The sequence below is a fragment of the Ketobacter sp. genome, assembly GCF_003671495.1.
Taxonomy (GTDB): Bacteria; Pseudomonadota; Gammaproteobacteria; order Pseudomonadales; family Ketobacteraceae; genus Ketobacter.
In genome coordinates, this window is record NZ_RCHN01000033.1 from 1 (window position 1) to 115,343 (window position 115,343).

Sequence of the window (115,343 nt, forward strand, 5' to 3'; positions counted from 1 at the left end):
TCAAGCAATATCAAGGATTTGCCAATCTTGGAATTTGCTGATATAGATTAAAGATTGAGCAGTTGCGAGGAATACGCTAATGGCAACAAGAAAAAAGAAAAACGTCGTCGAGCTTTCACGTTCACACTTTGAACCCTACGAGCCCGCCAAAGACGAAGAGTACATGAGCAAAGGCCAGTTGGAACACTTCAAACAAATCCTGTTGAACTGGCGCCAGGAACTGATGGAAGAAGTGGACCGCACAGTTCACCACATGAAAGACGAGTCCATCAACCTCCCCGATGCGGCAGACCGCGCCACCCAAGAAGAAGAATTCAGCCTCGAACTCCGTACCCGCGACCGCGAACGCAAACTGATTCGCAAGATCAACCAGGCGCTGGACTCCATCGAGAAAGAAGATTACGGCTGGTGTGAAGCCTGTGGCATCGAGATCGGCATTCGCCGCCTGGAAGCCCGCCCCACCGCCACTCTCTGCATCGACTGCAAAACCCTGCAGGAGATCAAAGAGAAGCAATGGGGCACCTGATCGCACGTTGATGCCATCGCAACCCTTACTCAGGCACGGAATCGAATCCGTGCCTTTTTTATTTATCCGAAGAGTGCTTTGCCAAAGAGCGTTTAGCCCTAGAGTGATTGTCCCGGTTCGCTTCCGCCCAGGGGCCACTCCCGAATGAACCCTTGCTACGTCGGGCGCTTCGCCCCATCCCCCACCGGTCCCCTGCACATCGGCTCACTGCTCACCGCCGTGGCCAGCTACCTGGATGCGAAAGCCCATCAAGGGCAATGGCTGGTGCGCATGGAAGACCTCGACCCACCCCGGGAACAACCCGGTGCAGCGGACGCCATCCTCAACACGTTGCAACACTATGGCCTGCACTGGGATGGCGATGTCCTGTTTCAAAGTCAACAGCACGGGCGCTACGAAACAACGGTGCAGCAACTGCTGGCCGACAACAACGCATTTTACTGCACCTGCTCCCGAACCCAGATTCTGGCGGCCTCCGGTTCCACCACATACCCCGGCACCTGCCGCGCCTGCCATCAGCCCCCCGCCACACCCTTTGCGGTAAGACTGCAGGTACAGAATAAAGACGTCTCCTTCGAAGATGATTTACAGGGCCCCCAGCGCTGCAACCTGCAACAACAGGGTGGGGACTTCGTCATCAAGCGCAAGGAAGGCCTGTACGCTTATCATCTGGCGGTGGTGCTGGACGATGCGTTACAGGGCATCACCCATGTAGTCCGCGGCAGCGACCTGCTGGAATCCACCTTCAGTCACTGGTATCTGCAGGAAGTGCTGCACCTGGCCCATCCTCACTACGCGCACCTGCCTGTCATCGTCAACGGGGAAGGGCAGAAACTTTCCAAGCAGACCTACGCGGAACCGATTCCCCGGCAGGACCCGGGACCGTACTTGCGCTATTGCCTGCAGGCGCTGGGGCAAACACCGCCTGCCACACTGCGCGGCGCAGCCAAGGCCACCATTCTGGAATGGGGCTGCGAGCACTGGCGTTTGCAGCAGGTGCCCCACCAACGCAGCATCCCGCAACAGAAACTGTGAAGGGCCCGGGCCGCACACTTTGCATCACCCTGCGTCCTAACGTAACATCAATAGACATACACTTCTGGTTGCCATCATGTACATCGACCGGCTGGTTCTAATCTTTATAGTGGGTGCCTATGTGCTGTCCCCGTCCCTCATGCAATGGTGGGCGGAAAGCGGCACCGCCTGGTGGCGCCCCTTCATCATCTGGGGTCTGTTGATCGCCGTTACCTTCTGGATTGCGCGGAGTCGGGATCTGGATGGCTTTTAGTGTTGCCCAGCTGTTTGGGATTGGTGTTGGTTACCTGCTGCTGTTCTTTCTGGTGGCCTATCTCACGGAACACGGTTTCGTACCGGCGCGACTGGTGCGTCACCCGATCACCTACGTGTTGTCATTGGGAGTCTTCGCCAGCGCCTGGGCCATCTTCGGTGCAGTGGGGTTTGCCCATGACTTTGGCTACAACTTCCTGGCGTATTACCTGGGTATTTCCGGCGCCTTTATGCTGGCCCCCATTCTGCTGGCCCCCATTTTACGGCTGACCCAAACCTACCAACTGGGATCCCTGGCGGACCTGTTGTCGTTCCGTTATCGCAGTCCGGTGGTGGGGGCCGTGGTGACCATCGCCATGCTGCTGGGTATCCTGCCGTTAATTGCATTGCAGATACAGGCCGTGGCCGATGCAGTGCACATCCTCAACGAGGAAACCTCCCAGGAAATCCTGGCCTTTGTGTTCGTAGTGCTGATCATCATGTTTGCCATTCTGTTCGGCGCCCGCCACATCAGCACCCGGGAAAAGCACGAAGGCCTGGTGGTGGCCATCGCCTTTGAATCCCTGGTCAAACTGATCGGATTTTTCCTGGTGGGCGGGGTGATTCTGTTCGAGGTGTTTGACGGCCCCGGTGGCCTCAACACCTGGCTGGCGGAACACCCGGAGCAACTGGTGTCACTCTATCAGCCGTTGGAAGAAGGCCCCTGGCGGGCATTGGTGGCGGCGTTTTTTGTGGCCTCCGTGGGCATGCCCCATATGTTCCACATGGCCTTCACCGAGAACCTGAACCCCAGGGCCATCATGAGTGCCAGCTGGGGCCTGCCGCTGTACATGTTCTTTATGGCGATCCCGGTGCTGATCATCGTCTGGGCCGCCGCCAAGCTCAACATTTTCAGTAACCCGGAGTACTTCACCCTGCTGGTGCCGGAAGCACTCAATTCCAAATGGCTGGCCATTCTCGGCTTTGCGGCCGGCTTGTCCGCCGCCAGCGGTGTGATCATCGTCTGCACGCTGTCCCTGTCGGCCATGTTCCTCAATCACATCATTCTGCCGATGGCCCCCTTCTATCGCCGCAGCAACCTCTACTCCTGGCTGCTGTGGACCCGGCGCATCCTCATCGCCGCCATCGTGCTGGTGAGCTACGGCTTCTATGTGATCATGCAGAACAAGCACACCCTGTCGGAGCTGGGCTTTCTGGCGTTTGTGGCCACCATGCAGTTTGTGCCGGGCCTGTTCGGTGTGCTGCTGTGGCCCAAGGCCAACAAGGACGGGTTCCTGGCGGGGCTGGCGGCCGGGCTCAGCGTGTGGCTGTTCGGCCTGCTGTTGCCGGTGCTGCTGGGCATTCAATTCCACATTTCCGCCCCATTGCTGTTCGACGATCTGTTCCCCACTCCCAACAACAGCTACATGGTGGCCACCTTTGCCATCTTCATCAATTCCACCATTTTCGGCATCGTGTCCATGCTGACCGAATCGTCACCGGCGGAAATGCAGGCGGCGGAAACCTGCAACGTGGACAACCTGCGCCGCCCGCAACGCTGGGAGCTGTCCATTGGTTCCGCACGGGAATTTGTGGGGCGGCTGGCCAAACCCCTGGGGGCCAGCACGGCCCGCCGAGAGGTAGAGCTGGCGCTCAATGACCTGGCCATGAGCCTGGACGAAACCCGCCCCTACGCCCTGCGCCGACTGCGGGATCAACTGGAGAGCAACCTGTCCGGCCTGCTGGGTCCGTCGGTGGCCCATGAGGTCATGAACGGCTCCATTCCCTACGTGATCAAAAGCAACGACACCAGCAGCCAGGACATCCACTTCATCGAGAGCCGGCTGGAGGAATACCACGACAAACTCACCGGCCTGGCGGGGGAGCTGGACAGCCTGCGCCGCTTTCACCGGCAGACCCTGCAGGACCTGCCAGTGGGCGTGTGCTCTCTGGGCAGCGACGGTGAAGTGCTGGGCTGGAACAGTGCCCTGGAAGCCATCACCCGGGTCTCTCCGGACCAGATTCTGGGCTCCCAGATCAATCACCTGCCGGAACCCTGGAACGGCGTCTTCAGCCAGTTCATTGACAACGAATCCCGCACCCAGCAGGTGGAAGTGGAGCTGGATGGGGTGCACCGCTGGATCAGCCTGCATAAAGCCGCCATCGGCCTGGGCAAAATGAACCAGATCAACAGCGGCCAGGTGGTGGTGGTGGAAGACACCACCGAGGTCAAGATGCTGGAGCACCACGTGGCCCACAATGAGCGCCTGGCCTCCGTGGGCCGCCTGGCCGCCGGCGTGGCCCATGAGATCGGTAACCCCATCACCGGCATCGCCTGCCTGGCCCAGAACCTGCGCTACGACAGCCGGGAGCCGGCCATCCTGGAAAGCGCCGACCAGATTCTGGATCAGACCAAGCGCATCAGCCGGATTGTCCAATCCCTGGTGAGTTTCAGTCACAGCGGCACCACAGAAGTGGCCATGGAGCCGGTTTATGTGTATGAATGTGCCCAGGAAGCCATTGACCTGCTGAGCCTGAACAAAGAGGTGGCCCAGGTCATCTTCACCAATGCGGCAGACCCCAATCACTGCGTCAAGGGGGATCAGCAGCGGTTGACCCAGGTGTTCATCAATTTATTGAGCAATGCCCGGGATGCCATGGTGGAAGGTGGCGAGGTCAAAGTCATCAGCCATGCCCACGAGCACACCATCGTCATCGACGTGGAGGATAACGGCAGCGGCATACCGGCCGAGGTGCTCAAGCGCATTTACGAGCCTTTTGTCACCACCAAGGACCCGGGCAAGGGCACCGGACTGGGCATGTCACTGGTCTACAGTATTATTGAAGAGCACTACGGGCAAATTGTGATACAGAGTCCACTGGATTCCGAAAACGGCGGAACCCGTGTTACCATAACTCTCCCCCGCTATACACTGTCCGCGGAGGAGCATTCTGAAGTCGACCATGAGGAACAGCATGAGCCACATCCTGATCGTTGAAGACGAAGCAGTTATACGCAACGCGCTGCGCCGTCTTTTGGAGCGAAACGGCTACCAGATTAGCGAAGCCGGCGCGGTCCAGGATGCCATCGACAGTTTCAAACTGGGCGATTTCGATCTGATCATCACCGACCTGCGTTTGCCGGGCGCCCCGGGCACCGACATCATTCCCCAGGCCGACGGCGTACCGGTGCTGGTGATGACCAGTTACGCCAGTCTCAAGTCCGCTGTGGAATCCATGAAAATGGGCGCTGTGGATTACATCGCCAAACCCTTCGACCACGACGAGATGCTGATGTCCGTGGAGCGCATCCTGAAAGAGAAAGCGCTGGAACGGGAAAACCAGGCCCTCAAATCCCAGCTCAACCGGGATTACCCCCTGAGCGGCATGATCGGCGAATGCGAGTCCATGCAGATCCTGTTCAAGAACATCCAGAAGGTCTCCCCCACCGATTCCACCGTACTGGTGCTGGGGGAATCCGGTACCGGCAAGGAGCTGGTGGCGCGGGCGGTTCACGACCAGAGCCAGCGCCACGACGGCCCGCTGATTTCCGTCAACTGCGCCGCCATCCCGGAAACCCTGATTGAATCCGAACTGTTCGGCCATGAAAAAGGGGCCTTCACCGGCGCCAACGCCAACCGCAAGGGGCTGGTTGAAGCCGCTGACGGCGGCACCCTGTTCCTGGACGAAATCGGCGAGCTACCCTTGGAAGCCCAGGCCCGCCTGCTGCGCCTGCTGCAGGAGAAGGAAGTGCGTCGGGTGGGGTCCGTGCAATCCAAGACGGTGGATGTGCGCCTGGTGGCCGCCACCCACCGCAACCTGAAACACCTGTCCAAAGAGGGTCGTTTCCGCGAAGATTTGTACTACCGACTGCATGTGGTGGAACTGAAACTGCCGCCCTTGCGGGAACGGGGTAAGGATGTGGAAAAGCTGGCCCTGGAGCTGCTGAGCCGCACCACCCGCCGCATGGCCAAACAGGAAATGTCCTTCTCCAAGGACGCCCTGGACGCCATCAACAAGTACAGCTGGCCTGGTAACGTACGCGAGCTGGAAAACGCCATTGAACGGGCGGTGATCCTCTGCGACGGCCAGGTGATCACCCCGGACCTGATGGCCCTGGACCTGCATTCAGAACCCGAATACCAACTGGATGACGACGTCACCCTGCCCAAACCCAGTAGCCGCAGCAACCACGATGACGTGGAAGATCCGGCTGAAGACCTCTCCCTCGAAGACTACTTCCAGCGCTTTGTGCTGGAACATCAGGAACAGATGACCGAAACCGAGCTGGCACAAAAGCTGGGAATCAGTCGCAAATGCCTGTGGGAGCGCCGTCAAAGACTTGGCATCCCCCGCAAAAAGCCCGCCTCCCGCTAAAGACAGAAACCCGACACACTTGCCCCGGTAACACCTGACTATTTTTTGACCTTATGTTACGGATTGTTACCGAGGCCCGGTCACCCATTGGCCTGGAGCAACGTGCGCCCCTTACCCGGTGAGCGAATTTCCCATTCAAAACGTTGAAATGTTAACAAATTTAACCAAGCGTAACGGATGTGTTACCTGTGTACCCCCACACCAAAGTGTTACCGTCATACACACCAACGGGAACACATACACAGAAATACGGTAACAGAATATTGACCATTTACTGCGTTTACATACCGCAACATTTATAACCTGCTGTTATATCAGTACTTTTTAATTTTCGCTCAAGTTGGCACAGGCCCTGCTATATATCTAGCGTACCAACAAGGGCAGCCAACGATAACGAATAACAATAATAAAAAGGCCCCTTGAACAGTCGAAAGCAATAACAACAATAATAAAGCACGGTGGTCACTTTTTAAGTGGCATACAGAAAGAGGACAACCCCAGGGTTGTGAGCCATAACAAGAACAATAGCAAATGGCTTAGATTGCAAAATCCCTCTTACTGCCACAACCACCAAAAACAAGTAACAACAATAAAAATAAGAAACGCGATAATAACAACAAAAACAAGTCGCTAAAAAACAACAATAAGAGTCGGCACAAAGACTGGGCCTTCGGGCCCAGTCAGAAAAAAGAATAGAGCTTCTACAAAAACTACTACAAGCATGAAGCGTAAGGGAAAGTCGAAAGGCTTTCCCTTTTTGCTTTTTTGCCCCGCCAAATTACCGCAGCCCATCGAAAAACGTCTAACCTATTGAATAGAGTGTATTACTCCAGCCACTCGGTGTTAGAATCGTGGCCAACCAAATCCACCGCTCAACCATTACGGAAATCCGACCCGCAGCATGCCTAGACGGCTTATCAAAAAACTAAAAGGCTTAATTTCCGGCGAGCAGGGCAAGCCGGCCCTGAAGGTGATCCCTCGTGGTGAGCACCACTTCCCGGAAGAGGACATTCGTCGCAATGTGTTGTCCGTACTGGACGGGCTCACCGACGCCGGCTTTGAAGCCTACCTGGTGGGAGGCTCCATACGGGACGGCCTGATTGGCCTGCACCCGAAAGACTTCGATATCGCCACCAGCGCCACGCCAGAGCAAATCAAAGCCGTCTTCCCCCGCAATTGCCGACTGATCGGCCGCCGTTTTCGCCTGGCCCACGTCCGTTTCGGCCGGGAAATCATCGAAGTGGCCACCTTTCGCGCCAACCACAGTAAAGATGAAGACAACGAGCATCGCTCTGCCCAGTCCGAGGAAGGCCTGTTACTGCGGGACAACGTGTTCGGCACCCTGGATGAAGATGCCATCCGCCGGGATTTCACGGCCAACGCCCTCTACTACCGACACACTGACGGCGCGGTGCTCGATTTCGTCAACGGTTATCAGGATATCCGTCGCCACACCCTACGCCTGATCGGCGATCCGGAACAACGCTACCGGGAAGACCCGGTGCGCATGCTGCGGGCCGCCCGCTTTGCGGCCAAGCTGGACTTTGAAATCGAACCGGCCACCGCGGCCCCCATCCGGGAGCTGTCAGAGCTGCTGGGACTGATCCCCCCGGCGCGCCTGTTCGAAGAAGTCCTCAAACTGTTTCTGGGCGGCTATGCCCAGGCCGTGTGGCCATTGCTGGTGGAATACGACCTGGCCCGCTGGCTGTTCCCCCTGTCCATACCGGAGGTCAATAATGACACCGGAGTGCAATCCATGATTGAGCTGGCGCTGCGCAACACAGACAATCGTCTGGCCGAAGGCAAACCGGTCACCCCGGCTTTCCTGTTCGCCGTATTGCTGTGGGGGCCGCTGCAGACTGAATGGCGCCGGGCACAGGAGAACGGCCTGCACGCTGCACCCGCACTGCAGAAAGCCATTCAGAAAGTCACCGCCAAGCAGGCCCAACACACCTCCATTCCCAAGCGTTTCGGCCTGCCCATGCGGGAAATCTGGGAGCTGCAGGGGCGGCTTGACCAGCGTTCGCCAAAACGCTGTGAATCCCTGATCCAACACCCCCGCTTCCGCGCCGCCTACGACCTGCTGCTGTTACGGGAAGAAGCCGGCGAGATCGAGCCCGGACTGGGAGACTGGTGGACCCGTTACCAGGAAGCGGACAGCGATGAACGTGCCGCCCTCTGCCAAGGCCTGGGTGGCAACAAAAAACCACGCCGTCGCCGACGCTACAAGAACCGTCGCAGCAGCAATCCATCCAACTCATGACCCATCAGCCTGTGATGCACCGGGTGTATATCGGTCTGGGCAGCAACCTGGACACGCCACTAGAACAGCTGCAGCAGGCCCTGCAACACCTCGCGCAAATCCCACAGACCACCCTGAAAGCCGTCTCAGGGTTTTACGGCAGCAGCGCCGTCGGCCCTGGCACGCAACCGGATTACGTCAATGCGGCGGCAGAACTACACACCCAACTGGCAGCGCACGTTTTGCTGGACCATCTGCAGGCCATTGAACAGGCTCAGGGGCGGGTACGGGGCCCACAGCAATGGAGCCCGCGCACACTGGATCTGGACCTGTTGCTGTATGGGGATGAATGCATTGCGACCGAACGTTTGACTGTGCCCCATCCGCGCATGACCGAGCGCAACTTTGTGCTGCAACCGCTGCTGGACCTGAACGCCGATTTGCGTATGCCAGATGGCCGCGCCGTGCAGGCATTGCTCCACCAGCTCCCATCCGGCGGTTTGTGGCGACTATGAAATTCATCGTGGTGGAAGGCCCCATCGGGGTGGGCAAAACCACCCTCACCCGCAAACTCGCCCGCAGCTTTCGCTACGACCTGCTGTTGGAAGGTGCGGCCGACAATCCGTTTCTGGAACGCTTCTACCAAAACCAGAAACAATGGGCGCTGCAAACCCAACTGTTTTTTTTGCTGCAGCGGGCCGACCAGTTAAACGAGCTACGGCAGACCGATATGTTCCAGCCGGTGCGGGTTGCCGATTTTCTGATTCACAAGGATCGGTTGTTTGCCGGTTTGACCCTGGACGACGATGAGTTCCGCCTCTACGACAAGGTCTACCAGCATGTTATCTCCAGCATTCCCCGACCAGACCTGGTGATCTATCTGCAGGCTTCGGTGGACACCCTGCAACAACGCATTCAACGACGGGCCATTCCCTGCGAACAGCAAATCAGTGCCGACTATCTGTCCCGCCTCAGTGATGCGTACGTGGATTTTTTTCTGCGTTATGACGAGTCGCCGCTGCTGATGGTCAATACCGAACATCTGAACTTGGCAGAAAGCACCCGTGACTACGAAAAACTGCTGGAGTATATTCAGTCCATTCACAGCGGCCGCCATTATTTCAACCCGGTGGACCACTAAGCAGGAAAGTACTGTTTTTCCTGCATCAACAGCAATACAGAGGGAGCATTACGCAACATGGCTATCACCCTTTCCACTCTCAACAAAATCAAGCAGGAAGGCAAGAAATTCACTTGTCTCACCGCCTATGACAGCACCTTCTCCCACCTGGCCAGCAGCGCCGGCGTGGAAGTCCTGCTGGTGGGGGATTCCCTGGGTAATGTTCTGCAGGGGCATGACAGCACCGTCCCGGTCACCCTCGACGATATGATTTATCACACCGAATGTGTGCGCCGCGGCAACCAGGGCGCACTGATCATGGCGGACCTGCCATTCATGACCTACGCCACCGAAGAGCAGACCATGGCCAGTTGCGCCGCCCTGATGCGCGCCGGTGCCCATGTGGTGAAACTGGAAGGTGGCGACTGGCTGGTTAGCAGCGTGCAAAAGCTCACGGATCGCGGTGTCCCGGTGTGCATTCACCTGGGGCTGACACCGCAATCGGTCAACAAATTCGGTGGCTATAAAGTACAGGGTCGTGACCCGGCGGAACGGGAAGCCCTGATCCGGGATTCCATCGCCGCGGAAAAAGCCGGGGCTGCCATTCTGTTGTTCGAGTGCATTCCCTCCGACCTGATGGAAGAGATCATGCAGAAAGTCTCCATCCCGGTGATTGGCATCGGTGCCGGTCCGTCGGCAGACGCCCAGGTGTTGGTGCTGCACGACATGCTGGGGGCCACCACCCGCAAGCCCGCCAAGTTTGTGAAGAATTTCATGCCGGAGGGTGACGGCAGCATTCAGGGTGCCATCAGCGCCTATGTGACCGCGGTCAAGGACGGCTCCTTCCCCGCACCGGAGCACGGCTTCGCCTGAGTAGACAGTTTCGCCTGAACATAAGGTTTCGCCAGATGAAAACAGTTAACAGCATTGAAGCATTACGGGCCGCAGTAAAAGCCCAGCGCATGGCGGGAAAGCGCATCGGCTTTGTTCCCACCATGGGCAACCTGCACGCCGGTCACATCACCCTGGTCACCGAAGGCCTGAGACAGGCGGATTTTATGGTATCCAGTGTGTTCGTAAACCCCACCCAATTCGGCCCGAACGAAGATTTTGACAACTACCCGCGCACCCTGGACGCCGATGCCGCCAAACTGGAAGCCGCCGGTTGCCATCTGTTGTTCGCGCCACCGGTGGACGAGATGTACCCCGGCGACCAGGACACCTGGGCCAAAGTGGTGGTGACGGAGATTACCGACCGGCACTGTGGTGCGGCCCGCCCTGGGCACTTTGACGGGGTTTCCACGGTGGTCACCAAACTCTTCAATATTGTTAAACCCGATGTGGCCCTGTTCGGCAAAAAAGATTTCCAACAGCTGGCAGTGATCCGCCGCATGACCACCGCCCTGTGTTTCGATATCGAAGTGGTGGGTGTGGACACCGTGCGGGAAGCCAACGGCCTGGCCATGAGCTCTCGCAACGGTTATCTGTCGGCGGACGAAAAAAATCGTGGTGCCAAGCTCTATCGCTGCCTGTGCGCGGCCAAAGAGGCCATCCAGCAAGGTGAACGGGATTATATGGCCGTCAGTCAGCGCGCCAACCAGGAGCTGACCGGCGCCGGTTTCGAACCCGAATACTTTTCAGTGTGCCGGGCGGACACCCTAGAACCGGCCACCGCCACGGACTCTGACCTGGTGATCCTGGCGGCCGCCCGCATGGGTAAGGCCCGCCTGATCGACAATATCGACTTTCAGTTGTAACCCAACCCCATCACTGCGCGTTCACACCGCGTTCACAGCGGCGTCACACCCTGTTGACGCCCGCTGTTCTAACCTGACTCCGCTTGTAAAAAGAAGGGCTGTGACGCCCCATCAACCAAGAGGAGATTCACCATGCAACGTACCCAATTAGCCACCCTGGCCCTCGCCACCAGCAGCGCCCTGTTGCTCACCGCGTGCGACGATGAGAAGTACGATAAATTTTTCCCCAAAGGCGAACTGAGGGTTGTCCACGCCTCGCCGGACGCCCCGCCCGTCAATGTCTTACTGAACGGCAAACCCTCCATCACCGACCTGGATTACGCCGAAAGTTCCGGCTTCACAACCCTGCGTACCGGCCGTTACAGCATCCAGGTAGAGGGTATTATTCCCGGCGGCAATGCCACCGTGATCGATGTAGCGGGCTTCCAGATCAGCAAAAATGCCAGTCCCACCGTCATTGCGGTGAACACCGTAGCCAACATCGAACCCATTGTGGTGGAAGAGTCCAGTGCCACGCCCTCGGACAACGAGGTGGCTTTGGTGGTCACCCATGCAGCGCCTGTGGCCGGGGCCGTGGATGTTTACCTCACGGCACCCGGTGACAGCATCAGCGGTTACAGCCCGGCCTTTAATTTTGATTTCAAGGACAGCGTGGACGCAGGCGCACTGGCTGTGGGCGTGGTGGAAATCCAGGTGGCCATCGGTGCCACGGTGGTGTACAACTCCGGGGCCATTGACCTGTCTGCCTTCGCAGGTCAGAAACTCATCATGGCCGCCATCAACAGTGAAAACGACACGGAGAACGCCGCCGCCCCCATCAAACTGCTGGCAGTGACCGACGACAACGCCGTTGAACTGCGGGATGCGGATACCCAGGCCGGAGCCAAGGTGGTCCATGCGTCTCCGGATGCCGCAGCAGCTGCAGGGGGTGCAGTGGAAGTGTTCGCCTCCAGCCCGGTATTAGGTGTGGACCCGGTAGAACTCATCGACGCCTTTGACTATACCGATGTGGTGCCTGCAGCCACCGGTTACGTCGCAGTGCCGGCAGCAACGTTCACCTTTGATGTGGCGCCTGACACGGACAGCATCGGCGACAGCGTCTACACCTCTGCCGAAGTCACCTTCAACGCCGGCCTGGAATACACCGCCATTGCCGCCGGGCGCGTGCTCAGCAGCCCCGCTTTCGGCTTGCTGGCGACCGTCGATGACAACCGTGCCATCGCCACCCAAGGCAGCCTCAAAGTGACTCACGCTGCACCGGCTGCCGGAGCAGTGGACGTCTTCGTCACCGCTGCAGGCGCCTACACGAGCGCCGAAGTGGAAGCGGGTCTGGCCGGCGACCCACTGCTGGACGACTTCGCTTTTGGCACCATCACAGACTACGTGGCGGTGGCGCCGGGTGCATACGACATTCGCGTGGTGGCCGGCGGGGTGGTGGCCATCAACATCGAAGCCCTCAATGTCAGTGGCGGTGATGTACTGCACGCCATTGCCCGCGGGCCCAGCGAACCTGCGGGCGCTCCGGCTGATTTCGGTGTGATCCTGCTCTCCAACTGATGCCCATCCACTGGCAACGGGTTGCCCTGTACGGGCGACCCGTTCACTTTCACCGGACAGAACTGTCATAATGCTGCCATTCCAGACCAACCGGGAAACCCGTTTGAAGCGCACCGCGATCAATACCAAACTGCTCAAGATATTCCTGATTCAGGTGCTGCTGATCAGCGCGGTCACCGTCCTCGGTGTTTTCGCCGCGGCGCTGATTACGGAGGAAGTGCTGGTAAAACAAGCCCTGGAGCGGGAGGCCGATTATTTCTGGGAGCGCTACCGGAACCAACCGGAGATCCACGCTCCGGACACCCTGAACCTGCAGGGCTATCTGGCGCACCAGAACCAGCTGCAGGGGCTGCCCCGGGAATTGCACAACCTGCCCTTGGGTAAAAGTCGCATCGACTTTCATGGCAAAGACCCCATCGTGCACGTCTCCCAGAATGGCGAACACCGGCTCTATCTGATTTTCAATGAGCAACAGGTCAGCCAGCTGTCGTTCTTCTTTGGCATCGCGCCGCTGGCGCTGGTGCTGCTGGTTCTGTATGCCCTGGCCTATTACACCTATCGCCAGGCCAACCGGGCGCTTTCTCCCATCCGCAAACTGGCAAACAGCATGCGGCACTACGATGTGAACCAGGCAGACACGCCACTGGATGTGGATGCCCTGAGCTGGGATGCAGACGAGGAAACCCATGTGCTGGTGGATGCCATGAACACCTTCATCCACCGGGTACAGGAGCTGATCAACCGGGAACGCACGTTCAGCCGTTATGCCAGTCACGAACTGCGCACCCCCCTGGCGGTGATCAAGGGGTCCATCGACAACCTGGAGCGACAGTCCCTGCCAGAGGGCACGCAACGCCACCTGGCTCGCATGAAGAGCACCGTTCAGGATATGGAGCAGATGATGAATGCATTGCTGGAGCTGTCCCGGGACGCCACCAACCTGACAACGGCAGACACCCTGCAACTGAATGACCTGATCGAACTCCTGGCAGAGCAACATCGGCAACACCATCCGGACAGCCCGGTAGCGCTCACCGTGGAGCACCGGGCTCTGTTGCAGGTACGGGGCTCCACCAAGCTCATCAGCATCCTCATCAACAACCTGCTCAACAATGCGCAAACCTATACCGCCAGTGGGCGGATTGTGGTGACGGTGGATAAGGAGGGATTCTCGGTCGCCGATACCGGGATTGGCATTCCCGCCACAGAGCAGGACAAAGTATTCAGCCCGTTCTATCGCGTCAATCAACAATCTGAAAAAGGATTTGGCCTGGGGCTGGCGATTGTCGAGAAGATCTGCAGGGAACTGGGTTGGCACATCCAACTCCACAGCGAGGAAGACGCCGGCACTACCTTTACCGTGACGGTGGCGGCACCAGTTTAAACCCCTGTCCCGGCACGGTGTGCAGCAACGGCAATGCAAAGGGCTTATCAACGGCCTGGCGCAGCTTGTACAGATGGCTGCGCAGGGAGTCGCTGTCCGGCATCATGTCCCCCCACAGCTCCTGTTCCAGCATTTCCCGCGTTACCAGCTTGGGGGATTCCCGCATCAATATTTTCAGAATGCGAAAACAGGTGGGAGAAAGCTGGATCAGTGTATTCTCCCGGGTCACCGACAAAGTCGCCGGATCCAGGACCAGATCACCCACCTGCAATTGCCCCGGTGACAACTCACCCCGCTGCCGCCGGATCAGCGCCACCAGCCGCGCGGCCAACTCCGGCAGGTCAAACGGCTTCACCAGATAGTCGTCGGCCCCGTGCTGGAATCCTTGCAGCTTGTCATCCAACTGATCCCGGGCGGTTAACATGATGATGGGCGTGGCGATGGCTTTGTCCTGGCGTAATGTCTGGCACAACGCCATACCGTCCATGCCCGGCAACATGATGTCCAGAACGATGGCGTCATAGTTATTGCTGGAAGCCAGATGCAGGCCACTCAACCCATCGGCTGCGTAGTCCACCTGAAAGCCCACACTGGCCAGGAAATCCAATACCGTCTCGGCCAGTTGCCGATGGTCTTCCACCAGCAACACCGTGGCATTGGCAACAGTAAGATTATCCGGCACGAAATCCTCTTCGCTTGATCAGGTTGTTTCAGGATGGTTACAGGTGGCTTAACAGTACCAGAGTGCAGCACAACAGGCCAAGCGCTAACGGCCATCACCACTGGCGCGGCAAGCGGAGTGCAAACAACGCCGCCAGCAACACAAACAGGCCGGACACCAGCAGACAGACCACCAAACCGTATACCTGGAACAACCACCCGGACAAAATGGTTCCCAACAACCGGCCCATGGCGTTGGCCATGTAGTAAAACCCCACATCCAGCGACACACCGTCCGCATCCGCATAGCTCACTATGAGAAAGCTGTGCAGGGACGAGTTGATGGCGAACAAGGCCCCGAATACCAGCAACCCCAGCAGCAGACTGGCGTCCGGTTCCCAGCCGAAATACAGGCTGCATGCCATGGCCACCGGCAATAGCGACAGCGGCAGTGCCCACTGGAACGCAGCCCTGCCGTCGGGCACCCTGCCCCGGGCTTTGCCGGTGAACCGTGGCGCCTGGGTCTGTACAAATCCGTAGCCGATCACCCACACGGCAAGAAACCCTCCCACCTGCCAGTGGTCCCACTGGAAGTGCTCCGCCAGATACACCGGCAGCGCCACCACGAACCACACATCCCGGGCCCCGAACAGGAACAGCCGCGCAGCCGACAGTCGGTTAATCGCCGGACTTTTGGAGAATATCCGGGTGAACTTGGGCTTGTGTTTGGACTTGCCCAGATCCTGGCGCAAATAGTACACACTGAACAGCCAGATCAGAGCCAGCACCACCGCCATCACCAGGACGGCGCCCTGAAATTCCAACCAGACCAGCAACGCACCGCCCAGAAAAAAGCCCGCTCCCTTCAAAGCATTTTTGGACCCGGTGAGCAGTGCCACCCAGCGGTACAAAGTGCCCTGGGCATGCGCCGGGACCAGCAGTTTGATGGCGCTTTTTGCGCTCATCTTGTTGAGGTCTTTGGCGATGCCCGACAGAGCCTGTGCCGCCATCACCCAGGGCACGGTTAACAGCGTCGCCGGCACCAGCAACATGGACAAGGCGATCACCTGCAGCAACAATCCCAGGTTCATGGTGCGATTCAAGCCCAGGCGGGCACCCAGCCAGCCACCGGTCAAGTTGGTGACCACACCAAAGAATTCGTAAAACAAAAACAACAGGGCGATGTCCAGCGGGCTGTAACCCAAGCCATGGAAATGCAGCACCACCAACATACGCAGGGCACCGTCGGTCAGGGTGAACGCCCAATAGTTACCGGTCACCAGCATGTATTGGCGAATCTCCGGCGCCAGGCCCGCCAGTACCCTCATGGTACTTACTCCTGATCCATCACAGCGACTTTCAGCACCAGTTCTGCCGTGCGATTGGCGTAGCCCCATTCGTTGTCATACCAGGCATACAGTTTCACCTGGGTGCCGTTGATCACCATGGTGGAGAGCGCATCAATGATGCTGGAGCGGGGATCGGTTTTATAATCAATGGACACCAGCGGCCGCTCTTCATAACCCAGGATACCCTGCAGTGCCCCCGCTGCGGCCTGCTGCAGAAAGCCATTTACCTCCGCCACCGTCGTCGACCGTTTCACCTCAAACACACAATCCGTGAGGGAGGCATTGGCCAGGGGTACCCGCACCGCATGGCCGTTCAAGCGGCCTTTCAGTTCCGGAAAAATGTGGGTGATGGCGGTGGCGGAGCCGGTGGTGGTGGGAATCAGGCTCATACCACAGGCCCGCGCCCGGCGCAGATCTTTGTGGGGCGCATCCAGGATGGTCTGGGTATTGGTGATGTCGTGAATGGTGGTCATAGAACCGTGCTCTATGACCAGATTTTCATGAATCACTTTCACCACTGGCGCCAGGCAGTTGGTGGTGCAGGATGCCGCCGTGACAATGCGGTGCACAGCCGGATCGTAGAGATGATCGTTCACTCCCATCACCACATTCAGCAGCCCCTCTTCTTTGACCGGTGCGGTCACCACCACCCGTTTCACCCCCTGCGCCAGATAAGCCTGCAACTGGGCTTGGGTTTTCATTTTGCCGGAGGCTTCGATAACCACATCACAGGCAGACCAATCGGTTTCCGGCACTGCCGTATTACGGGTGCAGGGGATCACCTGGCTGCCAATCAGCATGTTGCTGCCTTCCGAGCGGGCCTCATGCTGCCAGCGCCCGTGCACAGAATCAAAGTTCAGCAGGTGTGCCAGGGTGGCCGCGTCGCCGGCCGGGTCATTGATGCATTGCACGCGCACAGCGGGATTTTCGTTTAACACCCGCAGGGCCAGGCGCCCCATGCGGCCGAAGCCATTGATGCCCACGTTGATGGTCATTTGCTCTCTCTCATTGAATGGGTGACGCCGTTTGGCAGTGGCGCCACCGACAGGTTAGCAACAGGATTCCTGGCGCTGCGGGCGATCCCCCATGCGACACAGGTTGTTCACATTGTCGTTGAGGAAATTCCGGTTGGCGCGCCGGGTGTCCGTCAGCACCTGCCGCGCCCACACCGGCAATCCAGGGTTGATGCGATAGAACACCCACTGCCCCTGGCGGCGATCCAACAGCAACTCACAGCTGCGCAACTGGGCCAGATGGCGGGAGATCTTGGGCTGGCTTTCACCCAGAGCGGCCATCAGCTCGCAGACGCAAAGCTCCCCCTCCTGCTCAATCAACAGCACGCAACGCAGGCGGGTTTCTTCCGCCAGGCATTTAAACAGAGACAGTGGATTCACAACGACCCGCCTTTATTCGCCAATAGCCGGGATGGCTCAAACAACGTCAGCATAGCGGCGGATTATGACACATATATGAAATATCATATATATGGTTTTACGAATACCCTAAACGGGTTTGCCCACCCAATTTATCGGGCAAGCGGTTTAATCGGACAAGTAGTATTCCACGGTGGAGACCACCCTCACCTTTTTGATGTGAGGATTGTTGGTGTCCCGGGGACTGATGGTGAACTGGCCCTGGGAGGCCCGCTTGATCTTGCCCAGGGTGCTCTGGGAATCGTCTGCAAATTTCATGGCCACCTCCCGCGCCTGCTTGGTGGCCTCCTCAATCATCTGCGGTTTCACCGCGTTCAAATCCGTGAACAGGTATTCGGTCTGCGCCTGATAGTCGCCCCGGGTAATGACCACCCCCTGCCGCCCCAGCTCCGAAAGCTTGCTCATCACGTCACGTACCTGGGGGATCTGACGGGAATACACGGTCACGGTTTGCTGCGCAGCATAACGAAACGCCACCGCACCATTGTTGCCATATTGCTGGGCGGATTTATCGGTGATGGCAGGCTGCGATACGGTAATGTCCTCAGCGGCAATGCCGTTGGCCTGCAGGAACGCCTTGATCTTGTCGGTGCTGGCATCCAGGGCGGCGTACAACGCACCCAGTTCGTTGTGAGCCTCGGTGAATTGAATGGGCCAGATGACGATGTCGGCATCCACCTCCCGTTCTGACAGGCCTTTCACGGTGACCGTGCGCTCATACTCCTTGAACTGGATTGCGGAACTGCCCAACACATACCCCAGGCCAAGCAACCCCACGCACACCAACAGCCCCAGCAAAAAGGCTCCCACTGTATTGTTCCCGGACATCATTCGCTCCCTGTGGTCATGATGGTGAATCGAATACGCTCGCGGCGCTCAACGGCTGGCTTCGCGCTTGGCCAGAATGCGATCCAGATGGTTGGCGAACGCCTGCCGGTCACTCTGACTCAAGGCCGGCGGCCCACCGGTGTCAACACCACTGGAACGCATGGTGTCGAGAAAATCCCGCATATTCAGGCGCGGGCCAATGTTTTCTGCGGTGTGCAGCTCCCCCCGCGGACTCAGGGCCTGGGCGCCTTTGGCAATGGCTTCTGCCGCCAGGGGAATATCGCTGGTGATCACCAGGTCACCGGCATTGACCCGGCGCACGATTTCGTTGTCCGCCACATCAAAGCCGGATTGCACCTGCAGGAACTGAATGAAGGCGGATTTTGGCACCCGCAGAAACTGGTTCGCCACCAGGGTGGTCACCACCTTTTTGCGCTCGGCTGCCCGAAACAGGATTTCCTTGATCACCACCGGACAGGCATCTGCATCCACCCAAATATTCATGCTACCGCGTTCCCAAATTATGCATTGTGGCAGGCATTCTACCCTGAACCAGGCCTAGATGCCCGCCCCCATCATATTGGTGTGAATGTCCGCAGCCGGCGGGATGCCAACAAACACCGAGGGCCTGATCCACTGACTGACGTTTTTGGTCAATGCCGGCGGGCCCACCAGGGTCAGGCGCTTTTCTGCAATAGCCTGTTTGTAGCTGATGTCCCCCATCCAGGCCTGGATCATGGTACGCAGGTCGGTGGTGAAATACACATCCACTTCCTTTCCGGGGTCATGGATGCAGGTGTCCACATGATCGTTCTTCACCACCAGCCACCAGTTTTTCAGATCCACCAGATCGGTAAACTGAAAGCGGATCACCGTCTCGGTGCCCACCAGCTTTTCTGTATCCACACTGCGCTCCAGGTACAGCATCAGCAGCTCCACATCCAGGTCACTCTGGGGCATGCCCTCCCGCGCCCAGCGCATGCCCCACACGCCCATGGTCTCCAACACCGGATACAGCTCCTGGCCGGCAGGCGTTAAAAAGTATTCATAGCCTTTCTGGCCGGGTATTTTTTTCTTCAACACCAGACCACAACTGCACAACTCATTCAGGCGTTTGGTCAACATGGTGGGCGAGATGGAGCACAGGCCACGCTGCAGCGTATTGAACCGGGAAGCGCCCATCAGCAGTTCGCGTACGATCAGCAAAGTCCACTTATCACCCAACACCTCAGCGGCTTTTGAGATGGGGCAAAATTGTCCGTATTGCATCGGCTCATCCTCGATATTGATTGGCGGTATTCATTGGCCAAATAAACGTGTGAAAACTCACAGTGATTTTCGCTCGTAATACAGCTTTTACGCCAACTACATATTTGGCAGTGCGTTACTACAGTTTGCGTAGTTGGTTACTACAGTTTGCAAAGTATGTTTGCCGGATCGGTTTACCTACCATGGCGTTGTTGATCACTACGACACACAACACCGCAAGGAGAGAACCATGACAACGCACCACCACACTGCCTGGTTTAACACAGCAGAAGAATTGCTGAACAATTTGGGCAGCCTGTTCGCCGACCGCGCTTTCGATTTTGACACCAATTGCATGTTTGTACAAAAAAATTACAAAGACCTGCAGGAAGCGCGATTCTTTTCATTGGCCATACCTGTTGAGCTGGGGGGCGCAGGCCTCACCTACAGCGAACTTTGTCAGGTGACTCAGCAACTTGGGCAGTATTGTGGCTCCACCGCCCTGGCGTTCGCCATGCATTCCCACCCCGTGGCCCTGAATGTGTATAAGGCACAACGCGGTGACACCCGGGCACAGGCCACCCTGCAGAAAATTGCCAGCCAGGAGCTGATCATCGCCGGCACTGGTGCCAACGACTGGTTGGAATCCAACGGCACCGCCCAAGCTGTAGACGGGGGCTACCTCATCAACGCGCACAAACGTTTCGTCAGCGGTGGCCCCGGCGCCCAGGTGCTGGTGTCCAGCGTGAACCATCAAGGCGCCGAGGGCGCTGAGGTGATTCACTTCTCACTGCCCATGAGCAGCGCGGGCATTCGTGTGCAAAACAACTGGAAAACCCTGGGCATGCGCGGCACCGGCTCCAACGACATCGTACTGGAGAACGTGTTCCTGCCCGAGCAGGCCATTGTGGCCCGGCGCCCGGCCGGGGTGTGGCACCCCATCTGGGACACCCTATTACCGATTGCCATGCCACTGATTACAGCCTGTTATTTAGGGCTGGCAGAGAAAGCGTTCGAACTGGCTCGCACCGCCAGCACCGGTAACCTGGAATTAGCGAGCCTGTTAGGCACCCTGCACAATCAACTCACCACCGCCCAACTGGCGTTGGAGGACATGGTGCGCTGTCAGGACAATTATGGCTTCACACCGTCGCGTGCTTTGACGAACGCCATTCTCACCCGCAAAACCATCGCCAATCAGGCCATCCGCAATGTGGTTGAGCAGGCAGCGGTGTTGGTGGGTGGTAGTGGTTTTTTCCAAGGCCATCCCCTGGAGCGGATTGTACGCGATGTCAGGGCAATGCATTTTCATCCCTTGCCCGAGCACAAGCAGGTCAACTTTTCCGGCCGACTTTTAATGGGTCTGGACCCCATCAGCCTCTGACTAAAACTGACGTGTTCTTATTCACATTTTTACTCACTATTTTTCTGGAGAGACCTCATGACAACGCTGATTCATCAACCAACCAACACCCTCGACCAGCCACTTACTGCGGGCCGCAAGAGTACGCTGCTGCTCTATGGCATCGCTTCCTATCTGATCGGTTGTGCCGGCTTAGTGGCGGTGATTCTGGCCATGGCGGGCATCCTGCCCATGGGAAGCTTTATTGTCCTGACCGACAACGCGCTGCTGGCCTGTGTCATCAATGTGCTGCTGATCGGATTATTCGGGCTGCAGCACTCCATCATGGCACGGCCTTTTTTCAAACGGGCCTTTGCCAATACTTTCAGTGCCGCCAGCGAGCGCGCCACCTTTGTGTGGGGCAGCGGAGCCACCCTGCTGATCATCCTCGCGCTGTGGCAACCGGTGAGCGGACATCTGTGGCAAGTGGAATCCCTGGCCGGACGAACGATACTGTGGTGCCTGTTCGGGGCGGGCTGGAGCTATCTGTTTGCCGCCACCTTTGCCATCAACCATTGGGATTTGTTCGGTCTGCGCCAGATCTGGTTCGCCGTCAACGATCGCGCTTACCAGGCACCGGAGTTCAAGGAAAACTGGATGTACCGTTTCAGCCGCCACCCCATCATGCTGGGCGCCTTGATCGGCATGTGGTGCGTACCGGATATGAGCGCAACCAAACTGGTAATGACCCTGAGCCTCACCGCGTATATCTTTACCGGGTTGCGCTTAGAGGAAAACGACCTGGTCCGCGAATTTGGCGAGCAATACCTGGAATACAAGAAGCGGGTGGGCATGTTCTTCAGCTGGAAGTAACTCTCTTGAAAAAAATCGTGGCGGAAGGGCCTTAACGAAAAGCCTTCCGCCACACTGAACTACCGATCGTGACGCTCCCATCCCTTGTGCCAGCCACGGCCTTGTTCCGGCTCCAGGGTTTTGCTGTACACCGCTTTACCATCAATGTCCTTCAGGGTGACGGTCATCTCAGCGGAATAGGCATCAATGTCCACCTGACCATAGAACTGCAGTCCGGCAAACGGACTTTGATTGGGGCTGTCCGGTGCCATCTGGAAATCCACCCGGGGGCCAAAGGTGTTGTCCAGCGTGTTGGGACCGAAACTGCCGGCGTTCAACGGGCCGCTGACGAACTCCCAGAACGGCAGGAAATCCTGGAACTGGGCGCGATTGGGATCATAGTGATGGGCGGCGCAGTAATGCACATCGGCCGTAAACCAGACCACATTCTTGATCCGCTTGCGCTTGATGTAACGCAGCAGCCCGGCCATCTCCAGTTCACGGCCCAGGGCAGGGCCATCACCATTGGCCAGGTTTTCAAATTTATCGGCACCGTCGCGCACAACCAACCCGATGGGCATATCAGAGGCAATCACCTTCCACACGGCTTTGGAATGCTCCAGCTGATGTTTGATCCAGGCGATCTGTTCCTGACCCAGGAAGGCGGTTTCCGGACCGGGTTCAGACTGGTTGTTGGCGGAGTTGCCGGCACGGTAGCTGCGCATATCAATCACGATCACATCCAGCAGATCCCCATAGGACAGCTTGCGATAAACCCGTTCCGGTTCCGAGCTGTCGTGGGGGCGCATAGGGGCGTATTCCAGGAAGGCGCGGCTGCCGTGGGCAATCAGGGTGGGTACGTTTTTTTCAGTGTAGCGGACATCGTTGCTCAGATCCTTGGCATCGGACCAGTTGTTCACCACTTCATGATCATCCCACTGCCAGATCTGCGGCACCTCCGCATTGAAGCGGCGGACGTTTTCATCCAACAGGTTGTACTTGTAGCGGCCGCGGAATTCATCCAGGGTTTCTGCCACCTTGGACACTTCCTCCGTCACCAGGTTGTGCCACATCTGTCCATTTTCAGCGAGTTGGTATTCTGCAATCGGGCCATCGGCGTAAATATTGTCGCCGCAGTGAATAAAGAAATCCGGTTGCTCCTGGCGCATGGCCTCATAAATTTTCATGCCGCCAAATTCAGGATTGATGCCCCAGCCCTGCCCGGCGGTATCACCGGACCACAGAAAGCGAATGTCGCGGCGGCGGCGTGGAGCCGTGACAAAACGTCCGCTGACCGGCTCACTGACGACCCGGTCGTTACTCAAATCCTGGAACTGCACCCGCACAAAGATTTCCCGGTCCGAGGGCAACTGGCGCAGATCCAGTCGCGCGGTAAAATCCGAGGTGGCCAATGCATAGGGGCCGCGCACTTTCACCGGCCGTGCAAAATCCGGGGACAGATCGTACTCCACCAGCATGCGGGCCGGACGATCACTGCGACTCCAGATCATGGCCCCGTGACACTGCACATCACCGATCTGAATACCCTGTTCCAGTTTCGGCCGGGCAGAATCCAGAGTAATGAAGGCCGGAGCGGATTGGGCAAAGCGGGGAGCAACCACTCCCGCCGCCAACAGAATTCCGGATGAACGCATAAACTGACGACGGGTTTTCTTATCCTGGTCTGACATGAGCTTGTCCTTAAATTCACAGCATGAACGAATTCACAGTATGGATGGGAGGGTTAAGCAGGCATGCCGCCGATGGTAAGAGCACTCTATGACAGGGGGCAGACGCTTTTATTGCGTCGTTGACACATTATTTCAGTATTTCTATCACGATTCCCGCTGCACCCATTGCACAGGGTCCGAACCATAATAGCGTTTGAACTGGTCGTATAATTGCGGATGTTGTTGTTGCAACTGTTGCGGTTTTTCGAAAAACGTTTCCGTCACCACAGCAAAAAATTCAGCGGGCGAGGTGGCGCCATAATCGTCAATCACATTCGGTTGATCCAACTCCATGGCCCGGTGCAATTGCTGGTAGGCATCCGTTAATACCTGCTTCCAGGGACCATACTGCTGGGGGTCGGACAGAATCGGCAGGCCGTCCATTTGCCAGTTTTCCTCGTCCAGTTTGTGGGCAAATTCATGCATCACCACATTGTGACCATCGCGGTCGTTGCGGGCACCCTGCAACACCTGATCCCAGGCCAGCACAATCGGGCCCCGATGCCAGGATTCACCGGTGCGCACCGACACCATATCCGAATGCACCATCCCGTCCCGCTGGGTCACCGGCACCACAAAGGTTTCCGGGTACACCAGAATGGTTGCAAAACCGGGATAATAGTCGGTGGCCTTGTTCAGGATCAGGATGCAGGCCTGGGCCGCGATCAGCAACTTCACATGCTCATTGATCTCCATGCCATTGCATCCCACAAACACCTTTTCCGCCATGAACACCTGCATGTGGCGCTCCAGGGTGCGCCGCTCCCGGTCCGGCAACTTGCGATAGAGGGCAAACTGCTGCTGCAACAGTTCACGCCAGGCGTCCGGAAAGGGCGCCGCCTGCAACCGACGACGGCGCTGCTGTTTCCAGTGGCCCCGAAACCTGCTGCCCAGATACCAGGCCAGAACCGCCGCCGGCACCGACAGCAGAATCAGGTAGATCACGACCCGCTTACCACTACACCCGCGCCCCCAGCATTCTGCGCAAAGTGCCGTCCCGGTCAATCAGGTGATGTTTCAGGGCCCCTGCCACGTGCAGGATCACGGCCACGATCATGGCTTCACCCAACCAGTGATGGGCACTGTGGGAGAACGAAGCCAGTGCTTTATGGATGGGAATCGACTTGGCGGGATTCTCCGGGTCCAGATTGCGGGCCACCACTTCCAACCCGAACACCTCCAGGCCATGACCGCCCATGGTGGACATCAGAAAACCGGAGATCGGCATGCACAGCGTGCCCAGAATCAACACCCAGTGCACCACTTTCGCCAGGATCTGCTCGATGCTGGAATACTGGCTCACCGGCACCGGCCAACCATTACGCAGGCGCCAGACCACCCGCAGCACCACGATGAAAAAGATCAGAAATCCGAAGGACTTATGCAACGGGTACAGGCTGCGGGTTTCGGTTTCGGCCATGTAGACGCCTACGGCCAGCAGGCCGATGATGGAAAGCCCGACGATCCAATGCAAGGCGACGGTAATGGGACTGAACTTGTCTGCGGTATCCAATTGCATCCGCGTTACTCCTAGCGCTTTGGGTTGAAGTCTCGCCCACCCGCCCGGTGAGCTGACCGCAGAATACCACTTTTTGTGCTGATTGAATTCTCAGCACCTTGCTCCAACTCCCCTTCTGGCATCTCACACCGCCCCCTCTCCGGGCACCGCACACCCTGGAACGGTCACGACAAGGCCTACGCAGAACCACAACAAAACCTAGACAAAATACAGATATAACCCCCAATACCTTTCATAAATCGACTCAGTATAGATACTGTCTACTATAGATATATAGACAAACCACCAAATCAGGGCCTAAAGACGTGAAACAGTATCAAATCGGCACCGTGGCCAAGCTGACCGGCCTCACCGTGCACAACCTGAGGGTCTGGGAGAAGCGCCACAGCGCCGTTGAGACCCAGCGTACCCCCACTGGCCGCCGGGTTTACTCCGACCAGGCGCTGGAACGCCTGAAGCTGCTCAAGCACTGCGTGGACAACGGGCACACCATCGGCGCCATCGCCGCCATGACCGACGACGAACTGAGGGAACTGGTGAGCGCTCGTCCGGTGGAAGAGCCGACCGCGGGTAACCGTGCTGTGAACGTGACCACGGTGGCCGCCGAGTGGTTCGACAAAGTTCAACAGCGGCTGGGCAACGAGGTCCAATGGGGTTTCATCCAGCACTACGACACCTGCGCCGATCTGCGCGCTCACCACCCCGGCAGTGCGGTGGATCTACTGCTGATTGACCAGCCTTCCATTCCAGCGGCAGAGGTCAAACCCCTGGGCCAGCTGATCAAACAGATCAATGCGCGCATCACGCTACTGACCTACCGTTATGCTCGCCAGCAGGACGTCACCTACCTACGTACCCTGGGCGTACAGGCACTGAAATCACCGCTGGATTACGCAGACGTCGCCACCTACCTCAAGCGCCGGCTGAAAGAGAAGTCCGGTGTGGTCAGCGTCCTGCCTTCACGCCAACCGCCGCCGCGCCTTTATACGGATCAATTGCTGGAGAAAGCCGCCTCGGTGAGCTCCAGCATCGACTGTGAGTGTCCGCAACACCTGGCGGAAATCATTCAAAGCCTGACCGCCTTCGAAGCCTACAGTGCCCAATGTGAAAGCCAGGACCGGGCCGGCGAGGATCTGCATCGCCACATACAGCTGCGCACCGGTCATGCCCGGGCCATCATGGAAGACCTGCTGCAATCGGTACTGGAACAGGAGGGAATCGACTTATCACTGGTCAAACTGTGAGTTAACGCTCGTGGCCGGGCACCTGCGGCAGCACCACGAACGCAAACCGGTCGACGGCCAGGGCGGGCATTCTGGTGCTGCCGGGCAGGTTGCCGATGGTGAAACGGATGCGCGTGGTGTTGATGTTCGACCAGATCAGTTCGCCCCGACCGCCATCCCCCGGCACCGTGGACGTGACCACGCCATCCACCACTCCCAGGGTTTGCGTCAGTATGTCCGGCATGCCGATGTTGAAGTCCGTCAGGAACTCATCCGGTGGCAGCACGTAGCTGATGCTCAGGGCGAATGCCAACACCGGCTCACTGAACTCAATCACCACGGACGCCGGCCCGGTATTCAGCAGGTCCCGGAAGCCCGATGCAAAGGGTTGGGTGTTGGTGGTGGTCAACGTCACCTGGATGCCGTCGAAGGTTTGCTGCCCGGTAAACGGCGACCCACTGCCAAAGTTAAACGGGTGATACTTCAGCAGATCTTCGGCCATACCGGGGCGTGGTGCCAGCAGCACAACCAACCACACCAGTCCCAACGTAAACCGAAGCCCCATCATACATCACCCTTTTCTGATAACCCCAACCTTACATCGTGCGATCAGGCTGCCTGCGCAAAGCGGCGCACCCGCCCCAGCCAACCAGCCCGCTTGGCGTCGGATGCATAGCGAACCGGGCCAAAGGAGGTGATTTTAACCGGCTTGATGCCACTGAATTCAAGTATCGTTTTGCGCATCTGGTGGTGGGCCGGACTGCAGTACACCAGTTTGAAGTACCAGGGCGGTGTATCCATGGTGGCGATAGCATGGGCGGAGCGACCGGCCAACAGCCGATCCCAAAACTGCGAGTTGTCGCGGTACTTGAACGCAAAGCCCGGCAGAAACACCCGATCAAACATGCCCTTCAGTACCGCGGGAATCGATCCCCACCAGATCGGATAAACCAGTACCAGGTGATCGGACCAGAGAATGGCTTCGCGTATGGACTCCAGCCCCGGCTCCAGGGTCTGGCGCTGCTTGTAGCCATGCCGCAGCACCGGATCAAACTCAATATCCCCCAATTTAAAATACCGAACCTGATGCCCGGCCTCTTCGGCAGCTACCGCATAGGTCTCTGCGATGGCAGCACAAAAGCTCTCGTTATCGGAGTTCCCCAGAATCAGCGCAATGTTCTTTCCCATCAGTGATGTCCTTTCATTCCATGATGTCCGTTCATAATGCAGGTCGGTGCTGGCTTGATAAAGCACTCAATGCAAAAGGCCACAGCGCATGCCGTGGCCTTTTGATGGGGGTCCGCTACCGATGCGGGGTTGCCGATCGCATCAGCCGCACTTGGAATCCCCACAGTTGAGGCAGGTCATACAGCCGTCCATATAGATCACAGCCTTGGTGGAGCACTTGCCGCACAAACTAGCCCCTTCAGGGAAGGCACTATCTTGTTCGTGCGACGCTTCAGGCTTTTTTGCCTGGGCAGTCAACTCCTGTTTTTTCTTTTCGATAAAGGCTTTCTGATGATCATCCAGATCGTTCTTCAGCAGGCCGATCATGCACATGTGGTTCTCGATGGCTTCACCGATTTCCGCCACCAGGGAGGGCATGAACTTGCCACCGCGCTTGAAGTAGCCCCCTTTGGGGTCAAACACCGCTTTCAGCTCCTCCACCAGGAAGGTGCAATCCCCCCCCTTGCGGAACACCGCTGAAATAACCCGGGTCAACGCCAGCACCCATTGGAAGTTCTCCATATTCTTCGAATTGATGAAGATCTCGAAGGGGCGGCGCTGCTCGTGCTCAGTGCCTTCGTTGAGAATGATGTCGTTGATGGTGATGTACAACGCATGATCCGACAGCGGGGTCTTGATCTTGTAGGTGGAGCCCAGCAGCATTTCCGGACGTTCCACACTTTCGTGCATCTGCACCACATTGTTTTCGGGTTTTTCCGGTTCAACGGCGGGTTGCTCCGGCTTCACCACTTCGTATCCAATGATTTTGGATTTGATTTCTTTAACCATAGGTTTTTTACCTGAATTCTCGTCTTCCATTGTATGCACCAGTGTCAGCACCAGTTATGAGCATCACCTTTCAGTTCACCTGATCAAAGCTTGCCGTAGTAGCCTTCTTTCAAGGCATCGTACAGATTGGCAGCGGTGTGCTCTTCGCCATCGTATTTGATCATCTCGTTGCCTTTGGCTTCCAGTACCGTGCCGTCTTCCAGCGTGAAACGGTAGGTGGTGGCTGCGATGTCCTTCTCTTTCACCAACACGCCCTGGAAGGCTTCCGGGTTAAAGCGGAAGGTGGTACAGCCTTTCAGCCCCTTGCGGAAGGCATACAGGTAGATGTCCTTGAACTTGTCGTATTCAAAGTCCGTGGGCACATTGATGGTTTTGGAGATGGAGGAATCCACCCACTTCTGCGCCGCCGCCTGGATATCCACGTGCTGTTCCGGAGACACATTATCGGTCGCCGTAAAGTATTCTGGCAACTGTTTGTCCGCCTCGTCGGTGAACGGCATCGCATCGCTGTTGATCAGCTCACGATACGCCAGCAGTTCATAGGAGAACACATCCACCTTCTCCTTGGACTTGCGCCCTTCCCGAATGATGTTGCGGGAGTAGTGGTGGGCAAAACTGGGCTCGATGCCGTTACTGGCATTGTTGGCAATGGACAGGGAGATGGTGCCGGTAGGGGCGATGGAGGAATGATGGGTAAAACGGGCACCCTTCTCAGCAATCTGCTCCACCAGTTCCGGCTCCGCCTGGGCCAGGCGCTGCATGTAGCGGCTGTACTTGGCGTGCAATACCTTGCCTTTGATGGTGTCACCCACCTTGAAGCCGTCCTTCTTCATTTCCGGACGCTTGCGCAGCATGGCACCGTCTACTTTAAAGTCCTGTTCCATAATCGGCGCCGGACCTTTCTCGTCCGCCAGCGCCAGGCCGGTTTCCCAACCGGTCACCGCCATGACTTTGGACACTTCTTCGGTGAATTCCACCGAATCCGGGGAACCGTACTTCATACGCAGCATGGTGAGGGTGGAACCCAGGCCCAAAAATCCCATACCATGACGACGCTTGGTGGTGATCTCGTGGCGTTGCTGGGCCAGGGGCAGGCCATTGATTTCCACCACGTTATCCAGCATGCGGGTAAAAGTGGACACCACTTTGCGGTACTCGTCCCAGTCGAAATAGGCTTTCTCGGTGAACGGGTTACGCACAAACCGGGTCAGATTCACGGAACCCAGCAGGCAGCTGCCGTATTCGGGCAGGGGCTGCTCGCCACAGGGGTTGGTGGCACGGATGTTTTCGCAGAACCAGTTGTTGTTCATCTCGTTCACCTTGTCGATGAGGATGAAGCCGGGTTCAGCAAAGTCGTAGGTGGAGGACATGATGGCGTGCCAGATCTTGCGGGCTTTCTCGTGGCCGTAGATCTTGCAGGCGGTCAGGCCTTTATCGTTGACGATGTAGCCGTCATCCGCCGGGAACTCGCGCCACACCACCTTGCTGTTGTCTTTCAGGTCCAGTTTCTTGGCGTCAGGGCTGTTGCTCTTGATGGGGAACACCAGGGGCCATTCCTCATCCTTCACCACACAGTTGATGAATTCCTCACTGATGAGCAGAGACAGGTTGAACTGACGCAGGCGGCCGTCTTCGCGCTTGGCCTTGATGAACTCCAGCACATCCGGATGGGACACATCAAAGGTGGCCATCTGGGCACCACGGCGACCACCGGCAGAGGACACTGTGAAACAGGTGCGATCGAAAATATCCATAAAGGACAGCGGACCGGAGGTCTTGGCACCGGCGCCGGACACATAGGCTCCACGGGGGCGCAGGGTGGAGAACTCATAACCGATGCCGCAACCGGCCTTCAGGGTAAGACCGGCTTCGTAGTTCTTTTCCAGAATGCCGGACATGGTGTCGTGCACGGTGCCGGATACTGTACAGTTGATGGTGGAGGTGTCGGCTTTGTAGGCCTGGGCACCGGCGTTGGACAGGATGCGGCCCGCCGGAATGGCGCCGTGACGCAGCGCCCACAGGAACTTCTCATACCATTCCGCCCGTTTGGCATCGTCCGCTTCCACGTCCGCCAGGGCGCGGGCCACCCGCTGGAATGAATGGTCGATGGAGTCGTCCACCGCGTTGCCTTCGCTGTCCTGCAGGCAGTACTTGGACCGCCAGATATCCAAGGATGCCTCCTGCAGAGGAATTTCCCTTTCAGCTTGCTTCTCTACTGGTTGATAAGATACAGCGCTCATTGCCACCTTCTTATAATTTCCCGAACAAAATGAACCCCACGCAAGCCTGAGGGAAGGCTGCGGGCCTGGATGTGTGCACTACTAGATGTTGTGGTTTCAGGATCTGGATGATCCCGGTGAACCGGTTGCGTTTTGACTTGAACTAAGTGAGTTTGTTGCCGGATGTCCCATTCGAATTCCCAAACAATCCCGAGCAGTAAAGCGATCTATCGGATGCCTCATAAATTACCACCTGATGTGACAATCTATCGATTTTATTATGCTGAGCCGTGCTGACTGCCCCTGCACGGTGCGGTTCGGCCTGCCGCCAACGACATTTTCCGGTTGACATCCCAGGTAACCCGGAAAACAAGCAAACACGCTATATCCGTCTCTCTCATGCCGCCAACCACAACATCTTGTGGTTTCGAAAAATCATTCTAGCCAGCTTTGAAAGTTTAACAACCCCCTGTTTTGAGTTTTTTTACAGAATGTAAACGGGCTGTAAGGTAAAGCTGCTAAGTCATTCAGCTATGCCGCCGCCTGAAAAGTAAGTGCACCCTAACTTAAGTCATTTTCACATTTCAAAAAATTTTTGACGGCGCCAGAGGTCCCGCCTTTGACTAAAGGATAATTGCCATTTAAATGACACGGGAGTAACGTTCACCACTATATCTTGTGTCAGGCCCTTCCTGACCGGACTGCAGAGAAACGCTAAAACCGACCGAGAACAACGACAAGAGAACGATCAGCGACAGGAGCTTCTCCTCATGTACGAAATCAAGAACCACCCGGTGGACCCCAACTACGCCCAGGACGCCAACATGAGCCTGGAACAGTACCAGGCCTGGTATAAAGAATCCCTGGAGCAACCCGACCAGTTCTGGTCCGCCCGCGCCGAACAGTTCCTCAGCTGGTTCAAGCCCTGGACCCAGGTCAACGAGTACGATTTCACAAAAGGTGAAGCCACCTGGTTCAAGGACGGCAAGCTGAACGCGGCCTACAACTGCATTGACCGTCACCTGGACCGCCGCGGCGATCAGGTGGCCATCATCTGGGAAGGCGATGACCCCAAGGAAGACGCCACCATCACCTATAAAGAGCTGCACGAGCAGGTCTGCCGCCTGGGCAATGCCCTCAAGGAACGCGGCGTCAAAAAAGGCGACCGGGTCTGCATCTATATGCCGATGATTCCCGAAGCCGCCTACGCCATGCTGGCCTGTGCCCGGATCGGTGCGGTGCATTCCGTGGTGTTCGGTGGTTTCTCACCGGAATCCCTCAAAGACCGCATCCTGGATTCCGACTGCCAGGTGCTGATCACCGCCGATGAGGGTCTGCGCGGCGGCCGCCATATTCCGCTCAAGGACAACGCCGACAAAGCCCTGGCCCACTGCCCGGATGTGCACACCTGCCTGGTGGTGAAACGCACCGGTGGCGACATTCAATGGCAGGAAAACCGTGACATCTGGTATCACGACATCACCGCCCAGGTGAGCGCGGATTGCCCGGCGGAGGAAATGGATTCGGAAGACCCTATGTTCATCCTCTACACCTCCGGCTCCACCGGCAAACCCAAGGGCGTCATGCACACCACCGCCGGCTATATGCTGGGCTCCGCCATGACCCACAAGTACATTCTGGATTACCGCGAAGGGGATATTTTCTGGTGTACCGCCGATGTGGGCTGGATCACCGGGCATTCCTATATCGTCTATGGCCCCCTGGCCAATGGCGGCACCACCCTGATGTTTGAAGGGGTACCCACCTACCCCGACGCCGGCCGCTGCTGGCAGGTGGTGGACAAGCACAAAGTGAATATCTTCTACACCGCCCCCACCGCCATCCGCGCCTTGATGAGCCAGGGCGAGGCGCCGGTGAAACAGTACAGCCGCCAGTCCATCCGCCTGCTGGGCACGGTGGGTGAACCCATCAACCCGGAAGCCTGGGAGTGGTATTACAATATCGTCGGTGATGCCCGTTGCCCCATCGTGGACACCTGGTGGCAGACGGAAACCGGTTCTGTGATGATCGCGCCCCTGCCCGGGGCCTTTACCCTCAAACCCGGCTCTGCCACCTTGCCGTTCTTTGGCATTGAACCGGCTCTGGTGGACGGTGAGGGCAACGAACTGAGCGGGGCCACCGAAGGCAACCTGATCATCAAGCGCAGCTGGCCCAGCCAGATCCGCAGCGTGTTCGGCGACCACCAGCGCTGCGTGGACACCTACTTCTCCACCTACCCCGGTGCCTATTTCACCGGCGATGGCGCCCGCCGCGATGAAGACGGCTATTACTGGATCACCGGCCGGGTGGACGACGTACTCAACGTGTCCGGCCATCGCATGGGAACGGCGGAAATTGAAAGTGCTCTGGTGCTCCATGAAGCGGTGGCGGAAGCGGCGGTGGTGGGGTATCCCCACGACATCAAAGGCCAGGGCGTTTACGCCTACGTGACCCTGATGAGCGGCATCCAGCCGACGGAAGAACTGCGCAAGGAATTGCTGGCGGTGGTATCGAAGGAAATCGGGGCCATTGCCAAACCGGACCTGATCCAGTGGGCCCCCGGCCTGCCCAAGACCCGCTCCGGCAAAATCATGCGCCGTATTCTGCGCAAGATCGCCGCCAACGAGCTGGAAAACCTGGGGGACACTTCCACCCTGGCAGATCCTTCCGTGGTCAACGACCTGATCGACAACCGGGCCAACCAGTAACGGTTCCACCACCTGCAGGGCGAAGGGTCAGCGTTTAGGCTCAACGCCCCCGCAGGTGGCGCTCCCGGTTCTCCTGCTTTTTCTCGTCGCTTTTCTTCAGCAACACATATACCGCACCGGCACCGCCATGGTGTCGTTGCGCACTGTGGAAGGCCATCACCGCCGGCAGGCAGGGCAGCCACTTGTTGACATAACTCTTGAGCAGGGCCGGCTGCTGGCTGCGATCCCCCTTGCCGTGCAGGATCATCACCGTGCGTACCCCCAGGCGGTTGCATTCCTGGATGAATTCGAACACTTCCTTGCGGGCCTGCTCCACGGTGCGGCGGTGCAGATCCAGCACCGCGTCCACGCTGTATTTGCCCAGACGTAACTTGCGGTACACCCCTTCCTGTACCCCGGGGCGTTTGAATTCGATGATGTCGTGGGGGTCCACCATGTCCACGTATTCGGTGGTCAGCAGGTTTTCATCCCGCCGCAGATGGGCACTGGCGGCTTCCCGGCGGGCCAACTGGGATTCCGTTGGTCCGTCGGTGGCAGGCCGGGTGGAAACCCGGTTGTGGACCAGGGGCGTTACCCCTTCCAACTCCTTGCTGAACAGGTCGTCGTCTTCCGGATCAAACATGGCTGGCCCCTCTGGTTCTGGCTGACGCTCTGGTTCTGGCTGACGTTCTGAATACAGATTTGGGCAACCGCTCAGGCGAATCGTTCCCGCAGGCGACCCAGCAGTTTCTGGTGAATGCCCCCAAAACCACCGTTACTCATGATCACAATATGGTCCCCCGGCTGGGCCGCCGCCGTCAACTCCGCCACCAGTTGATCAATGTCCCCGGCCAGCCGGGCCGGTACCTTGCTGGCCGCCACCACCGGCTCCAGATCCCAGTTCAACCCCGGCGGCTGGTACCACACCACCGCATCCGCCTGCTCCGCAGCGGGGGCCAGGTGTGGCTTGTGCACCCCCAGGCGCATGGTATTGGAGCGAGGCTCAATCACCGCCACAATGCGCGCACTGCCCACCTGCTTGCGCAGGCCGTCCAGGGTGCTCTTGATGGCCGTGGGGTGGTGGGCAAAATCATCATACACCGTGATGCCCTGCACCTGACCGATCACCTCCATGCGGCGCTTGACGCCACCGAACTCACACAGGGCCTGCACCCCCTGCTCCGCGGTCACCCCCGCATGGCGGGCCGCGGCAATGGCCGCCAGCGCGTTATTCACGTTGTGCAGCCCGGTCAGGCTCCAGGTCAGGGTGCCGAACCGCTGGCCCTGGAACGACACCTCGAAACAGGAACCGTCCGCCTGCAGCAGATCCGCCTGCCAGCCACCCTCACCAATGCGCTGCACCGGGGTCCAGCACCCCATGGCCAGGACCTCCGTCAGATAGGGGTCCGCCTGTGGATGAATCACCAGGCCATTGCCCGGCACCGTGCGCACCACATGATGGAACTGCTTCTGGATGGCCTTGATGTCTTCAAAAATATCCGCGTGGTCGTATTCCAGGTTATTCAGAATCAGGGTGCGGGGCAGGTAATGAACGAACTTGGAACGCTTGTCGAAGAAGGCCGAATCGTACTCATCGGCCTCGATGACGAAGAACGGATCCTGACCCAGGCGGGCAGAGACCTTGAAATTCTGGGGGATGCCGCCAATCAGGTAACCGGGCTCCAGGCCGGCCCACTCCAGAATCCAGGCCACCATGGAGGAGGTGGTGGTCTTGCCATGGGTGCCGGCCACCGCGATGACCCAGCGCCCCTGCAACACATGATCCCGAAGCCATTGCGGACCGGAGGCATAGGCCAGGCCCCGGTCCAGCACGTACTCCACCGCCGGATTGCCCCGGGACATGGCATTGCCGATGATCACCAGGTCCGGAGCCGGGTCCAGCTGGGCCGGATCATAGCCTTCGATCAGCTCGATGCCCTGCTCTTCCAGCTGGGTGCTCATGGGGGGGTAGACATTGGCATCGGAGCCGGTCACCCGGTGCCCCTGGGCTTTGGCCAACAACGCCAGGCTGCCCATGAAGGTGCCGCAGATGCCGAGAAAATGTAGGTGCATAGAGGGTCCTTTAAACGAGAGGGTCCTTTAGATACAGAGGGTCCTGAAATCAGTGTCTTATTCGGAAACGGACTGTTCCACCGACGGCGGCGATTGGGTTTGCTGCAGGGCCTCCAGGGACTCCACCGGCATAAACACGTCGCTCAGCAACAGCACAATAACCCAGATGGTGATCGACAGTAAGTTGGCCTGCAGCCGCCCCAGCCCCAGGGCCGCGCTGTAGATACGCCCTTTCACCAGAATATCCCAGATCAGCGTCAGCAGCAGGGCCACCCGGGCCCAGGTACCTTCCCCGGTATCCAGGGGCAGGGACAGGATATAGAGCTGCAATGGCACCGTGAACGCGCTCAGCAGCAGGTCTGTGCCCAGGCAGGCCGTCATGGCTTGAACGTAGCGGGCCTCCAGCCCCTTGAAGCGCAACAGGCCCCAGACCATGGCCAGCCAGGCTCCCAGCGCCACCACCATGCCCATCATCTGGTGGCCCATGTACGCCGTCTCCAGCTGGCCGATGATGGCAGCCCCCAACAGCAGTTCGGCCAGCACCAATACTGCCAGCAGGACCGGGGAATACGGCACGTCCTGCGGCCCCCTGCGGAACACACACAACTGCCAGAACAGCGTAAACAACGGTTTCAAAGCAACTCCTGATGACAAGCCCGGACTGCCCGGAACCCAATGGCGAACAACCAGCGGCAGAATACGGTGAGGCATTAAACTGTGGGCATTGTGCCAAAAGCGCCCGCCCATCAGCAACACAACATGAAACCGCTCCGCTTTTGCTATATCATGCCGCGGTTTCCAGCAGGGTTCCCAGCCAGGGCCTGCATCAGTGTCAGTCGCGGGAGAATTCATGGCCACGAAGAATGCATTCTATGCCCAATCCGGTGGAGTCACAGCGGTGATCAACGCCAGCGCCTGTGGCGTGATCGAAACCGCACGCCGGCACCCCGATCGGATCGGCCGGGTGTACGCCGGCAACAACGGCATCATCGGGGCCCTCACCGAAGACCTGATTGACACCAGCCTGGAAAGTGATGCTGCCATCGCAGCCCTCAAGCACACCCCTGGCGGGGCCTTCGGCTCGTGCCGCTACAAGCTGCGCAGCTATGAAGAGAACCGCCGGGAGTACGAACGCCTGGTGGAAGTTTTCAAGGCCCACAACATCGGCTACTTCTTCTATAACGGCGGCGGCGACTCCCAGGACACCGCCCACAAGGTCTCCCAGATTTCCGAAAAGATGGGCTACCCCATCACCTGCATCGGCATTCCCAAGACGGTGGACAACGACCTGCCCTTCACCGACTGCAGCCCGGGCTTTGGCTCGGTGGCCAAATACGTGGCCATCTCCATCCGGGAAGGGGCGCTGGACGTGGCCTCCATGTGCGAATCCTCCACCAAGATTTTTATCCTGGAAGTGATGGGTCGCCATGCCGGCTGGATTGCCGCAGCCGGTGCCCTGGCGCGCCAGGACGGCTTCCCCGCCCCCCAGATCATCGTGTTTCCGGAAGTGCCTTTCGAGCAGGAGGATTTCCTGGCCAAGGTTCAGCAATCGGTGAAGAAGGATGGCTACTGCGCCATCGTGGTATCCGAGGGCGCGCAACGGCGGGATGGCACCTTCCTGGCGGATTCCGGCGGCAAAGACGCCTTTGGCCACACCCAGCTGGGGGGCGTGGCGCCCTATCTGGCGCAACTGATCAAAAAGGAACTGGGTTACAAGTATCACTGGGCCCTGGCGGACTACCTGCAGCGGGCCGCCCGGCATATCGCCTCCGCCACCGACGTGGACCATGCCTACGCCATGGGGCAGTCAGCGGTGGAATTCGCTCTGGCCGGCAAAAACGCCATCATGCCGATTATTGTGCGCAACCCCGGCGAGGAATACAGCTGGTCAGTGGGCGAGGCTAACCTGGCAGAGGTGGCCAATGTGGAGCAGAAAATGCCGCGGGAGTTCATCAGTGACTGCGGCTTTGACGTGACCGAACCCTGCCTGAAGTATTTACAGCCGCTGATTCAGGGGGAGTCCTATCCGCCTTACCAGAATGGTATCCCCATGATCGCGCAACTGAAAAAGGTCAAAGTGGAGAAGGTGCTGAATACCCACTTCAGCATCTAGGGTGACTGCATTTGGGGTTGCCTAATTCAATGCAGGCAGGGCCTCTGTTGTGCCATACTGGTCGCCATTGATCCTTCCAAAGAGGGCGCTATTTTGGAATTCAAACCCACTGAACCGTTAATTCTGCAACTACAGAAAGTGATTCACTGGGCGGTACGCGCGCTGGCAGTTTTGATGGTGTTCGTGATCGTGATGGGCGTTATCGATGTGGGTTGGACTCTGTATCAGAAACTGATTAGCCCACCGATCTACATCCTTACCATTTCCGACATGCTGGCCACCTTTGGGGCGTTTATGGCGGTGTTGATCGCTATCGAAATATTCATCAACATCACCATTTATCTCAGAGATGATGTCATCCATGTAAAAATTGTCATGGCGACCGCCCTCATGGCAATCGCCCGAAAAATAATCATTTTGGACATGGAAAAGCTGGAGCCCTCATATCTGTATGCCATAGGCGGCATCATGCTGGCCACCAGCATTGGCTACTGGTTAATTCACAAATTACCTCGTGAAAACCACGAGGAAGAGTGAACCGGACATTACTGGCCGGTTGCAAAAACCTGCTCTCCCGTGAGGTGTTCTGCGTAGGCTTCCGGATGACGCCGCGAGTCCTGAATGGCACGCCAGGCCAGGGGAATATAACGCATCCGTTCCGGCACCAACGGGTAGAAGGTGCGCACTGACCAGGCAAACAGTTTGAACAGGCGCTGGTCGGTCTTGCTGTAACGGACGTTGAATTTGCGGCGGAAGTTCTGCGGCAGGGTGGCCACGGTGATTTTGTGCATACCCCAGCCCATGAGCGTCATCATCAGTTTGAACAGTGGCATGGGCAGCTTGCTCAATTCTTCAGGCCGCGGATAGCCGGCATAGAACTTCGGGTCCATCAGGTCTTCCAGCACCGGCCCCCACTGCAAGCGCTCCTCGATGATGTAATCGAACTGCTTCCAGTAGGCGTCTTCCGTCTGGGGAATGTATTTGTCCGGAATGCCCAGCAGGGCCCCCATACGCTTCCATTCACTGAACATCTCTGCCCGTTCCTCGCGGCTCACCGGTCGGCCGAAATATTCGTACATCCGCAGGGTGGCATCAAAGCCGGTGATGTGTACCCAGGAATAGGCTTCCGGATCCAGGGCATGGTATTTGTTGCCGTGCTGGTCCACGCCTTTAATATGGCGGTGCAGCTCGCGCAGGCGATGGCCCATTTCGATGGCTTTCTCCGGCCGGGAATACACCACCGGCCACAGCAAACGAGTGGACTCTTTGGCCCGCCCCCAGGGATCGACCTTGTATTTTTTGTCTTTGGACACCGCCACATCGATGATCGGATGCGCGGACTGCAGCACAAAGGCCTGGGGCAGCATCAGGTGGAACAGGTAGGAACCAAAGTTGCGCCAGGTATTGGAGCCCGGGCCCAATGGTTGCAAATCGGGTTTATTTTGTTTTTGTTGTACGTTGGCCGCTTGCGTCACGGTATCCTCCAAAACGCCGAGTGAGACAACGTACAAAATATGTCCAGGAATCCCTAAAATCAAGTGACTAATCGGTCACTCTTTTGGTGAAAAAGGTCAAAAGCCACCGGCAAATCCTCCCGGTCCGTTTCAACCTTTCTCAAGAAAGCTGGAATATCGTTTAGAATCAGGCGCTTAGCAAGGGGCGCAAGTACCCTTCTGTAAACTCGCGCAGGCTTTCCTCATTGGATGGGTCAATGACCCCCCTGGGGCTCAGCATCAGAGATTGGGTCAGCCGCAGCAACATTTCCGACATCATGTTGGCGTCCCCTTCCCGGATATGGCCGATTTTCTGCGCCCGCACGATCTGGTTGGTCAGATACTGGCGGGAAAAGCTCATGATCACCTCGAAATCCGTGGTGAGATAGGGCAGCACGTGATCCGGCTCGGTTTTCAACAGCCGTTGCAGCACTTCGTTGCCGTTCACCAGGCCTCCGAACTGCACAAAGGCCTCCAGCAAGGCATCCAGGGCCGAGCTGGTCTCCTGTATGGCGTTTTCGATGATCACCAGATGGCGCTGCAGCTCGCGAAAAATGACCGCCTTGAACAGCTGGTCTTTCTCGCTGAAACGGCGATACAGGGTGGCGCGCCCCATGCCGGCCCGTTTCGCCACATCTTCCATGGTGGTGCGGCGTAATCCGTATTCAATGTACAGTGATCGTGCGCTATCCAGAATCCGTTGGTTGGTGCTGTCCTCGTCCTCTTTGAGGAAGGCTTTGGGTATCTCAAGATTCACGCTAATGGGTTCCTGTTAACTGTCGCTGGTTATTGTGGTTATATGCGCGGTGGTCCCTGACCCTCTCCCCTTTTCATACAGATTAGTCAAAAATCACGGTTTTATTCCCGTGAATCACCACCCGGTCCTCCAGATGGTAACGCAAACCGCGAGCCAGGACGATTTTTTCAACATCTTTGCCCAACCTGACCAAATCGTCTTTGTTATGACGGTGGCTGATCCGCTCCACATCCTGCTCGATGATGGGGCCCTGATCCAGGTCCTGGGTCACATAGTGACAAGTGGCACCGATCAGTTTCACGCCCCGGTCGTAGGCCTGGTAGTACGGGTTGGCGCCAATGAACGATGGTAGAAAACTGTGATGAATGTTGATGACTCGTCCGCTGTAACGCTCACACACGGCGGCAGGCAGGATTTGCATGTAACGGGCCAGCACAATGGTGTCGGCGTCATACTGTTGTAACAAGGCGTCCACCTGGGTGAAATGTGGTGTCTTGTCGGCTTTGTCCACCGGAACGTGGTGGAACGGTATGCCATGCCATTCCACCATACCGCGCAGGTTATCGTGGTTGGCGATCACGGCGCTGATATCGCAATAAAGCTCACCACTGTGCCAGCGATACAGGATATCCGCCAGGCAGTGGGAGGCGTGGCTGGCCAGGATGACGACTTTCTTGCGTTCACTGGAATCGTTGATAAACCAGCTCATTTTGAATTCGTCCGCCAGGGCGGCAAACCGCTGTTTGAATTCCCCGATGCTGACGCTGAGGGAGTCGGCGCGGATTTCATTGCGCATAAAGAACCAGCCCGGGTCGTCCGCCGATGCGCTGGCTTCGGAATGATAGCTGGCTTCTGTCAGCCAGCCCTGGTGCTCACTGACGAATTCACTCACTTTGGCAACGATGCCCACCCGATCCGGGCAACGAATGACGAGACGATAGGTTTGTTGCATGACGATACCGATGTTTACAGGCTGGTGGCTCTAGGCGCGCCAGTATAAACGGATTCTCATTTCAGCCACAAACCCAGGGTCAGAAGATTGGTTACCAGTAATGTCAGCGCCGCCCAACGCCAGAACCGGGCCGGGTCCCGCTCCAGTAACGGCCGCTGCTCCACTTTCAGAAACGCCGGGTTCGGATGTTTCAGATCGTGCACCCACTCCGACAGGGAGTCATAGCGCAGCTCCGCATTGGTTTGCAGGGCTTTGCGCAGGGCACCATCCAGCCACAGCGGCACCATGGGGTTGCGCCGGTATGCGGGCGTGTATTTCAGGTCGAGGAATTCGGCGGCGGTACCGGCCTTTTGGAACGCTTCACCGAACGGGTGCTTGCCGGTGAGCAACTCATACAGCACCACCGCCAGGGAGAACTGATCACTGCGTTCCGAGCGTGGCCGTTGCAAGCGATATTCCGGCGCCGAATAATCCAGGGTGCCCAACGCGTGCTCCCGTTCAAAACTGGTGGCGATCTCATCCACCCCGGCCACATACACCGAGCCGAAGTCGATGATCACCGGATCGCCCCCTTTCATAACGATATTGTCGGGCTTGATGTCCTGATGCAGGGTCTCACGGCGATGAAAGGCCCGCAGCCCCTGCACCAGTTTCTCTGCCAACCCCACCACCGCGGGCACGTCCAGGGTGTGCTGCTGTTGCAGCAACTTGGCCAGGGTCGGCCCTGGCAGGTCTTCTGTGAGATAGTATAAAAAGCGCCGGGACGGTCCGGCATCCACCACCTTCACCACATAGGGGGAATCGATGCGGCGACCCACCCACTCCTCCATGATGAAGCGCTCAATGTAGGCCACGTTATCCACGTAGTTCACCGATGGGGTTTTCATCACCGCCACCTGCCCGCTGACCTCATGGCGAACCCGGTACAACTGACTGCGCTGGCTGGCGTGAATCTGTTCCAGCACACACCAGCCATCCAGCTTGAAGCCCACTTCCAACTCCGGGGGGAACGGCAATTGGCGCAGGGTCTGCAATACGTCTTCGTTGGTTTCCTGGCCCAATTGCTCCACCTGCACCAGTTGGCAGGTCAGGTTGTCGGTGCTCTGGTTATCCAGGGCCTGTTGCACCAGGGATTCCACCGCGGCCTGCAGGTTATCCCCCTGCGTCTGCAGAGTCTGCAGCAGATCCCGCGGGCTAAGAAATTCGTGCACCCCGTCGGTGGTCAACAGAAAGCGGTCCCCGGGCTCGATGTCCACCACTTTCAGGTCCACATCCAGGTTGAGATCAATGCCCAATGCCCGCGACAGGTAACTTTGCGAGGCCGAGATGCGGGCCGTATGGTCTCGCGTCATCTGCTCCAATGCGCCCTCACGCAGGCGCCAGACCCGGGAATCCCCCACATGAAAAATATAGGCGGAGCGGGATTTGAGGATGACGCAGCTGAAGGTGGTGACGTAGCCTTTTTCCGCCTCCAGGTAACGTTGCCCCTGGCCGAACAGCCAACGGTTCAACGCCGTCAGGACTTTGTGGGCAGACTGTTTGACACTCCAGGAATCCGGTGTGGAGTAATAGTCATTCACAAAACCGGTGATGGCGATTTCAGATGCCTCGCGGCCGGCTTCCGCCGCGCTCACGCCATCAGCGATGGCCACCACAATGCCCTTGCGGTTCAACAGACTGCCATCGGGAATCTTGATGGCCATGCTGTCTTCATTCTGGGGTTTGACCCCGGCACTGCTGAACTGGGCCGCACTGACCCGTAGCTGCTGCTTGGTGTTTTCTATGGCCATTGGCGATCGTTCACAATGCAGAGTTGATTAGGTCCGACGCTGATACAGCAGAGGCCACCGGATGGTGGCCTCTGTGCTGTTGGCTCAGCTTACTTCAATCAGCTGTACCGTGCCATCGGGCAACACTTCCGTCATGTGGCCCTCAGGCTCCTCCAGGAACTGCACCAGCACAAACACAGCGCCGGCACAGGCCGCGATCACCATAAAGAAGGTGGACGCATCCACAAAGGACAACACGGTGAGGAACGTCACCGCGCCCACGTTCCCGTAGGCACCGGCCATGCCGGCAATCTGGCCGGTCATGCGGCGCTGCACCAGGGGCACCATGGCAAACACGGCACCTTCACCGGCCTGCACGAAGAAAGAACAACACATGGTGGCCACCACCGCCACCCAGATCCACCAGCCGGCGTCGATCTGGCTCAGCACCAGGTAGCCCACCGCCAGGCCGGCAATCAGGATGCTCATGGTTTTCTTGCGGCCGAACTTGTCACTGATCCAACCACCACCAGGTCGCGCCGCCAGGTTCATGAAGGCAAAGCCGGAGGCCAAAAGGCCCGCTTTCACCGCATCCAGGCCAAAGGTGTCCATGAAGAACAGGGGCAGCATGGAGACCACCGCCAGCTCAGAACCGAAGGTCACGAAGTAGGCCCAGTCCAACACCGCAACCTGCTTGAATTTGTATCCCTGTTGCGGGGATTCCGGCTGCGGATCGGTGAACAGGTGGCTGTTCACTTTGTAGATCTGCGTCACCTGGAACACAAACAGTACTGCCAGACCGATCCACAATGCGGTGGCGGCACCGGCGGTCAACAGCTTCAGGTTATCCGGGCCCAGCTTCCAGGTCAGCACCGCCAGCGCAATGTACATGGGAACGTTCATGACCAGGTAAAAATAGAAATCCTTTTTGGAACTCACTTCCAGGCCGCCGGACTTTTTGGGCTTGAAGTAGGTGGAACCCTTGGGCGTATTGCGTGCCTTGAAATAAAAGAAAATACCGTACAGCAACGCAATCACGCCAGTGGATGCAATCGCATAGCGCCAGCCTTCCGGCCCACCGTATAACAGGGCGACCGTAGGCAGGGTCATGGCCGCGGCGGCGGAACCAAAGTTACCCCAGCCACCGTAGACCCCTTCCGCCAGACCAACCTGCTTGGCGGGGAACCACTCACCCACCAGGCGGATACCAATCACAAAACCGGCCCCGACAAAGCCCAGCAGGAAGCGGCTCAGGGCCAGCATTTCGTAGCTGGTGGAGGACGCAAACAGGAAGCACACAAATGAGGAGAGCACGAGCAAACCGCTGTACACATGGCGCGGACCGAACTTGTCCACCAGAATACCGATGATGATGCGGGCGGGGATGGTCAACGCCACGTTCAGAATCATCAGGGCTTTGACCTGCTGCTGGCTCAGGTCGAAGGTTTCCTTAATGGCCGCCAGCAGAGGCGCATGGCTGAACCACACTACGAAGGTAATAAAGAAGGCGACCCAGGTCAGGTGCAATGTGCGAATACTGGGATTACTGAAATCCAGCAGATTCAATTTACCGCTATTCATCGGACTCTCCAGAAAAAATGACCTGCTCAACATAGCAACCGGTATGCCATCACCAGAAAAGTGCACAAAAAAGCGAAATGGCTTCTATTTTGGATCTCAGTTGATCACAAACACGGCAAAAAGCACCTTTATGGTGCCATTAGAGACCAAAGCGGCGTCTTTATTGATCACACAAGCGAATGATCGAATCCATGTTTTGCACCTTTGATGCACACAAACCAATCCAACCCAGACCATTAGGGTGCATTTTGCGGTTTGCCCTGCACCAGCTCCGTTAACCACCACCCCTGGCATAAGCCTTGCTAAATTCCCTGATATACAAGCAGATTTTCATGAGGCACCACGCGGTGAAAACGGAAAGCAGTAAACCGAAGCTGGTATTTGTGGGCAACGGCATGGCCGGCACACGCACCCTGGAAGAGCTCCTGACTCTGACGCCGGACAAGTACGACATCAGCGTGATCGGCGAAGAGCATTTCGGCAATTACAACCGGATCATGCTCTCACCGGTGCTGGCCGGCGAAAAAACCATTGAGAACATCATGCTCAACGATGACGAATGGTATCGCCGCAATAACGTCGTCTTTTATAAGGGCGAGCAGGCGGTGGCCATCGACCGGGTGAAACGCCAGGTCACCACCAGGAACGGCAAGTGCATCCCCTACGATCGACTGGTGCTGGCCACCGGGTCGACCCCTTTCCGCATCCCCGTGCCCGGCAATGATCTGACCAACGTGCTCACCTTTCGCGACATCGACGACGTCAACAACATGCTGCAGCTGAGTCGCCATAAACAACATGCTGCCGTCATCGGTGGCGGCCTGCTGGGACTGGAAGCGGCCAACGGGTTACGCAAGCAGGGCATGGACGTCACTGTGGTTCACGCCTATGATGCCATCCTCAACCGCCAGCTGGACAAAACCGCGTCCCGGCTGCTGCAGGACACCCTGGAGCAGAAAGGCATCCGGTTTCTGATGAACGCCGCCACGGATTCGATCCAGGGCAACGCCGACAACGAGGTCTGTGGACTGAACTTCAAGGACGGCAGACAGCTGGCGGTGGACATGGTGGTGATGGCCACCGGCGTCCAGCCCAATATCTCGCTGGCCAAATCCTGCGGCCTGCAATGTGATCGCGGCATTCTGGTGAACGATGTCATGCAGAGCTTCGACCCGGCAATTTACGCCGTGGGTGAATGCGTTCAACATCGAGGGCAACTGTTTGGCCTGGTGGCCCCGGGCTACGACCAGGCACGGGTATGTGCCAACCACCTGGCGGAACTGGGTATTGCCCGCTACACCCAGAAAGCGCTGGCCACCCAGCTCAAGATCACCGGCATACAGGCGTTTTCGGCGGGCCAGTTTGATCATGTGCCCGACAGCGAAGAAATCACGTTTTTTGATGGGCAACTGGGTCATTACAAGAAGCTGGTTATCAAGGACAACCAGCTGGTGGGCGCGGTATTGTATGGCGACACCCAGGACGGCGGCTGGTTCTTCGAGCTGATCCAGCAACAAACGGATATCTCACCGATCCGTGACCAACTCATTTTCGGCAAGGACTTCTGTCAGTGGCCGGAACAGGCGACCGCCCCCCTGCCTGCTGCAGCCTGACAGAATCACAGGGCGTAAGAACATGGTTAATAGAAGTACCTGCGCCTATTGCGGCGTTGGTTGTGGCATAGAAATCCATACCAACAGCGATGGCAGCACCAGCGTTAAAGGCGATTTTGAGCACCCGGCCAACTTCGGCAAGCTGTGCTCGAAAGGCTCCAGTCTGGCTCACACCCTGACCGGGGAAGGTCGCCTGCTGCACCCCAAAATCCATGGCCTGCGGGCCAGCTGGGAACAGGCCACCCACTACGTGGCCAGCGAATTCACGCGCATTATTGACGAGCATGGACCGCAGGCAGTGGCGTTCTATGTGTCTGGCCAACTGCTGACAGAAGACTATTACGTTGCCAACAAGCTGATGAAGGGTTTCATTGGCAGCGCCAATATCGACACCAACTCGCGCCTGTGCATGTCATCTGCAGTGGCGGCCTACAAGCGCGCCTTTGGCGAGGATTCGGTGCCCGCCAGCTACGAAGACCTGGAAATCGCCGACCTGATCGTGCTCACCGGCTCCAACACCGCCTGGTGCCACCCCATACTGTTCCAGCGCATCAAATCCGCCAAAGCCGCGCGCCCGCAGATGAAGGTGGTGGTGATCGATCCGCGCCGCACCGCCACCTGCGAGATCGCCGACCTGCACCTGGCCATCAAACCAGGTACCGACGTGGCCCTGTTCAACGGCCTGCTGAATCATCTGCAGGCCTCCGGCAAAACCGATGCCCAGTACATCCAGCAACACTGCGAAGGCTTCGAAGCCGCCATGGCCAGCGCCCGCCAGGCCGGTGACATCCAGCAGGTGGCGACCCTCTGCGATCTGCCCGCCAGCGACGTCGCCGAGTTTTATCAATGGTTCGCCGATACGGAGCGCACCCTGACCTGTTTCTCCCAGGGCATCAACCAATCTTCCCAGGGCACTGACAAGGGCAACGCCATTATCAACTGCCACCTGGCCACCGGCCGGGTGGGCAAGCCCGGTGCCTCGCCGTTTTCACTCACCGGCCAACCCAACGCCATGGGCGGCAGAGAGGTAGGCGGCCTGGCCAACCAACTGGCGGCGCACATGGAATTTAACCCGCAGGACCTGAAACAGGTGAGCGAGTTTTGGCAAGCGCCAAACATCGCACGCACACCCGGGCTAAAAGCAGTGGATCTGTTCGATGCGGTGGCCGCCGGCACCGTCAAGGCGGTGTGGGTGATGGGCACCAATCCCGCGGTCAGCCTGCCCAACGCCGGCAAGGTGGTGCAGGCCCTGCAACAGGCGGAACTGCTGGTGGTGTCGGACTGCATCGAGACCACCGACACCAGCACCTACGCCCAGGTTTTGTTACCAGCGGCAGGCTGGGGCGAGAAAGACGGCACCGTAACCAATTCAGAACGGCGTATATCGCGCCAGAAAGGCGCCCTGGAGCCCCTCGGGGAAGCCCGCCAGGACTGGCGCATCCTCACCGACGTGGCAGCGGCCATGGGCTTCGCTGAGCACTTCCCCTACACCACCGCCGCCGACGTGTTCCGCGAACACGCCCGCCTCACCCGGCTGAACCGCCACAGCCCCCGCAAACTGGATCTGGGCAATCTGGCGGAGCTCTCCGAGCAACAATATGACGAGCTGGCACCCGTACAATGGCCCGTGCTGGACAACATGGACAGCCAACGGCTCTACGGGGACGGTCACTTCAGCACCGACTCGGGCAAAGCCCGCTTTGTCGCGGTTGCATACAGCGGGGTCAGCCACCCGGTCAGCCCGGATTGGCCCCTGGCCCTGAACACCGGACGCATACGGGATCAATGGCATACCATGACCCGGACCGCCCTTGCGCCCCCACTCAATGCCCACAAGCCCGAGCCTTTTGTGGAGATCCATCCGGACACCGCCGCCGACATGGGCCTGGAGGACCAAAAGCTGGCCCGCATCCAGTCCCCCTGGGGCAGCGCCATCCTGCGGGTCAACGTCACCGACAGCCTGCGCCGGGGGGAACTGTTTGTCCCCATGCACTGGAACGATCAATGGGCCCGCGGCGCCCGCATCGGCGAACTGGTAAACCCGGCGGTGGACCCCATCTCCGGACAACCGGAATCCAAGCACACTCCCTGCCGCATCGAGCCCTGGCACCCCCAGTGGAGCGCCGTAATGCTGTCGCGGGACAACCTGCCGATTCCCGATTGCGACTATGCCGCAAAAATTCGGGGCAAGCACTTCTACCGATATGAGCTGGCGGGCGATGCCACCGCAACCGATTTAACGGCGCAAGCGCAACAGTTTGCCGACACGGACGCGGAGCCCTCTGTGCTGTATCAGGACCCACGACAACCGGCCATGCGCAGTGCCTGGCTGGACGCTGGGGGGCTGCGCACCTGCATCTATATAGGCCCCGGCAATTCCGGCATCATCGCCAACGCTGACCGCAACTGGCTCTCCGGCCTGTTCGGCAAACCGGAGCTGGACGCCATTGAGCGCAAAGCCCTGCTCTCCGGCAAGAGCCCGGCCGGTGTCGAAGACTGCGGTCGGACCATCTGCGCCTGCTTTGGTGTGGGCGAAAAAACCATTCTCAAGGCCATCCGCGAACACCGGCTCACAGACGCCGCCGCGGTGGGCAAACTTCTGAAAGCCGGCACCAACTGCGGCTCCTGCGTATCCGAAATCAAAGGCCTGCTGGCCGCCAACTGAGCGCATGCCCTGTGGAACGCACTACACAGGGCACCCAAATTGGGCAGCCGCCCCAATTAGTACAGCCGCTTTCTTAACCACATCCAGGGCCATTTCCAGGCCATTTTGCCGCTCACAAGCCATAGATTTTTGCACCATTAGAAAACACTTTTGCTCGCGTGCAGGGTTATATAGGTGCATTTTTTGAAGAGCGGCCACGCCACGCAAGATCCTTATTGGTGCGCTTAGCGGTGCACACCGACCCACAATAATGCATTTTGGCTTTTTTGGTTCGGTTTCAGCCATTTTCTTCACTTTTTTTGCCTCGTTTTGACCCCACGCCAGTTTTGGCACGCTAGGTGCTTTGAAGAGACCGAGAGAAATCACTATCAGGCCATCCCGGGAGTATCGCCCCGGTTTTCAGCAGTTAGATAGAGCGGAGTCCATCGTGAGCAAGCAAAAGTTAGTCGTTATCGGAAACGGCATGGTAGGCCAAAAATTCCTGGAGCAGTTTGCCGGCAAAGAGCAAGCCGCCAGTTTCCAAATTACTACGTTCTGTGAAGAGCCACGGGCCGCCTATGACCGCGTGCACCTGTCCGAATACTTTACCGGCAAAACGGCCGAAGACCTGTCCCTGGTACCGGAAGGCTTCTTCGAGTCCACCAGCATCGACATCCGTCTGGGTGACAAAGCCGTAGCCATTGATCGCAAAAACAAGGAAGTGAAGTCCGCCAAAGGCGACATCATTTCCTATGACAAGCTCGTGCTCGCCACGGGATCCTATCCGTTTGTACCTCCTATTCCAGGCAAAGATCGCCCCGAATGTTTGGTTTATCGAACCATTGAAGACCTGGAAGCCATCAAAGCCACCGCAACCAAAAGTCGCGTTGGCGTGGTTGTCGGGGGCGGTCTGCTCGGTCTGGAAGCAGCCAAGGCGCTGAAAGACCTCGGATTGGAAACCCATGTGGTGGAATTTGCCCCGCGCCTGATGGCGGTGCAGATTGACGAAGGTGGCGGCAAGATGCTGCGCACCAAAATTGAAGAACTGGGCGTGCAGGTGCACACCGGCAAAAACACCCAGGAGATCGTCGACGGGGATGAATGCACCCTGCGCATGAACTTCGCCGACGGCAGTCATCTCGATACTGACCTGATCCTGTTCTCGGCCGGCATCCGCCCCCAGGACGAGCTGGCCCGCCAGGCGGAACTGGCCATGGGCGAACGGGGCGGCATTGTCATCAACAATTACTGCCAGACTTCCGACGAAGACATTTTTGCGGTGGGGGAATGCGCACTCTGGAACAACCGGATTTTCGGTTTGGTGGCCCCCGGTTATCAAATGTCGCAAGTGGCAGCCGATGCCATCAGCGGTGAGTTCAGCTCCGAGTTCAAAGGCGCGGACATGAGCACCAAGCTGAAACTCATGGGTGTGGACGTGGCCAGTATCGGCGACGCCCACGGCATGACCAAAGGCGCCCAAAGCTACATCTACACCGACGAGCACAACCAGGTCTACAAGAAGATCGTGGTGAGCGAAGACGGCAAATACCTGTTGGGCGCCGTACTGGTGGGTGAAGCGGAAGAATACGGCACCCTGCTGCAGATGATGTTGAACAACATCGAGCTGCCGGAATTCCCGGACGCCCTGATCCTGCCCCAGCGCGGCGGCTCTGCGGCACCGGCCATGGGTGTGGACAAGCTGCCCGACACCGCGCAGATCTGCTCCTGTAACAACGTTTCCAAAGGCGACCTGTGTTGCGCCATCCAGGGCGGCATCACCGAACTGGGGGATCTGAAATCCGCCACCAAGGCGGCCACCTCCTGTGGTGGCTGTACCGCGCTGGTGGGCCAGGTGCTGAATGCGGAGTTGGAAAAGCTCGGCATCGAAGTGAAAAAAGATCTGTGCGAACACTTCCCCTATTCCCGCCAGGAGTTGTATCACCTGGTACGGGTGGAAGGCATTCGCAGCTTCGAGGAACTGATCGCCAAACACGGCAAGGGCAAGGGTTGCGATATCTGCAAACCCACCACTGCCTCCATCCTGGCTTCCTGCTGGAATGAACACATCATCGAGCCGGCCCTGGCCGGCTTGCAGGACACCAACGATTACTTCATGGCGAACATGCAGAAAGACGGCACCTACTCTGTCGTGCCCCGCGTACCCGGCGGTGAAATCACCCCGGACGGTTTGATCGCCATTGGCCAGATCGGCAAGAAGTACGACCTCTACACCAAGATCACCGGCGGCCAGCGCATTGACCTGTTCGGCGCCAAGGTGCACGAGTTACCGCTGATCTGGAAAGAGTTGATCGATGCCGGATTCGAAAGCGGACACGCCTACGGCAAATCCATGCGGACCGTGAAAAGCTGTGTCGGCTCCACCTGGTGCCGCTATGGCGTGCAGGACAGTGTGGGCATGGCGATCCTGGTGGAAAAACGCTACCGCGGCATCCGCTCACCCCACAAACTGAAACTGGCGGTGTCCGGCTGTACCCGTGAGTGCGCCGAAGCACAAAGCAAGGACGTGGGCGTCATCGCCACGGAAAAAGGCTGGAACCTGTACCTGTGCGGCAATGGTGGCATGAAGCCCCGCCACGCGGACCTGTTCGCCTCCGACCTGGACGACACCACCCTGATCAAGTACATCGACCGCTTCCTGATGTTCTACATCAAGACTGCCGACCGCCTGCAGCGCACTTCGGTGTGGATGGACAACCTGGAAGGCGGCCTGGACTACCTGCGCGATGTGGTCATTAACGACTCTTTGGGCATCGGTGAAGAACTGGAAGCCCAGATGAATCACCTGGTGGATACCTATCAATGTGAATGGAAAACCACCGTTGAAGATCCAGAGAAGATGAAGCGCTTCCGTCACTTCGTCAACTCGGATGAAACCGACAGCAATGTGGTGTTCGTGAAAGAGCGTGGCCAGATCCGCCCCGCCCGTGAAGACGAAAAACGCATTGACACTGTCGCCGTGTAATCAACCAACGTACGTCTCGTGGGAACGAGCAACACCAAGAGGATTCAAGCATGAACGCTAAAGCAGAACTGTCCTGGGTGCCTGTGTGCGATCTGGATGACTTACTGACCAACGTAGGGGTCTGTGCCAAGGTTTCAGACCGCCAGGTGGCCATATTCAAGGTGGCGGAAGGTGACTCGTTCAACCTCTACGCCATCGACAACCATGACCCTTTCAGCAACGCCAATGTGCTGTCCCGCGGCATTGTGGGCGACCTGAAAGGACACAACGTGGTGGCGTCACCGATTTACAAACAGCACTTCTGCCTGGAGACAGGCAAGTGTCTGGAAGATGACATCGAAATTCCGGTGTACAAAGTGCGCGAAAACGCCGGAAAAGTCGAAGTGTTTCTGGGCTCATAACGGGCCCGGAAACTCACCGAATCAGACTGGGGTGATTGGCCTTACCTCAGTCTGGTACGCCTCACTCTTGCCAATCGAGGCGTTGCTTGACTCAGCCCCTTCGGGGACTGGCTCAAGGTTGGACAGCAGCATGCGTACCGTCAGCAGTATCGACGGTGCAATGGGAATTTAGCGATACCGAACTCCCCTTAATACCCTTGAAGGTAGTTCCCATAGTGCTGCTGGGCCAGCCACCTAACCACTCCAACCTCACTAGCCGAACATCATCGGGCGCCGCGCCTCCAACTCCTCAGGCTTTACCAGTTGATGCACGATGAATCCAAACTCGTCTGTCCACTGCACCACATACTGTTCCGGGTCACAGATCAGCTTTTCATAGTATCGATTCAGGGCTTCCCGACAGGTGTGGTAGGTACCCTGCAGCAGCACATCGTCCTCGCCAACCACAAACTCCCGGACCAGCTCGAATACCTCGCCCTGGGCATCCACGCGACGCTTACGACGGATCCGACAATTAAAGACGCTTACCTTTTTCATGGGATTTCCTCCAGCAGATGATTTGGTAACAAAACGTGTTTCTGCAGAGGTAGACGGGGGGGCTCAGCGTGAAGTCACATGGGGATTGCGAACTGGTACTATTCCCCATTTTGGGCGGGACATAGTCACGAAAGCCCAATAAAAAACGGGGTAAGTGCCCATTACCCCGTTCATAATCAAACCATTAGCTAATCCAACCTATTCCACCGGACTGACGAAGCCCTCCGGTTTCAAGGCCAGCACAGAACAGGTGACCTCATTCAGGATGGACTCGGCGGTATTGCCGATCAGAAAGCCTTTGATGCCGGTGCGGCACACGGTACCCATGGTCAGCAAATCAATGCGGTTATCCCGCATATACAGCGGCAAGGCGTCGCGGGGGTTGCCCAGCACCGTTTGCATGACAATACCGTCACTGCCGCCGCACACGTCCTCGGTCAATTTCAGTAATTTGGTTTCGGCACTGGCGATCAGGTCCGCTTCCATTCCATCCAGCATATCCGCACTGCCCACGCCCCAGGCCGATAACATGGGCTCGCCAATCGGCTGCTGGGCATAGACCACGTGCAGCTGCGCGCCTTCCCGTTGCGCCTGGTCGTAGGCATGGGCAAGCACTTTTCGATTCAACTCAGCCGCACCCGGCTTGTCGGCAAACACATCCACAGCTGCAGCCACTTTACCGGGGCGGGTCTGCTCACGGATACACAGCACCGGGCACGGACACTTGCGCAGCACATGCTTGGTGGTACTGCCCATAAAGCGCTTGCGCCCCGGATGGCGGGTGGTGGCGTCCATGACCAGCAGATCATAACCGCCACGCACCACCTGCTTGATGATTTCCACAAACGGAATGCCCTTGGCCACTGCACAATCCACCCGGTCGTAGTTGGGCTTCAGGTCTGCCACCCGCTGCTGCAATGCGGCCAGCTGGGTTTCATACATTTCCTGTTCCAGATCCTGCGGCAGTTTGGTGGTCAGCCAGTTCTCGTATTCCTTTTCGATTTCCTCCACCACCCCGAACAGGGTCAGCTGGGCGTTATGTTGTCTGGCGACGCTCACTGCATGGGCAATGGTGGCGTCCTCCGCATAGCGATGAGGAACCGCCATCAAAATACGATTGTATGTGACCATAGGTTTCGTCTCCCCTATACCCGGGTTTTTATCAGAATAGCGGAAACGTTATGTGATAATTTGATCAAGCGCAATTGGAAAAGCGGTTTTCATGAACCTCGAATCGGGTTTCGTCGATCCAGTACACCCGATACAGTGCATCCTGATTGTTGAGGTATCGATAGTAACGGTCGATGGAAGAGCGGCAGGCGTAATAGCAGCCTTCCGACAGCACATCGCTTTCCCCATCGATAAAGTGGCGAATCACACGGAACGGCTCCCAATCGGTGGCACGTACCGCATCGGTTTTCTCCATGGAACAGGTGAAAAGGGCTTCAGTATGCATCGTCAGTTCTCCTACCGGGTGGTGCTCCAGGCTAAGGCATTGATCCCCATCTATGCCTCGATTTTCTAACTAGACGCGGCAACTTCAGGAAAAGTCACAATTTTTATTGAAACAATCCTTATTCGTAATGTTGCTTGAGTTTATCCAGGGCCCGCTGGTAACGCATTTTAACGGCACTGAGCGACATATCCATGATGTCGGCAATTTCCTTGAATTCCAGCTCGGCAATCCCCCGATAGACCACAATGCTCTTGTCTTCAGGGCCCAGGCGGTTGATCCAGCGCTCCAGCCGCAACCCCATCACATCCCGCTCCACCCCATGCTGGTCCGTGGCCAGATAATCGTCTTCACTGACGGAATCCAGGTCCAGCTGATCCTTGCGCTTGCGCAGCCAGGTCATGGATTCATTGTGGGCAATGCGGTACAGCCAGGTTTTGAAACTGGATTCACCCTTGAATCGGGCCAGGCCGTGGAACACCTTCAACATCACCTCATGAACCACCTCCTCCGCGTCGTGCACGGACCCCAGATAGCGGGTGCAGGTACGCATCAGGGCGTCCTGATAACGGCGCATCAGAACCTCATAGGCCAGGGTGACATGAGGCAGCTGCCGGCGGGCAATGGCCACCAGCTGTTCATCGTTTTTCTCGGCCAGTTGGGCCCGGATCGGCCGCCGGGCAACAGGGCGGTTCATACGGGGGTCAACGACTCAGGACAGGCGTGTGTGAAGAGAGGCCGGGTGTCAGTCTTCCTCTTCGGCCCAGGACTGGAACTTGAAGCTGCGGTTGACCAGTTGATGATTCGGCACCGACAGGCATTCACCCTGCTCGTTTTCAAGGATGGTATTGACAGTCCCCACCACCACCACAGTGCCGGTGAACTCTCCCACCGTGACCCCGTCACCCGGCTGCAACTGCTCGCGCACATAGACACCGGAAATGATGTTGTTGGACACACTGCGGGTTCCCAGGCCCAGGGAAATGGCCGCCGCCACGCCCAGGGAGCCCAGCAGAATGGCAAACACGATATTGAGCATCTGGGTCTCGATTTCCAGCTGCCCCACCGCCAGGGAAAAGGTGGTAACGAAAATAATGATCTGCGCCAGGCGGGCCACGGAAGACGCGTATTCCATCCCCATCTTATTGACCGCAGTGTGAATGCTCTGCTTGACCACATGGGCGATGAACATCCCCACCAGAATGACAAACAGGGCCCCCAATACCTTGGGCAGGTAGAGGATGAAATCATCCAGGATCACCGTGATGCGATCCAACCCCAGGGTTTCTGCCGCGGTCAGGGTGACGATCAACAGGATGAAGAAATAGATAAATTTCCCCAGCAACTCACTGGGTGCTTTTTCCATCCCGGCTTTGGCCATGGACTCGGTCAGGCCGATGCGCTGGCACAGGCTGTCCAGCCCCAGCTTGGCCAACAGTTTGGCGGACCAGCGCGAAAGCAACTTGGCCAGCAAGATGCCCACCACCAGGATCACGATGGTGGCCGCCAGGTTCGGCAGGAAAGCGGCTATTTTGTTCCAGAAACTGGCGGTGGAGTTAACGATGTTCTGGGTCCATTGCTCGATGTCCACGGAAAATTCCCCCTGATCCGTTGGTTGGGTTAATGAAAAAAAGCTGGAGCGTTCACTGCTGGAGCGTTCACTGAGAGTCAGATGGTGGCGCAGGACGCCGCTCGCGGCCGGGTGGACGCCGGCGGGCCGCCGGACGGGTTGGTTGACGCCGACGGCTGGCGCCGTAAAGAGACGCACCGAAGCCGCTGAACAACATCCAGAACCAGCTCATAAAGAACGTCATCACATCCCGGGTAGCGGTTTGCTGCTTGGCGTGGGACAGCACCTTGCGCAAGGACTGGTCCGGGTCAAAGGCCTGGCCCGGCTCACCTGATTCCTGTTTCAACCAGGCCTCAACCTCATCGTGTTGAATGTCCGGAGAATTCTGCTGTTCTTCTTTCATATTCTGCTATACCTGCCCGCCATTGTCCTGGAGTCTATCATACCTGTATCAAGCACTTGGCGTTTAGACGCAGGGACGTGATATAAAGTCACAATTAAAATACACCAGAACCACCACATCCGAGGCCCACAACGAACGTAATGAATGCCCGATTCCTTGCCCTGCTGGCGGTGCCGTTATTCCTGATCAGCAGCCTTGGCTTCGCGAACTGCGATGCCCTTGAGCCCCAGCTGACGCGCCAGGAGCGCCAACTCAGCCAACTGGAACAGCAACGGGAAGCCCTGGATGAGCTGCTGCAGGGGCAAATCAAGGACAGCTTTGTGCTGGCGGATGTGGTGGACGTGTCCCTGGACGTTACCCTCGAGGTCTTGAGAGCCGAACGCAGCCTGCGACAGAAGCTGGGGCAAGCGCAACAGGTCACCCAATCCGCGCCGGAGGGCTTCGAATCCTGCCCCCAGCTGGCCCAGCGCTGGGAAGGCCAGGCCAGGCAGATTCGAGGCCTCGAGCAGGTCATCAACCAGCACCTGCTGCACCTGTACCAACTGCCCCGCAATTCCCGCCTGGCCCTGGTGCGGGAAATCACTCAGTGGCAGAACCTGTATCAATTGGAATCCCAGGTCCAGGAGTGGGCCAAATCCCAGCCGCAAGATGAAGCCATCCAGACTCTGAACCAGGCAATTCGCGACTGGATCAGTTACTGGCGCAGCTCCACCCGCATCTGGCTGGCGCAGCTGGTCAGTACTCAGGCGCGGGCGGTGACCTCGAACGAAGTATGGAGCAACACGCTGAAAGTCCCTCATCCGCAGTCCGGCATCGACTGGGGCATCACGGTGGACACTGCCCAGCAGTCAGCACTACTGGACTGGCTGGAGATTCTGGAAGAGGCGCACCGGGCGCTGGTGCGGGAATCCGGCAAATGGCGCAACCAGCACATCTGGTCCCAGGGCTGGATCAATTTTTTCAGGGAGATGAGTCACCCCGGCCGCTTCTGGCAACAACTGGTCACCGAAATCCACAGCGCGCCCACCAATCTGGTGGATGCGATCACCCGCCCCTTTATCCGCGACTATCGGCGGGCGGTGAAGCAGGACAAGCGGGGGGAAACCCTGTCCAGCTGGTTCCTGCAGGCGCTGGCGCTGCTGGCCATCATGTCGGCGTTGCTGAAACTGGCTGCCATGGCCCCCCAGTTGCTGTCGCAGGCCCAACAGCGCTTGTTGAGCAGCCTGCAACACCGGGGGCTGATCCAGTTCAACGCCGCAGTACTCTGGTTCATCAAACCCAATGCGCCCTGGTTTGTGGTGTTCGTGGGCGCCAACGTCATTGCGGAGTTCCTGCCGGACAACTGGATCATTCTCAACTGGCTGGCACCGGTCGGCACGCTGTATGCCACTTTCCGCGCCGTGCGGGTGATCATGGAGTGGCTGATTGCCCGCACCTTCACCCGTTCCGGCCAATTCGTTTCCAGCCATACCGCCAGCCAACAGACCCAGGATGCGCAACGGGTGTCCTGGCTGGTACTGCTGGGCATTCTGGCCTGGATTCTGGTGAAAGGCACCGGCGGCGGTTACCTGATGTTCTTTGTGATCATCCTTATCGGCCTGCTGTTGTGGCTCACCCTGCTGTGGCTGATGTTGCGCTACCGTGAACCGGTTGCCCGCTTTTTGCTGTACGCGGCCGGCAAGGGCACCAGCAAAAAACTGGACCCGAAGACCGCCCAGCGCTGGTGGATGATGCCGGCGTGGCCACTGCTGCTGGTGGCCGCCCACATCGCGGATATCGTGGTTCACCTGCACCAGAAACTGTTGATCTTTGATACCTACCGCTCCGTGTCAGTGAAGATGATTCGCATCCGGCTGGCCGCCGAAGCCAAAGAGGATGAGCAGGAGGATGAAGACGAAGCGTTACCGGATGCCAGCTATTCGGACTGGATGCGTTGCAATAACAAAGCCTGGGTAGAGGCCTATGACATCAATACCGTCCTGCAGCCAATCCAGAACTGGAACAAGGAGAAAACAGACGACAACGTGCTGCTGATTGTAGGTGACCAGGGCAGCGGCAAAACCGCCCTGATCAACCGCCTGAGCAGCGCCTGGAAGGACACCCCCATCAGTGTGTTGAACATTCCCGCCAAAACCACGGACCCGGATACGGTGCTGCCCCTGATTGCCCAGCACCTGTGCATTCCGGAGCTGGACAACGTGGCTGAGCTGGTAAAACTGGATGCAGAGCTGGAGCCACAGATTGTGGTGCTGGACAACACCCACAATCTGTTCCTGTCCGAGGTGGGCTGCCTGGACGCCTATCGGGCCCTGAATCAATGTCTCAACGCCCACCTGCAGAACATCTTCTGGGTGGTGGTCATGCATGCCCCCAGCTGGACCTACCTGAGCTGTGTCTTCAACCGGGAGCTGCGCTTCAGCCAGGTGTTCAAAATGCCCAAGTGGTCTCCTTCTGACATCCGCAAGCTGATCCTGTCCCGGCACCAGGGCAGCCGCCGTCGCATCCGCTACGATGAGTTATTGCTCTCAGCGTCAGCCGGCAGCGAATCCAGCAGCGTCCGGGCCGCCAATTCGCGGGTCTTCAATATTCTGTGGGAGCAGAGCGGCGGCATTCCCCAGGTGGCCATTCACCTGTGGCTGGATGCCGCCCGCACCAAGGATAAAGTCGTGGACCTGGGCGTGCCCACCAAGCCCAACAGCAACGCCCTCAAGCCGCTGAAAGACGATCTGTGTTTTGTGTTCGCCGCCATTGTGATCCACAAATCCCTCAGCAGTGAGGAGCTGATCCTGGTGACCCATTTTCCGGATGCGATTGTCCGCCACGCCCTGAAGCAGGGGCTCAATCTTGGGCTGTTATGGCGGGATGACAACAAACGCTACCGGATTCAACCCAGCTGGCAGGGCACTCTGAGTGCGTTCCTGGCCAGTAAAAACCTGTTGTGGGATATCTGATCTATGGACAACGCAACCCTGGAAGAATTAGCCGCCTTCGGTGAATTGCTGGATTTCAGCCGCATATTCATGCTGGTGGCCGCCGCCATTTTTCTGTGGATGGTGAACAGCCTGGTGCGCCGCTTCAGCCAGAAACTGATGGAAAAAATCCCCACCCGGCGCTTTCTGATTTTGCAGACCTCCACTCTGATCACGTTTCTGTGGTACTTCGGTGGCGCCTATTGGATGATCGTGGGTATCCTGCAGCCGCCAACCGAAATGCTGCTGGCGTTAGGTGGCAGTGCCGCGGTGGCGGTGGGCTTTGCCCTGAAAGATGTGGCCGCCTCCATCATTGCCGGATTGATCCTGTTGTTCGATCGTCCGTTTCAGGTGGGGGACCGGGTCAGCTTTGGCGATACCTATGGTGAGATCGTCAGCATCGGCCTGCGCTCCGTGCGGCTCAGCACCCTGGACGACAACCTGGTGACCATCCCCAACAGCCGCTTTATCACCGAAGTGGTGTCCTCCGGCAATGCCGGCGCCCTGGACATGATGGTGGTCTGCGATTTTCACCTGGCGCTGGACGCCGACCTGGAACTGGCCCAACAGCTGATCCATGAAGCCATCGTCACCAGCCGCTTCGTCTATCTGAAAAAACCGGTGACCTTTGCCATCAACGAAGTGGTGGTGGCGGAACGCCTGGCGATTCAGATCCGTGCCAAATCCTATGTGCTCGACGTACACTATGAAAAGGCCTATCAATCGGACATCGTGACGCGGGTGTCGCGACTGCTGGTGGAACACGGCATCGCCCGCCCCCTGCTGAACAGTTTGTCCCCTCTCACCACGCAAATTGCCGAAACACACAATACCCCACATTGACCCCCGGTACGCCAGCACCGCACTGATAGGCTTAACAAGACCACACCACCCCCTAAACGGCGTAGGGGCGATGGCCGGCTGCGCTGCCACCATCGTCCAACTAGGCGCAGGCGGGGGCTTCGGGTATAATGCGCCGACTTTTTCGACCTATCCATTCACCCTACAGACACAAAGGTTTAATCATGGGCTTTAATTCCGTTCCTGCCGGGAAAGACATTCCCAACGAGATCTACGTCGCCATCGAAATCCCCGCCAACAGCACCCCGATCAAATATGAGATCGATAAAGACAGCGATTGCGTGTTCGTTGACCGATTCATGGCCACCCCCATGTTCTATCCTGCCAACTACGGCTATGTTCCCAACAGCCTGGGCGAAGACGGCGACCCGCTGGACGTATTGGTGGTGACACCCTATCCAGTGATTCCCGGCTCTGTGATTCGTGCCCGTCCGGTGGGCGTGCTGAACATGTCCGACGAAGCCGGCTCCGATGCCAAGATCCTGGCCGTGCCGCACGACAAGCTCACCGTGCTCTACAAAGACGTGAAAGAATATTCCGATCTGCCGGAACTGCTGATCAAGCAGATCGAGCATTTCTTCGAAAACTATAAAGATCTGGAACCCGGCAAGTGGGTGAAAGTGGATGGCTGGGCCGGCTCTGAAGACGCCAAGGCCGCCATTCAGAAAGCGGTTGACGCAGCGGCCAAATAAGCCGCGCTTCGCAAAGCAAAAAAGGGCCTCCGCAAACGGGGCCCTTTTTTATTGGATTCCACGCTTCATTTCAGCATGGTGCGGAACCCCAACCATTTCGCCACCATGGCATTAAGGCCATCCATATCCAGCGGTTTGGACATGAAATCGTTCATCCCCGCCTTGAAACATTCCGCCATCTCGTCCCGACCGTTGCCGGTCAGCGCCAGGATCGGCACCTTGGAATACCCCTCCAGCGTACGCAGGCGGCGGGTGGCTTCCATCCCGCTCAGTCCCGGCATCTGGCAGTCCATCAGCACCAGATCAAAGGGGTGCTCCCGCGCCCTGGCCAGGGCCTGGTCTCCGCTTTCCGCGCAGGTCACCTGCAAGCCCCGGCGTTCCAGCATTTTCTGCAGCAACATCCGGTTCACCCGGTCATCATCCACCACCAGGATGTGGGCAAAATGGGGTGCGGATTGCATCTGCACCGGTTCCAGGTTCGGGGCCGGCTGATCATGCACCGGAGCCAGACACAGCTCCACACAAAAGGTGGAGCCCTTACCCAACTCACTGGTGACGCTGATTGAGCCTTGCATCAGCTCCGCCAGCTGCTTGCAGATATGCAGCCCCAGGCCGGTGCCACCGTGGGAACGATTAACCGAGGCATCCGCCTGCTCATAAACATCAAACAGGTGATCCAGGCTCGCGGTTGGAATGCCGCTGCCGGTATCCTCCACCCGCAGCTGGACACGACGCCCGTCGCCAGCCGTACCGGGCAGACCGCGTACGCCCAAACGCACCCGGCCGCGGGCGGTAAACTTGAAGGCATTGCTCAACAGGTTGTACAGGATCTGGCGTACCCGCACCGGGTCACCTTCCAGCCAGTGCGGTACCGAACCATCCATGTCCAGATCGAACACCACGCCGGGTTGCACCTGGGGCATCAGAAAGGTCACGGTGTCCTGCACCAGCTCCGGCAGGGAAAACGGAATGGCTTCCAACTGGATTTTACCCGCCTCCCCTTTCGACAGATCCAGAATGTCGTTTACCAATGCCAGCAGGTGATGGCCGGAATCGTGAATCATGCGCACCTGCTCCGACTGCTCGTCATCCAGCGAACTGGTTTCCAATAACTGGCAGAAACCGAGAATACTGTTGAGGGGCGTACGCAGGTCATGGCTCATCTGGGCAAAGAACAGGCTCTTGGCCCGATTCAATTGCGCCGTGACCTCCTCCCTGGACACCGCCTGCCGGGCGGTTACCACATTATGATAATTGCGCAGCCCCGCCACCAGGCAGGACAGCAGTTTTACGTTATCCAACTCGGTCTTGGTGCGGTAATCGTTGATGCCGTATTCCAGGATGACTTTCATCTCGGGTGCATAGCCCGGCTGCCCGGTGCGCAGGATCAACTGGATTTCGTCGTTATGCAGCTCTTCGCGAATATGGCGCACCAGTTCCAGGCCGGAGTCGTCCGCCTCCATCACCACATCAATGAATGCCACGGCGATATCGTGGTGATCCTGCAGCACACTGCGGGCTTCAGCGGCGGAACGGGCCGTCAGTATCTGGATGGAATGGCCCTGGAAAGAGAACGACGCGAACACCAGCTTGGTCACCGCCAGCACGTCCTCTTCATCATCCACAATCAACACTTTCCAGTGAGGCGTCTGTCGATCCTCAGCGGGAGTGTCATCGTCATCATCCGCGAACAAAGGCGAATCCCAATTAGGACTGGACGCCACCATCAGCCTACACCTGCCGTTGCCACATTGTCAGTTTCACCCGGTGCCGTCAGCGGAATGCGGATACGGAAATGCACGCCCTGCGCCGTGTCATTGAGCAGAACCACCGTACCCGACAGCACCTGTGTCACCAGATTATAGAGAATATGGGTGCCCAGACCACTCCCGCCCTTGCTGCGGGCGGTGGTCACAAAGGGGTCGAAGATCCGCTGACGGATGCTTTCGGCAATCCCCTTGCCGTTGTCAAAATAGTCAAACACCAGACCATCCGCATCCCGCTGCACCCGCATGATGATCTCACCGGACTCCATGTCCTCAAAACCATGCAACAGTGAGTTCATCACCAGATTGGTAATAATCTGCGACAGTGCCCCGGGTGAACTCACGATGGTCAGGTCGTCCGGAACCTCCAGCCGCACCCGGTGCCGGGTTCGCTTCAGCTTGGGGTTCAACGACATCAGGACACTGTCGAAGTATTCTTTCACATCGAACGGCCGCACATCGTCGGAGGATTGATCCACCGCCACCATTTTGAAACTCTTCACCAGCGCGGCAGACCGTTCCAGGTTTTTGCTGATCATCTGCACGGTTTCTTTCATCTCCCCCATGGCCTCGGCAAAATCCCGTTTGGTGAGGCGGCCGGATTCAAACTTTTCACTGAGCTCCCGAAACGATTGGGAGAGGTGCGAGGATGCAGTGATACCAACACCGATGGGCGTGTTGATTTCATGGGCCACGCCCGCCACCAGGCTGCCCAGGGACGCCATTTTCTCCTGCTCCACCAGCTTGCCCTGGGTCGCCCGCAGATTCTCCACAGTATCGCTCAGCACGGTCATACTTTGCTGCAGTTCCATGGTGCGCTCATTCACTTTACGCTCCAGATCCTGGTTCAGTTGCAGGATCTCCTGTTCTTTTTCCCAGCGTGCCCGGTCGTATTCCTGCAGCACATCCAGCATGGAATTGAAGGACATGATCAGATCCCCCACTTCATCCTCGGATTCCACCTTGGCCCGCTTGCCATAATCCTTGGTTTCCGCCACCAGTCGGCTGACCGCATTCAGATCCTTGATGGGGCGAACGATGGTGCGCCGGGAGGCCACTGCAAGATAACCGGCCACCAACAGGGCCACCCCACCGGCGATGCCCACATAGAGCAGTGTTTGCTGGAAGTGCTGGTTGATGGTGGCCAGCGAGGCCACCAGGCGAATGTAACCGATGATCTCGCCAGAGGACATCACCGGTGTCACCGCCACCAGATGGCCGCCGACACGGGCAATGTGAGTGGTGCTGGACGTCACCAGCTCCACCTCTGGCACGGCCGCGGCATCACCATAGTTGGCAAAGGTGTTGAGGCTGCCGTCCAGGGGGTTGAGCGCATACACCGTGGCTGAAATCACCTGCGGCGACTGCTGCAGGATCTCCAGAATCCCTTGGGCCATGTCTTCCCGTTCAAACACCAGGGCCGGTTCCACCATGGTGGCCAGCATCAGGCTGTCGGTGCGCGCCTGGTCGCTGGCAATCTGCATAAAGTGCTTGGCAGTGTTCATCAGGCTGGGCCCGCTGATCAGCATGACGCACAGGAACGCCACACTCAGGATCGAAAAGAAAATTTTCTGTCCGAAGGTAAGTTTACCCATAGGTCACCTCGGCCTGGCCACAGACAGCAGCGGTGCCGCCACCACCAGGTCGGATGCCGACAGACGCTCGCGGTTGAGGTAAATCACCATGCGCCCCCGTTCGATCTCCAGGGCAAACAACGCGTGGCTGTCTGCCTCCACTTCCGGGGAGGCAATCCACAGCACGGACGCCTCACCTTCGGCCAGGCTTTGCAACCAGGCCAGGGTCTTGCCGGCAGGTGGCTGATACAGGTAGACAAGCCGGCAATGCCGGAACTCGCTGGCGGCAGGCGGCGGCGCATGATTGGAAAAGCTGAGCACATTGACCGGCAGTTGCTGAATATTGCGGCTCGCAGTCGCCTCCCGCAGCACCTTCGCCAGTGCCTCCCCCTGCTCGACAATGCAGATGGTGAATGCCGACTCACTGCCGGCATCGGGCCAGGTGACATAACTGGCTATCTTATAGATGTAGGCGGCCTGCACTTTGTTATAGGCAGCACTTTCAACGGGTTGCGCCCCCACCAGGGGCGCCAGGGCAGTGCCCAACAGCCCCCCTGCCATGCGCAACAACAAAATGCCCAAGCTGCGCCTAGGGTTGTGGTTCATCGCCTTTCGAGATCCTGATCATTCGCCCTCATCCTTGATTGGTAGCAGGATATCTTGTCGATTATAGACTGAAGGGCTGGTTGGTTCCTGCATTGAGTCTATTCTTCATAATATAATCAGCGACGGAGTTCAGCCTAAAAGGATTTAAGTATGACGGACGACAGCCTGCTTTTTGCAGAGGATGATACCACTCCTGGCGCCGACACCCCTGCAGAAGCGCCCATCCGCCCCTGGAACATACTCATCATTGACGATGAGGAGGAAGTCCACAAGGTCTCCCGCCTGGTGCTTGGAAAGATCCGCTTTGACAAACGCCCCCTCCATTTCTTCCACGCCTATTCCGCCGATGAGGCGAAAACCGTTTTCCAGCAGCAGCCGGACATCGCCCTGGCCCTGGTGGATGTGGTCATGGAAACCGATCATGCCGGCCTGGACCTGGTGGACTGGATTCGGCGTCAGCAGGGCAACCTTCACACCCGCCTGGTATTGCGCACCGGGCAGCCCGGACAGGCGCCGGAGCATCAGGTGATTGAGGACTACGACATCAATGACTACAAGGACAAAACCGAGCTCACCGATATCAAGATGAAAACCCTGGTGTACGCCGCCCTGCGTTCCTACCGGGATATCATCACCATCGAGCAAAGCCGGCGCGGCCTGGAGCGGGTGATCGAGGCCACCTCCACCATCTATCAGAACTTCTCCATGGGCTCCTTCGCGTCGGCGGTGCTGCAGCAGATCAGCAACCTGCTCTACACCAATCATGATTCCATCTACGCCTCGGCGGTGCGGGCCATGGCCGCCAGTCACGGCAAAAACGCCGACCACTACGAAGTGATCGCCACCACGGGCAATCTGGCGGAAACCATGTCTGAGGCGTCCCATAAGGAAATTCCCGAGGAGATCCGACGCGGTTTTGACGAGGCCCTGGCGGCGCGCAAAAGCATCCAAATCAACAACGCGTTCTTCGGCTACTTTGTCACCAAGCAGGGTAACGAGCACTTACTCTACGTCTGCCCCGGTAACAACCTCAGCCAACTGGAGCTGCATCTGCTGGAGATCTATTCCAACAACGTGGCCATCGCCCTGGAAAACCGCAAGCTGCACCAGGAAATCGAGGCCACCCAGCGGGAACTGATTTATCGCCTGGGAGAGGCCGTGGAAAAACGCTCCAAGGAAACCGGCGGACACGTCAAACGGGTAGCCCTGATCTCCGAATTGCTGGCCAAAAAGGCCGGCCTGGATGAGCAGCAGGCCACCAACATCAAACTGGCCTCGCCGCTCCATGACATCGGAAAAATTGCCATTCCCGATCGCATACTGAACAAGCCCGGCGCCCTGGAAGACCATGAATGGGAAACCATGAAAACCCATGCCCACGTGGGTTATGAGATGCTGAACAGTTCCAACAAGCCGCTGCTGGAACTGGCCGCCACCATCGCCCGGGAACACCATGAAAACTGGGACGGTTCCGGCTACCCCAACGGCCTCACCGGTGACCGTATCCAGATTGCCGGCCGTATCACCGCCCTGGCGGATGTGTTCGATGCCCTGGGCAGTCGGCGCTGTTACAAAGAGGCCTGGCCCCTGGAGCAGATCGCCACCGAAATCCGCCGCCTGTCCGGCACCAAGTTTGACCCTGAGCTGGTGGACATTCTGCTGGACAATCTGGAGGAATTCGCCGCGTTCCGCACCCGATACCCGGATTAAGGCACGGCCTCAGCCCAGCACGAATTCTTCCAGGTGATTGTTCAGATGCATCACATGGGCCTGTTCGTACTCGTCCTTACTGAGTTCGCCATAGGCAAAATGGGGTTGCAGCTCACCGGCATAGTCCCGAAAGGCCAGCAGGGACTGCCGCAAACGCTGTAATGCCAGAGCCGGGTCACCCTCCACTGCCAGTGGAGGGGCACCGGGGATCGCCTCATCCAGGCTGTGATTCATGGATCCTTTACCGGCGAAGACGGCAAATGCCAGGCTGCCCAGGGTATTCTGGAACAGCCAGGATTTGGGCTGGGGGTAGCCGGACATGGAATACTCAACGCTCTGGGCCAGGTGGGTATAGACCTGGAACAGGTTCCAACTGCCCGCTTTCTGTACTTCAGCCTGTTGCAATCGATCCAGCTGCGCCAGGGCCGCTGCCACCGTCAGAGGAGTAACCTGCGGCGCGCCCGCTCCCTGGGCCCGGCTCAGGATTGGCGCCGTCACGATCACCGCACCGGCTGTGCCGCCCAATGCCAGGAATTGTCGTCGATTCATACCCGCCCCACCTGTTAATTGGATGAAGAGTTGTTGAACGTTGCCAGCTGCTCCGGGGTGGCCTCGGTCTGGTACTTGGCTTTCCACTCGTTATAAGGCATACCGTACACCTGTTCCCGGGCAGCATCATAATCCAACTCTACACCCCGTTCCTGGGCCGCCGTCACCATCCATTTGGACAGGCAGTTACGACAGAACCCGGCCAGGTTCATCAGCTCTATGTTCTGCACCTGTTTGTTGTCATCCAGGTGTTGCAGCAGGCGCCGAAACACTGCCGCTTCAATTTCAGTTTGTTTATCCATGCTGGTGCTCCCCATTGAATTGTTGGCAGGCCGCTGGAAACTCGATATTCAGATAACCCAATACGCGGTCTCGTCTTTCCAGTGGTGTTGTCTTGCATACTGTAACATGACGATGGACGGGTACGCTCCCGCATCGAAACAGGCATATAAATTTTGTCTTTTGTCTCACGCGTTTGAGTGGACGTTATAGGCTTATCAATATACAAAAAGACTATTTACTGTACGCACCAATCTAGTACGATTGTCCCTAGGTATCCTTGGAAGTCAGGTTTTGGATTGCCTGCAGCGCGGTTTGCAAACACCCAATTACAACGCAAAAGCACTGCATAACAAGAACGTTAATAACTATTCCAACTTAAAAAAACGTATCGAGGCGCACATCGTGATCATCTTAAAACGCATGCTGCTGTTAATAGCAGTATTGGGGCTGGCTGCCTGTGACCAGGCCAATATTGTAACTCCCACCAACAACTCTGTTTCCATCGAGAAACCCGTTACCTTTCAGATTGCCTTTACCGGCAGTGCCGCACCAACGGATCTTTCGATTCAGTTGAACACGGTGGATGTCACCGACCTGTTCACCGTCACCGATGTTAACGCCAGTGCCGATGGTGCCCTGCTGGCGGACCACGTCTTTTCGGGTCGTAACATTTTCCGAGTCACGGCCTACAACCAGATCAAACAGGTGGCGTTCTATTACGACACCGAAGGGCCGGAGATCCACATTCTGGATACCGACCGTGATGCACTCACAGTCACCGGTTATGTGTCCGATCCCGCCGGGGTGGAAAGCCTGACCCTGGACGGCGTGGCGGTGGAGTTGGGGGCCGGTAACGCCTTCACCACCTCGTTTGTGGATCAGCCGTTCAACACCTTTGTGGCCCTGGACGGATTCGGTCACTCCAAAACCACCGAGATCGCCCGCGGCGATAACGAATTCAACGGCATCGCAGCCCGCCTCAACCAGGGTGGCCTGGACTTCCTGGTGAATGTACTGGAAGGCGAGCTGGCCAAAGCGGACTTCCAGGAAATCGTTGATAACATTGGCACCATAAAACTGCTGGATGCCGGTATCTTCGACCTGAACCTGACGGTCACCTCCCTGAACCTGGACAACATCGACATTGGCCTGGACGTGCAGGACGACGAGAAAATCGATACTTCTCTCTATACCCAGAACTTTGAACTGGGCGTAAGCCTGAGCGGCCGGGTGTGGATTCTGTTCATTCCGGTCAACTGGAGTTCCGGCGCCACCATTCAGATGGACGAGCTCTATGTGGGCACCGACCTGCTGCTGGATATCCTGAACTCGGATCTGGACATTTCCCTGTCCAGCACCACCGTGGACCACTCTGCGATCGCCATCGACCTGCACAATACCCCCAACATCCTGAACTTCATCGACATGCTCACCAGTGCGGTGGTTAACATCATCGCCCCGCTGTTTGAAGATCTGTTCATCACCATTCTGGAAAAAATCATCATCCCCATCGTGTCCGACTTCATCAAGGACATTCCCATCACCCTGCAACTGGTGACCCTGGACGATGGCGAAGAACTGATGATCCGGGCGCTGCCGACCTACCTGGATTCTTTCGGCAACGGCATCAGCGTGGACCTGGGCACTCGCATCTGGGCTCCGAATCCTCCGGCCGGTATCCCCGGTTCCCTGGGTTCCCTGTATGTAGAGGGTGAAACGCCCAGCCTGGGCTCCACCACCCCAGACGGCATCCCGTTCCACTTCGGTGCTTCCATTTCCTCCAACGTGATCAACCAGGCCCTGCATGCGGCCCACGAAGCCGGCGTGACCACCATGGACATCAGCCCTGGCTTCTACGCCAACGCCACACCGGCCGGGATTGCGGTGTACACTCCGGCGGATTCTGAAATCGATGAAGCCGACCAGATTGGCATGCGCATCGAACCGGCTTCGGCACCCTACATCAAACTGATGCCATCAGACGGTGTGGCCGGTGTCTTCGCCTGGTATGACGTCAAGCTCACATTCGACCTGTACAAGGCGGAATGGGGTGAGTACCGCACCCTGTTCGGCGTCACCTTCAATCTGGAAGTGCCGTTCGAGGTGAACTCCACGGAAGACGGCTTCCTGAGCATTGGTATCGAGCAGCTGCCCACCATCCACATCACCAAAACCGATGCCACCGGCATGATTGTACTGCCCCCGGGCTTCATCAACTCCACCCTGGACTTCTTCATGCCCGCGGTTATGCCACGGCTGGCGGAGGAGCTGAAAGTGGTGCCCCTGCCCCGCATCTATGAGCACACCCTGCTGATGCGCGACTTCTGGATCGCTGGCTCCGGCAACAACAACCTGTCCCTGGCCGGTGATCTGATTCCCGTCAGTGTTACCGCAGCCGCAACCGCGCCGGAAACCACCGTGGAAGACGTGGTGACCGAGGACGTTACGGTGAAGGTTGAGTCTGTAGATGCCAACGGTGTGGTGACGTCCAAAGCAGTGACCGTGAATAACGGTGAAGTGACCATCGACATCGACGGTCTCAACCCCAATCCGGATCTGGGTCTGCTGGAGTACCGCTATCGGGTTGACGGCGGCGGCTGGTCCATCTGGAAACGTCGCGATGAGATCCACCTGAGCCGACTGCTGGCCGGTAACCATACGGTGGAAGTCTGCTCCCGCACCCCCCTGCTGAAGCGTGAACTGTCCTGCCCGGTGGTGGAGTTCACCACCACCGTGGCCCAGTAAGCCGCTCCTCAGGCAATAAAAAAACCGGCCCTGGTGGCCGGTTTTTTTTGCCTTGCTGTTTTCTTCGTGGAATCAGGGAATCAGCGAATCCCAGAAATCACAGGTGGTGGCAGCCAATCCCGTCTCCACAGTACTGGCCAGCTGCAGGCTGATGCTGAGATCCGAGGCGCCATCATACGGGGGCCACGCCACAAGCCCTTCCCGATTGGGATCTCCGGCGAAAGCAAATTGGCTCCAGTACCCTTGCACGGCCGCCCGCACCGGTTCAATCAATACCGGCGCCAGGGTGGCACTGGGGTTGCCGAACACATAGGGCAGTTCCATGGCATGAAACGCCGGCGGCAAATCAAAGCTGTAGAGCCACACAGAAGAGCCCATGGCCTGGGTCAAACGCGCCAGGTTGCGGGTGGGGCAACGGAAGACCTGATCGGTCATCAGTTCCACCAACTTGCTGTTGGCCAGATCATCGCTCGCAGGCGCATAGAGTGCCTGCAGCGGTGTCACCAGCGGCGGCGGATAGGTGGCGGCAATGTACTGATTGAACTCATCGATGGTGGACACGGACGGCGCCGCGCCGATGAGCTGGAACAAGCCCCACTCATTGCGGTTGGTACCCACCAGGATGGGCCCCGGGTTGTATTGACCACTGGCGATCAGCTGCACCGGTTGCGCCGGCAGAATGTTGCTGTCTGGCACCACGGTGGGAGACCAGCCGGCACCGAAAATGCCGGCATCCGCCCCCCAGGCTACCAATGCCTCCGCCGGAACCTGACGCAGGCAGGACAGTCGATCCACCCCTTCACCACAGAAGGTTTGCAGCAGCGCCTCACTGACGCTGTCCGACTGCTGCCTGGTGTTCACCGGCAAGCCCCCCACACAGACCGCGCTCTCCATAATGAACTGGGCGGCCAGGTTCTGGCTGCCGGGCGCCACCATGTGTACACAGGTGCTCATGGAGCCGGCAGACTCACCAAACAAGGTCACCTGCTTGGGGTCACCGCCAAAAGCCGCGATGTTCTGCTGCACCCATTGCAGTGCCAGCTGTTGATCCTTGAGGGCCATATTGCCGGATTGGGGCACGCCCATTTCCTGGTCCAGTTCCGGGTGCGACAGAAAGCCCAGGGCACCCAGGCGATAGTTCAGGGTCACCACCACAACACCGTATTCCTGAGCCAGCCGCCAACCGTCGTACTGATTGCTGCCGCCAGCCACAAAGGCACCGCCGTGAATGAACACCATCACCGGCAGTGAGCCATGACGGGGGTCCTGGGGGCTGTACACGTTCAAGGTCAGGCAATCCTCACTCAGCTCACCGCTGGCGGACAATGCACCGGGATTCTGCATGCAGGAAGGCCCGAACGCGGTCGCATCCAGGTCCCCGTGCCAGCGCGCAGCGGGCTTTGGCGGTTGAAAACGCAACTCACCCACCGGTGGCTGCGCATAGGGAATCCCCAGAAACGCCCGGGCGCCACCGGCCTCCCCATCATGCCATTTTCCCGTTACCCAGCCGCCGCTTTTGACCTTCACGTGCAGTTCATCATGGCAGCCACTGGCCAGCACACAGGCCGACGTCAACGCCACCACCCCAAACCATCGCTGCAGCGCTGGCCATATTCGCCTTTCCATATTCCCACCTCTTTATATTTGGTTTTTGTCCGGGCCCGGGAACGGGCTTCCATATACATGCTATCGGCCAAACATTAAAATGGCAGGCGGACAAACCCACTTTGGCCCACTTGGCCTTGGTGATGACCGAATATCAATTAACACAGGGCCCGGCCATATTCACCTGCAGACAACCGGCTACCGCCTGCTTCAAGCCGGACGACGCTTGACACAGATGCCTCGGTTTACATTTTTTTTCCTGATGGGATTATTGCTGGTACCCGGCCTGTCTTGGGCCAAACTGGAATACCAGATCAACGGGCTGGACAGTGCATTGGCGGACAACGTGCGCCTGCATCTTTCCCGTTTCGAACGCCTGCCGCCGGGTGATGAGGAAGCCATTGAGAAAGCCTTTTCTGCCGCCATCAGCAAAGGACTGCAACCCTACGGCTATTACCAGCCACAACTCCAGATGCAGTGGAACGAGCAGGAAGTGCGCCTGGATATCGACCCGGGGCCCGCGGTGGTGTGGGGAGAGGTGGACATCCAACTGCCGCTGCCACCGGGAGCACTGGGCCGCAGCACACAGAAACTCCTGCAACAACCGCCCTTCACACGGGGAGAGCGCATCGAACACCCGGTCTACGACAATTACAAGAAAGACCTGCTGTTGGGATTGCGGCAACAGGGCTACCTGGATGCCGCCTGGGCCAAAAGCCAGTTGCGGGTGGATGTGGAACGGGGCCAGGCCACCGTGGTGCTGCACGTGGAACCCGGTGAACGTTACCGCATCGCTGACATTCAGGTAAAAGGCAGCAAACTCTCGGACAAAACCACCGCCGCCCTGGTCAACACTCGCATCGGGGAGTACTACAGTGCCGAGAAAATCGGCGAACTCTACGAAGACCTGCTCACCACCGGTTACTTTTCCAATGCCGTGGTGGACGTGGAACGCAATCCACCCAATGCGGCCACCCTGGTCATCGAGCTGGACGACCAGCCCAAGGATCAGTTTACCACCGGCCTGGGTTACGGCACCGACACCGGGGCCCGCGGCAAAGTGGGTTGGACCCGCTCCCAGGTCAACAGTCGCGGGGATGATATCTACAGTAATATTCAGGTCTCCCAGATCGGTGAAGAAGTGGCGCTGCAGTACCACATCCCCTGGCCCCATCCGCTGGAACGCTACCTCAGCCTGGACACCGGCTGGAAACGGGAAGAGACCACCGACCGCGAATCCTCAGTGCTGACCACCGGTATCGCCCTGAAGCGCTCGCAACGCAAACTCTGGCAATACAGTGTGGGGATCAACCTGGAAAACGAGCGTTATCGCCAGGGGAACAATCCGACGGAAACCGTCACCTACCTGCTGCCCAACTACCATTACATCGAGCGCCTGCTGTTCGGCGAACCACAGCGGCCCACCGCCGTGCTGAAATACTGGCTGGACAGCTCACTGGGTTTCAACGCCCTGGTCACCGAGAACACCCTGTTCCTGTCGGTATCCATCGGTGCCTCCTATGTGGTGGATTTCAATGAAGACCATGGCCTGGCCACCCGTTTCGAACTGGGTGGCATCATGACCGATGACTTTTACAGTGTGCCCCTGTCGAAACGCTTTTACACGGGTGGTGACCAGACGGTGCGGGGGTTCCGGTATAACTCCATTTCCCCGGAGGATGAATCCGGCGACCTCACCGGTGGCCAGTTTCTTAACGTGTTCAGCGCAGAATACCGCTACAGCCTGAACCAGGAATGGAAACTGGCCCTGTTCGCCGATACTGGCCGCACCTTTATCTCCAGCCGTGAGCCCTTCCATTCCGGTGCCGGAGTGGGCCTGCGCTGGGTCCTGCCCATCGGCACGTTCTCTTTCGACGTCGCCCAGCCGGTGACCAGCGAAGACAAATCCTCCCCCCGCCTGCACATCTACATGGGGATGCTGTTATGAGGCGGCGTCCTCTGTTGCTGGGGCTGATGGCCCTGCTACTGCTGCTGTTGACCATGCTGGGCCTGCTGCTGTGGGCCAGTTACAGCCCGGCGCTCACACAACGCCTGCTGCAGGAGGTCAGCGACCAAGTGCCGGAGTTGAGCCTAAAATATCGGGAAGGCACCCTGGCCCGGGGGTTGGCACTGGACATTCTGTACCAGGATGACGACGTGAGCGTGGACCTGCAGAACACCCACATTCACCTTCGCCCCGGTTGCCTGTGGCAATTGAAAGTCTGTGTCCGCTCGTTGACCCTCGACACCCTCACCATCATCGTGGCTGACTCTGAGTCGGATGAGCAGGACGATGGGCCCATTGAGCTACCGGTGATCGCCATCCCGGTACCGGTGGCCCTGGACCTGTTGGGCATCAGCACGCTCAGCATTGAGGACAGCTCAGGTCCGCTGTACAAGGCCCGCGGAATAGCGTTGGCGGCAGACGCCATTCTGCACCGGGTCAGCATCAGCGACCTGGAATTGGAAGATGAATACTGCCAGTGGTCCGGCAGTGGCACCATTCGCCTGACCCGGCGTTATCCGCTGGCGGTGGAAGTACACTGCAATACCGGGCTCTATCCGTTCTCGCAACTCAGTGCCGCAGCACAGGGAGATCTGGACCGCCTCTCCATCACCGGCAGCACCGAGGGAGAGGTCAACGCCGAGATCGACGTGCAGCTGTCGCCTCTGGCCACGGACTTGCCACTGTCTTTTGCCGCCCGCCTGAACGCACCGTTTGTCTACCCGCTGGAGCAGGGTCCGATCACGCTGGAACAGGGCACGCTTTCCGGACGTGGCGACCTCAACCGCATCACGGTTGAAACGGAAGGCAGTCTCAGCAGCAGCCTGTTCCCCTCCCCTATGAACACTGCCCTGTCGGGCAACCTCAGTTTTGATGAACTGCAGTTGCAGCAATGGCTTGTTGATCTGCCGCAGGGGCGCATCAACACCCAGGGTACCGTCAGCTTCACACCGCACTTGAGCTGGCAGGCCAACAGTCAGCTCAGCGGCGTGGCCTTTGAACAGTTTTACCCGGAAATACAGGGCGATGTCACCGGCAGTGCCGTGCATTCCGGCGCCTACATTGACGACGACATCCGCCTGCAGATTGGCCTGGAGCAGTTGAGCGGCACTCTGTTTGACACGCCCTGGCAACTGGCGGGCAACCTGAGCCTGGCGGAGAACCGAGTCAGCCTGCAGCAGATACAAGTGGTGCAGGATCAAAACCGGGCCCTGGCCCACGGCAGCCTCAACCTGATGGGTGGCACCATGGGTGGAAACCTGGGTGACAGCGACCTGCGGCTGGATCTGGTACTGCCCAATACCCAGCAGTTTTTCCCCAACCTGAAAGGTGCCGTCAATGCACAGCTACACCTTCAAGGCACGCTGGAAAAACCCTCCATCGAAGGTGCGGTTCAAGCCCGGGGCTTAGCCTATCAGGATCTGCAGCTGCAACAGGCCAATGCCCAGGTGGACTGGCAACTGGCGGCGGAACACGACAACCGCATCGATATGCAGTTCACGCAGCTGCAGGTGGCCGAGCAGGTGGTGGTGAGCGGGGACCTGCAGCTTAAAGGCAATGCCCAACGCCACCGCCTGACGCTGAACCTGGAGGAGCAGGAAGGGAACCGCTTCGATTTGCATTGCGATGCCGGCTTCACGCTGACCCGGGATCAGATCCACCTGGATCAGTGGCAGGCAAACTGCCGGCGCAGCGCGTTGCAGGTAGCCTATCTGGAGCCGCCCCAACGCTGGTCCCTGCTGCAACCCCTGGTGTTGGATCTGAAGCCTGGCCCGGTGTTGCAGGTGGCACCGTTCTGCTATGGCTATGCAGCCGGAACCCTGTGCCTGCAGCAGTCGGTCACGGTTTCCGGCAACGCAGTGAGCCCGGTGTATTTGAAGGGTGAGCAGCTTTATCTGTCCTGGCTCAATCCCTGGTTACCCAGTGGCATGAAACTGGACGGCAACATTGCCTTCACTGGCCAACTGCAGGTGGCCGAAGAACTGGAAGTGACCGCCAGCCTTGGCAGCAACAACGCCACCCTCACCCTGTTTGAGCAGGACCCAAAACCGGTGGTCATCCCCTTCCAACGCGCCAGCATCAACCTGGGGCTGGCAGAACACCAGGCGCAGCTGGACTGGTCCCTGGCGTCCAGTGCCGGCAGCAGCGAGGGCAACATCAGCCTGACATTGGAACAGCAACGGCTCAGCGGAACCTTGAGCCTGAACCAGATTACGCTGGCACCGTTTTCCCCGTGGTTACTGGGGGACGACGGCGACCACATCGCCGGGATGATCAATGGCCGCTTCCAGCTGGATGGCAGTACCCGCTCCCCACTGCTCCACGGCAGCGCCAGCTTGTCGGAGGGCGAGATCGATACCGCTATGCTGCCGATGCCCATCAAGAACATCGACATCCAGCTCAGCACCCGGGATCGCATCGCTGAGTTGAAAGGCACGTTTACCGTCAACAAGAACCCCGGCCATCTGCAGGGTCTGTTCAACTGGCAGCAGGAGGAGTGGTGGAGCAAAGTCAGCTTTCAGTCCGACACCCTGGCCTATCAGCCGGACGACAACATCCTGATTTACATCAAGCCGGACATTGACTTCAACCTGACCCCGCGCACCCTCAACATCACCGGTGATGTCTTTGTACCCAAAGCCCGCATTCACTTGAAAAGCCTGCCGGAAACCGCTGTGTCGGTGTCCTCCGACACCATCATTGTGGATGCCGATGCCGAACAGAATGACAACCTGAGCATCAGCACCAAACTCAAGCTGACCCTGGGGAACGATGTGCGCTTCAAAGGCTATGGTCTGGAAACCGACGTTACCGGCCAGATGACCATCCGCCAACAGCAATCCGACCTGCTGCGGGCCAAAGGCATCATCCGCCTGGAACACGGCACCTACCAGGCCTATGGCCAGTCCCTCACCATCACCGACGGGGATCTGATTTTCATTGACGACCTGGAGAATCCACAGCTGCGCATCTCGGCCACCCGGGACAACATCAGCGACAACGTGGTGGTGGGGGTGCGCGCCACCGGCCGGGCGCAAAACCCGGACATCAGTATCTTCTCGATACCGGATATGCCGGAGCAGGAAAAATTCCATTATCTGGTGACCGGGCGCGCGCCCAACACCGACCCCACCGGCGACTCATCCAGCGTGGCGGCGGAAGCGGCATTATCCATGGCCCTGGAATCCCGCAGCGGCTTTACCCGCAAAGCCGGGGAGAAACTGGGCATCCAGGACCTGACCCTGAGCACCGGGTCCACCGAGAATCGCAGCGAAGTGGGACTGAGTGGTTACATCACACCGGACCTGATGATCCGCTATGGCGTGGGCATGTTCGAAGCGGTCAATACCCTGACCCTGAAATATCGGATCCGCAGAAACCTCTATGCTGAGGTGATCAGCGGCAAGAGCAACGCCTTTGACATTCTCTGGTCCTTCGACCGGGAGTGAGGGCACAAAAAAACCCAACACGAGGTTGGGCTTTCTTTTTTGTGCCAGTGTTGGTGTGGTGCTTACTGATCTTCAGCCTGAGGTACTGCCGCCGGATCAGCGGGCACTTCCTCCACCTCGACCACGCCTTCTTCAGGTTCCGCCACATCGTTTTGCTCGGACAACCAGTAACCAAATCCAAGATTCAGTGCAATCAGGGTTCCAAAGATTGCGATCACGTGTCCCATAATTTTCTCCTATCGAAACTGCGAACATTGACTCACGTTTGAGGTTTGGCAATGGCAGTCAAAATACTCCATCAACACTTTATATACCAGTGGCGACAGCGTCAATTTCCGTGGTTTTAGCCACAATTTCGCAGCTTTTCGCTGACTAAACAGTCCAACTCGGGCTGTTTACTGCGCGTCGGATTCAGGTGCGCTTTCGGGGGCTGACTGGGGTTCCGCCGGCGCTTCCACCGCATCAACAGATTCCACTTCCACGACCCCTTCCACTTCAGGCTGCCCTTCGTTGACGGCCTCGGAACCGACGTAGACAATGCCCAGATTCACAGCGACCAGCACTCCCAGTATGGCGATTAATTGCATGAGTTTTCCCCGTTCTTCAATTTCATTCGTTATTATGAGTCACTATTCCGCAGTGACGATATCAGATTGACCTAATTTGAGACTGATCAGAATCAACAACAGAATGATTTAGTATACACTGAAAACCGATATTTTAATCTGCAAGCAATGGCTACTCGTCGTCCCAAAGTACTGTTTTAGACACCCATAAGGCTAAAAGAACAACTCCTTCAGCTTTTGACCAGGCTGCTCAGCGCGCATAAAGGCTTCCCCCACGAGAAACGCATTCACCGCATGAGCGCGCATCTGCTCCACGTCGTCCGGGCCCAGTATACCGCTTTCCGTCACAACAATCCTCTGCGCCGGTATGTGTGGCAGCAGTTCGAATGTGGTGTTGAGACTTACGTCAAAAGTATGCAGGTTACGATTGTTGATGCCCACCAGGGTTTGTTCCAGCGGCAGTGAACGGTCCAGTTCCTGCCGGTCATGAACCTCGATCAAAACGTCCATGCCCAGGTCCACCGCCGCCGCACACAATTCACGCATCTGCTGATCCGACAGGCAGGCTGCAATCAACAGAATACAATCGGCGCCGATGGCGCGGGCTTCCAGCACCTGATAGGGATCCACAATAAAATCCTTACGGATCACCGGCAACGAACAGGCCGCACGCGCCTGTTGCAAATAGTCTTCATGGCCCTGGAAAAAGTCGCGGTCGGTGAGCACGCTCAAACAGGCGGCCCCCCCTGCCTCATAGGAGTGGGCAATGGCCGCCGGATCGAACGCCGCGCGAATAACGCCCTTACTGGGGGATGCTTTTTTGGCTTCGGCAATGACTGCCGAACGGCCGGCCGCCAGGGCCCGTTCCATGGCGGCAACGAATCCCCGCGCCGCATCCACCTGTTGGATTTTCTGCAACAGCGCGGCTTCTGATTGCTGCGGCTTGCGTTCTGCGATTTCTTCCCACTTGCGGGCCACGATTTTTTTCAACACAGTGGGCGTTTCACTCATCTTCTTATTCACCCGCGTTTTCCTGCTGAAAGACTTTGCTGAGCTGGGCCAATTCCCCCAGTTTGGCAGAAGCCAGGCCGCTGCCAATGGCATCTTGTGCCAACGCCACCCCTTCACTGATGGAATCCGCCAATCCGGCCACATAGATGGCCGCACCGGCGTTCAGGGCCACAATGTCCGCCGCCGGCCCCGGCTGCTTGTTCAACACCCCTTTGATGATGGCCAGGCTCTCTGCCACGCTGTTCACCGCCAGGGTGGATAGCGGTGCCCGCGCCAGGCCAAAGTCCTCCGGCGCAATACTGTACTCTTTCACCGCCGCGGGAGTGGCTTCGGCCACAAAGGTTTCGGCACCGATGCTGATTTCATCCATACCGTCGGCGGAATGCACCACCAACACATGATCACACCCCAGCCGCTGCAACACCTCGGCAATGGGTCGTACCCAATGTTTTGAGTACACGCCCATGACCTGGCGTCGGGCGCCCGCCGGATTGGTGAGGGGGCCCAACAGATTGAAGATGGTGCGCACCCCCATTTCCTTGCGCGGGCCGATGGCGTGCTTCATGGCGCTGTGATGGGCCGGCGCAAACATAAAGCCAACACCGATGGATTCCACACAGCGGGCCACCTGCCGGGGATTCAGGCCCAGATGCACCCCTGCCGCTTCCAGCACGTCGGCACTGCCGCTGATGCTGGAGACGGAGCGGTTGCCATGCTTGGCCACCTTGCCCCCGGCCGCGGCCAGCACAAACGCCACGGTGGTGGAAATATTGAACGTTTTGGAGCCATCGCCCCCGGTGCCACAGGTATCCACCAGGTTGTCCGCATTCACCTGCACGGGGGTGGCCAGGGACCGCATCACCTTGGCGGCGCCGGTGATTTCGTCCACCGTCTCGCCTTTCATGCACAGACCGATCAGGAAGCCACCAATCTGGGCCGGGGTGGCCTGCCCGGTCATGATCTGGTTCATCACTTCCGACATTTCGCTTTCCGTCAGATCCTGACGCTCAATAACCTGCTTGATGGCTTGCTGGATGTTCATGCTGGACACGTACTCGAAGACTGTAAATGTGCCGCAATCCTACCACAAATCGCCCCCCGTTAACCCGGCCTTAACGCCAGCCTGGCTACTCTCGGGGGAATTCTGAACTGCGGTGTCTGTTTGTCATGCTCAACCCACCATCATTGCCCCTGTTGTGCGGCCTCCGCCGCTTCCGGGCCCTCTGTGTGAGCCTGGGCCTGCTGCTGGGGGGCTGCGCCCTGCAACCCAGCCAACCGGACTGGCAACAACAGGCCCGGGAGCTGCCCTCCCAGATCACGGATTGGGAACAGCTAGAAGGCACGGCGGACCTGCATCTGAACCAACTGATCCAGGATGACACGTTGAATGCCCTGCTGCGTGAGGCCTATGACCACAATCCCGGCCTGCAGAACACGTTGCTGACCCTGCAAATCCGCCAGCAGGAGGTGACCCAGACCGCCGCCCAACGCCAGCCTGATGTGGACCTGGGCTTCAGCGGCAGCCGCGAGCAAGGCCCTGACCGCCAGGCCGGTGACAGCGAATACAGTGGCAGCCTCACGGTGAGCTGGGAGCTGGACCTGTGGAACCGGATTGGCGACAGCACCGCCGCGGCCCGGCTGGATGTGGAGCAACAACAAGCACTCTATCAATCTGCCCGGGACACCCTGGCCGCTGAAGTGATGAAAGCCTGGCTGCAACTGACGGCAGCGCAACGGGCCGTCGGCATTCAGCAACAACGCCTGCTCACCCTGGAACAGAACGAGCGCTTTATTCTGATGCGTTATCGCAATGGGCTGGGCAGTGCCGAGGACCTGGACAGCGCCCGCACCACCATCCGCCGTGCCCGCGCCACCCTGGCGGCCAATGAGGAGGCCCTGGCCCAGGCCCAACGCAGCCTGCGCGCCCTGGTGGGTCGCACCGATTCAAAGCCCTTCGCCTTCCCGGCCCAATACCCGGACACCAGCCTGCCCTGGGCCGATCTGCCGCAGCAAACCCTGCAACGGCGCCCGGATCTGAAGGCAGCGTTTCTGGCCCTGGCGGCCGCGGACCGCCGCACCTCAGCCGCCTACAAAGACCTGCTCCCCAGCATCAACCTGCAAGCGGCGCTTACCGATGCCGCCAGCCAGCCCCGGGCAGCCCTGCTCACCGATCCCCTGTGGTCAGTGCTGGGCCAACTGACCCAGCCCCTGTATCGCGGTGGCGAGTTACGGGCCAGCGCAGAGATCGCTGCCCTGACCAGCGCGCAGGCGTACCAAAGCTACCGCGACACCCTGCTCACTGCGGTCACCGAGGTGGAAAACGCCCTGGGGCAGGAGCGCAGCCTGGCGCGCCAGCAGCAGCACCTGGAGGCGGCCCTCACCAGCGCCCGCAACAACCTGGCCCAATACCGCAACAGTTACCGTACCGGACTGGTCAGCATCCTGGACCTGCTGCTGGTGCAGGACAACACCTACGATCTGGAGACTCAATTGGACACCGTTATCGCCCAACGTTTAAGTAACCGCATCGACCTGGGCCTGGCCCTGGGGCTTGGTATTGAAGAGGCTTCACCGCTATGAAAGAGGCTTCACCGCTATGAACACACAGCGTAATCAATGGCTGGCGGTTGCCGGTGCCCTGCTCATCATCGTGGTCGTAGTGCTGTACAACGGCGCCCGCATGAACACCAACCTGCAGCGGCCCCTGCCTCCGGGCCAGACAGTGAACACCGCCGCCAGCGTTGAGGTGGTTGCTGTTACCAGCGGCCACTATCAGGCCACCGTCACCGCTTATGGCAACGCCCGGGCTCGCTTTCAACTCACTCTGGAAGCCCAGGTCAGTGGCGAAGTGGTCGCACTCTCACCCCAACTGGAGACCGGTGAGCGGGTGCAACAGGGCGCGGTTCTGCTGCAGCTGGATGACCGCGATTATCAGGCGGCCGTGGCCAGCGCCCGCTCAGATTTGGCCACTGCGCAGGTCAGCCTGCTGGAAGAGGAACGGGAAGGTGATCAGGCTCTGGCGGAATGGCAGTCCGCCGGTCTGGAAGGCGAACCGGATTCCGAGCTGGTGTTTCGTCAACCGCAACTGGCCGCCGCCCGCGCCGCTCTGGAACAAAGTCGCACGGCCCTGGCCAGCGCCCAGCGGGACCTGGACAGCACCCGGGTCAAGGCACCGTTCAATGCCCTGGTGGTGGAACGGGTGGTGGCCCCCGGCAGTCAGGTTCAGGCGGGCACGGAGCTGGCCACCCTGTACAGCAGCGACAGCGTTGAAATCACCCTGCAACTGAGCCCGCAACAATGGCAGAACCTGCCCCACAGCGGCACGGTCGCACTCAAGGCGGTTAACGGCAGCGGCCAATGGCAGGGGCGCATCCTGCGGCGATCCCTCAACCTGGATGAAGCAACCCGCCAGCGGTCTCTGGTGGTCCGCGTGGACGCGCCCCTGGAACAGACGCCGGCCCTGCTGCCCGGCACCTTTGTGGAAGCCACGCTGTCCGGTACCGGCCAGGATGGGCTCTGGCGGTTGCCGGCCACGGCCCTCAGCCAACGCAGTGAAATCTGGTATGTCACCGAACACAACACCCTGTCCAGCTTTCCGGCGCAGGTGCTGTTTTCCGATCAAGAGGGGATCTACGTGCAGCCACCGGCGGCTTTGTCCCAGGGGGAACAGCAGGTGTTGGTGCACCCGCTCAACAGCTATTTACAGGGCATGCGGGTAAACCCAACACAACCGTCGCGCGCTGCGCAGCCCGTCGTTGCGCAACCCATTGGCGGAGAGGCAGACCATGGCTGATACCCAAGCGAGCAACACACGCGCCGGCGGCGGCATCATCGGCTGGTTCACCGCCAATCCGGTGGCCGCCAACCTGCTGATGATTCTGGTGATTGCCCTGGGTGCATTCAGCGTGGGCAATCTGCAGAAAGAGGCGTTTCCCAGCATCGAGCCCAACAAGATCACGGTGTCCGTCACCTACGACAGCGGCTCCGCCAAGGATTCTGAGGAAGGGCTGGCTATCAAGATTGAAGACGCATTGGAAGGTGTCACCGGCATCAAAACCCTCAGCAGTGAATCCAACGGCCGGGGCACCACCGTCACCGTGGAAAAGCAATCCGACTACGACCTGGAAACCCTGTTGCAGGACGTGAAATCCAAGGTGGATGCCATCTCCACCTTCCCGGCAGAGGCGGAAAAGCCGGTCATCAGCAAAGCACAGCGGCAGGAACACGCCCTGTGGATTCAATTTTACGGCGACACCAGCCGACACAGCCTGCAACAACTGGCGGACCACCTGAAATCGGATCTGCTGGAACAGGACCAGATCTCCCAGGTGACCCTGTCCGGCTGGCTGGACCCCATGATGGTCATCGAAATCGATGAAGGCGCACTGCAGGCCTATGACCTGAGCCTGTCTACGGTGGAAGACGCCATCAACCGGGGCTCCTCCACCACCATGACTGCCCTGCTGCGCAGTGAGGGCACCTACCTGCAGTTACAGGCCTCCGAACAGGCGTATATGGCACAGGATTTTGCCGCTTTACCGCTGCTGAACCGCAATGACGGCAGCCAGGTGACACTGGGCCAGGTGGCCCGCATCCGTGACACTTACGACGATACCAATGCCGTGCTATCGCGCTTCAATCAGCACAGCAGCGTGGCCCTGCAGGTGGTGGCCGGCAGCGAGGACGACATTTCCGATTCGGTGGCGGCAGCGCAAGCGGTGGTGGCACGCTGGCAGCAGGACGGCTCCCTGCCGGAAGGGGTCGCGCTCACCACCTGGTACGATCGCAGTGAGTCTATCAACGACCGGCTCAATCTGCTGGTGAAAAACGCTCTCGGTGGCATCGCCCTGGTGTTCGTGTTGCTGGCCCTGTTCCTCAACCTGTCGGTGGCCTTCTGGGTGGCGGCAGGCCTGCCATTTATTTTTTTCGGTACCCTCTACCTCATGGGCCACCTGGGCCTGACCCTGAACGAATTCACCACCTTCGGTTTCATCATGGCCCTGGGCATTGTGGTGGACGATGCGGTGGTGGTGGGGGAAAGCGTTTATGCCACCCGCGCCCGCGACGGCGACACCCTGGCCAACACCATCAAGGGCACCTTGCAGGTGGCCGTGCCCACCTTGTTCGGTGTGTTCACCACCGTGGCGGCATTTGCGACGTTGTCCAATATCGAGGGTATGCTGGGGGAACTCTACGCCCAGTTCGCCATGATTGTGGCCCTGTGCCTGATTTTGTCAGTGGTTGAATCCAAACTGATTCTGCCGGCCCACCTGTCGCATTTGAACACCCGGCGCGCGGCCGGCAGCCATCCCCTGCGCCGCTTGTGGAGCACACTGCAACGGTGTGCCGACGGCGGCATGAACTGGTTCAACCAGCGCATTTACGCCCGCACCATCGACCTGGCGTTGCGCTATCGCTACGGGGTGGTGATCCTGTTTCTGGCCCTGTTCATCTGGGTCATGGCCATGCCCATGAACGGCACCGTGCGGATGAGCTTTTTCCCCAAGATTGCCGGGGATACCGTGCGCGCCCAGATCAGCATGCTCAATGACGCCAGCTTTGGCCTGACCCACCGCAACCTGCTGTGGATGGAACAACAGGCCTACCGCGCCGACCGCGAATTGCGGCAAGCTGAGAGCGGGGCATCCGCCATTGCCCACCTGCAGGTACTGTCGGAAGCGGACCAGTCCGGCAAAGTCACCGTGGAACTGGCCGCGGACGCGCCCTATGACATCAATCAGTTCACCCAACGCTGGCAGGCCCTGATCGGTCAACCGGAAGGGGTACGCAGCGTCAGCGTCAAACATTCACCGGACATGGTGGATGCCCTGCGCATCGAATTGCGGGCCAACGACGATGAACTGTTACGCCGGGCCGGTGAGCAATTGCGGGCGGAACTGCGCTCGGTAGCCGGCGTCAGCGGACTGGAGGACAACCTGGAACCAGGCCAACCGCAACTCAAACTGGAACTCAATGCCTTGGGGCAATCCCTGGATCTGAGCACCGCGGACCTGGCGCAGCAGGTATTGCAGTCATTCAGTGGCCAGGTGGTGCAACGCTATCAGCGGAACAAGGATGAAATCGAAGTGCGGGTGCGTTACCCGGAACAGGATCGCCAGAACTGGACCGATGTATTGAACGCCCGTATCCGCACCAACGAGGGCACCCCGATGCCGTTGTCCACCGTAGCCCATGCCAGCTTCGGTTACACCCGGGACAGCATTACCCGCATCGACGGCAAACGCGCAGTGTACCTGTCCGCCGACGTGGATAAAGAGGTTGTGTCTTCCACGGAACTGGTGACCCGTCTGCAACGGGAGCTGGTGCCGAATTTGCTGCGCTCGTTTCCCGGCCTGTCCATCAAATTCGCCGGCGAGGCCGAACAACAGGCAGAAACCCAGCACTCCATGCTGGAGATGTTCCTGCTGGCCATGCTGGTGATTTATATGCTGCTGGCGATACCGCTGCGATCCTACGTGCAACCCATACTGATCATGACCGCGATTCCCTTCGGCGTGGTGGGTGCCATCCTTGGGCACTGGATCAATGACCTGCCCCTGGGTATTCTGTCCCTCAACGGCATCATTGCCCTGAGTGGCGTGGTGGTGAACGACAGCCTGCTGCTGGTGGCCCGCTTCAACGACCTGCACCCGGATTCGGAGCACTACAGTGAAGCCATTCATGAAGCCTGCCACAGTCGCCTGCGCGCCGTGCTGCTGACCTCGATCACCACGTTCGCCGGCCTGATGCCGCTGTTGAGCGAGACCTCCCATCAGGCCCAATTCCTGATTCCGGCCGCCGTGTCCCTGGGGTACGGCATTCTGTTTGCCACCCTGATTACCTTGATTCTGATTCCGGCCTTGCTCTACATTCAACAGGATGTCATGGATGGTTGGCAGCGGCTCAGCGGCAAACCGTTACAGCCCCAGTCTCAGCCACGGCCACAGCCGCAACAGGAAGGATCGATAACATGATGATACTGCTGGTGGAAGACGACCTGGACCTGGCCCAGACCGTGGTGCAGTACCTGGCGCTGGAGCAGATCCAGTGTGACCACGCCAGCAACGGCGTGGCCGGGCTGAACCTGATGCAGCGAAATGCCTATCAGGTGCTGCTGCTGGACCTCAACCTGCCGCGGCTGGACGGACTCAAGGTCTGCCAACAACTGCGTCAACAGGGTAACGACACACCGATACTGATGCTCACCGCCCGTGATCAGCTGGCGGATAAAGTGGATGGTTTCGAAGCCGGTACCGACGATTATCTGGTGAAACCCTTTGAACTGCAGGAACTGGTGGTGCGCATCAACGCCCTGGCCCGGCGCCGCAGCGGTCAGGTGAGAAAACTCCAGTACGGCCCACTTGAACTGAACCTGGACGAGAAGAAAGCCACCCGTGATGGGCTTGCCCTGAAACTGAGCCCCACCGGCTGGCGCCTGTTGGAAACCCTCACCCGCGCCGCCCCCGCTGTGGTAAGCCGGGAACAGCTGGAGCAGGCCCTGTGGGGAGACGAGCTGCCGGACTCCAACAGCCTCAAAGTGCATTTGTTCCACCTGCGCAAAAGCGTGGACGCCCCGTTTGAACAGGCACTGATTCACACCATTGCCGGACAGGGCTTTGCTTTAAGGACAAATCCATAATGCGCCTGCGCCAGTTTCCACTCAGCCTGAAATGGTTTATCGCCCTGAGCTTTCTTGGCCTGGGCCTGGTGCTGGTGGCAGGCTACTCCCTGTTGTCCGCTCAGTATTTTATTGGTGGCATGGATAATATGCTGGCCAACCATATGCAATTGGCTGCAGAAGCCTATGAGCGACAAACCGACAAATCAGCCCACCGCCAGTTTGAGGAGTTCAATGGCTATGGCATGACCTGGGAATGGTCCCACTTGCCCGCCGAATATGCAAAAGCCTTTCCCACGCCACCCGAGATTCCCAATCAACTCTATAAATACACCGGCAGCACAATAGGTCCACCAGAAAAACTATTGTTCCTGTTTCCATTTCAAAATCAGCAAAGCACTCTATACGTCACTTTTCGTATCTCACCACAAACCGTCTCAGCACTGCTACGACAGAATGCTCAGCAAAGCTTTGATCAACTGTTGCTGATCAGCCTGGTTTGCGCAGTGGCGTTGGTGGCCATACTGGTTTTGGTGATCCGTCGGATTTTTCATCCGGTCAGCGCATTACGGGAATGGACCCGCTCACTGACCTCCGACAACCTCAGCCAGGCAGCGCCGGATTTTGCCTATCCCGAGCTCAATGAGCTGGCGGAATTGATTCGCAACAGTCTGCAAACAGTACAAAGCGCACTGGAACGGGAACATCAGTTTTTGCGACACACCAGTCACGAACTGCGTACTCCCATCAGCACCATCCGCAACAACATCGAATTGCTGCAAAAACTGCAAGCCAGCGAAAACCAGCTCCCTGCTGCACTGCAACAGTCTCTGGACCGCATTGATCGATCCAGCCTGACCATGCAGCATCTGACCGAAACCCTGTTGTGGTTGAGTAAGGATGAACAGGAGGCCCTGCCCACCCGAGACGTCGAGCTGGATAGACTGGTCCACACCCTCGTTCAGGATCTGCGTTATCTGCTTAGGGATAAAGCAGTTTCGGTACGGCTTGAGACCCAGCCCACCAAAGTGCACGCAGCACAAACCGCTGCGGTCATTGTTATCAGCAACTTGATCAGAAACGCTTTCCAACACACTTGGGAAGGGGAAGTCATCATCCGCCAACAAGGCCACCAGATCGAGATAACCAATCACAATCACAGCGCCATCGAATATGAGGATGACCTGGGCTTTGGCCTGGGTTTGCAGCTTACCCGACGGCTTTGCGATCGCCTGGGCTGGGACTACCGTAACGACCAAACGCCTGCAGGGCACTACGCCTGTTTAACACTGGGTACCGTTGGGCGCCCGGCACTGGCATAGCCAATGATCCACGCTAGACTTTAAAGACGCACAAACCTACCGAGTTTTCCATGTCATACAACCTGGAAGTGATTGCACAGGAAGGCTACATTCGAGTCACTGCAACCACGGACATAAACAGAACCATCGCTGCTCAAATGGCAGATGAAACCACCCGACGGCTAAAGGCGGAGAATCTGGAAGCCGCATTAATCGATGTTCGAAGCCGTCGCAATGTGGAGTTCGCCTCTCAGAACTATCATTTTGCCAACGCAGATGTCCCCGCCCTCAGTCTCAGGAAAACCGATCGCATCGCTGTTCTTGCCGACCCTGACGATGACTCCCATGACTTCATCGAGATTGTCATGCGCAATACGGGGTATAACCTGCGAATTTTTCGGGACGAGGAAGAAGCCCTGGCCTGGTTAAAGATTTAGCCGAAGCCAGGGGCTATGGTGAACAGAACTCGAATCACAGATTCATGAAGTTCTTCAACAAATCATGACCATGCTCGGTAAGAATGGACTCAGGGTGAAACTGAACCCCCTCAATCTTATGCTCCCGGTGGCGCATGCCCATGATCTTGTCCATGGACCCGTCCTGATGCTGGGTCCAGGCGGTGATTTCCAGACAATCCGGCAGGCTGTGTCGGTCCACCACCAAAGAATGATAGCGGGTGGCCTCAAACGGATTGCTCAAACCTTTGAACACCCCTTCGTCCCGGTGATAGATGGGCGAGGTTTTGCCGTGCATCACTGCGTCCGCCCGCACCACCTGGCCACCGAACACCTGGCCGATGCTCTGGTGCCCCAAACAGACCCCCAGGATCGGCAGTTTTCCGGCAAAATGCTCTATGGCCGCCATGGAGATGCCCGCCTCATTGGGGGAACAGGGCCCCGGTGAAATCACCAGGCGCTCGGGCGCCAGCTGTTCAATATCCTGCAGGCTGACTTCGTCGTTGCGCTTCACCACCACATCCGCGCCCAGCTCTCCGAAGTACTGCACCAGGTTGTAGGTGAACGAATCGTAATTATCAATCATCAGCAACATGGTTTACTCCTCCACCGGAACCAGACCGTTGGCCGCCATGGCCATGGCACGAAACACGGCACGCGCCTTGTTTTGGGTTTCTTTCCATTCCAGTTTGGGCACAGAATCCGCCACCACACCGGCACCCGCCTGAATATGCAGTTGGCCGTCTTTGATGACGGCGGTGCGGATGGCGATGGCCGTGTCCATGTCCCCATGCCAGGACAAATACCCCACGGCTCCGCCGTAGATGCCCCGTTTCACCGGCTCCATGTCGTGAATGATTTCCATGGCGCGGATTTTCGGTGCGCCACTCAAGGTGCCGGCCGGGAAGGTGGCCCGCAACACATCAATGCAACTGTGCTCCGGCTTCAGCTTGCCTTCCACGTTGGACACAATGTGCATCACATGGGAGTAGCGCTCCACCACCATTTTGTCGGTGAGTTCCACACTGCCCACCTCGGCAATTCGGCCCACATCGTTGCGCCCCAGATCGATCAGCATCAGATGCTCGGCGATTTCCTTGGGATCGTTCAGCAGATCCTGTTCCATGGCCAGGTCGTCGTCGTGGGTTTTACCGCGGCGCCGGGTGCCGGCAATGGGGCGCACGGTGACCACGCCTTCCTCCACCCGCGCCAGAATCTCCGGCGAGGAACCGGCAATCTGGAATTCGCCCATGTCGAGAAAATACATGTAGGGTGAGGGATTCAGACAGCGCAGGGCCCGATACAGATCCAGCGGTGGTAACGCATAGGGAATGCTCATGCGCTGGGAAATCACCACCTGCATGGTGTCCCCGGCCAACACGTATTCCTTGATGTCGTCCACGGCTTTTTCAAATTCCGGCTGCGGAAAACTGGATTTGAAATCGCTTTCCTGCACGTTGAAACGCTGGGGGTCGTCCTGCACTGGCAAGGGCTGTTTCAGTTGCTGCAGGATCTCGTCCAGGCGCGCCTGGCCGCGGTCATAAGCGTTCTCCTGAGCGGGGTCCACATGGGTGATCACATACAACGAGCCCCGCAGGTTATCGAACACCACAATGTCGTCGGACACCATCAGCATCACGTCCGGGGTGCCGATGGGATCACTTTTCGCAGGCCGGTCCAGGCGCTTCTCGATATAGCGCACGATGTCATAGCCAAAGTAACCCACCAGTCCACCATTGAAGCGGGGCAGGCCTTCCACCACCGGCACGTTATAGCGGCGCTGGAACTGTTCAACATAGGCCAGGGGATCGTCCACCGAGGTGTGTTCCAGCACCCGGTCACCGTCCAGGAGCGTGATGTCACGATCCCGCACCACAAGACGGGTACTGCAGGGCAGACCGATGATGGAGTAACGCCCCCATTTCTCGCCACCTTGCACGGATTCGAACAAATAGGTGAACGGTTGGCCCGCCAGTTTTTTATAGGTGGAGAGGGGCGTTTCCAGATCCGCCAGCGCCTCCCGCATCAGGGGAATACGGTTGTACCCCTGTTCTGCCAGTGATTTGAAGGTTTCCGGTGTCATTTTCCTGATCTCTTACTGTGGCTCCAGGAGCGGTAGCGTCGTCACGGATACCGATCACGCCAGAACCGAATACTCTGTTTCAGCAGCACTGCACGTACTGAATGTTGTTACTGCCAAAGGTGTTGTTACAGGGAGCGGCCGGGCCACCAATGCTTAGCGCCAGCCAGGGTGAGCTTCACCAACGCCAGCGCCAGCGTAAGTCGGTGATCAGCGACTGGGTAATCAGGAAGGAAGGTTGCTGTGAAAATGTAGAGTTCACGATGCTTTGCACACAATCTCGTTTTCAATGAAATTCAACCTTACACCAGGCTCCCGCTTCTGCCAACCCCGGCATCCCACAAAATTCCTGCTATAAAATCAGCTCCCGAAAATCGTCCAGCAGCCAGTCCGGTTCGCTGTTGGCCACCGGCTCACCGTGATTGTAACCGTAGGTCAGGGCAGCACTGACCCAACCCGCTGCTTTTGCCGCCTCCACATCGTTGCGGCTGTCCCCCACCATCAGGCTGTGGGCGGGTGCCGCCCCCAACTGCCGGCCCACCTCTTCCAACGGCATGGGGTGGGGTTTTTTATGGGGCAGGCATTCCCCGCCCAGCACCAGGGTGAAGTAACCGGCGATGTCCAGGCTTTGCAGCAGGGGATCGGCGAATATCTTGGGCTTGTTGGTAATCACTGCCAACGGCACACCCAGCTGCCGGATCGCCGGCAAGACCTCTGCCACCCCGCCATAGAGCCGGGTCAGGCGCCCGTTCTCTTCTGCGTAGTATTCACGAAAGCGGGCCATCGCCGGATCAAATTCGGCCTCGGTGATGGCCGCCACGGCAGCGGGGTCGTAGCTGTCTGCCAACGCCCGCTTCACCAGCAGAGCGGCCCCATTGCCCACCCAGCCGCGCACCTTGTCCTCACCAGCGGCGGGCCGTCCCAACGCCACCAGCATGCGGTCGGTGGCGACCGCGATGTCCGGTACACTGTCCACCAGGGTGCCGTCCAGGTCAAAGGCAATCAAGTGCGGCAGGTGACCGTGAAAGAACCCCGTCAGTTTGCGCAGCATGCCAACTCCGCCCGCATGGCGTCGATCACCGACTTGTAGTCTTCCTTTCCGAAGATGGCGGAGCCTGCCACAAACATATCCGCGCCCGCCTGGGCAATTTCACGGATGTTGGCAACTCCCACCCCGCCGTCGATCTCCAGGCGGATGTCCCGGCCGCTGGCGTCGATGAGGGCGCGGGCCTGCTTCAGCTTTGCCAGGGTCTGGGGAATGAATTTCTGGCCACCAAAGCCGGGGTTCACCGACATCAGCAGGATCAGGTCCAGTTTGTCCAGCACATGCTCCACATGATGGAGGGGCGTGGCCGGGTTGAACACCAGGCCCGCTTTGCAGCCACCGTCCTTGATCATGGCCAGGCTGCGGTCGATGTGCTCACTGGCTTCCGGGTGGAAGGTAATGTAGCTGGCACCGGCTTCGATAAAGTCGCCGATGATGCGGTCCACCGGTTTCACCATCAGGTGCACGTCAATGGGGGCGGTGATGCCGTAGTTACGCAGCGCCTTGCACACCATGGGGCCGATGGTCAGGTTGGGCACATAGTGGTTATCCATCACATCAAAGTGGACAACGTCGGCGCCTGCCGCCAACACGGCGTCCACCTCTTCCCCCAGGCGGGCGAAATCAGCGGACAAAATTGAAGGTGCAATCAGGTAATCGGCCATGGCGAGTTTCCGTAAAGTTCCGGGTCAAATTCAGGGAGCGCGCATTGTACTGCACTCAGGGTCTATACTGAAGGCAACCTGACATTTGCCTAATACAGTTCATCCGGAGCCATGCGATTCACTCTGCTCAAGTCATCCCTGTCCAAGCTGTCCCTGTTACTGCTGACCTTGCTGGCCCTGTTGCTGGCGCGGGTACTCAGCGCCGAAGACACCGCTCCGAATGACCCTTCAGCGCAGGAGCAAAGCGACCTGACGCAGTTGCCCCAACCGGCACCGGAGCGGGATGAAACCCTGCGCAATCAGGCGGTGGCAGCCCAACTGGCGCTCACCGACAAGGACACGGAAGTCACCTGGCTGGGCACCGGCAAGGATCAGTTTCTGAGCCTGTATTTGGCGGACAACAGCGGCGAACCTTTTGTTAATGCATTGATTTTGCATGACAACCTGCAGAACCCGGACTGGCCCGGGGCCGTCCGCACCCTGCGCCGGGAACTGACCAAGGGCGGCTGGAACACCCTCAGCATCGCCGTGCCGGACTACCGACCCCGCCCCCGGATTCCGCCGTTAGAGCCGACCGAAGCCAATGCCGCCAGCGCCGAGCTGGATACGGAAGCCACGGAGCCGCCGGACCCGGAAGCCGCGGGCACCGATAGCAGTGCAGCCAACGATCCGGCCCAGGCCGCACCGGACCCGCAACAGCTACCAGAGGAACTGGTCCAGCGCATGCAACTGGCATCCCGCTTTCTACAGGAAAAAACGGCGTTCCCCCTGGTGGTGATTGGTGTTGGCAGCAGTGCCACCCTGTTACTGGAGCAGGCCCGGGCCGGCAACCTGGGTGATGTGAACGGCCTGGTCATCATCGATCCACTGCCGCTACCCGAGCTGGGGGCCACTGCCGACCTGGGGGAGGATGCCGCCGACATCCGACTGCCGCTGCTGGATATTGCCCCGGAGTTCAACCCCCGCTCCAACCCCAAAACCCGGGCCGACGCCGCCCGCCGCCAACACCAGACGGGGTATCAACAACGGATTATTCGGGGCAGCTATCGGGAATTCAAAGGTGCGGAGCCGGGCCTGATCAAGGCCATTCGCGGCTGGGGCGAGAAGCTGTACCGCCGCCGCTAAACGCTAACCGGTGAACGCTATTTCTTGCGGGCCGCCACGATCATCTCATAGGCGGAACGGATGGCCTGGGACTTCTCTTTGGCCATATCCAGCATCTCGCTGGGCATACCCCGAGCGATCAGCTTGTCGGGATGATGCTGGCTCATCAGGCGGCGATACGCCCGCTTCACCTCCTGCAGGCTGGCCTCGGGATTGACCCCCAGGATGGCGTGGGCGCGCAACAGTCCGTCGCTTTCACTGAAGGATTCCTGATCGCCGCCACTGCGGAATTCCTGGTAGGCCTGGGCACTGCGTACGATCTTTTCCAGGTAGCTCACCCGATAGCGGATGGATTGCGCAATGTGGGACAGAGCGGACCATTCCTGCTGATCCATCTTGCCGTCCGCCAGCGCGGCCTGCACCAGGATTTCCATAAAGATCTGCAGCAAGGTGGTGCGGCGGCCGCAGGCATCCCGCAGGGCGTCCAGCTCCTCCGAAATGTCCGGGCTGGATTTACCCTTCTCGAACAGGTCGATGGCCTCACGTTTCTTCTCCGGCGTCAGCCCCATGCGATTCATCACAGCGGTGGTCCACTGGATCTCGGCATCGCACACCGCCCCATCGCACTTGGCCACCCGCCCCAGGGCCACAAAGGTTGCCTGAAAAAAGGCCCGCTGAATCTGGGATTCGCGCCCTTTGGTTTTGGGCTGGGCAATCTGGTAGACACTGCTGCTGAGCTGGATGATGGAATCAAACTGGTGACCGAGCCAGCCTCCCAGCATAGACCCCACTACGCCGAGCACCCCGCCCCCGGCAAGAAAATAGCCTACGAACACCCCCACGAGGGGGCCAATCCACACCAACGATGTCAAGATTTGTGCTCCTGCTGCTGTTCTGTCATCGGTTCTGTCCTCGATTCCAACATCCGCTCAACCACCGCCAACCGCTGCGGTGTTCCCACGTCCACCCATTGCCCGGAGTACAGCTCCCCTTGCACCTGGCCCTGGGCCATTGCTTCACGCAGCAAGGGGGCCAGCGGGAAACGGCCGGGACTGCAGCCGGCAAACAGCGCCGGGTGGATCACACTGATGCCACTGAAGGTATAACCCGGGTCCGCCTGCGCCAACACCCGGTCGCCCTGCAGGCCGAAATCCCCTTGTGGATGATGTTCCGGGTTGTTCACCAGAACCAGGTGGGCCAAGCCGGTGAGGGCCTGTGGCAAACGCTGCAGCGGATAATCACACCACACATCGCTGTTCACCAGCAGGAAAGGGGCATCCCCCAGTAAGGGTAGCGCATTCTGTATACCGCCACCGGTTTCCAGGCGCTCCGGTTCCGGACTGATGGCAAAATGCATGTCCAGGTCCGTCTGCCGCGCCAGAAAATCCGCCACCTGATCCCCCAGGTACGAGGTATTGATCACCACCTCCCGGATTCCGGCCCCGGCCAGACGCTCCAGCAGGTGGCGCAACAACGGCTTGCCCGCCACCGCCAGCAGCGGTTTGGGGCAGTGCTCGGTGAGGGCCCCCATCCGTTCACCGCGGCCGGCGGCCAACACCATGGCTTTCAATGCCGGGCCTCCGCCACCTGTTCAAGCAGTTCTTGGGTGCGGGGGAAATGACGGGCCAGTGCCGGTGCCACCCGCGCCAGCAACCAATGGTCGAACTGCCTGAGGCAGTTGGGGCCATCCGCCTGCAAGGCCCGGATCTCCATCAGCAGATACTGCAGTGACTGCGGCGTGTGCTCCAGATAGCCGAGTTTCTGATCCCGAAAACGCAGGCGCGCGAAAATCCCGGCCACCTTCAGATGGCGCTGGGCACCCATCGCATTGAAATCCCGCCACAACCGTTGCTCATCCACCTGGGTCAGGCCCTTTTCCCGCAGGGCATCGCCAAATTGGCGCACCCACTGCCGCACCCGCTGCTGATCCCACGCAGGAAAGGTTTCATCCCGCAACAGGGACAACACATCGTAGGTGATGGGGCCCAGCACGGCATCCTGGAAATCAATCACCCCCAGGGTGCGGTCCGGCAACACCATCAGGTTGCGGGTGTGGTAATCCCGATGCACCGGCACCTGTTCCTGTGCCAGCGCCGTCGCGGCCAGGTAATCAAACACCGCCGTCAGCATGCCCTGCTCTGCCCCGGTCAATGCCAGTTGCAGAAAAGTGTCACAAAACCAGTCCCGGAACAGCGCCATCTCCCGTTGCAACAGCGCCTCATCGTAGGGGGGCAAGGGGTCCCCGTGGAAATCCGCCGCCATAATCTCCAGCAGCACACGAAACGCCTCCGCCACAAAGTGCTCGCACGTGTCCGTGTTAAGCACCTGCTTGAGCAAAGTGTCCCCCAGGTCCGACAGCAGCATGAACCCCTGCTCGGTGTCCGCAGCCAGAATGCGGGGCACCGGCACCCCGGCGGCGGCAAAGCCCTGGTCTACCTTGATGAACACCGGGTTGTTTTCCTTGTCCGGCGGCGCATCCACGCAGATTGCCGAGCCGGCGGCACCCGCCTGCGGGTACCGGCAGCGAAAATAACGGCGAAAACTGGCATCCCCGGACACCGTCTCCAGGGGCAGTGAAGGGCCTTGATAAAGCTGCAGGTGGGCAAGTTGCTGATGAACCCAGGCGCTGAGCCCGGCAAGACGTTGATCCGATTGATGGTCCATAGGAAATGGCAAATTTGTGACTCGTATCAAGTGATCGTGTATCATCACACCAGACTTAAAACAGGGTCAAGCGCCCACATCACATTCCGAACCTTAGTTCATGAATTGGATACGAATTTTTGCCGCTCTCATGATGATGGCGGCTCTTGTTGTGTCTGCCTTTGCAGATGAAGAAGCAGCAGACAACCCCTACCGCCATCTGGACTGGGTCACCGCCGCCGACATCGCGGCCATGCCGGAGGCACAGCGTCCCACCTACACCGGGATCTGTGAGGGGGTGTACCTGGCGCCGACCATGGCCCAGGGTGACCCGACCAAAGCCCGGATTGAAGCGTCTGCCGATCGTTTCGACACCCTGCCCGACGGCACTAATGTGCTGAGCGGCGGCGTGGTTCTGAAACAGGGTAACCGCGAGCTGTACAGCGACGAAATCCGCCTCAATCGCATCACCCGTGCCACGGCCCTTGAAGGCAATGTCAAAATCCGCCAGGAAGGCATGCTGATCCTGGGGGACAGCGCCGAGGTCAACCTCAACGAGAAAAAGCTCGACGTAAAAAACACGGAGTACGTGATCCACAACATCCACGTACACGGCAAGGCCGGCCGCATCTACAATCCGGACGAGCGGGTGCTGGTCCTCGACAACAGTTCCTACACCACCTGTGAACCCGGCAGTGAAGCCTGGGTCATCAAGGCGGACGAGATCAAGCTGAACGAAGAATCCGGCTGGGGTGAAGTCTCCGGCGCCACCGTGGAGCTGGGGGGCGTGCCGGTGGTGTACCTGCCCTGGTGGACCTTTCCCATTGATGACCGACGCCAAAGCGGCTTCCTGTTCCCCAGCATTGGCTCCGGGGAAAACGGCCTGGACATCTCCACCCCCTACTACCTCAACCTGGCACCCAACTACGATGCCACCCTCACCCCCCGCTACCTGGCGGACCGGGGCGAAATGCTGGAGGGTGAGTTCCGATACCTGAGTGACCACACCAAGGGGGACTTCGGCGTAGGCTACATGCCCGACGACCAGGAATTCGGCGATCGCCGCACCCTGGTCACCTGGCACCACAATGGGCTCTATGACCAGAAATGGGAAAGCGGCGTGGATTACACCCGGGTCAGTGACAGCGATTATTTTCTGGACCTGGACACCACCCTCAACACCAGTGCCGACACCCACCTGGACCAGCGGGCGGATCTGCGTTACTACGGCGACACCTGGATCAGCAGCGTCGAGGTGAAGCAATACCAGACCATTGACGACCTGATCGACGACGAGGACCTGCCCTATCGCATGCTGCCCCAGCTGCGCACGCTGGGACGCTTCCCCATCAGCAATAACCGCATACAGTTTCAGCTCGGCGGCGAATACACCTATTTCGACCATCCGGAAGAGATCGTGGACGGCCCCACCGACGCCGACCGTGTGCGGGTCATTCCGTCTGTGCTGTACAACTACCGTCGCCCCTGGGGCTTTGTGGTGCCCAAACTGGCGCTGGTTTCGCGTTACTATGATCTTAACCAGACGGGGCTGGACGACAACGAAGCCACGGTGGAAAACAGCATTTTCAGCCTGGATTCCGGGCTCTATCTGGATCGTCCGTTCGATTTTCAGGGCACCCATTTCCTGCAGACCCTGGAGCCCCGGGTGTTTTACCTGTATTCCCCTTACAAGGAGCAGAACGATCAGCCCCTGTTCGATACCGCCAAAACCAGCTTCAGCTATGAGCAGCTGTTCCGGGAAAACCGCTTCACCGGTGGCGACCGCATCGGCGATGCCAACCAGGTTTCCGTGGGCCTCACCTCGCGCCTGATCAACCAGGACACCGGCGCCGAGCAAATCAACGTCAGCCTGGGCCAGATCTTCTATCTGCGGGATCGGGAAGTGCAACTCACCGAAACCGACCCGGTGGAGGAAACCAGCCTGTCCCCCTTCGTCGGGCGCATGAATTGGCTCATCAACCAGAACTGGTCCTGGCGCGCAGAAGCGCAGATGGATACCCAGGAGAGCAATCTGGACAACCTGATCACCGGGTTCCGCTACCGCGACCGCTTCAACAACCTGGTCAACCTGAGCTTCAACTACTACGATAGCGGTGCGGTCATCGCCGACCCGGAGTCAGAAAACATCAAACAGTCTGATTTCTCCTTCCTCTGGAGCATCAGCCAGCGCTGGGGCATCATCGGGCGCTGGGGCTTCGACCTGGAGCAACAGCGCTCCTACGACAACATCCTGGGCTTCGAGTATGAAAGCTGCTGCTGGCGCGCCCGGGTGGTGAACCGACGCTACCTGAAGGAGTCCAATGATGCAGATCAAGTGGTGGAGCCCTCCCAGGGGATTTATTTCCAGTTTGAGCTGAAAGGCCTGGGCGGCCTGGGAGGCGCAGTGGACCGGATGCTGGATGATGCCATCTCCGGATACCGGGAACGGGAAGCCGCCCGCCCCACCAATTTTAATTAATCGCAACCGTGTTGCCTGATTTCGTGAGCACAATGACATTGCCAACATTTTCGACCAAACACCCAGTAACAACGTACGCCACATTGCCCACCCACCTGCTCGCCGCCCTGCTCGGCGGCCTTCTGCTGCTGGCGGGAAGCCTGCAGGCCGAGCCGGTGCCACTGGACCGGGTGGTGGCGGTGGTGGATGACGACATCATCATGGAATCCGAGCTGGTGGAACGCACCGGCAGCATCCGTGCCCGTATGCAGGAACAACGCACCCAGCTGCCGCCCACGGACGTGTTGCTGGAGCAGGTACTGGAACGGATGATCATCGAGAGCATCGAGATCCAGATGGCCGAAAAATCCGGTATTCGGGTCAGCGACAACGAACTCAACGACACCCTGGCCAACATCGCCCGCCAGAACAACATGACCACCGAAACCTTCCGCGAAACCATTCTGAGTGAGGGCATGTCCTGGCCCGCCCTGCGGGACCAGATCCGCCGCGAACTCACCGTCAACCAGCTACGCCAGCGCCGGGTGGCCGGCCGCATCCAGATCACCGACCAGGATGTGGACAACTTCCTCAACTCCGAAATGGCCAAGACCAACCTGGCGCCGGACTACCGCCTGGGTCACATCCTGATCGCCGTCAACGACAGCAGCTCGCCCCAGGTGGCCGAGGAAACCGCATTGTTGGTGTATCAGAAACTGCAGCAGGGAGCCGATTTCGCCGCCATGGCTGCACAGTATTCCAGTGGAGAAACCGCCCTCTCCGGTGGCGATTTGGGCTGGCGTAAAGCCGCTCAACTGCCCACCCTGTTCGCCGACACTGTACTGGAAATGAAAGCCGGTGAAATTTCCCAACCCATCCGCAGTGCCAGCGGCTACCACCTGATCAAGGTGCTGGAATTACGGGGCGGCACCGAGCAGATCGTGCAGCAAACCAAAGCCCGCCACATTCTGGTGAAGCCCAACGAGATCCGCAGCGAAACCGAAACCCGTGCACTGATCGACGACATCTATCGTCAGTTACAAGACGATCCGGAACAGTTTGAAACCCTGGCCAAAACCTACTCAGACGACCCCGGCAGCGCCCTGCAAGGCGGCAGCCTGGGCTGGGTCAACCCGGGCACCATGGTGCCCGAATTCGAACAACAGATGCAGACCGCTGCGGAAGGGGCGATTTCTCAGCCGTTCCGCACCGACTTCGGCTGGCACATCCTGCAGGTGGAAGCACGTCGCAGCCAGGACATGAGCGAAGAGTTTCGCCGTGGCCGGGCCCGCCAGATGCTGCAGAAACGCCGCTTCGACGAAGAACTGGATGGCTGGTTGCGGGAAATCCGCCAGAACGCCTATGTGGAGATCAAGCTGTAGATGGATATTGCCATCACCCCGGGGGAACCGGCCGGCATCGGCCCGGATCTGGTGCTGCAACTGGCCCAAACCCAGGATTGCAGCCGCTGGGTGGTGATCGCAGATCCAACCCTGCTGCAACAGCGGGCCGCCACGCTGCGGCTTCCCATTACCCTGGTGGACTGGCAACAAGCGCCCCCGGCAGAGCCACGCAGCCCCGGACACTTTGAGCCCAAACACCTGAGAGTGCTGCCGGTGCCTCTGGAAGAGCCCTGCCGCCCCGGCGTGCTGTGCCCGGCCAACGCCCGTTATGTGCTGAAAACCCTGGACACCGCCATCGACGGCTGCCTGCAACAACGCTTCGGCGCCATGGTCACCGGCCCGGTGCAGAAATCCGTCATTAATGAGGAAGGCATCGCCTTCAGTGGTCACACCGAATATCTGCAACAACGTTGTGGCGTGGACAAGGTGGTGATGATGCTGGCCACCGAAGGGCTGCGGGTCAGCCTCGCCACCACCCACCTGCCGTTGCGCGAGGTGGCCGACGCCATCACCGCCGACAGCCTGGAGCAGGTGTTGACCATCACCCATCGCAGCCTGCGGCAACAGTTCGGCATTGATCGCCCCCGCATCCTGGTCTGCGGCCTGAACCCCCACGCTGGTGAATCCGGCCACCTGGGGCGCGAGGAACTGGACCTGATCATTCCCCTGCTGGATCGCCTGCGCAAACAGGGGCTGGAATTGGTGGGCCCATTGCCGGCTGACACCCTGTTTACCCCCAAGCACCTGCAACAGGCGGATGCCGTGTTGGCCATGTACCATGACCAGGGCCTGCCCGTATTGAAGCACATGGGCTTTGGCCGCTCGGTGAACATCACCCTGGGATTACCCATCATCCGCACCTCCGTGGACCACGGTACCGCCCTCGACCTGGCAGGCACCGGGGAAGGGGACAGCGGCAGCCTGCTCACCGCCATCCAAACCGCCGGCGCCATGCTGCAGGGGTCCCGCGCCAGCACAGGAGCCCCCCATGTCCAAAGGTAGAAAACCGGTTTTCAGCCAACATCAGCCGCGCAAACGCTTTGGGCAGAATTTTTTGCACGACCCGGGCATCATCCATCAGATCATCCACGCCATTCGCCCCCAATCCGCGGATCTGATGGTGGAAATCGGCCCCGGCCTGGGCGCCTTGACGGAACACCTGGTGGACCAGGTGGGAGCGCTAGCGGTGGTCGAGCTGGACCGGGACCTGATCCCCAACCTGCGCATCAGTTTCGCCACCCGCAAAAACTTCCACATTTACGAGGGGGATGCCCTCAAGTTCGACTACAGCCGGATTCCCGCCGACCTGGCGGCAAGCCTGGCAGACCCGGGGGCCAAGATGCGCATTGTCGGCAACCTGCCCTACAACATCTCCACCCCGCTGCTGTTTCACCTGATTGATTACCACGACCGCATCAGCGACATGCATTTCATGCTGCAAAAAGAAGTGGTGAACCGGCTGGCCGCCGGCGTCGGTGACAGCGCCTATGGGCGACTGGGCATCATGATTCAGTATTATTGCCGGGTGGAACCCCTGTTCGTGGTGCCCCCCGGCGCGTTCAACCCACCCCCCAAGGTGGACTCCGCCATTGTCAGACTGGTGCCCCACACCACCCTGCCAGTCACCACCCGCTGCACCCGCAGCCTGAATAAAATTGTCACCGCGGCCTTCAACCAGCGGCGCAAAACCGTGAGAAATGCCTTAAAATCAGTGGCGGACGATGCCCTGCTGGAGGCTGCGGGCATCAGCCCGGAAGTGCGCCCGGAGCAGGTCTCACTGGCACAGTACGCCCGATTAACCGACCTCACTCTGGACCAAGAGCCAACCTAAGGAGCCCGAAACCAGTATGCACAGCGAGCAGGCCCCCAACGACATCCAGGTGCAGGTACAATGCGAATATGTACCTGACCAATCCAGCCAGGATGAGAACCGCTACGTGTTCACCTACCACGTCGTCATCGAGAACTGTGGCACGCTGCCCGCACAACTGTTGTCCCGTCACTGGATCATTACGGATGGCAACCAGAAGGTGCAGGAAGTGAAAGGTGAAGGCGTAATCGGCGAACAACCCACCATCATGCCGGGAGAATCCTACGAATACAGCAGTGGCACGGTATTGCAAACCCCGGTGGGCAGCATGCAGGGCTCCTACCAGATGGTGGACGCCACCGGCCTGCGCTTCAACGCCACCATCCCCGTATTCACCCTGGCCACCCCCCGGTCCCTCCACTGATGGCTATTTACGCCATCGGGGACCTGCAGGGGTGCTACGATGCGTTCACCTGCCTGCTGCAGAAACTCCATTTCAACCCGGACCGCGATCAGTTGTGGCTGGCCGGCGACCTGGTGAACCGGGGGCCTCAATCCCTGCGCACACTGCAGCATTGCTATGACCTGCGGGACAATGTGGTGGCGGTACTGGGCAACCACGACCTGCATATGCTGGCGGTGATGGAAGGCTGCCTTTCCCCCAAGCGCAAAGACACCTTCCAGGACATCCTGAACGCCCCCCAACGGCACAAACTGGCACAATGGCTGCATCAGTGTCCGTTAATGCATGAGAATGAAGACTGGGTGCTGTGTCATGCCGGCATCTATCCCGGTTGGGATCTGGCCACCGCCCGCCGCTGCGCCAGAGAAGTGGAGGCCGTGCTGGCTAACCCACAGGAAAGGCAGGTGTTTTTTACCCACATGTACGGTAATGAACCAGCCCACTGGGATGAGTCCCTTCAGGGCCCGGATCGCTGGCGCACCATCACCAACTTCTTCACCCGCATGCGCCTGGTTGACGACGCCGGCAATATGGATTTCAAGTTCAAGGAAGCATTAACGGATGCACCAGAGGGGTTCAGCCCCTGGTTTGCGTGGCACAATCGGGTGCCCTTGGAAAAGAAGATCCTGTTCGGCCACTGGGCTGCCCTGGAAGGCAACACCCACTGTGACGATGCCATCGGCCTGGACACCGGCTGCGTGTGGGGTAATCAACTCAGCGCCTATTGCCTGGAAACCGGCCGCTGGACCCGCTGCAAGTGCCAGCACTGAACCCACCGATCTGCTTAGGCTGCATGACCCGGCCTTGCCCCAGAACAGTTATCCACAACCACTTTAGCGCATAAGCACAGGGGGCGTTATTCCAACTCTGCCTGTGACGTTGCCCGCCGTTCTGACGCCCGCAACAACCGCAGCGGGCAACGCGCAAAAAATTCCGGCCATCTACGTTTTTTGACGCATCCCAAAACCGGAGCATACAGCTTAAAGTTATCTCAACAGACTGTCATCAAACCGATCAGAATTTATAGACTGAACTTATTTATTTTTGAAAAAAACAAAATAAGTTCTTTTCTTTCAACCATTTTTACTTTTTCATACTAAGATAATAAATAAGCAGGAATTTGATTTGGAACTGATGCCGATTCAAAAACTCAAATTGTAAAGACCAAACGCGGTAACATGAGGTAGACCTATGAGCATATTTAGTCACTACCAAACCCGGTATGAAGTTACGCAAGAGGAAGAGTACACGCTTCAGGAATACCTGGAGATTTGTAAGAACGATCCGAATGCTTATGCCAGTGCCCCTGAACGCATGCTGGACGCCATCGGCGAACCGGAATTAATCGACACCTCCCTTGACCCTCGACTCAGCCGCATCTTCTCCAACAAAATCATCCGCCGCTATCCGGCTTTCAGCGAATTCTACGGAATGGAAGAATGCATCGAGCAAATCGTTTCCTATTTCCGACACGCCGCTCAAGGCCTGGAAGAGAAAAAACAAATCCTGTATCTGTTGGGCCCGGTAGGGGGTGGCAAGTCCTCCCTGGCAGAACGATTAAAACACCTGATCGAAAAAATTCCGTTTTACGCGATCAAAGATTCTCCGGTTAATGAATCACCCTTGAACCTGTTCGCACCGGAAGAAGATGCCGGCATTCTGGAAGAGGAATACGGCATTCCTCGGCGTTACCTTAAAGGCATCATGTCGCCCTGGGCCGTGAAACGCCTGCATGAATTCAACGGCGACATTTCCCAATTCAAAGTGGTGAAACTCTACCCTTCCATTCTGGACCAGATCGGTGTCGCCAAAACCGAACCCGGCGATGAAAACAACCAGGATATTTCCAGCCTGGTGGGCAAAGTGGATATTCGAAAACTGGAAGAGTTTGCCCAGAACGATCCCGACTGTTATTCCTTCTCCGGTGGCTTGTGTAAAGCCAACCAGGGTCTGCTGGAATTCGTGGAAATGTTCAAAGCCCCCATCAAGGTTCTGCACCCATTGCTGACCGCAACCCAGGAAGGTAACTACAACAGCACCGAAGGCATGGGCGCGATTCCCTTTGACGGCATCGTACTGGCACACTCCAACGAATCGGAGTGGCAGGCATTCCGCAATAACAAAAACAACGAGGCTTTCATCGATCGTATCTACATCGTAAAAGTACCGTACTGCCTGAAGGTCACTGAAGAAATCAAGATCTACGAAAAACTGCTGCAGAACAGCTCCCTCTCCAACGCCCATTGCGCACCAGACACATTACGCATGCTGGCGCAGTTTGAAGTGCTGTCCCGTTTGAAAGAGCCGGAAAACTCTTCGGTGTATTCGAAGATGCGGGTCTATGATGGCGAGAACCTGAAAGACACCGATCCTAAAGCGAAATCCTATCAAGAATATCGGGATGCTGCCGGTGTGGACGAAGGGATGGATGGCTTGTCCACCCGTTTCGCGTTCAAGATCCTGTCCAAAGTGTTCAACTACGATCACGCAGAAGTGGCCGCCAACCCGGTGCACCTGCTGCACGTCCTTGAGAACGCCATCGATCAGGAACAGTTCCCGGCGGAAACCCGTGAGCGCTACCTGCGTTTCATCAAGGAGTTCCTGGCGCCCCGTTATGTGGAGTTCATCGGCAAGGAAATCCAGACGGCCTATCTGGAATCCTACTCCGAATACGGCCAGAATATTTTCGATCGTTACGTGACCTATGCCGACTTCTGGATTCAGGATCAGGAATACCGCGATCCCGACACCGGCGAGATCTTCGATCGCAAATCACTGAACGACGAACTGGAAAAGATCGAGAAACCTGCCGGCATCAGCAACCCCAAGGATTTCCGCAACGAAGTGGTGAACTTCGTGTTGCGTGCCCGTGCCAACCATTCCGGCAAGAACCCATCCTGGCTCAGCTACGAAAAACTGCGCACAGTCATCGAGAAGAAAATGTTCTCCAACACCGAGGACCTGTTGCCGGTCATTTCTTTCAACCCCAAAGCATCGCAAGGGGACCAGAAGAAACACGAAGACTTCGTCAAGCGAATGGTGGAACGCGGTTACACCGAGAAGCAGGTGCGACTGCTGTCTGAATGGTATCTGCGGGTTCGTAAATCGCAGTAACGCGGAACATCCGCTAAGGGTGAAACAGTGTCGTATATTGTTGATCGCCGCCTGAACGGTAAAAACAAAAGCACAGTGAACCGGCAACGGTTCCTGCGCCGCTACCGCAAGCACATCAAGAAAGCGGTGGATGAGGCCGTTACCAAACGCAGCATCACCGACCTGGACAGCGGTGAAAGCATCTCCATTCCGCGCCGGGATATCTCGGAGCCGTTCTTCCATCACGGCAAGGGCGGCAAGCGGGATATGGTGCATCCGGGTAATAAAGAGTTCGTCACCGGTGACCACATCCAGCGCCCCCAGGGTGGCAGCGGTGGAGGTGGCGGCGGTGATGGTGACGCCAGCGATTCCGGTGAAGGCATTGATGACTTTGTCTTTCAGATCAGTCAGGACGAGTTTCTGGATTTTCTGTTCGAGGACCTGGAACTGCCCAACCTGGTGAAACGCCAGTTGCAGGGCATTGAATCCTTCAAGTACGTTCGCGCCGGGGTGGTCAACGAAGGCAACCCCGCCAAGATCAATGTGGTGCGTTCCATGCGCCAGGCCACCAGTCGCCGTATTGCGCTAACGGCCTCCTCCCGCCGCCGCCTGCGTGAGGCGGAAGAAAAGCTCGCCGCCCTGCAGGAGCAGGACCCGGTCTTGCGGGACAAGCGCAAAGAAGAGGAGTTGGAGCTGGAGATCGCCAAGCTCAAACGCCGCATCAACAAGATTCCCTTCGTGGACACCATCGACCTGCGCTACAACCTGCACCTGAAACAGCCAAAGCCCACGTCGAAGGCGGTCATGTTCTGCCTGATGGATGTCTCCGGCTCCATGAACCAGGCCATGAAAGACATGGCCAAGCGTTTCTTCATCCTGCTGTACATGTTCCTGAAGCGCAACTACGAAAAGATCGAAGTCGTATTCATTCGCCATCACACCAGCGCCAAGGAAGTGGATGAAGAGGAGTTTTTCTATTCGCGCGAAACCGGCGGCACCATCGTCTCCAGCGCCCTCAAAATGATGCGCGACATCATGAAGGATCGCTACCCTGCCGATGAGTGGAATATCTATGGTGCCCAGGCATCCGACGGTGATAACTGGAACGACGATTCCCCCACCTGCCGGGAGATCCTGATCAAGGACATTCTGCCCCAGGTACAGTACTACTCTTACATTGAGATTAACCCGCGTCGACACCAGGCTTTATGGCGAGAGTATGAAACCATTGAAGCCACTGTAGAACACTTTGCCATGCAGCAGATCAGCGACCCCGGCGATATCTATCCCGTGTTCCGTGAACTGTTCCAGCGCAAGGAAACCAAAAGGGCCAGTTAGTAAAACAGCAGATTGCCTATGACTGAACGCACTCCAATCTCAACCGGGTCCGACTGGACCTTCGAACTGATTCAGGACTACGACCGGGAAATCGGCCGGGTGGCCCGGGAATTCGGCCTGGACACCTATCCCAATCAGATTGAAATCATTTCCGCCGAACAAATGCTGGATGCCTACTCTTCGGTGGGCATGCCGGTGGGCTATAACCACTGGTCCTATGGCAAACATTTTGTCAGCAACGAGCAGCATTACCGGCGCGGACAAATGGGCCTGGCCTACGAGATTGTCATCAATTCCAATCCGTGCATTGCCTACCTGATGGAAGAGAACACCATGACCATGCAGGCGCTGGTGATTGCCCATGCCTGCTACGGCCATAACTCCTTCTTCAAAGGCAACTACCTGTTCCGCACCTGGACCGACGCCACCTCCATCATCGACTATCTGGTGTTTGCCAAAAACTACATCATGAAATGCGAAGAACGCTATGGTGTGGACGAAGTGGAAGCCATACTCGATTCCTGCCACGCCCTGATGAACTATGGCGTGGATCGTTACAAACGCCCCTACCCTATTTCCGCTGAGGAAGAAAAGCAACGCCAGCGGGAACGGGAGGAATACCTGCAGAAACAGGTGAACGAGCTCTGGAAAACCATTCCCCAACTGGGGGACAAAGCAGATCACCACGACGTCAAACGCTATCCGGAAGAGCCCCAGGAAAACCTGCTCTACTTTATTGAAAAAAATGCCCCGTTGCTGGAACCCTGGCAGCGGGAAGTGGTGCGCATCGTGCGCAAGATCGCCCAGTATTTTTATCCGCAACGGCAAACCCAGGTGATGAACGAGGGCTGGGCCACGTTCTGGCACTACACGTTACTGAACAAACTCTACGAGGAAGGCAAAGTCACCGATGGCTTTATGCTGGAGTTCCTTCAGTCCCACACTTCCGTGGTGTATCAGCCGCCGTTTGACAGCCGTTTCTACAGCGGTATCAACCCGTATGCCCTGGGCTTCAACATGATGTCGGATATCCGCCGCATCTGTGAGAACCCCACCAAGGAAGACAAAAAGTGGTTCCCGGACATCGCCGGCAGCGACTGGAAGGAAACCCTGACGTTCGCCATGCAGAACTTCAAAGACGAGAGCTTTGTGCAACAGTTCCTGTCCCCCAAAGTCATTCGCGAATTCAAGTTCTTCTCCATCCTGGATGATGACAAGGAACGGGATCTGCACATCACCGCCATCCACGACGACCCCGGCTATCGGGATATCCGTGAGGCGCTGTCCAAGCAATACAACCTGTCCATGAACGAACCCAACATCCAGGTTTACAACGTCAATGTGCGCGGCGACCGTTCCATTACCCTGCGCCATGTACGCCACAATCGTCGCCCACTGGAGACGGAGTCCGCTGAAGAAGTACTGAAGCATTTGCACCGTCTGTGGAAATTCGATGTCATCCTGGAATCGGTGCAGGACAACACCGTCATGGACACCATCAAGTGCGGCGCCAACGGAATTGAAAAGAAATCCACCGAAAAGGATGAGGAAGAAGAGGAACTGAGCCTGATTCAGCGGGTGTAATCAGGCTTATTCTTCACACTGCCCACAGCCCTGCCGGTTCTTGCTGTATTCCTGTTCAAACAGGGCCGGCAGAAAGTTCGGCAGGAACTGCATTTCCTGTATCGCATGCTCCCCCAGGCTGCGGGAAAATCCCGGCATCACCCAATCAAAGAACACCGGCACGGTGAACGTGGAGCGCATCACAATGCCGTCACCGTTGTCATTGGTCTGGTATTCGTGAATCAGGCGCTGGGGCAGAATCCCACTCAACGCCTTCAGGTCCGTTTTCGCCACGATCCAGTGTTCGTACTCTACCTGCCCCTCCGCCGCAGCCGGATCAAGCCAGGTGATCAACAGATTCGACGCATAGGGCCCGATGTACTCCCGCACCTGCTGCACCGCCCCCACGGAATAGTCCAGGCTGTCGGGCCGGCTCGGAGGCACCAACCAACGAAAACTCACATGGGCCGTGGGGTGCCACCCCCGGTAGCGGTTGGTGGTATTGATGTTGTCCCACCACCAGTCCAGCATGTCCGGGGTAATGCCGAGTATTTCCTGATTGACGATCACTTTTTTCGTCAGCCAACCATTGGCGACCATCTCATAGCTGCCTCTGGGTAACAGGGCCTCTTCCACGTAGTGGGTTTGAAACCACTGCGGCAGAAACGCCTGCAGGTTCTGCATGCTCACCTCGGTATAACTGGCCAACGCCTCCACATATTCCGGATACCGTTCCACGATGCCATCGGGCAGACTATAAGTCGTGCGCAGCAGCAGGTCATCACCCCGCGCGCTGACACCGTAGTCATAGCGCACCAGGCCACTGCCCAGCGTTTCATCGCCGGGGAACGTGATCTGCGCCTGCACCCGGTGATCATCCCCCACACAGCGCACCGCGGGTTGCAGAAAGCGCCACTGACTGTGCACCTGCGATCCACCCAATATCTGGGTGATCGCCAGAACCGCCCCCGCGGGTACCGCAAGATCGTCCTGAGTTGGCGGGATATGGAGCCACTGGAACGATTGGTTGGCCTCCGGATGCCAGCGTTGGAAAGCGGCCTCCCGTCCCAGGTTTCGCCACCACCAGTCCAGCATTTCAGGCCTGAGCCCCGGCAAGGTCTGTTCCACCACGATGACGGTATGTTGCGGCTCAGGGGTCGCCACCAGATCGCGCAAATGCGCCTGCGCCGGTGGCGCCGACATCACTGCAGTCCATAACAGCACCCGCGGCAGCCACCCCCAACCCTGATACCGGTACCAACCTGATTTTGACATGATGCACGCCCCTACGGATTGTTGTTATGCCCTTATATTATCCGTATGGATAATATAAAACAACCGCCCAGCCATCCCGGGTTCAATCTGCTGGCGGAGCTGGCTATACTGCGCCTTCCTCCAGCCAAAAAGCCCAAGACCGCTCACTGTGAACGATCTTCCCCGAAAGCGCGGCAAACAGAGCGCCCAAGCCGCGGCCCTGACCCATGACAGCATCATTCAGTCGGCCATCGAGCGCTTTGCCCAGAAGGGCTATGAAGCCACTTCCGTGCGAGAAATCGCCAGTGGCGCCCGCTGTACCCATGGTACCCTGCGCCACCATTTCGGCAGCAAGCTGGAAATCTGGAAAGCGGTTGCGGATACCGTGCTCGAACACTACCAGCAGCGGCTGATGCCCATCCTGATGGCGGCTTCACTCGAGCAGGACCCACTGTCCAGTTTCCGGCAGGTGGTCAGGGGGTTTATCGAAGCGTCCTACCACAACCCCATGTTTGCCAAACTCCTGATGGCGGATAATGAGGGTGACCCTGCACGCGCTGAATACCTGAAGGCCAACTTCCTCCGCCTGCACGAACCGATTGGCGTTCTGTTTGAACGGGCCCGCAGCCAGAGCCCGGCGCTGGCTCGTTACAACAACGATACGTTCTTTCTGACGCTGCTGAGCCTCACCTTTTTTCCGCTGATGCTACCGGCCATCAACGACCTGCTGGGTGACACCCCGGCAATGACGGCGGAACACCAGGTCGGACACATCATGAGGGTACTATTTGGCGGGAGCGCGGATTGAGCCAAGTGCATTCATCCAACCTGAGCCTGTTCGGACAAGACCATAGACTCTTCATTCAGGTTATAAAAAGCCTGTGTCGAGCGGTTCACATCCCGCCACGGAACCAGTAATTTAGCCAGCATCACCTGCTGAGGAGCCGATATGAACGATCGAGTCATCGTATCTGTGGACAACGAAATCGCCACTGTCACCCTGAACCGGGCGGACAAACACAATGGCATGGATCTGGATATGCTGCGGGGCGTTATTGCCGCCCAAAAGCAGGTACGCAAGATGAAAAACATCCGTGCTGTCATCCTGCAGGGAGACGGACCCTCTTTTTGCGCGGGCCTGGATTTCAAAAGCGTGCTGGCCAAACCGGTGACCGCGTTTACCAGTTACATGCAGTTGTGGCTTCCCTTCCAGAACGATTTCCAGACCTGGAGCATCGGCTGGCGGGATGTGGGGGCTCCGGTGATCGCACTGATGCACGGCAACTGTTTTGGTGCCGGGCTGCAACTGGGCCTGGGGGCCGACATCCGCATCTGCCACCCGGATGCCAAGCTTTCCATGATGGAGGCAAAATGGGGCCTGGTGCCGGACATGGGCGGGGTTGCCCTGATGCGGGAACTGATGCCGCTGGACAAAGCCAAGGAACTCACCATGACCGGTCGCATTGTCAACGCCGAGGCGGCCCAGTCGCTGGGGCTGGTCACCCACATCAGCGCTGACCCCATGCAAAAAGCACAGGCCCTGGTGGATGAGATTTCGGTACGCTCCCCCGATGCTGTGGCCGCCGGCAAGTTTCTGTTGCAGGATGCCTGGCGGGCCCTGGACCGCACCGCTCTGCGCGCCGAGCGCCTGTGGCAGCGCCGGGTGATGGGGGGCAAAAACCAGCGGATCTCGGTGGAACGCAACCAGAAAAAAACAGAGATCCCCTTTAACGACCGTACCATTGATTAATTTGACCAACACTTCACATCGAGGGAATGAGTATGAGTGGCTATCTGAAATGGTCTAAATGGAAAGAGTTCGCCCAGCTGTTTGATGTTCGATATTTCAATTCCGCCAGCAGCATCAAAACCAGCCTGGGCTTCATCAAAACCTTTCTTGGCATCACCCAAGCCGAAGCGGATATTCAACAGGGCGGCCTGGGCAGTATCTTCAATTACCACCCCATCGCCGACGGGCTGGCCACCGCGGGGCAACCTCAACCCGCACACTTTCCCTTACTCCGGGAAGCCGGCTTCACCACCGTCATCAACCTGGCACCTCATGGCGCCGAAAACGCACTGGCTAATGAAGCGGAGCTGGTGGCGGCCAACGGCATGCAGTACGTCCACATCCCGGTGGCGTTCGACAACCCCACAGAGGCGGACTTCGAACAGTTTTGCCAGGCACTGTCGGTGTATCCACAACAGCCAGTGTTCATCCATTGTGCCGCCAATATGCGGGTCTCGGCATTCGTGTTCCGCTACCGAACCCAGGTGCTGGGAGAAGACGTCCACAAAGCCAAACCGGACCTGGATAAGCTCTGGAAACCCTTCGGCGTGTGGGCGGACTTTATCGGGCCGCGCTGACCATCATGGCTCAGGGTACCAACTGCCATCGTCCCGCTTGCGAATCCACATGCGGGAGTGCCAGTGGTAACGCCCAGGCTGCCCCGCCACCGGCAAGGTGCAGTTGTAGCGGGAGCGGCCCACCGGAATCGGCTTACTCACCTGTACCACCACCACGTTATCGGCCTGCATGCGCAGGGGGATCGCCCCCTGCCCGCTGGCGTAACAGTTCAATTGGCCTTTCAGTTCACGCTGCGTCGACAAGGCCAGTATCAATTCGGGCTGCACCGGCTCATCGAACACCCAGCCAGGGAACGTTTCTTTTTTCAGGGGCAACGGCAGGCTGCTGGCCTTGACGCGAAAATCATCCAGGTCCTGATAGCTCTGATTAAAGGGGTAACGGGGCGCCATGCCGCTGTTCAGCAGAGTCTTATTCACCGCACCGGACTGCTGCCCAAATCCCAGATAGCCCCAGGACGTCACCGCCTTGATCACCGCTGCATCCGCTTCCCCATAGGGATAGGCCAGATACCGCCAATGCTCACCGGTCTCCGCCTGAATGCGCTGCTCCGCCCCGTCGATTTCCTCGCGCAGTGCCTGCAGCCACTGCTTCTGTGACAGGGCATCGGGCTTGCGCAACAGGTGCAGGTGGCTGCGGGTGTGATTGGCCAGGTTGGCGCCTTTGGCTTGCAACCCCCGCAGCTGATCCCAAGTCATATAGCCGGGCTGCTTGCGATCCACAAAATCCGTGCTGACAAAAATGGTGTAGGGAAACCCGAACTGCTCCAGCATGGGCGCCGCCTGCTGCGCAATATCGTCATAGGCATCGTCAAAGGTAATCACCACCGCCCGGTCTGGCAGTGGGCGATGTTCCTGCAACGCCGCCACCAGTTTCGGCAACGGCAATACGCTGAAGCCACCCTGTTTGAGGATCTCCAGATGCCGACGAAACACTTCCGGCGCCAGGGAGGTACTGGGGGGAGTTCCGGTGGCAATATGATGATATTGCAGGATAACCCCATGATTGGCGCTGTTCCCGGCATTTTCAGCCCATAGGTTCACCGGGATTAACAACCCGTTCACCAGACACAACAAAGCGGCAAAAGCACGCTTGACCATATAGTCGACCTCTTTTCAGCTTGGTATCATCCTGTCACGGACTCAGAGAAACCTATGAACCCACTATACCAAGGTGTAGCGATGCAATTCGATAAAGAAAAAGTAAATGAAATGACCGCCGGCTCCATTCCCCTGGCCAAATTCACCGGTGCCGAGGTGATTGAAATGGAACGCGGCTATGTGAAGATGAGCATGCCTTTCGAACAGAACATCAACCATATCGGCATCATGTACGCCGGCTCCATCTTCACCCTGGGCGAACTGCCCGGCGGCGCCTTGTTCTGGAGCGCCTTCGACGCCACCAAATGCTACCCCATCGTGACCGAAATGAGCGTTAAATTCCTGAAACCCATCAAAACCGCTGCCACCGTGGAGTGCCGCATCAGCGAAGAGGAAATCGAGCGGGTCAATCGCGAAGTGGAAGAGAAAGGCAAATCCGTTTACATCCTGGAGCAGGAAATCAAGGACGAAAGCGGCGAGATCTGCGCCGTCACCACCGGTCGCTACCAGGCTCGCGCCCACGGTCGCTAAGCGGCTCAGCCGCATTTAAGCAGGCAACAAAAAGCCCGGCAGACTTCATCGTCATGCCGGGCTTTTTATATCGGGAATATCACTGGCTGTGGTACCGGGCAGACAGCTCGTGCACTGCATCCACAAACACTTTGGCGTGATCGGGATCAGCATCCAGGGCAATCCCGTGACCCAGGTTGAACACATGGCCTTCGCCAGCGCCAAAGCTCTCCAGAATCCGCGCCACTTCAGCCCGAATGGCCTCCGGTGACGCATACAACACGGAAGGGTCCATATTGCCCTGCAGGGCAATTTTGTCACCGACACGGGCACGCGCGTCTCCGATCTCGATGGTCCAGTCCAGACCCGCGGCGTTGGCGCCCGCTACCGCGATCAACTCCAGCCACTGCCCACCGTTCTTGGTAAACAAGATACTCGGCACCGGACGCCCATCGTGTTCCTTGATCAGGCCGTCGACGATCTTTTTCATGTAGTTCAGCGAAAACGCCTGATAGTGGCTGGTGCTGAGCACACCACCCCAGGTATCGAAAATCTGCACCGCCTGAGCCCCGGCCAGTATTTGCTGATTGAGGTAATCAATGATGCTGTCCGCCAGCTTATCCAGCAGGGCATGCAGCACCTCTGGCTGAGCATACATCATGCGCTTGATGGTGCGGAAATCCTTGCTGGAACCACCCTCCACCATATAGGTCGCCAGGGTCCAGGGGCTGCCGGAAAAACCGATCAGGGGCACCCGCCCGCCCAGGGCCGAGCGAATGGTGCGTACCGCATTCATCACATAGTCCAGGTCGCTGGCGGCGTCAGGAATCGGCAATGCCGCCACATCCTGTTCGGTGCGCACCGGTTTTTTGAAGCGGGGGCCTTCGCCGGCCTCAAAATACAGGCCCAGGCCCATGGCGTCCGGCACTGTGAGAATATCCGAAAACAGAATGGCGGCATCCAGCTCAAAGCGCTCCAGGGGCTGCAGGGTGACCTCACAGGCCAGCTCAGCGTTCTTGCACAGGGACATGAAATCCCCGGCCTGGGCGCGGGTGGCCTTGTATTCCGGCAGATAACGACCCGCCTGCCGCATCATCCACACAGGGGTGACGTCTACCGGTTGTTTCATCAGGGCGCGCAGGAATCGATCGTTCTTCAGTTCGGACATGTTGGGCCTTTTTCTTTGATTCAGTTGGCAGGCGGGCCGGGGCAGGTGGCACTCAGACACGCTACAAGCACATCCCTGTGCGCTCGACAGCGGCCGTCCATGGCCGCTGACGGTCTGAGTGCCACCTGCCCCGGCCCGCAGAATACATTCATCAATAAAAAACGGGTGAAAGTGTACAACGATTCGCTCGTCATTACCCCACCCGTTTCAACGGTGTTACCAAATTGTTCAGTGGCGTTTACAGATCACACGTCCAGATAATCCAGAATGCCTTCCGCCGCCTTGCGACCTTCCCAAATGGCGGTCACCACCAGATCCGAGCCCCGCACCATATCGCCACCGGCGAAAATCTTGGGGTTGGAGGTCTGGAATTTGAACTGGGCCTGTTCCGGCGCCACCACGCGGCCACCATCGTCGGTGTTGACACCGGCAGTATTGAACCAGGGCTGGGGGCTGGGACGGAAACCGAAAGCGATGATCACCGCGTCCGCCTCCAGAATCTGCTCAGAACCGGGAATCGGTTCGGGGCTGCGACGGCCGCGGGCATCCGGCTCACCCAGCTGGGTTTCCACCACTTTCACCCCTTCCACCTTGTTATCGCCGATGATGGCGATAGGCTGGCGGTTAAACAGGAACTCCACCCCTTCTTCCCGGGCGTTGGCCACTTCCCGTACGGAACCGGGCATGTTGGCCTCATCACGACGATAGGCGCAGGTCACCTGGGTGGCACCCTGACGGATCGCAGTACGGTTACAGTCCATGGCGGTATCACCACCGCCCAGTACCACGACCTTTTTGCCATCCATATTGATGAAATCTTCCGGCGCCTTTTCAAACCCCATATTGCGGTTCACGTTGGAGACCAGATAAGGCAGCGCTTCATACACCCCTTCCAGTTCCTCACCGGGGAAGCCACCTTTCATGTAGGTGTAGGTGCCCATGCCCATGAAAATGGCGTCGTATTCATTCAGCAAATCATCGATGGTCACGTCTTTACCGATTTCGGTGTTGAGGCGGAACTCGATGCCCATGCCCTCAAACACTTCACGGCGCAATTGCATCACCGGCTTTTCCAGTTTGAACTCAGGAATACCAAACGTGAGCAGGCCCCCGATCTCCGGATTGCGATCGAACACCACCGGCTTGACGCCGTTGCGAACCAGAATGTCCGCACAGCCCAGACCCGCGGGGCCGGCACCGATTACCGCCACCTTCTTATCGGTCCACACCACATTGGACATATCCGGACGCCAGCCCATGGCCAGCGCAGTATCACTGATGTACTTCTCCACAGAACCGATGGTGACGGCACCAAAGCCATCGTTCAGGGTACAGGCGCCTTCGCACAAACGGTCCTGGGGGCACACCCGGCCGCAGACTTCCGGCAGGGTATTGGTCTGGTGGCTGAGTTCGGCCGCTTCCAGAATATTGCCCTCAGACACCAGCTTCAGCCAGTTGGGGATGTAGTTGTGCACCGGGCACTTCCATTCGCAATACGGATTCCCACAGGCCAGGCAACGGTGTGCCTGCGATGACGCCTGCTCCGGTTGGAACGGATTGTAGATCTCAACATACTGAGAACGTCTTACCCCAACATCCTTCTTGGCAGGATCACTGCGGGGCACATCCAAAAACTGGAAGTCGTTACTTAAACGTTCTGCCATCTTTAACCTCTTTCATGGATCCGGAGCCAGGCTCCCATCACATCCGCCTTATTCAGGACGGTGTCTAATGCTGTTCAGCAGTTTCTGCACACTGGCGGCTTTCGGTTTCACCAACCAGAACTGGCCAACGTAGTCATCGAAATTATCGAGGATATGCTGACCCCAGGCACTGCCTG

The 115,343-nt window shown here is 58.2% G+C and carries 99 protein-coding genes (1 of these 99 running past the window's edge); 49 read left to right on the forward strand and 50 right to left on the reverse strand.

Features of this window, described 5'->3' with window-relative positions:
• The first annotated feature begins 79 nt into the window (after nt 1-79).
• The 12 genes from dksA (at nt 80) to D9N14_RS15800 (ending at nt 14,229) form a co-directional block, all read left to right on the forward strand.
• The gene (gene dksA / locus D9N14_RS15745; RefSeq protein WP_290581441.1) at nt 80-526 is read left to right on the forward strand and encodes an RNA polymerase-binding protein DksA; all 447 of its coding nucleotides are present in this window, start codon (nt 80-82) and stop codon (nt 524-526) included.
• Nucleotides 527-670: 144 nt separating this feature from the next.
• Nucleotides 671-1,561, forward strand: a complete 891-nt coding sequence (gluQRS, locus tag D9N14_RS15750; protein WP_290581443.1) for a tRNA glutamyl-Q(34) synthetase GluQRS — start codon at nt 671-673, stop codon at nt 1,559-1,561.
• Nucleotides 1,562-1,637: 76 nt separating this feature from the next.
• Nucleotides 1,638-1,814 (forward strand): hypothetical protein, encoded by a 177-nt coding sequence (locus tag D9N14_RS15755; protein ID WP_290581445.1) that lies wholly within the window; start codon nt 1,638-1,640, stop codon nt 1,812-1,814.
• A complete protein-coding gene (locus D9N14_RS15760) occupies nt 1,804-4,791 on the forward strand; it encodes a sensor histidine kinase (RefSeq protein WP_290581447.1) in 2,988 nt (995 codons plus the stop codon). Before D9N14_RS15755 ends, D9N14_RS15760 begins: the two co-directional genes overlap by 11 nt.
• Nucleotides 4,769-6,169, forward strand: coding sequence for a sigma-54-dependent transcriptional regulator (locus D9N14_RS15765; RefSeq protein ID WP_290581449.1), 1,401 nt, complete (start codon nt 4,769-4,771; stop codon nt 6,167-6,169). The genes D9N14_RS15760 and D9N14_RS15765 overlap by 23 nt, the downstream gene beginning before the upstream one ends.
• Nucleotides 6,170-7,070: 901 nt before the next feature.
• A complete protein-coding gene (gene pcnB / locus D9N14_RS15770; RefSeq protein ID WP_290581451.1) occupies nt 7,071-8,432 on the forward strand; it encodes a polynucleotide adenylyltransferase PcnB in 1,362 nt (453 codons plus the stop codon).
• A complete protein-coding gene (gene folK / locus D9N14_RS15775; protein WP_290581453.1) occupies nt 8,429-8,926 on the forward strand; it encodes a 2-amino-4-hydroxy-6-hydroxymethyldihydropteridine diphosphokinase in 498 nt (165 codons plus the stop codon). The genes pcnB and folK overlap by 4 nt, the downstream gene beginning before the upstream one ends.
• Nucleotides 8,923-9,552 (forward strand): deoxynucleoside kinase, encoded by a 630-nt coding sequence (locus D9N14_RS15780; RefSeq protein WP_290581455.1) that lies wholly within the window; start codon nt 8,923-8,925, stop codon nt 9,550-9,552. Before folK ends, D9N14_RS15780 begins: the two co-directional genes overlap by 4 nt.
• A 57-nt stretch (nt 9,553-9,609) precedes the next feature.
• A complete protein-coding gene (gene panB, locus D9N14_RS15785; protein ID WP_290581457.1) occupies nt 9,610-10,404 on the forward strand; it encodes a 3-methyl-2-oxobutanoate hydroxymethyltransferase in 795 nt (264 codons plus the stop codon).
• A 35-nt stretch (nt 10,405-10,439) separates the two neighbouring features.
• Nucleotides 10,440-11,288, forward strand: a complete 849-nt coding sequence (gene panC / locus D9N14_RS15790) for a pantoate--beta-alanine ligase (RefSeq protein ID WP_290581459.1) — start codon at nt 10,440-10,442, stop codon at nt 11,286-11,288.
• A gap of 132 nt (nt 11,289-11,420) precedes the next feature.
• Nucleotides 11,421-12,845 (forward strand): DUF4397 domain-containing protein, encoded by a 1,425-nt coding sequence (locus D9N14_RS15795; protein ID WP_290581461.1) that lies wholly within the window; start codon nt 11,421-11,423, stop codon nt 12,843-12,845.
• 70 nt (nt 12,846-12,915) lie between these two features.
• Nucleotides 12,916-14,229, forward strand: coding sequence for a sensor histidine kinase (locus D9N14_RS15800; RefSeq protein ID WP_290581463.1), 1,314 nt, complete (start codon nt 12,916-12,918; stop codon nt 14,227-14,229).
• On the opposite strand, the gene D9N14_RS15805 is transcribed toward D9N14_RS15800, so the two are convergent.
• The 7 genes from D9N14_RS15805 to D9N14_RS15835 all read right to left on the reverse strand — a co-directional run bounded on the left by D9N14_RS15805 (nt 14,201) and on the right by D9N14_RS15835 (nt 19,768).
• Nucleotides 14,201-14,878 (reverse strand): response regulator transcription factor, encoded by a 678-nt coding sequence (locus tag D9N14_RS15805; protein WP_290581640.1) that lies wholly within the window; start codon nt 14,876-14,878, stop codon nt 14,201-14,203. The two genes, D9N14_RS15800 and D9N14_RS15805, sit on opposite strands and share 29 nt — an antisense overlap.
• Nucleotides 14,879-15,005: 127 nt before the next feature.
• Entirely contained in the window at nt 15,006-16,217 is a 1,212-nt protein-coding gene (arsJ, locus tag D9N14_RS15810; protein ID WP_290581465.1) for an organoarsenical effux MFS transporter ArsJ, read from the reverse strand.
• 5 nt (nt 16,218-16,222) lie between these two features.
• A complete protein-coding gene (locus D9N14_RS15815) occupies nt 16,223-17,233 on the reverse strand; it encodes an ArsJ-associated glyceraldehyde-3-phosphate dehydrogenase (protein ID WP_290581467.1) in 1,011 nt (336 codons plus the stop codon).
• Between the two features lie 54 nt (nt 17,234-17,287).
• Entirely contained in the window at nt 17,288-17,632 is a 345-nt protein-coding gene (locus D9N14_RS15820) for a metalloregulator ArsR/SmtB family transcription factor (RefSeq protein WP_290581469.1), read from the reverse strand.
• A 147-nt stretch (nt 17,633-17,779) separates the two neighbouring features.
• On the reverse strand, nt 17,780-18,499 hold the full coding sequence (locus D9N14_RS15825; RefSeq protein WP_290581471.1) for an SIMPL domain-containing protein: 720 nt from the start codon (nt 18,497-18,499) through the stop codon (nt 17,780-17,782).
• Nucleotides 18,500-18,547: 48 nt separating this feature from the next.
• On the reverse strand, nt 18,548-19,003 hold the full coding sequence (locus D9N14_RS15830) for a YaiI/YqxD family protein (RefSeq protein ID WP_290581473.1): 456 nt from the start codon (nt 19,001-19,003) through the stop codon (nt 18,548-18,550).
• Nucleotides 19,004-19,057: 54 nt separating this feature from the next.
• The gene (locus D9N14_RS15835) at nt 19,058-19,768 is read right to left on the reverse strand and encodes a winged helix-turn-helix transcriptional regulator (protein WP_290581475.1); all 711 of its coding nucleotides are present in this window, start codon (nt 19,766-19,768) and stop codon (nt 19,058-19,060) included.
• 229 nt (nt 19,769-19,997) lie between these two features.
• On the opposite strand from D9N14_RS15835, the gene D9N14_RS15840 reads away from it, so the two are divergent.
• Both D9N14_RS15840 and D9N14_RS15845 read left to right on the forward strand, forming a co-directional pair.
• A complete protein-coding gene (locus tag D9N14_RS15840; RefSeq protein WP_290581477.1) occupies nt 19,998-21,131 on the forward strand; it encodes an acyl-CoA dehydrogenase family protein in 1,134 nt (377 codons plus the stop codon).
• 57 nt (nt 21,132-21,188) lie between these two features.
• Nucleotides 21,189-21,962: a methyltransferase family protein gene (locus D9N14_RS15845; RefSeq protein WP_290581479.1), complete on the forward strand. Its 774-nt coding sequence runs from the start codon at nt 21,189-21,191 to the stop codon at nt 21,960-21,962.
• A gap of 59 nt (nt 21,963-22,021) precedes the next feature.
• Here the strand turns inward: D9N14_RS15845 and D9N14_RS15850 are convergent, their stop codons facing one another.
• From D9N14_RS15850 to D9N14_RS15860, 3 genes are all read right to left on the reverse strand, one after another.
• A complete protein-coding gene (locus tag D9N14_RS15850; RefSeq protein WP_290581481.1) occupies nt 22,022-23,632 on the reverse strand; it encodes an alkaline phosphatase D family protein in 1,611 nt (536 codons plus the stop codon).
• Nucleotides 23,633-23,776: 144 nt separating this feature from the next.
• Nucleotides 23,777-24,616, reverse strand: coding sequence for a zinc-dependent peptidase (locus tag D9N14_RS15855; protein ID WP_290581483.1), 840 nt, complete (start codon nt 24,614-24,616; stop codon nt 23,777-23,779).
• Between the two features lie 13 nt (nt 24,617-24,629).
• On the reverse strand, nt 24,630-25,190 hold the full coding sequence (locus D9N14_RS15860) for a cytochrome b (RefSeq protein ID WP_290581485.1): 561 nt from the start codon (nt 25,188-25,190) through the stop codon (nt 24,630-24,632).
• 305 nt (nt 25,191-25,495) lie between these two features.
• Between D9N14_RS15860 and D9N14_RS15865 the strand changes: the two genes are divergently transcribed.
• Nucleotides 25,496-26,434, forward strand: coding sequence for a MerR family transcriptional regulator (locus tag D9N14_RS15865; RefSeq protein ID WP_290581487.1), 939 nt, complete (start codon nt 25,496-25,498; stop codon nt 26,432-26,434).
• Nucleotide 26,435: 1 nt separating this feature from the next.
• Here D9N14_RS15865 and D9N14_RS15870 read toward each other — a convergent pair whose 3' ends face one another.
• The 4 genes from D9N14_RS15870 to D9N14_RS15885 form a co-directional block, all read right to left on the reverse strand.
• On the reverse strand, nt 26,436-26,978 hold the full coding sequence (locus D9N14_RS15870; RefSeq protein ID WP_290581489.1) for a hypothetical protein: 543 nt from the start codon (nt 26,976-26,978) through the stop codon (nt 26,436-26,438).
• A 44-nt stretch (nt 26,979-27,022) separates the two neighbouring features.
• A complete protein-coding gene (locus D9N14_RS15875) occupies nt 27,023-27,604 on the reverse strand; it encodes an NAD(P)H-dependent oxidoreductase (protein WP_317622634.1) in 582 nt (193 codons plus the stop codon).
• A 138-nt stretch (nt 27,605-27,742) separates the two neighbouring features.
• Nucleotides 27,743-28,429: an NrdJb gene (locus D9N14_RS15880; RefSeq protein ID WP_290581492.1), complete on the reverse strand. Its 687-nt coding sequence runs from the start codon at nt 28,427-28,429 to the stop codon at nt 27,743-27,745.
• 83 nt (nt 28,430-28,512) lie between these two features.
• Nucleotides 28,513-30,669 carry an adenosylcobalamin-dependent ribonucleoside-diphosphate reductase gene (locus D9N14_RS15885; protein WP_290581494.1) on the reverse strand — a complete coding sequence of 719 codons (2,157 nt, stop codon included), beginning with the start codon at nt 30,667-30,669 and terminating at the stop codon, nt 28,513-28,515.
• A gap of 749 nt (nt 30,670-31,418) precedes the next feature.
• Between D9N14_RS15885 and acs the strand changes: the two genes are divergently transcribed.
• Entirely contained in the window at nt 31,419-33,356 is a 1,938-nt protein-coding gene (acs, locus tag D9N14_RS15890) for an acetate--CoA ligase (RefSeq protein WP_290581496.1), read from the forward strand.
• 40 nt (nt 33,357-33,396) lie between these two features.
• Here the strand turns inward: acs and smrA are convergent, their stop codons facing one another.
• From smrA to D9N14_RS15905, 3 genes are all read right to left on the reverse strand, one after another.
• Complete coding sequence (smrA, locus tag D9N14_RS15895; RefSeq protein WP_290581498.1) at nt 33,397-33,978, reverse strand: DNA endonuclease SmrA; 582 nt, start codon at nt 33,976-33,978, stop codon at nt 33,397-33,399.
• Nucleotides 33,979-34,049: 71 nt separating this feature from the next.
• Nucleotides 34,050-35,408 carry a UDP-N-acetylmuramate:L-alanyl-gamma-D-glutamyl-meso-diaminopimelate ligase gene (mpl, locus tag D9N14_RS15900; protein WP_290581500.1) on the reverse strand — a complete coding sequence of 453 codons (1,359 nt, stop codon included), beginning with the start codon at nt 35,406-35,408 and terminating at the stop codon, nt 34,050-34,052.
• 57 nt (nt 35,409-35,465) lie between these two features.
• On the reverse strand, nt 35,466-36,044 hold the full coding sequence (locus tag D9N14_RS15905; RefSeq protein ID WP_290581502.1) for a hypothetical protein: 579 nt from the start codon (nt 36,042-36,044) through the stop codon (nt 35,466-35,468).
• Nucleotides 36,045-36,258: 214 nt separating this feature from the next.
• Here D9N14_RS15905 and D9N14_RS15910 point away from each other — a divergent pair, with 214 nt between their 5' ends.
• Both D9N14_RS15910 and D9N14_RS15915 read left to right on the forward strand, forming a co-directional pair.
• On the forward strand, nt 36,259-37,521 hold the full coding sequence (locus D9N14_RS15910; RefSeq protein ID WP_290581504.1) for a 6-phosphofructokinase: 1,263 nt from the start codon (nt 36,259-36,261) through the stop codon (nt 37,519-37,521).
• Between the two features lie 93 nt (nt 37,522-37,614).
• Nucleotides 37,615-38,058: a phosphate-starvation-inducible PsiE family protein gene (locus tag D9N14_RS15915; protein WP_290581506.1), complete on the forward strand. Its 444-nt coding sequence runs from the start codon at nt 37,615-37,617 to the stop codon at nt 38,056-38,058.
• A gap of 8 nt (nt 38,059-38,066) precedes the next feature.
• On the opposite strand, the gene D9N14_RS15920 is transcribed toward D9N14_RS15915, so the two are convergent.
• From D9N14_RS15920 to D9N14_RS15940, 5 genes are all read right to left on the reverse strand, one after another.
• Nucleotides 38,067-38,996 (reverse strand): oxygenase MpaB family protein, encoded by a 930-nt coding sequence (locus D9N14_RS15920; RefSeq protein WP_290581508.1) that lies wholly within the window; start codon nt 38,994-38,996, stop codon nt 38,067-38,069.
• A 166-nt stretch (nt 38,997-39,162) separates the two neighbouring features.
• Nucleotides 39,163-39,771 carry a TetR/AcrR family transcriptional regulator gene (locus tag D9N14_RS15925; protein ID WP_290581509.1) on the reverse strand — a complete coding sequence of 203 codons (609 nt, stop codon included), beginning with the start codon at nt 39,769-39,771 and terminating at the stop codon, nt 39,163-39,165.
• A gap of 82 nt (nt 39,772-39,853) precedes the next feature.
• Nucleotides 39,854-40,723, reverse strand: coding sequence for a formyltetrahydrofolate deformylase (purU, locus tag D9N14_RS15930; RefSeq protein WP_290581511.1), 870 nt, complete (start codon nt 40,721-40,723; stop codon nt 39,854-39,856).
• A 56-nt stretch (nt 40,724-40,779) separates the two neighbouring features.
• Nucleotides 40,780-42,513, reverse strand: a complete 1,734-nt coding sequence (locus D9N14_RS15935) for a bifunctional protein-serine/threonine kinase/phosphatase (RefSeq protein WP_290581513.1) — start codon at nt 42,511-42,513, stop codon at nt 40,780-40,782.
• A gap of 84 nt (nt 42,514-42,597) precedes the next feature.
• Entirely contained in the window at nt 42,598-44,073 is a 1,476-nt protein-coding gene (locus D9N14_RS15940) for a NarK family nitrate/nitrite MFS transporter (RefSeq protein ID WP_290581515.1), read from the reverse strand.
• Between the two features lie 332 nt (nt 44,074-44,405).
• Here D9N14_RS15940 and D9N14_RS15945 point away from each other — a divergent pair, with 332 nt between their 5' ends.
• From D9N14_RS15945 to nirD, 4 genes are all read left to right on the forward strand, one after another.
• On the forward strand, nt 44,406-45,686 hold the full coding sequence (locus D9N14_RS15945; protein ID WP_290581517.1) for an NAD(P)/FAD-dependent oxidoreductase: 1,281 nt from the start codon (nt 44,406-44,408) through the stop codon (nt 45,684-45,686).
• A gap of 22 nt (nt 45,687-45,708) precedes the next feature.
• Entirely contained in the window at nt 45,709-48,351 is a 2,643-nt protein-coding gene (locus D9N14_RS15950; RefSeq protein ID WP_290581519.1) for a nitrate reductase, read from the forward strand.
• A gap of 427 nt (nt 48,352-48,778) precedes the next feature.
• The gene (nirB, locus tag D9N14_RS15955) at nt 48,779-51,313 is read left to right on the forward strand and encodes a nitrite reductase large subunit NirB (protein ID WP_290581521.1); all 2,535 of its coding nucleotides are present in this window, start codon (nt 48,779-48,781) and stop codon (nt 51,311-51,313) included.
• 50 nt (nt 51,314-51,363) lie between these two features.
• Nucleotides 51,364-51,714 carry a nitrite reductase small subunit NirD gene (gene nirD / locus D9N14_RS15960; protein WP_290581523.1) on the forward strand — a complete coding sequence of 117 codons (351 nt, stop codon included), beginning with the start codon at nt 51,364-51,366 and terminating at the stop codon, nt 51,712-51,714.
• Nucleotides 51,715-51,966: 252 nt separating this feature from the next.
• Here the strand turns inward: nirD and D9N14_RS15965 are convergent, their stop codons facing one another.
• The 6 genes from D9N14_RS15965 to D9N14_RS15990 all read right to left on the reverse strand — a co-directional run bounded on the left by D9N14_RS15965 (nt 51,967) and on the right by D9N14_RS15990 (nt 55,677).
• Entirely contained in the window at nt 51,967-52,251 is a 285-nt protein-coding gene (locus D9N14_RS15965; protein ID WP_290581525.1) for a hypothetical protein, read from the reverse strand.
• Nucleotides 52,252-52,449: 198 nt separating this feature from the next.
• Nucleotides 52,450-53,382 (reverse strand): universal stress protein, encoded by a 933-nt coding sequence (locus D9N14_RS15970; RefSeq protein WP_290581527.1) that lies wholly within the window; start codon nt 53,380-53,382, stop codon nt 52,450-52,452.
• Between the two features lie 64 nt (nt 53,383-53,446).
• Nucleotides 53,447-53,707: a hypothetical protein gene (locus D9N14_RS15975; protein ID WP_290581529.1), complete on the reverse strand. Its 261-nt coding sequence runs from the start codon at nt 53,705-53,707 to the stop codon at nt 53,447-53,449.
• 118 nt (nt 53,708-53,825) lie between these two features.
• Nucleotides 53,826-54,401 (reverse strand): sigma-70 family RNA polymerase sigma factor, encoded by a 576-nt coding sequence (locus D9N14_RS15980; protein ID WP_290581530.1) that lies wholly within the window; start codon nt 54,399-54,401, stop codon nt 53,826-53,828.
• Between the two features lie 48 nt (nt 54,402-54,449).
• Nucleotides 54,450-55,295 (reverse strand): mechanosensitive ion channel family protein, encoded by an 846-nt coding sequence (locus D9N14_RS15985; RefSeq protein ID WP_290581532.1) that lies wholly within the window; start codon nt 55,293-55,295, stop codon nt 54,450-54,452.
• Between the two features lie 67 nt (nt 55,296-55,362).
• Nucleotides 55,363-55,677 carry a hypothetical protein gene (locus D9N14_RS15990; RefSeq protein WP_290581534.1) on the reverse strand — a complete coding sequence of 105 codons (315 nt, stop codon included), beginning with the start codon at nt 55,675-55,677 and terminating at the stop codon, nt 55,363-55,365.
• Nucleotides 55,678-55,817: 140 nt separating this feature from the next.
• Between D9N14_RS15990 and D9N14_RS15995 the strand changes: the two genes are divergently transcribed.
• From D9N14_RS15995 to ppa, 3 genes are all read left to right on the forward strand, one after another.
• Complete coding sequence (locus D9N14_RS15995; RefSeq protein WP_290581535.1) at nt 55,818-58,628, forward strand: ATP-binding protein; 2,811 nt, start codon at nt 55,818-55,820, stop codon at nt 58,626-58,628.
• Nucleotides 58,629-58,631: 3 nt separating this feature from the next.
• The gene (locus D9N14_RS16000; RefSeq protein WP_290581536.1) at nt 58,632-59,489 is read left to right on the forward strand and encodes a mechanosensitive ion channel family protein; all 858 of its coding nucleotides are present in this window, start codon (nt 58,632-58,634) and stop codon (nt 59,487-59,489) included.
• A 182-nt stretch (nt 59,490-59,671) separates the two neighbouring features.
• Nucleotides 59,672-60,199 (forward strand): inorganic diphosphatase, encoded by a 528-nt coding sequence (gene ppa / locus D9N14_RS16005; protein ID WP_290581537.1) that lies wholly within the window; start codon nt 59,672-59,674, stop codon nt 60,197-60,199.
• Nucleotides 60,200-60,264: 65 nt separating this feature from the next.
• On the opposite strand, the gene D9N14_RS16010 is transcribed toward ppa, so the two are convergent.
• Genes D9N14_RS16010 through D9N14_RS16020 form a run of 3 tightly spaced genes read right to left on the reverse strand, consistent with a single transcriptional unit; the run spans nt 60,265 to nt 64,145 of the window.
• Nucleotides 60,265-61,926, reverse strand: coding sequence for a hybrid sensor histidine kinase/response regulator (locus D9N14_RS16010; RefSeq protein WP_290581538.1), 1,662 nt, complete (start codon nt 61,924-61,926; stop codon nt 60,265-60,267).
• Nucleotides 61,926-63,560, reverse strand: coding sequence for an ATP-binding protein (locus D9N14_RS16015; protein ID WP_290581539.1), 1,635 nt, complete (start codon nt 63,558-63,560; stop codon nt 61,926-61,928). The genes D9N14_RS16010 and D9N14_RS16015 overlap by 1 nt, the downstream gene beginning before the upstream one ends.
• A gap of 3 nt (nt 63,561-63,563) precedes the next feature.
• Complete coding sequence (locus D9N14_RS16020) at nt 63,564-64,145, reverse strand: YfiR family protein (protein ID WP_290581540.1); 582 nt, start codon at nt 64,143-64,145, stop codon at nt 63,564-63,566.
• 150 nt (nt 64,146-64,295) lie between these two features.
• Between D9N14_RS16020 and D9N14_RS16025 the strand changes: the two genes are divergently transcribed.
• Entirely contained in the window at nt 64,296-65,855 is a 1,560-nt protein-coding gene (locus tag D9N14_RS16025) for a DUF3369 domain-containing protein (protein ID WP_290581541.1), read from the forward strand.
• Nucleotides 65,856-65,864: 9 nt separating this feature from the next.
• Here D9N14_RS16025 and D9N14_RS16030 read toward each other — a convergent pair whose 3' ends face one another.
• Both D9N14_RS16030 and D9N14_RS16035 read right to left on the reverse strand, forming a co-directional pair.
• Nucleotides 65,865-66,404 (reverse strand): DUF1569 domain-containing protein, encoded by a 540-nt coding sequence (locus D9N14_RS16030; RefSeq protein WP_290581542.1) that lies wholly within the window; start codon nt 66,402-66,404, stop codon nt 65,865-65,867.
• 14 nt (nt 66,405-66,418) lie between these two features.
• Nucleotides 66,419-66,706: a DUF1244 domain-containing protein gene (locus D9N14_RS16035; RefSeq protein ID WP_290581543.1), complete on the reverse strand. Its 288-nt coding sequence runs from the start codon at nt 66,704-66,706 to the stop codon at nt 66,419-66,421.
• Between the two features lie 382 nt (nt 66,707-67,088).
• Between D9N14_RS16035 and D9N14_RS16040 the strand changes: the two genes are divergently transcribed.
• Nucleotides 67,089-69,431: a hypothetical protein gene (locus D9N14_RS16040; RefSeq protein ID WP_290581545.1), complete on the forward strand. Its 2,343-nt coding sequence runs from the start codon at nt 67,089-67,091 to the stop codon at nt 69,429-69,431.
• A 72-nt stretch (nt 69,432-69,503) separates the two neighbouring features.
• Here the strand turns inward: D9N14_RS16040 and D9N14_RS16045 are convergent, their stop codons facing one another.
• Nucleotides 69,504-71,057 (reverse strand): carboxylesterase/lipase family protein, encoded by a 1,554-nt coding sequence (locus tag D9N14_RS16045; RefSeq protein ID WP_290581547.1) that lies wholly within the window; start codon nt 71,055-71,057, stop codon nt 69,504-69,506.
• Between the two features lie 214 nt (nt 71,058-71,271).
• Here D9N14_RS16045 and D9N14_RS16050 point away from each other — a divergent pair, with 214 nt between their 5' ends.
• Complete coding sequence (locus tag D9N14_RS16050) at nt 71,272-72,984, forward strand: autotransporter assembly complex protein TamA (protein ID WP_290581549.1); 1,713 nt, start codon at nt 71,272-71,274, stop codon at nt 72,982-72,984.
• Complete coding sequence (locus tag D9N14_RS16055; RefSeq protein WP_290581551.1) at nt 72,981-76,490, forward strand: translocation/assembly module TamB domain-containing protein; 3,510 nt, start codon at nt 72,981-72,983, stop codon at nt 76,488-76,490. The genes D9N14_RS16050 and D9N14_RS16055 overlap by 4 nt, the downstream gene beginning before the upstream one ends.
• A 62-nt stretch (nt 76,491-76,552) precedes the next feature.
• Here the strand turns inward: D9N14_RS16055 and D9N14_RS16060 are convergent, their stop codons facing one another.
• The 4 genes from D9N14_RS16060 to trpD all read right to left on the reverse strand — a co-directional run bounded on the left by D9N14_RS16060 (nt 76,553) and on the right by trpD (nt 79,109).
• Nucleotides 76,553-76,717 carry a hypothetical protein gene (locus tag D9N14_RS16060; RefSeq protein WP_290581553.1) on the reverse strand — a complete coding sequence of 55 codons (165 nt, stop codon included), beginning with the start codon at nt 76,715-76,717 and terminating at the stop codon, nt 76,553-76,555.
• 168 nt (nt 76,718-76,885) lie between these two features.
• A complete protein-coding gene (locus D9N14_RS16065; protein WP_290581555.1) occupies nt 76,886-77,077 on the reverse strand; it encodes a hypothetical protein in 192 nt (63 codons plus the stop codon).
• Nucleotides 77,078-77,269: 192 nt separating this feature from the next.
• Nucleotides 77,270-78,067 carry an indole-3-glycerol phosphate synthase TrpC gene (trpC, locus tag D9N14_RS16070; protein WP_290581642.1) on the reverse strand — a complete coding sequence of 266 codons (798 nt, stop codon included), beginning with the start codon at nt 78,065-78,067 and terminating at the stop codon, nt 77,270-77,272.
• Between the two features lie 4 nt (nt 78,068-78,071).
• Complete coding sequence (gene trpD, locus D9N14_RS16075; protein ID WP_290581557.1) at nt 78,072-79,109, reverse strand: anthranilate phosphoribosyltransferase; 1,038 nt, start codon at nt 79,107-79,109, stop codon at nt 78,072-78,074.
• 125 nt (nt 79,110-79,234) lie between these two features.
• On the opposite strand from trpD, the gene D9N14_RS16080 reads away from it, so the two are divergent.
• The 6 genes from D9N14_RS16080 to D9N14_RS16105 are packed head-to-tail and all read left to right on the forward strand — an operon-like array spanning nt 79,235 to nt 87,423.
• Nucleotides 79,235-80,647 carry a TolC family protein gene (locus D9N14_RS16080; RefSeq protein WP_290581559.1) on the forward strand — a complete coding sequence of 471 codons (1,413 nt, stop codon included), beginning with the start codon at nt 79,235-79,237 and terminating at the stop codon, nt 80,645-80,647.
• A 16-nt stretch (nt 80,648-80,663) separates the two neighbouring features.
• On the forward strand, nt 80,664-81,860 hold the full coding sequence (locus D9N14_RS16085; protein WP_290581561.1) for an efflux RND transporter periplasmic adaptor subunit: 1,197 nt from the start codon (nt 80,664-80,666) through the stop codon (nt 81,858-81,860).
• Nucleotides 81,853-85,041: an efflux RND transporter permease subunit gene (locus tag D9N14_RS16090; protein ID WP_290581563.1), complete on the forward strand. Its 3,189-nt coding sequence runs from the start codon at nt 81,853-81,855 to the stop codon at nt 85,039-85,041. Before D9N14_RS16085 ends, D9N14_RS16090 begins: the two co-directional genes overlap by 8 nt.
• Complete coding sequence (locus D9N14_RS16095) at nt 85,038-85,706, forward strand: response regulator transcription factor (protein ID WP_290581565.1); 669 nt, start codon at nt 85,038-85,040, stop codon at nt 85,704-85,706. Before D9N14_RS16090 ends, D9N14_RS16095 begins: the two co-directional genes overlap by 4 nt.
• Nucleotides 85,706-87,007 carry a sensor histidine kinase gene (locus tag D9N14_RS16100; RefSeq protein ID WP_290581567.1) on the forward strand — a complete coding sequence of 434 codons (1,302 nt, stop codon included), beginning with the start codon at nt 85,706-85,708 and terminating at the stop codon, nt 87,005-87,007. The genes D9N14_RS16095 and D9N14_RS16100 overlap by 1 nt, the downstream gene beginning before the upstream one ends.
• Nucleotides 87,008-87,057: 50 nt before the next feature.
• Entirely contained in the window at nt 87,058-87,423 is a 366-nt protein-coding gene (locus D9N14_RS16105; protein WP_290581569.1) for an STAS/SEC14 domain-containing protein, read from the forward strand.
• 34 nt (nt 87,424-87,457) lie between these two features.
• Here D9N14_RS16105 and D9N14_RS16110 read toward each other — a convergent pair whose 3' ends face one another.
• From D9N14_RS16110 to rpe, 4 genes are all read right to left on the reverse strand, one after another.
• The gene (locus tag D9N14_RS16110; RefSeq protein WP_290581571.1) at nt 87,458-88,036 is read right to left on the reverse strand and encodes an anthranilate synthase component II; all 579 of its coding nucleotides are present in this window, start codon (nt 88,034-88,036) and stop codon (nt 87,458-87,460) included.
• A 3-nt stretch (nt 88,037-88,039) separates the two neighbouring features.
• Entirely contained in the window at nt 88,040-89,524 is a 1,485-nt protein-coding gene (gene trpE / locus D9N14_RS16115) for an anthranilate synthase component I (protein WP_290581573.1), read from the reverse strand.
• A 349-nt stretch (nt 89,525-89,873) separates the two neighbouring features.
• Nucleotides 89,874-90,569 (reverse strand): phosphoglycolate phosphatase, encoded by a 696-nt coding sequence (locus tag D9N14_RS16120; protein WP_411267947.1) that lies wholly within the window; start codon nt 90,567-90,569, stop codon nt 89,874-89,876.
• On the reverse strand, nt 90,557-91,231 hold the full coding sequence (rpe, locus tag D9N14_RS16125; RefSeq protein WP_290581577.1) for a ribulose-phosphate 3-epimerase: 675 nt from the start codon (nt 91,229-91,231) through the stop codon (nt 90,557-90,559). The genes D9N14_RS16120 and rpe overlap by 13 nt, the downstream gene beginning before the upstream one ends.
• 111 nt (nt 91,232-91,342) lie before the next feature.
• Here rpe and D9N14_RS16130 point away from each other — a divergent pair, with 111 nt between their 5' ends.
• The gene (locus D9N14_RS16130) at nt 91,343-92,356 is read left to right on the forward strand and encodes a DUF3530 family protein (RefSeq protein ID WP_290581579.1); all 1,014 of its coding nucleotides are present in this window, start codon (nt 91,343-91,345) and stop codon (nt 92,354-92,356) included.
• 17 nt (nt 92,357-92,373) lie between these two features.
• On the opposite strand, the gene djlA is transcribed toward D9N14_RS16130, so the two are convergent.
• Genes djlA through D9N14_RS16145 form a run of 3 tightly spaced genes read right to left on the reverse strand, consistent with a single transcriptional unit; the run spans nt 92,374 to nt 94,999 of the window.
• Nucleotides 92,374-93,207, reverse strand: coding sequence for a co-chaperone DjlA (gene djlA / locus D9N14_RS16135; protein WP_290581581.1), 834 nt, complete (start codon nt 93,205-93,207; stop codon nt 92,374-92,376).
• Complete coding sequence (murU, locus tag D9N14_RS16140) at nt 93,204-93,905, reverse strand: N-acetylmuramate alpha-1-phosphate uridylyltransferase MurU (RefSeq protein WP_290581583.1); 702 nt, start codon at nt 93,903-93,905, stop codon at nt 93,204-93,206. The genes djlA and murU overlap by 4 nt, the downstream gene beginning before the upstream one ends.
• On the reverse strand, nt 93,902-94,999 hold the full coding sequence (locus D9N14_RS16145; RefSeq protein WP_290581585.1) for an aminoglycoside phosphotransferase family protein: 1,098 nt from the start codon (nt 94,997-94,999) through the stop codon (nt 93,902-93,904). Before D9N14_RS16145 ends, murU begins: the two co-directional genes overlap by 4 nt.
• 151 nt (nt 95,000-95,150) lie before the next feature.
• On the opposite strand from D9N14_RS16145, the gene D9N14_RS16150 reads away from it, so the two are divergent.
• The 9 genes from D9N14_RS16150 to D9N14_RS16190 all read left to right on the forward strand — a co-directional run bounded on the left by D9N14_RS16150 (nt 95,151) and on the right by D9N14_RS16190 (nt 107,127).
• The gene (locus tag D9N14_RS16150) at nt 95,151-97,457 is read left to right on the forward strand and encodes an LPS-assembly protein LptD (RefSeq protein ID WP_290581587.1); all 2,307 of its coding nucleotides are present in this window, start codon (nt 95,151-95,153) and stop codon (nt 97,455-97,457) included.
• Nucleotides 97,458-97,540: 83 nt separating this feature from the next.
• Nucleotides 97,541-98,818 (forward strand): peptidylprolyl isomerase, encoded by a 1,278-nt coding sequence (locus tag D9N14_RS16155; RefSeq protein WP_290581589.1) that lies wholly within the window; start codon nt 97,541-97,543, stop codon nt 98,816-98,818.
• Nucleotides 98,819-99,841, forward strand: a complete 1,023-nt coding sequence (gene pdxA / locus D9N14_RS16160; RefSeq protein WP_290581591.1) for a 4-hydroxythreonine-4-phosphate dehydrogenase PdxA — start codon at nt 98,819-98,821, stop codon at nt 99,839-99,841.
• Nucleotides 99,828-100,670: a 16S rRNA (adenine(1518)-N(6)/adenine(1519)-N(6))-dimethyltransferase RsmA gene (rsmA, locus tag D9N14_RS16165; protein WP_290581594.1), complete on the forward strand. Its 843-nt coding sequence runs from the start codon at nt 99,828-99,830 to the stop codon at nt 100,668-100,670. Before pdxA ends, rsmA begins: the two co-directional genes overlap by 14 nt.
• A gap of 16 nt (nt 100,671-100,686) precedes the next feature.
• Nucleotides 100,687-101,073, forward strand: coding sequence for a Co2+/Mg2+ efflux protein ApaG (apaG, locus tag D9N14_RS16170; protein WP_290581596.1), 387 nt, complete (start codon nt 100,687-100,689; stop codon nt 101,071-101,073).
• Nucleotides 101,073-101,882: a symmetrical bis(5'-nucleosyl)-tetraphosphatase gene (locus tag D9N14_RS16175; RefSeq protein ID WP_290581598.1), complete on the forward strand. Its 810-nt coding sequence runs from the start codon at nt 101,073-101,075 to the stop codon at nt 101,880-101,882. Before apaG ends, D9N14_RS16175 begins: the two co-directional genes overlap by 1 nt.
• Before the next feature lie 421 nt (nt 101,883-102,303).
• On the forward strand, nt 102,304-104,226 hold the full coding sequence (locus D9N14_RS16180) for a PrkA family serine protein kinase (RefSeq protein ID WP_290581600.1): 1,923 nt from the start codon (nt 102,304-102,306) through the stop codon (nt 104,224-104,226).
• 27 nt (nt 104,227-104,253) lie between these two features.
• Nucleotides 104,254-105,543 (forward strand): YeaH/YhbH family protein, encoded by a 1,290-nt coding sequence (locus D9N14_RS16185; RefSeq protein WP_290581602.1) that lies wholly within the window; start codon nt 104,254-104,256, stop codon nt 105,541-105,543.
• An 18-nt stretch (nt 105,544-105,561) separates the two neighbouring features.
• Nucleotides 105,562-107,127 carry a SpoVR family protein gene (locus tag D9N14_RS16190; RefSeq protein WP_290581604.1) on the forward strand — a complete coding sequence of 522 codons (1,566 nt, stop codon included), beginning with the start codon at nt 105,562-105,564 and terminating at the stop codon, nt 107,125-107,127.
• A 6-nt stretch (nt 107,128-107,133) separates the two neighbouring features.
• On the opposite strand, the gene D9N14_RS16195 is transcribed toward D9N14_RS16190, so the two are convergent.
• Nucleotides 107,134-108,381, reverse strand: coding sequence for a DAPG hydrolase family protein (locus D9N14_RS16195; RefSeq protein ID WP_290581606.1), 1,248 nt, complete (start codon nt 108,379-108,381; stop codon nt 107,134-107,136).
• 148 nt (nt 108,382-108,529) lie between these two features.
• On the opposite strand from D9N14_RS16195, the gene D9N14_RS16200 reads away from it, so the two are divergent.
• The 3 genes from D9N14_RS16200 to D9N14_RS16210 all read left to right on the forward strand — a co-directional run bounded on the left by D9N14_RS16200 (nt 108,530) and on the right by D9N14_RS16210 (nt 110,727).
• Complete coding sequence (locus D9N14_RS16200; protein ID WP_290581608.1) at nt 108,530-109,168, forward strand: TetR/AcrR family transcriptional regulator; 639 nt, start codon at nt 108,530-108,532, stop codon at nt 109,166-109,168.
• Between the two features lie 141 nt (nt 109,169-109,309).
• On the forward strand, nt 109,310-110,110 hold the full coding sequence (locus tag D9N14_RS16205; RefSeq protein WP_290581610.1) for a crotonase/enoyl-CoA hydratase family protein: 801 nt from the start codon (nt 109,310-109,312) through the stop codon (nt 110,108-110,110).
• Between the two features lie 32 nt (nt 110,111-110,142).
• Nucleotides 110,143-110,727, forward strand: coding sequence for a protein tyrosine phosphatase family protein (locus tag D9N14_RS16210; RefSeq protein ID WP_290581612.1), 585 nt, complete (start codon nt 110,143-110,145; stop codon nt 110,725-110,727).
• A gap of 3 nt (nt 110,728-110,730) precedes the next feature.
• On the opposite strand, the gene D9N14_RS16215 is transcribed toward D9N14_RS16210, so the two are convergent.
• Nucleotides 110,731-111,825: a polysaccharide deacetylase family protein gene (locus D9N14_RS16215; RefSeq protein WP_290581614.1), complete on the reverse strand. Its 1,095-nt coding sequence runs from the start codon at nt 111,823-111,825 to the stop codon at nt 110,731-110,733.
• A gap of 81 nt (nt 111,826-111,906) precedes the next feature.
• Here D9N14_RS16215 and D9N14_RS16220 point away from each other — a divergent pair, with 81 nt between their 5' ends.
• Nucleotides 111,907-112,356 (forward strand): PaaI family thioesterase, encoded by a 450-nt coding sequence (locus D9N14_RS16220; protein ID WP_290581616.1) that lies wholly within the window; start codon nt 111,907-111,909, stop codon nt 112,354-112,356.
• A gap of 79 nt (nt 112,357-112,435) precedes the next feature.
• Here the strand turns inward: D9N14_RS16220 and hemE are convergent, their stop codons facing one another.
• From hemE to gltB, 3 genes are all read right to left on the reverse strand, one after another.
• A complete protein-coding gene (gene hemE / locus D9N14_RS16225; protein WP_290581618.1) occupies nt 112,436-113,503 on the reverse strand; it encodes a uroporphyrinogen decarboxylase in 1,068 nt (355 codons plus the stop codon).
• Nucleotides 113,504-113,748: 245 nt separating this feature from the next.
• On the reverse strand, nt 113,749-115,167 hold the full coding sequence (locus D9N14_RS16230) for an FAD-dependent oxidoreductase (protein WP_290581620.1): 1,419 nt from the start codon (nt 115,165-115,167) through the stop codon (nt 113,749-113,751).
• Nucleotides 115,168-115,215: 48 nt separating this feature from the next.
• Nucleotides 115,216-115,343, reverse strand: the 3' end of a protein-coding gene (gene gltB / locus D9N14_RS16235; protein WP_290581622.1) for a glutamate synthase large subunit. It continues 4,330 nt past the right edge of the window; only the last 128 of its 4,458 coding nucleotides appear in the window; the start codon falls outside the window, past its right edge; the stop codon is at nt 115,216-115,218.

Excerpts from the sequence above, each read along its gene's own strand:
- D9N14_RS15755 (WP_290581445.1), top strand. The coding sequence starts at position 1,638 with ATGTACATCGACCGGCTGGTTCTAATCTTTATAGTGGGTGCCTATGTG.
- nirD (WP_290581523.1), top strand. The coding sequence starts at position 51,364 with ATGAACGCTAAAGCAGAACTGTCCTGGGTGCCTGTGTGCGATCTGGAT.
- D9N14_RS15870 (WP_290581489.1), bottom strand. The coding sequence starts at position 26,978 with ATGGGGCTTCGGTTTACGTTGGGACTGGTGTGGTTGGTTGTGCTGCTG.
- trpC (WP_290581642.1), bottom strand. The coding sequence starts at position 78,067 with ATGAGTGAAACGCCCACTGTGTTGAAAAAAATCGTGGCCCGCAAGTGG.
- D9N14_RS16015 (WP_290581539.1), bottom strand. The coding sequence starts at position 63,560 with ATGGGTAAACTTACCTTCGGACAGAAAATTTTCTTTTCGATCCTGAGT.
- D9N14_RS15950 (WP_290581519.1), top strand. The coding sequence starts at position 45,709 with ATGGTTAATAGAAGTACCTGCGCCTATTGCGGCGTTGGTTGTGGCATA.
- D9N14_RS15835 (WP_290581475.1), bottom strand. The coding sequence starts at position 19,768 with ATGCAATACGGACAATTTTGCCCCATCTCAAAAGCCGCTGAGGTGTTG.
- D9N14_RS16105 (WP_290581569.1), top strand. The coding sequence starts at position 87,058 with ATGTCATACAACCTGGAAGTGATTGCACAGGAAGGCTACATTCGAGTC.
- D9N14_RS15860 (WP_290581485.1), bottom strand. The coding sequence starts at position 25,190 with ATGCAATTGGATACCGCAGACAAGTTCAGTCCCATTACCGTCGCCTTG.
- D9N14_RS16025 (WP_290581541.1), top strand. The coding sequence starts at position 64,296 with ATGACGGACGACAGCCTGCTTTTTGCAGAGGATGATACCACTCCTGGC.
- D9N14_RS16035 (WP_290581543.1), bottom strand. The coding sequence starts at position 66,706 with ATGGATAAACAAACTGAAATTGAAGCGGCAGTGTTTCGGCGCCTGCTG.
- D9N14_RS15975 (WP_290581529.1), bottom strand. The coding sequence starts at position 53,707 with ATGCATACTGAAGCCCTTTTCACCTGTTCCATGGAGAAAACCGATGCG.
- D9N14_RS16095 (WP_290581565.1), top strand. The coding sequence starts at position 85,038 with ATGATGATACTGCTGGTGGAAGACGACCTGGACCTGGCCCAGACCGTG.
- smrA (WP_290581498.1), bottom strand. The coding sequence starts at position 33,978 with ATGTTTGATCCGGAAGACGACGACCTGTTCAGCAAGGAGTTGGAAGGG.
- ppa (WP_290581537.1), top strand. The coding sequence starts at position 59,672 with ATGGGCTTTAATTCCGTTCCTGCCGGGAAAGACATTCCCAACGAGATC.
- D9N14_RS15800 (WP_290581463.1), top strand. The coding sequence starts at position 12,916 with ATGCTGCCATTCCAGACCAACCGGGAAACCCGTTTGAAGCGCACCGCG.
- apaG (WP_290581596.1), top strand. The coding sequence starts at position 100,687 with ATGCACAGCGAGCAGGCCCCCAACGACATCCAGGTGCAGGTACAATGC.
- D9N14_RS16090 (WP_290581563.1), top strand. The coding sequence starts at position 81,853 with ATGGCTGATACCCAAGCGAGCAACACACGCGCCGGCGGCGGCATCATC.
- pdxA (WP_290581591.1), top strand. The coding sequence starts at position 98,819 with ATGGATATTGCCATCACCCCGGGGGAACCGGCCGGCATCGGCCCGGAT.
- panC (WP_290581459.1), top strand. The coding sequence starts at position 10,440 with ATGAAAACAGTTAACAGCATTGAAGCATTACGGGCCGCAGTAAAAGCC.
- mpl (WP_290581500.1), bottom strand. The coding sequence starts at position 35,408 with ATGCACCTACATTTTCTCGGCATCTGCGGCACCTTCATGGGCAGCCTG.
- D9N14_RS16230 (WP_290581620.1), bottom strand. The coding sequence starts at position 115,167 with ATGGCAGAACGTTTAAGTAACGACTTCCAGTTTTTGGATGTGCCCCGC.
- D9N14_RS16085 (WP_290581561.1), top strand. The coding sequence starts at position 80,664 with ATGAACACACAGCGTAATCAATGGCTGGCGGTTGCCGGTGCCCTGCTC.
- panB (WP_290581457.1), top strand. The coding sequence starts at position 9,610 with ATGGCTATCACCCTTTCCACTCTCAACAAAATCAAGCAGGAAGGCAAG.
- D9N14_RS16180 (WP_290581600.1), top strand. The coding sequence starts at position 102,304 with ATGAGCATATTTAGTCACTACCAAACCCGGTATGAAGTTACGCAAGAG.
- D9N14_RS16065 (WP_290581555.1), bottom strand. The coding sequence starts at position 77,077 with ATGCAATTAATCGCCATACTGGGAGTGCTGGTCGCTGTGAATCTGGGC.
- D9N14_RS15845 (WP_290581479.1), top strand. The coding sequence starts at position 21,189 with ATGACAACGCTGATTCATCAACCAACCAACACCCTCGACCAGCCACTT.
- D9N14_RS15760 (WP_290581447.1), top strand. The coding sequence starts at position 1,804 with ATGGCTTTTAGTGTTGCCCAGCTGTTTGGGATTGGTGTTGGTTACCTG.
- D9N14_RS15840 (WP_290581477.1), top strand. The coding sequence starts at position 19,998 with ATGACAACGCACCACCACACTGCCTGGTTTAACACAGCAGAAGAATTG.
- D9N14_RS15830 (WP_290581473.1), bottom strand. The coding sequence starts at position 19,003 with ATGAATATTTGGGTGGATGCAGATGCCTGTCCGGTGGTGATCAAGGAA.
- D9N14_RS15945 (WP_290581517.1), top strand. The coding sequence starts at position 44,406 with ATGAGGCACCACGCGGTGAAAACGGAAAGCAGTAAACCGAAGCTGGTA.
- arsJ (WP_290581465.1), bottom strand. The coding sequence starts at position 16,217 with ATGAGGGTACTGGCGGGCCTGGCGCCGGAGATTCGCCAATACATGCTG.
- dksA (WP_290581441.1), top strand. The coding sequence starts at position 80 with ATGGCAACAAGAAAAAAGAAAAACGTCGTCGAGCTTTCACGTTCACAC.
- gluQRS (WP_290581443.1), top strand. The coding sequence starts at position 671 with ATGAACCCTTGCTACGTCGGGCGCTTCGCCCCATCCCCCACCGGTCCC.
- D9N14_RS15815 (WP_290581467.1), bottom strand. The coding sequence starts at position 17,233 with ATGACCATCAACGTGGGCATCAATGGCTTCGGCCGCATGGGGCGCCTG.
- D9N14_RS15940 (WP_290581515.1), bottom strand. The coding sequence starts at position 44,073 with ATGAATAGCGGTAAATTGAATCTGCTGGATTTCAGTAATCCCAGTATT.
- D9N14_RS16175 (WP_290581598.1), top strand. The coding sequence starts at position 101,073 with ATGGCTATTTACGCCATCGGGGACCTGCAGGGGTGCTACGATGCGTTC.
- D9N14_RS16010 (WP_290581538.1), bottom strand. The coding sequence starts at position 61,926 with ATGGTGGCGTCCAGTCCTAATTGGGATTCGCCTTTGTTCGCGGATGAT.
- D9N14_RS15965 (WP_290581525.1), bottom strand. The coding sequence starts at position 52,251 with ATGAAAAAGGTAAGCGTCTTTAATTGTCGGATCCGTCGTAAGCGTCGC.
- D9N14_RS16145 (WP_290581585.1), bottom strand. The coding sequence starts at position 94,999 with ATGGACCATCAATCGGATCAACGTCTTGCCGGGCTCAGCGCCTGGGTT.
- D9N14_RS15970 (WP_290581527.1), bottom strand. The coding sequence starts at position 53,382 with ATGGTCACATACAATCGTATTTTGATGGCGGTTCCTCATCGCTATGCG.
- purU (WP_290581511.1), bottom strand. The coding sequence starts at position 40,723 with ATGCAACAAACCTATCGTCTCGTCATTCGTTGCCCGGATCGGGTGGGC.
- D9N14_RS15885 (WP_290581494.1), bottom strand. The coding sequence starts at position 30,669 with ATGAGCGCTGTATCTTATCAACCAGTAGAGAAGCAAGCTGAAAGGGAA.
- D9N14_RS16020 (WP_290581540.1), bottom strand. The coding sequence starts at position 64,145 with ATGAACCACAACCCTAGGCGCAGCTTGGGCATTTTGTTGTTGCGCATG.
- D9N14_RS15935 (WP_290581513.1), bottom strand. The coding sequence starts at position 42,513 with ATGGCCATAGAAAACACCAAGCAGCAGCTACGGGTCAGTGCGGCCCAG.
- D9N14_RS16055 (WP_290581551.1), top strand. The coding sequence starts at position 72,981 with ATGAGGCGGCGTCCTCTGTTGCTGGGGCTGATGGCCCTGCTACTGCTG.
- folK (WP_290581453.1), top strand. The coding sequence starts at position 8,429 with ATGACCCATCAGCCTGTGATGCACCGGGTGTATATCGGTCTGGGCAGC.
- D9N14_RS16000 (WP_290581536.1), top strand. The coding sequence starts at position 58,632 with ATGGACAACGCAACCCTGGAAGAATTAGCCGCCTTCGGTGAATTGCTG.
- D9N14_RS16060 (WP_290581553.1), bottom strand. The coding sequence starts at position 76,717 with ATGGGACACGTGATCGCAATCTTTGGAACCCTGATTGCACTGAATCTT.
- rpe (WP_290581577.1), bottom strand. The coding sequence starts at position 91,231 with ATGGCCGATTACCTGATTGCACCTTCAATTTTGTCCGCTGATTTCGCC.
- D9N14_RS15825 (WP_290581471.1), bottom strand. The coding sequence starts at position 18,499 with ATGTCCGGGAACAATACAGTGGGAGCCTTTTTGCTGGGGCTGTTGGTG.
- D9N14_RS16080 (WP_290581559.1), top strand. The coding sequence starts at position 79,235 with ATGCTCAACCCACCATCATTGCCCCTGTTGTGCGGCCTCCGCCGCTTC.
- D9N14_RS15980 (WP_290581530.1), bottom strand. The coding sequence starts at position 54,401 with ATGAACCGCCCTGTTGCCCGGCGGCCGATCCGGGCCCAACTGGCCGAG.
- D9N14_RS15780 (WP_290581455.1), top strand. The coding sequence starts at position 8,923 with ATGAAATTCATCGTGGTGGAAGGCCCCATCGGGGTGGGCAAAACCACC.
- D9N14_RS15765 (WP_290581449.1), top strand. The coding sequence starts at position 4,769 with ATGAGCCACATCCTGATCGTTGAAGACGAAGCAGTTATACGCAACGCG.
- D9N14_RS16220 (WP_290581616.1), top strand. The coding sequence starts at position 111,907 with ATGCAATTCGATAAAGAAAAAGTAAATGAAATGACCGCCGGCTCCATT.
- D9N14_RS16210 (WP_290581612.1), top strand. The coding sequence starts at position 110,143 with ATGAGTGGCTATCTGAAATGGTCTAAATGGAAAGAGTTCGCCCAGCTG.
- D9N14_RS16190 (WP_290581604.1), top strand. The coding sequence starts at position 105,562 with ATGACTGAACGCACTCCAATCTCAACCGGGTCCGACTGGACCTTCGAA.
- D9N14_RS16030 (WP_290581542.1), bottom strand. The coding sequence starts at position 66,404 with ATGAATCGACGACAATTCCTGGCATTGGGCGGCACAGCCGGTGCGGTG.
- trpD (WP_290581557.1), bottom strand. The coding sequence starts at position 79,109 with ATGAACATCCAGCAAGCCATCAAGCAGGTTATTGAGCGTCAGGATCTG.
- D9N14_RS15795 (WP_290581461.1), top strand. The coding sequence starts at position 11,421 with ATGCAACGTACCCAATTAGCCACCCTGGCCCTCGCCACCAGCAGCGCC.
- trpE (WP_290581573.1), bottom strand. The coding sequence starts at position 89,524 with ATGACACCGGAAACCTTCAAATCACTGGCAGAACAGGGGTACAACCGT.
- acs (WP_290581496.1), top strand. The coding sequence starts at position 31,419 with ATGTACGAAATCAAGAACCACCCGGTGGACCCCAACTACGCCCAGGAC.
- D9N14_RS16130 (WP_290581579.1), top strand. The coding sequence starts at position 91,343 with ATGCGATTCACTCTGCTCAAGTCATCCCTGTCCAAGCTGTCCCTGTTA.
- D9N14_RS15990 (WP_290581534.1), bottom strand. The coding sequence starts at position 55,677 with ATGAAAGAAGAACAGCAGAATTCTCCGGACATTCAACACGATGAGGTT.
- D9N14_RS15850 (WP_290581481.1), bottom strand. The coding sequence starts at position 23,632 with ATGTCAGACCAGGATAAGAAAACCCGTCGTCAGTTTATGCGTTCATCC.
- D9N14_RS15995 (WP_290581535.1), top strand. The coding sequence starts at position 55,818 with ATGAATGCCCGATTCCTTGCCCTGCTGGCGGTGCCGTTATTCCTGATC.
- pcnB (WP_290581451.1), top strand. The coding sequence starts at position 7,071 with ATGCCTAGACGGCTTATCAAAAAACTAAAAGGCTTAATTTCCGGCGAG.
- D9N14_RS16100 (WP_290581567.1), top strand. The coding sequence starts at position 85,706 with ATGCGCCTGCGCCAGTTTCCACTCAGCCTGAAATGGTTTATCGCCCTG.
- D9N14_RS16215 (WP_290581614.1), bottom strand. The coding sequence starts at position 111,825 with ATGGTCAAGCGTGCTTTTGCCGCTTTGTTGTGTCTGGTGAACGGGTTG.
- D9N14_RS16045 (WP_290581547.1), bottom strand. The coding sequence starts at position 71,057 with ATGGAAAGGCGAATATGGCCAGCGCTGCAGCGATGGTTTGGGGTGGTG.
- D9N14_RS16205 (WP_290581610.1), top strand. The coding sequence starts at position 109,310 with ATGAACGATCGAGTCATCGTATCTGTGGACAACGAAATCGCCACTGTC.
- D9N14_RS15910 (WP_290581504.1), top strand. The coding sequence starts at position 36,259 with ATGGCCACGAAGAATGCATTCTATGCCCAATCCGGTGGAGTCACAGCG.
- hemE (WP_290581618.1), bottom strand. The coding sequence starts at position 113,503 with ATGTCCGAACTGAAGAACGATCGATTCCTGCGCGCCCTGATGAAACAA.
- rsmA (WP_290581594.1), top strand. The coding sequence starts at position 99,828 with ATGTCCAAAGGTAGAAAACCGGTTTTCAGCCAACATCAGCCGCGCAAA.
- D9N14_RS16110 (WP_290581571.1), bottom strand. The coding sequence starts at position 88,036 with ATGTTGCTGATGATTGATAATTACGATTCGTTCACCTACAACCTGGTG.
- D9N14_RS15880 (WP_290581492.1), bottom strand. The coding sequence starts at position 28,429 with ATGGTTAAAGAAATCAAATCCAAAATCATTGGATACGAAGTGGTGAAG.
- D9N14_RS16195 (WP_290581606.1), bottom strand. The coding sequence starts at position 108,381 with ATGTCAAAATCAGGTTGGTACCGGTATCAGGGTTGGGGGTGGCTGCCG.
- D9N14_RS16050 (WP_290581549.1), top strand. The coding sequence starts at position 71,272 with ATGCCTCGGTTTACATTTTTTTTCCTGATGGGATTATTGCTGGTACCC.